At 56.7% G+C, this 115343-nt stretch carries 110 protein-coding genes (1 of these 110 running past the window's edge); 35 read left to right on the plus strand and 75 right to left on the minus strand.

Features of this window, described 5'->3' with window-relative positions; translation table 11 throughout:
- The 4 genes from QOL67_RS13100 to QOL67_RS13115 all read right to left on the minus strand — a co-directional run.
- Positions 1–656: AMP-binding protein (locus QOL67_RS13100; RefSeq protein WP_283426425.1), on the minus strand; the 656-nt coding region annotated here is incomplete at its 3' end.
- A 369-nt stretch (positions 657–1025) separates the two neighbouring features.
- Complete coding sequence (locus tag QOL67_RS13105; RefSeq protein WP_283426426.1) at positions 1026–2222, minus strand: carbohydrate porin; 1197 nt, start codon at positions 2220–2222, stop codon at positions 1026–1028.
- Positions 2223–2239: 17 nt separating this feature from the next.
- Positions 2240–3112 carry a hypothetical protein gene (locus QOL67_RS13110; RefSeq protein ID WP_283426427.1) on the minus strand — a complete coding sequence of 291 codons (873 nt, stop codon included), beginning with the start codon at positions 3110–3112 and terminating at the stop codon, positions 2240–2242.
- A 75-nt stretch (positions 3113–3187) separates the two neighbouring features.
- Complete coding sequence (locus QOL67_RS13115; RefSeq protein ID WP_283426428.1) at positions 3188–4573, minus strand: amidohydrolase family protein; 1386 nt, start codon at positions 4571–4573, stop codon at positions 3188–3190.
- A 157-nt stretch (positions 4574–4730) separates the two neighbouring features.
- Here QOL67_RS13115 and QOL67_RS13120 point away from each other — a divergent pair, with 157 nt between their 5' ends.
- From QOL67_RS13120 to QOL67_RS13130, 3 genes are all read left to right on the plus strand, one after another.
- Positions 4731–5732: a helix-turn-helix transcriptional regulator gene (locus QOL67_RS13120; protein WP_283426429.1), complete on the plus strand. Its 1002-nt coding sequence runs from the start codon at positions 4731–4733 to the stop codon at positions 5730–5732.
- 169 nt (positions 5733–5901) lie between these two features.
- Positions 5902–7215: an enoyl ACP reductase FabMG family protein gene (locus tag QOL67_RS13125; protein WP_283426430.1), complete on the plus strand. Its 1314-nt coding sequence runs from the start codon at positions 5902–5904 to the stop codon at positions 7213–7215.
- Positions 7216–7440: 225 nt separating this feature from the next.
- A complete protein-coding gene (locus tag QOL67_RS13130) occupies positions 7441–7944 on the plus strand; it encodes a J domain-containing protein (protein WP_283426431.1) in 504 nt (167 codons plus the stop codon).
- A 129-nt stretch (positions 7945–8073) separates the two neighbouring features.
- On the opposite strand, the gene hutU is transcribed toward QOL67_RS13130, so the two are convergent.
- The 4 genes from hutU to hutI are packed head-to-tail and all read right to left on the minus strand — an operon-like array spanning position 8074 to position 13287.
- Positions 8074–9747 carry a urocanate hydratase gene (gene hutU / locus QOL67_RS13135; protein ID WP_283426432.1) on the minus strand — a complete coding sequence of 558 codons (1674 nt, stop codon included), beginning with the start codon at positions 9745–9747 and terminating at the stop codon, positions 8074–8076.
- Positions 9744–10562: an N-formylglutamate deformylase gene (gene hutG / locus QOL67_RS13140; RefSeq protein ID WP_283426433.1), complete on the minus strand. Its 819-nt coding sequence runs from the start codon at positions 10560–10562 to the stop codon at positions 9744–9746. The genes hutU and hutG overlap by 4 nt, the downstream gene beginning before the upstream one ends.
- Positions 10559–12097, minus strand: a complete 1539-nt coding sequence (gene hutH, locus QOL67_RS13145) for a histidine ammonia-lyase (protein WP_283426434.1) — start codon at positions 12095–12097, stop codon at positions 10559–10561. The genes hutG and hutH overlap by 4 nt, the downstream gene beginning before the upstream one ends.
- Complete coding sequence (hutI, locus tag QOL67_RS13150) at positions 12094–13287, minus strand: imidazolonepropionase (RefSeq protein ID WP_283426435.1); 1194 nt, start codon at positions 13285–13287, stop codon at positions 12094–12096. The genes hutH and hutI overlap by 4 nt, the downstream gene beginning before the upstream one ends.
- A gap of 76 nt (positions 13288–13363) precedes the next feature.
- On the opposite strand from hutI, the gene QOL67_RS13155 reads away from it, so the two are divergent.
- A complete protein-coding gene (locus QOL67_RS13155; protein WP_283426436.1) occupies positions 13364–14728 on the plus strand; it encodes a formimidoylglutamate deiminase in 1365 nt (454 codons plus the stop codon).
- Positions 14729–14730: 2 nt separating this feature from the next.
- Here QOL67_RS13155 and hutC read toward each other — a convergent pair whose 3' ends face one another.
- From hutC to QOL67_RS13180, 5 genes are all read right to left on the minus strand, one after another.
- Positions 14731–15420, minus strand: a complete 690-nt coding sequence (hutC, locus tag QOL67_RS13160; RefSeq protein WP_283426437.1) for a histidine utilization transcriptional repressor HutC — start codon at positions 15418–15420, stop codon at positions 14731–14733.
- Between the two features lie 159 nt (positions 15421–15579).
- Positions 15580–16776: a kynureninase gene (gene kynU, locus QOL67_RS13165; RefSeq protein ID WP_283426438.1), complete on the minus strand. Its 1197-nt coding sequence runs from the start codon at positions 16774–16776 to the stop codon at positions 15580–15582.
- 42 nt (positions 16777–16818) lie between these two features.
- On the minus strand, positions 16819–18255 hold the full coding sequence (locus QOL67_RS13170; protein WP_283426439.1) for an NAD-dependent succinate-semialdehyde dehydrogenase: 1437 nt from the start codon (positions 18253–18255) through the stop codon (positions 16819–16821).
- A 120-nt stretch (positions 18256–18375) separates the two neighbouring features.
- Positions 18376–19320, minus strand: coding sequence for a LysR substrate-binding domain-containing protein (locus QOL67_RS13175; protein WP_283426440.1), 945 nt, complete (start codon positions 19318–19320; stop codon positions 18376–18378).
- A gap of 8 nt (positions 19321–19328) precedes the next feature.
- The gene (locus QOL67_RS13180) at positions 19329–20102 is read right to left on the minus strand and encodes an aspartate dehydrogenase (protein WP_283426441.1); all 774 of its coding nucleotides are present in this window, start codon (positions 20100–20102) and stop codon (positions 19329–19331) included.
- A gap of 141 nt (positions 20103–20243) precedes the next feature.
- Here QOL67_RS13180 and QOL67_RS13185 point away from each other — a divergent pair, with 141 nt between their 5' ends.
- The 3 genes from QOL67_RS13185 (at position 20244) to QOL67_RS13195 (ending at position 22767) form a co-directional block, all read left to right on the plus strand.
- On the plus strand, positions 20244–21197 hold the full coding sequence (locus tag QOL67_RS13185) for a dihydrodipicolinate synthase family protein (protein ID WP_283426442.1): 954 nt from the start codon (positions 20244–20246) through the stop codon (positions 21195–21197).
- A gap of 2 nt (positions 21198–21199) precedes the next feature.
- Positions 21200–22099: a DMT family transporter gene (locus tag QOL67_RS13190; RefSeq protein WP_283426443.1), complete on the plus strand. Its 900-nt coding sequence runs from the start codon at positions 21200–21202 to the stop codon at positions 22097–22099.
- Between the two features lie 101 nt (positions 22100–22200).
- A complete protein-coding gene (locus QOL67_RS13195) occupies positions 22201–22767 on the plus strand; it encodes a 3-hydroxyanthranilate 3,4-dioxygenase (RefSeq protein ID WP_283426444.1) in 567 nt (188 codons plus the stop codon).
- A 7-nt stretch (positions 22768–22774) separates the two neighbouring features.
- Here the strand turns inward: QOL67_RS13195 and QOL67_RS13200 are convergent, their stop codons facing one another.
- From QOL67_RS13200 to QOL67_RS13225, 6 genes are all read right to left on the minus strand, one after another.
- The gene (locus QOL67_RS13200; protein WP_283426445.1) at positions 22775–24919 is read right to left on the minus strand and encodes a S8 family serine peptidase; all 2145 of its coding nucleotides are present in this window, start codon (positions 24917–24919) and stop codon (positions 22775–22777) included.
- Positions 24916–26211: a phosphatase PAP2 family protein gene (locus QOL67_RS13205; RefSeq protein WP_283426446.1), complete on the minus strand. Its 1296-nt coding sequence runs from the start codon at positions 26209–26211 to the stop codon at positions 24916–24918. Before QOL67_RS13205 ends, QOL67_RS13200 begins: the two co-directional genes overlap by 4 nt.
- Before the next feature lie 38 nt (positions 26212–26249).
- Complete coding sequence (locus tag QOL67_RS13210) at positions 26250–28046, minus strand: adenylate/guanylate cyclase domain-containing protein (RefSeq protein ID WP_283426447.1); 1797 nt, start codon at positions 28044–28046, stop codon at positions 26250–26252.
- Between the two features lie 186 nt (positions 28047–28232).
- The gene (locus QOL67_RS13215) at positions 28233–29384 is read right to left on the minus strand and encodes a lytic murein transglycosylase (RefSeq protein ID WP_283426448.1); all 1152 of its coding nucleotides are present in this window, start codon (positions 29382–29384) and stop codon (positions 28233–28235) included.
- Positions 29385–29564: 180 nt separating this feature from the next.
- A complete protein-coding gene (locus tag QOL67_RS13220; protein WP_283426449.1) occupies positions 29565–30482 on the minus strand; it encodes a DUF2950 family protein in 918 nt (305 codons plus the stop codon).
- Between the two features lie 4 nt (positions 30483–30486).
- Positions 30487–31701: a DUF3300 domain-containing protein gene (locus QOL67_RS13225; protein ID WP_283426450.1), complete on the minus strand. Its 1215-nt coding sequence runs from the start codon at positions 31699–31701 to the stop codon at positions 30487–30489.
- Between the two features lie 525 nt (positions 31702–32226).
- On the opposite strand from QOL67_RS13225, the gene QOL67_RS13230 reads away from it, so the two are divergent.
- Positions 32227–32661 carry a universal stress protein gene (locus tag QOL67_RS13230; protein ID WP_283426451.1) on the plus strand — a complete coding sequence of 145 codons (435 nt, stop codon included), beginning with the start codon at positions 32227–32229 and terminating at the stop codon, positions 32659–32661.
- Between the two features lie 33 nt (positions 32662–32694).
- Complete coding sequence (locus QOL67_RS13235) at positions 32695–34197, plus strand: alanine/glycine:cation symporter family protein (protein WP_283426452.1); 1503 nt, start codon at positions 32695–32697, stop codon at positions 34195–34197.
- 227 nt (positions 34198–34424) lie between these two features.
- On the opposite strand, the gene QOL67_RS13240 is transcribed toward QOL67_RS13235, so the two are convergent.
- The gene (locus QOL67_RS13240) at positions 34425–35069 is read right to left on the minus strand and encodes an alpha/beta family hydrolase (protein ID WP_283426453.1); all 645 of its coding nucleotides are present in this window, start codon (positions 35067–35069) and stop codon (positions 34425–34427) included.
- Between the two features lie 134 nt (positions 35070–35203).
- Positions 35204–35515 (minus strand): ETC complex I subunit, encoded by a 312-nt coding sequence (locus tag QOL67_RS13245; RefSeq protein WP_283426454.1) that lies wholly within the window; start codon positions 35513–35515, stop codon positions 35204–35206.
- Positions 35516–36051: 536 nt separating this feature from the next.
- Between QOL67_RS13245 and uvrB the strand changes: the two genes are divergently transcribed.
- From uvrB to QOL67_RS13265, 4 genes are all read left to right on the plus strand, one after another.
- Complete coding sequence (gene uvrB / locus QOL67_RS13250) at positions 36052–38235, plus strand: excinuclease ABC subunit UvrB (RefSeq protein WP_283426455.1); 2184 nt, start codon at positions 36052–36054, stop codon at positions 38233–38235.
- 112 nt (positions 38236–38347) lie between these two features.
- Complete coding sequence (locus tag QOL67_RS13255) at positions 38348–39061, plus strand: hypothetical protein (protein WP_283426456.1); 714 nt, start codon at positions 38348–38350, stop codon at positions 39059–39061.
- 41 nt (positions 39062–39102) lie between these two features.
- On the plus strand, positions 39103–39363 hold the full coding sequence (locus tag QOL67_RS13260; protein ID WP_283426457.1) for a hypothetical protein: 261 nt from the start codon (positions 39103–39105) through the stop codon (positions 39361–39363).
- Positions 39364–39365: 2 nt separating this feature from the next.
- On the plus strand, positions 39366–39797 hold the full coding sequence (locus QOL67_RS13265; RefSeq protein WP_283426458.1) for a hypothetical protein: 432 nt from the start codon (positions 39366–39368) through the stop codon (positions 39795–39797).
- Positions 39798–39799: 2 nt separating this feature from the next.
- Here the strand turns inward: QOL67_RS13265 and QOL67_RS13270 are convergent, their stop codons facing one another.
- The 4 genes from QOL67_RS13270 to dctP all read right to left on the minus strand — a co-directional run bounded on the left by QOL67_RS13270 (position 39800) and on the right by dctP (position 43571).
- The gene (locus QOL67_RS13270; protein WP_283426459.1) at positions 39800–40693 is read right to left on the minus strand and encodes an isocitrate lyase/PEP mutase family protein; all 894 of its coding nucleotides are present in this window, start codon (positions 40691–40693) and stop codon (positions 39800–39802) included.
- Positions 40694–40710: 17 nt separating this feature from the next.
- Positions 40711–41988: a TRAP transporter large permease gene (locus QOL67_RS13275; RefSeq protein WP_283426460.1), complete on the minus strand. Its 1278-nt coding sequence runs from the start codon at positions 41986–41988 to the stop codon at positions 40711–40713.
- Positions 41988–42497, minus strand: coding sequence for a TRAP transporter small permease subunit (locus tag QOL67_RS13280; protein WP_283426461.1), 510 nt, complete (start codon positions 42495–42497; stop codon positions 41988–41990). The genes QOL67_RS13275 and QOL67_RS13280 overlap by 1 nt, the downstream gene beginning before the upstream one ends.
- Before the next feature lie 78 nt (positions 42498–42575).
- Positions 42576–43571, minus strand: coding sequence for a TRAP transporter substrate-binding protein DctP (gene dctP / locus QOL67_RS13285; protein WP_283426462.1), 996 nt, complete (start codon positions 43569–43571; stop codon positions 42576–42578).
- A gap of 203 nt (positions 43572–43774) precedes the next feature.
- Between dctP and QOL67_RS13290 the strand changes: the two genes are divergently transcribed.
- Positions 43775–44227: an Lrp/AsnC family transcriptional regulator gene (locus QOL67_RS13290; RefSeq protein WP_283426463.1), complete on the plus strand. Its 453-nt coding sequence runs from the start codon at positions 43775–43777 to the stop codon at positions 44225–44227.
- A gap of 24 nt (positions 44228–44251) precedes the next feature.
- Here QOL67_RS13290 and QOL67_RS13295 read toward each other — a convergent pair whose 3' ends face one another.
- The 7 genes from QOL67_RS13295 to QOL67_RS13325 all read right to left on the minus strand — a co-directional run bounded on the left by QOL67_RS13295 (position 44252) and on the right by QOL67_RS13325 (position 52279).
- Complete coding sequence (locus QOL67_RS13295; protein ID WP_283426464.1) at positions 44252–46069, minus strand: aminopeptidase P family protein; 1818 nt, start codon at positions 46067–46069, stop codon at positions 44252–44254.
- Positions 46062–47060: an ABC transporter ATP-binding protein gene (locus QOL67_RS13300; RefSeq protein WP_283426465.1), complete on the minus strand. Its 999-nt coding sequence runs from the start codon at positions 47058–47060 to the stop codon at positions 46062–46064. The genes QOL67_RS13295 and QOL67_RS13300 overlap by 8 nt, the downstream gene beginning before the upstream one ends.
- Complete coding sequence (locus QOL67_RS13305; protein ID WP_283426466.1) at positions 47057–48046, minus strand: ABC transporter ATP-binding protein; 990 nt, start codon at positions 48044–48046, stop codon at positions 47057–47059. Before QOL67_RS13305 ends, QOL67_RS13300 begins: the two co-directional genes overlap by 4 nt.
- A gap of 11 nt (positions 48047–48057) precedes the next feature.
- The gene (locus QOL67_RS13310) at positions 48058–48924 is read right to left on the minus strand and encodes an ABC transporter permease (protein WP_283426467.1); all 867 of its coding nucleotides are present in this window, start codon (positions 48922–48924) and stop codon (positions 48058–48060) included.
- The gene (locus QOL67_RS13315) at positions 48921–49862 is read right to left on the minus strand and encodes an ABC transporter permease (RefSeq protein ID WP_283426468.1); all 942 of its coding nucleotides are present in this window, start codon (positions 49860–49862) and stop codon (positions 48921–48923) included. The genes QOL67_RS13310 and QOL67_RS13315 overlap by 4 nt, the downstream gene beginning before the upstream one ends.
- 57 nt (positions 49863–49919) lie before the next feature.
- The gene (locus QOL67_RS13320) at positions 49920–51503 is read right to left on the minus strand and encodes an ABC transporter substrate-binding protein (RefSeq protein WP_283426469.1); all 1584 of its coding nucleotides are present in this window, start codon (positions 51501–51503) and stop codon (positions 49920–49922) included.
- A 176-nt stretch (positions 51504–51679) separates the two neighbouring features.
- On the minus strand, positions 51680–52279 hold the full coding sequence (locus QOL67_RS13325) for a helix-turn-helix domain-containing protein (protein ID WP_283426470.1): 600 nt from the start codon (positions 52277–52279) through the stop codon (positions 51680–51682).
- Positions 52280–52470: 191 nt separating this feature from the next.
- Here QOL67_RS13325 and QOL67_RS13330 point away from each other — a divergent pair, with 191 nt between their 5' ends.
- Entirely contained in the window at positions 52471–52857 is a 387-nt protein-coding gene (locus tag QOL67_RS13330) for a hypothetical protein (protein ID WP_283426471.1), read from the plus strand.
- A 25-nt stretch (positions 52858–52882) separates the two neighbouring features.
- Here the strand turns inward: QOL67_RS13330 and QOL67_RS13335 are convergent, their stop codons facing one another.
- Positions 52883–53182: a TFIIB-type zinc ribbon-containing protein gene (locus QOL67_RS13335; RefSeq protein WP_283426472.1), complete on the minus strand. Its 300-nt coding sequence runs from the start codon at positions 53180–53182 to the stop codon at positions 52883–52885.
- 413 nt (positions 53183–53595) lie between these two features.
- Between QOL67_RS13335 and QOL67_RS13340 the strand changes: the two genes are divergently transcribed.
- Positions 53596–54099, plus strand: coding sequence for a HugZ family pyridoxamine 5'-phosphate oxidase (locus QOL67_RS13340; RefSeq protein WP_283426473.1), 504 nt, complete (start codon positions 53596–53598; stop codon positions 54097–54099).
- Between the two features lie 32 nt (positions 54100–54131).
- Positions 54132–54545: a VOC family protein gene (locus QOL67_RS13345; protein WP_283426474.1), complete on the plus strand. Its 414-nt coding sequence runs from the start codon at positions 54132–54134 to the stop codon at positions 54543–54545.
- 102 nt (positions 54546–54647) lie between these two features.
- On the opposite strand, the gene QOL67_RS13350 is transcribed toward QOL67_RS13345, so the two are convergent.
- Genes QOL67_RS13350 through QOL67_RS13360 form a run of 3 tightly spaced genes read right to left on the minus strand, consistent with a single transcriptional unit; the run spans position 54648 to position 55943 of the window.
- Positions 54648–55148, minus strand: a complete 501-nt coding sequence (locus QOL67_RS13350; RefSeq protein WP_283426475.1) for a hypothetical protein — start codon at positions 55146–55148, stop codon at positions 54648–54650.
- Between the two features lie 19 nt (positions 55149–55167).
- Positions 55168–55575: a universal stress protein gene (locus tag QOL67_RS13355; protein ID WP_283426476.1), complete on the minus strand. Its 408-nt coding sequence runs from the start codon at positions 55573–55575 to the stop codon at positions 55168–55170.
- Between the two features lie 47 nt (positions 55576–55622).
- Positions 55623–55943, minus strand: a complete 321-nt coding sequence (locus QOL67_RS13360) for an antibiotic biosynthesis monooxygenase family protein (RefSeq protein ID WP_283426477.1) — start codon at positions 55941–55943, stop codon at positions 55623–55625.
- 209 nt (positions 55944–56152) lie between these two features.
- On the opposite strand from QOL67_RS13360, the gene QOL67_RS13365 reads away from it, so the two are divergent.
- Together QOL67_RS13365 and QOL67_RS13370 are read left to right on the plus strand one after the other, a co-directional pair.
- Positions 56153–56473, plus strand: a complete 321-nt coding sequence (locus tag QOL67_RS13365; RefSeq protein ID WP_283426478.1) for a hypothetical protein — start codon at positions 56153–56155, stop codon at positions 56471–56473.
- 82 nt (positions 56474–56555) lie between these two features.
- The gene (locus QOL67_RS13370; protein WP_283426479.1) at positions 56556–57527 is read left to right on the plus strand and encodes a LysR family transcriptional regulator; all 972 of its coding nucleotides are present in this window, start codon (positions 56556–56558) and stop codon (positions 57525–57527) included.
- A gap of 32 nt (positions 57528–57559) precedes the next feature.
- Here the strand turns inward: QOL67_RS13370 and QOL67_RS13375 are convergent, their stop codons facing one another.
- On the minus strand, positions 57560–57991 hold the full coding sequence (locus QOL67_RS13375) for a low molecular weight protein-tyrosine-phosphatase (protein WP_283426480.1): 432 nt from the start codon (positions 57989–57991) through the stop codon (positions 57560–57562).
- 113 nt (positions 57992–58104) lie between these two features.
- Here QOL67_RS13375 and QOL67_RS13380 point away from each other — a divergent pair, with 113 nt between their 5' ends.
- Positions 58105–58806 carry an NAD-dependent deacylase gene (locus tag QOL67_RS13380; protein ID WP_283426481.1) on the plus strand — a complete coding sequence of 234 codons (702 nt, stop codon included), beginning with the start codon at positions 58105–58107 and terminating at the stop codon, positions 58804–58806.
- Positions 58807–58862: 56 nt separating this feature from the next.
- On the opposite strand, the gene QOL67_RS13385 is transcribed toward QOL67_RS13380, so the two are convergent.
- The 6 genes from QOL67_RS13385 to meaB all read right to left on the minus strand — a co-directional run bounded on the left by QOL67_RS13385 (position 58863) and on the right by meaB (position 62883).
- On the minus strand, positions 58863–59369 hold the full coding sequence (locus QOL67_RS13385; protein ID WP_283426482.1) for a copper chaperone PCu(A)C: 507 nt from the start codon (positions 59367–59369) through the stop codon (positions 58863–58865).
- 47 nt (positions 59370–59416) lie between these two features.
- Complete coding sequence (locus QOL67_RS13390; protein WP_283426483.1) at positions 59417–59758, minus strand: hypothetical protein; 342 nt, start codon at positions 59756–59758, stop codon at positions 59417–59419.
- Positions 59759–59870: 112 nt separating this feature from the next.
- On the minus strand, positions 59871–60161 hold the full coding sequence (rpmB, locus tag QOL67_RS13395; protein WP_283426484.1) for a 50S ribosomal protein L28: 291 nt from the start codon (positions 60159–60161) through the stop codon (positions 59871–59873).
- A gap of 154 nt (positions 60162–60315) precedes the next feature.
- Positions 60316–61014 carry a hypothetical protein gene (locus tag QOL67_RS13400; protein WP_283426485.1) on the minus strand — a complete coding sequence of 233 codons (699 nt, stop codon included), beginning with the start codon at positions 61012–61014 and terminating at the stop codon, positions 60316–60318.
- Between the two features lie 141 nt (positions 61015–61155).
- Positions 61156–61842 (minus strand): DAPG hydrolase family protein, encoded by a 687-nt coding sequence (locus tag QOL67_RS13405; protein WP_346770610.1) that lies wholly within the window; start codon positions 61840–61842, stop codon positions 61156–61158.
- A 69-nt stretch (positions 61843–61911) separates the two neighbouring features.
- The gene (meaB, locus tag QOL67_RS13410; protein ID WP_283426487.1) at positions 61912–62883 is read right to left on the minus strand and encodes a methylmalonyl Co-A mutase-associated GTPase MeaB; all 972 of its coding nucleotides are present in this window, start codon (positions 62881–62883) and stop codon (positions 61912–61914) included.
- 35 nt (positions 62884–62918) lie between these two features.
- On the opposite strand from meaB, the gene QOL67_RS13415 reads away from it, so the two are divergent.
- The 4 genes from QOL67_RS13415 to QOL67_RS13430 all read left to right on the plus strand — a co-directional run bounded on the left by QOL67_RS13415 (position 62919) and on the right by QOL67_RS13430 (position 68280).
- Entirely contained in the window at positions 62919–63647 is a 729-nt protein-coding gene (locus tag QOL67_RS13415; RefSeq protein ID WP_283426488.1) for a DUF3108 domain-containing protein, read from the plus strand.
- A gap of 49 nt (positions 63648–63696) precedes the next feature.
- Positions 63697–66141 (plus strand): ATP-dependent helicase HrpB, encoded by a 2445-nt coding sequence (gene hrpB, locus QOL67_RS13420; RefSeq protein WP_283426489.1) that lies wholly within the window; start codon positions 63697–63699, stop codon positions 66139–66141.
- Positions 66142–66249: 108 nt separating this feature from the next.
- The gene (locus tag QOL67_RS13425; protein ID WP_283426490.1) at positions 66250–66708 is read left to right on the plus strand and encodes an NUDIX hydrolase; all 459 of its coding nucleotides are present in this window, start codon (positions 66250–66252) and stop codon (positions 66706–66708) included.
- Positions 66709–66798: 90 nt separating this feature from the next.
- Positions 66799–68280, plus strand: a complete 1482-nt coding sequence (locus QOL67_RS13430) for an inorganic phosphate transporter (RefSeq protein ID WP_283426491.1) — start codon at positions 66799–66801, stop codon at positions 68278–68280.
- Positions 68281–68301: 21 nt separating this feature from the next.
- On the opposite strand, the gene QOL67_RS13435 is transcribed toward QOL67_RS13430, so the two are convergent.
- The 3 genes from QOL67_RS13435 to QOL67_RS13445 form a co-directional block, all read right to left on the minus strand.
- Positions 68302–69339 (minus strand): 2-dehydropantoate 2-reductase, encoded by a 1038-nt coding sequence (locus QOL67_RS13435; RefSeq protein WP_283426492.1) that lies wholly within the window; start codon positions 69337–69339, stop codon positions 68302–68304.
- 113 nt (positions 69340–69452) lie between these two features.
- A complete protein-coding gene (gene argF, locus QOL67_RS13440; RefSeq protein ID WP_283426493.1) occupies positions 69453–70379 on the minus strand; it encodes an ornithine carbamoyltransferase in 927 nt (308 codons plus the stop codon).
- A gap of 11 nt (positions 70380–70390) precedes the next feature.
- Positions 70391–71572: an aspartate aminotransferase family protein gene (locus tag QOL67_RS13445; RefSeq protein ID WP_283426494.1), complete on the minus strand. Its 1182-nt coding sequence runs from the start codon at positions 71570–71572 to the stop codon at positions 70391–70393.
- Positions 71573–71897: 325 nt separating this feature from the next.
- Here QOL67_RS13445 and QOL67_RS13450 point away from each other — a divergent pair, with 325 nt between their 5' ends.
- Positions 71898–72782, plus strand: a complete 885-nt coding sequence (locus tag QOL67_RS13450) for a DMT family transporter (protein WP_283426495.1) — start codon at positions 71898–71900, stop codon at positions 72780–72782.
- Positions 72783–72845: 63 nt separating this feature from the next.
- On the opposite strand, the gene QOL67_RS13455 is transcribed toward QOL67_RS13450, so the two are convergent.
- Positions 72846–74498, minus strand: coding sequence for a lysine--tRNA ligase (locus QOL67_RS13455; protein ID WP_283426496.1), 1653 nt, complete (start codon positions 74496–74498; stop codon positions 72846–72848).
- A 197-nt stretch (positions 74499–74695) separates the two neighbouring features.
- Here QOL67_RS13455 and QOL67_RS13460 point away from each other — a divergent pair, with 197 nt between their 5' ends.
- The gene (locus tag QOL67_RS13460) at positions 74696–75064 is read left to right on the plus strand and encodes a tellurite resistance TerB family protein (RefSeq protein WP_283426848.1); all 369 of its coding nucleotides are present in this window, start codon (positions 74696–74698) and stop codon (positions 75062–75064) included.
- Between the two features lie 16 nt (positions 75065–75080).
- On the opposite strand, the gene QOL67_RS13465 is transcribed toward QOL67_RS13460, so the two are convergent.
- The 4 genes from QOL67_RS13465 to dacB form a co-directional block, all read right to left on the minus strand.
- Positions 75081–76718 carry an ATP-binding protein gene (locus QOL67_RS13465; RefSeq protein ID WP_283426497.1) on the minus strand — a complete coding sequence of 546 codons (1638 nt, stop codon included), beginning with the start codon at positions 76716–76718 and terminating at the stop codon, positions 75081–75083.
- Positions 76719–76943: 225 nt separating this feature from the next.
- Complete coding sequence (locus tag QOL67_RS13470; protein WP_283426498.1) at positions 76944–78575, minus strand: ATP-binding protein; 1632 nt, start codon at positions 78573–78575, stop codon at positions 76944–76946.
- Between the two features lie 271 nt (positions 78576–78846).
- Positions 78847–80448 (minus strand): ATP-binding protein, encoded by a 1602-nt coding sequence (locus QOL67_RS13475; protein ID WP_283426499.1) that lies wholly within the window; start codon positions 80446–80448, stop codon positions 78847–78849.
- A gap of 260 nt (positions 80449–80708) precedes the next feature.
- Entirely contained in the window at positions 80709–82205 is a 1497-nt protein-coding gene (dacB, locus tag QOL67_RS13480) for a D-alanyl-D-alanine carboxypeptidase/D-alanyl-D-alanine endopeptidase (protein ID WP_283426500.1), read from the minus strand.
- A 121-nt stretch (positions 82206–82326) separates the two neighbouring features.
- On the opposite strand from dacB, the gene QOL67_RS13485 reads away from it, so the two are divergent.
- Entirely contained in the window at positions 82327–83202 is an 876-nt protein-coding gene (locus tag QOL67_RS13485) for a DMT family transporter (protein WP_283426501.1), read from the plus strand.
- Here the strand turns inward: QOL67_RS13485 and QOL67_RS13490 are convergent.
- The 7 genes from QOL67_RS13490 to ruvC form a co-directional block, all read right to left on the minus strand.
- Entirely contained in the window at positions 83153–84430 is a 1278-nt protein-coding gene (locus QOL67_RS13490) for a tetratricopeptide repeat protein (RefSeq protein WP_283426502.1), read from the minus strand. The two genes, QOL67_RS13485 and QOL67_RS13490, sit on opposite strands and share 50 nt — an antisense overlap.
- 86 nt (positions 84431–84516) lie before the next feature.
- Positions 84517–85431, minus strand: coding sequence for a transferrin-binding protein-like solute binding protein (locus tag QOL67_RS13495; RefSeq protein WP_283426503.1), 915 nt, complete (start codon positions 85429–85431; stop codon positions 84517–84519).
- 184 nt (positions 85432–85615) lie between these two features.
- A complete protein-coding gene (locus tag QOL67_RS13500) occupies positions 85616–85771 on the minus strand; it encodes a hypothetical protein (protein ID WP_283426504.1) in 156 nt (51 codons plus the stop codon).
- Between the two features lie 203 nt (positions 85772–85974).
- On the minus strand, positions 85975–86253 hold the full coding sequence (locus tag QOL67_RS13505) for a pyrophosphohydrolase domain-containing protein (protein ID WP_283426505.1): 279 nt from the start codon (positions 86251–86253) through the stop codon (positions 85975–85977).
- Between the two features lie 141 nt (positions 86254–86394).
- Positions 86395–87438 (minus strand): Holliday junction branch migration DNA helicase RuvB, encoded by a 1044-nt coding sequence (gene ruvB / locus QOL67_RS13510; RefSeq protein ID WP_283426506.1) that lies wholly within the window; start codon positions 87436–87438, stop codon positions 86395–86397.
- 3 nt (positions 87439–87441) lie between these two features.
- Positions 87442–88158, minus strand: a complete 717-nt coding sequence (gene ruvA, locus QOL67_RS13515; protein WP_283426507.1) for a Holliday junction branch migration protein RuvA — start codon at positions 88156–88158, stop codon at positions 87442–87444.
- Positions 88155–88661, minus strand: a complete 507-nt coding sequence (gene ruvC / locus QOL67_RS13520) for a crossover junction endodeoxyribonuclease RuvC (RefSeq protein ID WP_283426508.1) — start codon at positions 88659–88661, stop codon at positions 88155–88157. Before ruvC ends, ruvA begins: the two co-directional genes overlap by 4 nt.
- A gap of 327 nt (positions 88662–88988) precedes the next feature.
- Between ruvC and QOL67_RS13525 the strand changes: the two genes are divergently transcribed.
- Complete coding sequence (locus tag QOL67_RS13525; protein WP_283426509.1) at positions 88989–89177, plus strand: DUF1127 domain-containing protein; 189 nt, start codon at positions 88989–88991, stop codon at positions 89175–89177.
- 171 nt (positions 89178–89348) lie between these two features.
- Here the strand turns inward: QOL67_RS13525 and QOL67_RS13530 are convergent, their stop codons facing one another.
- The 4 genes from QOL67_RS13530 to QOL67_RS13545 form a co-directional block, all read right to left on the minus strand.
- Positions 89349–89696: a hypothetical protein gene (locus QOL67_RS13530; protein ID WP_283426510.1), complete on the minus strand. Its 348-nt coding sequence runs from the start codon at positions 89694–89696 to the stop codon at positions 89349–89351.
- Positions 89697–89959: 263 nt separating this feature from the next.
- Complete coding sequence (locus QOL67_RS13535; protein ID WP_283426511.1) at positions 89960–90832, minus strand: 50S ribosomal protein L11 methyltransferase; 873 nt, start codon at positions 90830–90832, stop codon at positions 89960–89962.
- A gap of 72 nt (positions 90833–90904) precedes the next feature.
- Entirely contained in the window at positions 90905–92137 is a 1233-nt protein-coding gene (locus QOL67_RS13540) for an MFS transporter (RefSeq protein ID WP_283426512.1), read from the minus strand.
- 85 nt (positions 92138–92222) lie between these two features.
- The gene (locus QOL67_RS13545; RefSeq protein WP_283426513.1) at positions 92223–94418 is read right to left on the minus strand and encodes a primosomal protein N'; all 2196 of its coding nucleotides are present in this window, start codon (positions 94416–94418) and stop codon (positions 92223–92225) included.
- 179 nt (positions 94419–94597) lie between these two features.
- Here QOL67_RS13545 and fsa point away from each other — a divergent pair, with 179 nt between their 5' ends.
- On the plus strand, positions 94598–95251 hold the full coding sequence (gene fsa, locus QOL67_RS13550; protein ID WP_283426514.1) for a fructose-6-phosphate aldolase: 654 nt from the start codon (positions 94598–94600) through the stop codon (positions 95249–95251).
- A 127-nt stretch (positions 95252–95378) separates the two neighbouring features.
- Entirely contained in the window at positions 95379–96389 is a 1011-nt protein-coding gene (locus QOL67_RS13555; RefSeq protein ID WP_283426515.1) for a hypothetical protein, read from the plus strand.
- Between the two features lie 22 nt (positions 96390–96411).
- Here the strand turns inward: QOL67_RS13555 and QOL67_RS13560 are convergent, their stop codons facing one another.
- The 7 genes from QOL67_RS13560 to QOL67_RS13590 all read right to left on the minus strand — a co-directional run bounded on the left by QOL67_RS13560 (position 96412) and on the right by QOL67_RS13590 (position 103491).
- Positions 96412–97776 (minus strand): SPOR domain-containing protein, encoded by a 1365-nt coding sequence (locus QOL67_RS13560; RefSeq protein WP_283426516.1) that lies wholly within the window; start codon positions 97774–97776, stop codon positions 96412–96414.
- 77 nt (positions 97777–97853) lie between these two features.
- Positions 97854–98486 carry a uracil phosphoribosyltransferase gene (upp, locus tag QOL67_RS13565; RefSeq protein WP_283426849.1) on the minus strand — a complete coding sequence of 211 codons (633 nt, stop codon included), beginning with the start codon at positions 98484–98486 and terminating at the stop codon, positions 97854–97856.
- Positions 98483–99469, minus strand: a complete 987-nt coding sequence (locus QOL67_RS13570) for an adenosine deaminase (RefSeq protein ID WP_283426517.1) — start codon at positions 99467–99469, stop codon at positions 98483–98485. The genes upp and QOL67_RS13570 overlap by 4 nt, the downstream gene beginning before the upstream one ends.
- Positions 99466–100674 (minus strand): phosphopentomutase, encoded by a 1209-nt coding sequence (locus tag QOL67_RS13575; RefSeq protein WP_283426518.1) that lies wholly within the window; start codon positions 100672–100674, stop codon positions 99466–99468. Before QOL67_RS13575 ends, QOL67_RS13570 begins: the two co-directional genes overlap by 4 nt.
- A complete protein-coding gene (locus QOL67_RS13580; protein ID WP_283426519.1) occupies positions 100674–101978 on the minus strand; it encodes a thymidine phosphorylase in 1305 nt (434 codons plus the stop codon). Before QOL67_RS13580 ends, QOL67_RS13575 begins: the two co-directional genes overlap by 1 nt.
- A 17-nt stretch (positions 101979–101995) precedes the next feature.
- Positions 101996–102403, minus strand: coding sequence for a cytidine deaminase (locus QOL67_RS13585; RefSeq protein ID WP_283426520.1), 408 nt, complete (start codon positions 102401–102403; stop codon positions 101996–101998).
- Positions 102400–103491, minus strand: coding sequence for a cupin domain-containing protein (locus QOL67_RS13590; protein ID WP_283426521.1), 1092 nt, complete (start codon positions 103489–103491; stop codon positions 102400–102402). Before QOL67_RS13590 ends, QOL67_RS13585 begins: the two co-directional genes overlap by 4 nt.
- A 196-nt stretch (positions 103492–103687) precedes the next feature.
- Here QOL67_RS13590 and QOL67_RS13595 point away from each other — a divergent pair, with 196 nt between their 5' ends.
- Positions 103688–105967, plus strand: a complete 2280-nt coding sequence (locus QOL67_RS13595) for an NADP-dependent malic enzyme (RefSeq protein ID WP_283426522.1) — start codon at positions 103688–103690, stop codon at positions 105965–105967.
- Positions 105968–106029: 62 nt separating this feature from the next.
- Here QOL67_RS13595 and QOL67_RS13600 read toward each other — a convergent pair whose 3' ends face one another.
- On the minus strand, positions 106030–106632 hold the full coding sequence (locus tag QOL67_RS13600) for a YceI family protein (RefSeq protein WP_283426523.1): 603 nt from the start codon (positions 106630–106632) through the stop codon (positions 106030–106032).
- 317 nt (positions 106633–106949) lie between these two features.
- Here QOL67_RS13600 and prpE point away from each other — a divergent pair, with 317 nt between their 5' ends.
- Positions 106950–108842, plus strand: a complete 1893-nt coding sequence (gene prpE / locus QOL67_RS13605) for a propionate-CoA ligase PrpE (protein ID WP_283426524.1) — start codon at positions 106950–106952, stop codon at positions 108840–108842.
- A 95-nt stretch (positions 108843–108937) separates the two neighbouring features.
- On the opposite strand, the gene QOL67_RS13610 is transcribed toward prpE, so the two are convergent.
- Complete coding sequence (locus QOL67_RS13610; RefSeq protein ID WP_283426525.1) at positions 108938–109699, minus strand: NAD kinase; 762 nt, start codon at positions 109697–109699, stop codon at positions 108938–108940.
- Between the two features lie 188 nt (positions 109700–109887).
- Between QOL67_RS13610 and glyA the strand changes: the two genes are divergently transcribed.
- Positions 109888–111186, plus strand: coding sequence for a serine hydroxymethyltransferase (gene glyA / locus QOL67_RS13615; RefSeq protein ID WP_283426526.1), 1299 nt, complete (start codon positions 109888–109890; stop codon positions 111184–111186).
- A 184-nt stretch (positions 111187–111370) separates the two neighbouring features.
- Here glyA and QOL67_RS13620 read toward each other — a convergent pair whose 3' ends face one another.
- Positions 111371–111562, minus strand: a complete 192-nt coding sequence (locus QOL67_RS13620; protein WP_283426527.1) for a hypothetical protein — start codon at positions 111560–111562, stop codon at positions 111371–111373.
- A gap of 97 nt (positions 111563–111659) precedes the next feature.
- Between QOL67_RS13620 and QOL67_RS13625 the strand changes: the two genes are divergently transcribed.
- Positions 111660–112535: a LysR substrate-binding domain-containing protein gene (locus QOL67_RS13625; RefSeq protein WP_283426528.1), complete on the plus strand. Its 876-nt coding sequence runs from the start codon at positions 111660–111662 to the stop codon at positions 112533–112535.
- A gap of 58 nt (positions 112536–112593) precedes the next feature.
- On the opposite strand, the gene QOL67_RS13630 is transcribed toward QOL67_RS13625, so the two are convergent.
- From QOL67_RS13630 to QOL67_RS13640, 3 genes are all read right to left on the minus strand, one after another.
- Positions 112594–112878 carry a YiaA/YiaB family inner membrane protein gene (locus tag QOL67_RS13630; RefSeq protein WP_283426529.1) on the minus strand — a complete coding sequence of 95 codons (285 nt, stop codon included), beginning with the start codon at positions 112876–112878 and terminating at the stop codon, positions 112594–112596.
- Positions 112879–112932: 54 nt separating this feature from the next.
- On the minus strand, positions 112933–113613 hold the full coding sequence (locus tag QOL67_RS13635; RefSeq protein ID WP_283426530.1) for a PspA/IM30 family protein: 681 nt from the start codon (positions 113611–113613) through the stop codon (positions 112933–112935).
- Positions 113614–113734: 121 nt separating this feature from the next.
- Positions 113735–114334 carry a TetR/AcrR family transcriptional regulator gene (locus tag QOL67_RS13640; protein WP_283426531.1) on the minus strand — a complete coding sequence of 200 codons (600 nt, stop codon included), beginning with the start codon at positions 114332–114334 and terminating at the stop codon, positions 113735–113737.
- A gap of 117 nt (positions 114335–114451) precedes the next feature.
- Between QOL67_RS13640 and QOL67_RS13645 the strand changes: the two genes are divergently transcribed.
- A protein-coding gene (locus QOL67_RS13645; RefSeq protein ID WP_283426532.1) for a winged helix-turn-helix domain-containing protein crosses the window boundary here: on the plus strand, positions 114452–115343 show its 5' portion. It continues 287 nt past the right edge of the window; only the first 892 of its 1179 coding nucleotides appear in the window; it begins with the start codon at positions 114452–114454; its stop codon lies off the right edge, out of view.

Raw genomic sequence — 115343 nt, forward strand, 5'->3', positions numbered from 1 at the left:
TTCACGGTGTCTTTGGTGTGCAAAAGCGCGGCATCAGTGTTGGACTTGAGTGCAGTTTTGCGGCCGCCACGTGGGGCAGAGTCCGCAGTGATCACCACTTTGGCGTCACAGCCGTTGATCCGTGCAGCCAAAGCATCCGGAGAGAAGCCGGCAAACACAATCGAGTGGATCGCGCCGATGCGGGCGCAGGCCAGCATCGCATAAGCCGCCTCGGGGATCATTGGCAGGTAGATGACAACACGGTCGCCTTTGCGCACGCCCATCTCTTCAAGCACATTGGCAAAGCGGCACACACGGCGGTGCAGATCGGCATAGGTGATCGACTGGGCCGGCTCGTTGGGATCATCCGGTTCAAAGATGATCGCGGCCTGATTGCCCCGGGTTTCCAGATGGCGGTCAATACAGTTGGCGGCGACGTTCAGCGTGCCGTCTTCAAACCATTTGATGTCCACATTGCCCGGTGCAAAGGAGGTGTTTTTCACCTTGGTGTAAGGCTTGATCCAATCCACACGCTGACCATGCTCGCGCCAAAACGCCTCAGGATCAGACATAGAGGCCGCGTACATCTCAGTGTATGTGGCGGTATCAATATGTGCGTCTTTTGTTAGCTCTGCGGATGGCAACGAGCTGGCGGATACATTGGTGTCCAACGACATGAAGGCTCCTCCCTCGGTCAATAACTCTAAAAACTCCTCACTCAAGCCAATTGGCTCAAGACCCCGAGGACAGAATAGGGCTTTGTGAAAACAAGGGAACAAAGCACGGAAATAAAACAGAAAACCTGTAAAGATATTTCCGGCCAACCCATCTTCTTTGTAAATTTTTTTGTGCCCATCACAAGAAGTCCCCTATTTTTATGGGCTTGTTTAGGTTTCGTTAATGCCTTGAAACGCCTGTATATTGGCACCCGCACCTACTGCGAGCGCTAACATCCACTTTTTGAAGGTGTGACATTTTGTTCCGGTCAAAATCCCCGGAAACAGGCCGTGAACTCAAAACGCCGACTCACGATGAAAACAATCAGATCAGAAAACCAGCCGCGTCCGCAGCCCCAACACAGTGACAGTGCCCAAGCCCGAGTTGTCCAGCGGGTTGTCGATCACTTGAATAGACGGTGTGATTTGCAGCCCTGATGAAATCGAGAAACGGTAAAACAGCTCCGCTGTAAATTGCGCCTGGGTCGAGGTCGCACTCTCCGCCCAGTTCAAACCAAGGCCTGCCGCATCCGTGTTGCGTCCATAGTAGGCCAAGCCGGTGGACAGTGAGCGCTTGTAGAGCCCGGTGCCTTTGTCGGCAACGCCGGCACGCACAAACGGAAGCCATTTATTGTCCACAAACCAAGCCGCCGAAAAACTGGCGCCATAGTCTTCGGCGCGCGCTTTATTGGCGTCGCCATCAATGTGCCAAAGTGCCAAATGCACGTTGTCAAAATAAATTCGGTCTCGCGCACTGGTAAGACCAACTTCCAAGCTCTTGAACAGCTTGCCATGGTCAAACACATCAAACCCCGGATCAGACGGATCTGCGTTGGCATCAGCCACGCTACCCACGGCGTAGACCTTATCCCCAAGCCACACGCCGCCCGCCAATCCCAAGCCGGGATTTGGCGCGTTGATTGTTGGATTTGTGTTAAATGACAGGTTCTGGAAGGCAGAATAGGGGCTCACCGCGCCGTAGATGTCCAAGAAGTCCGTCACATCAATCTGACCGGCTTGAAAACTCCAGCCGCCTTCCGGCGCGCGCTGCGTCCAGAACAGGTTGGTCAGCAAGGTGCCGTTGTCATTAAACGCGGTGCCCGGCATGAAGGTTGCTCCCGCCGCAAACCCAAGGTTCTGCGGCGCCACATCGGTGTAGGCATGCCGATGCTCCAGCTTGAACGTCAGACTGCCGTTCTCTGTGGCTGCCCAATTGCCGTAAAACCGGAACATGCCACCGGCGGCGCTGTCCTCCACCACATCCATGTTGCTCCATTGCCCCAGCGCAAGGTAGTCAAAGTTGAACTTGAAGCCGCTCTCCGCAAGCCCATCCTTCCAGGCAAACCACCCAGGTGCCACATTGCGCGGAAAATCAGAGCGCATCTGCGGATCGGTCAGCCCATCTCCCGGCTCCAGATCTGCCGCCACCGAGGAAGGGCCGGACAGCCCGCCTGATTGAGCCCTAGCGTCACTAACAATTGCCGCCGCACTCATCAGCCCCATAAATATGTATTTGCAGATTGTCATACAGGCCTCCAATTCAATCAGCGTATGGGCGCCAGGACCGCGGCGCGTGTCACCGCATCCACTGGCTCCGGCGGTGTTCTCTGGAACGGATTTTTCACCACTGGGCTGACCGTAAAGGTGTATGTCCACTCTTCAGCAAAGGCATCCGGCCGCACCATGTTATAATCCGCCGAAAAATTCAGTTTCACGAGCTGCTTACCAATCGCGGCCGTTTTGGAAAGTGAAAGTTGGAGTGGCACGGTCCACGCATCGCCCGACGGCGCATTCCAATCATAACTCATGGTTGGACCTGTGCCGATCAACCAACCTTCACCAAGGCTGTAAAACAGGAAATACTGCAAGGACGAGAGAGACATATCCGGCCCATTGCCCCCCACTTTTTCGTTGTGAAAGGGAAACACTCCCCAAACACCCCAATCCGTTGTCCGCACCGCCAAAGCACTTGGCCCCAGCAACCAATTGTCAGACGACGCGGCACTGCCCGTTGGGATAGACCCAACAACCCCGGCCCCAAATGTCCAGCCCTCGCCACTCCATGAATAAAGCAAATCATAGGGAATATCGCCCCAAGAGTTGCGCGTCGATATCCCACCACTGCTCACGCTTGGCTGATCCCAAACATAGCTGAACGCCGGACGGAATATCAGATTGTTGCCGTTTGGAAGGATAAACGGCAGTACGGGCTGGAACGTCAATGTTGTGCTGTTCTGGTCGTCCGCCCCGGCAAGAGTGCCATCAAAACTGCGATATTCCAGCTTAAAATTCATCGTCGCATTTGCGGCCCCGGGATTGGACAGCTCTTTGGCCAGGTCATCAATATTTGGCCCGACCTGCGCAGAAGGCGACGTGCCTGCAAGGCACCCAATTAGGGACAAAACTGGACACCGCATATGTGAGCTCCACGTCCAAGGGATTGCGAGGTTACGTCCTTGGGGGCAGAGCCAGAAAGCTCCGCCCACAAAAGCTTAGTTCAGGGTGTTTTTGTAGATCACGCCGTCTTTCATGATGACACGCAAGGTTTCCGGGCTCTCGGGGCGCGGATCCGCCCCAAACCATTTGTCACCAGTCCCAACGACGGAAAAGTCGTCCAGCGGATTGCCGTCCATGAGCAGGATATCCGCATATGCACCTTCCTCGATCACCCCCAACTTACCTTCAGTGTACGGGTTCGTGAAATCCCCCGACAAACCAACAAGCTCACCGCCCACAGATGTCATCGTCACCATCGACGTGTATGGTCCGAAGAAATCATTGTTCAGCTTTTTCTCGTAAGCAATCTGAATATTACAGGCAGAAACGGAGCCCACGCAATCGGTTTGAAACGCGCGCTTGACAGGGCATTTCTGCATATTTGGAATGTAGTCGGCAAACGTCGCAGAGGCTGATTTTGCCTTCGCCAAACTGCTTGGCACATTGGCAACTGCAGGAATGCTGAGCAGACCGGGATCAAATGCTGTGAGGTTGGTGGTGATGAAGGCGCCTTTGGCGTTCATCACTTCTGCGATCTCGCAATCAAACGAGAAGCCATGTTCGATCGACATCACGCCAGCTTCCAGCGCGCTAAGGATCGCCTCTTTGCGATAAGAGTGTGCCATCACATAACTGCCATACTCCTTGGCCACCTGCACCGCAGCCTCAATTTCTTCCGGCGATCCGGCCAGCAACTGCCATGGATCAAACGCCGAGACCACGCCGCCTGATTGCATGTATTTGATCTGGGTTGCCCCCATGCGAAAATTATTGCGGCCAAACATTTGAACTTCCGCTGCGCTGTCCGCTTGCTGCGCCAGGTTCAACCGTCCCATATTGGTCGACAGTCCTGGAGGGGCTGTGAAGTTCGCAAAATCTGCATGACCACCACGGGTGCCAATAAACGCCGCTGAAGGATAATATCTCGGGCCAAGGATTTGTCCGCTATCAATTGCTCGGCGCAGGCCGGCATTGCCGCCACCGGCATCTCGCACCGTCGTAAATCCCTGCATCAGATACATCTCTGCCATCAGCGTCCCGTGGATGGCAAAATCTTCCCACGTGGTGTTGGTTTCCATCGCTGGTAGGCTTGGTCCCATCAACATCAGATGGGCGTGGCCTTCGACAAACCCCGGCGTCAATGTGCGCCCGCCGCCATCAATCACCGTCGCATCTGGCGCATCAATCGTCTCCGTACTCACGGCTTTGATGAGATTACCTTCAACCAGTACCGATGCGTTTTCAATCCGCGCTTCGTTAATGCCATCGAACACATGGACATTGGTAAAAAGCGTTTGTGGCACAGCATCTTGTGCAACAAGGGTCGTGGCAAACATCCCGACAACAGTAGACATGATTCCTGATAAAAAACGGTTAGACATAATTGCGCTCCCAAATAAAATCTCTTCGATACTACTTCTGCGTGTCGCGAAAAACCGGCCACTTTCGGTCTCTTTTTGCCCAGCGATCAAAAAAGTGGCCGACAAATACAGCAAAACTGGCCTAAAAGTGACAATGTAACAATCTGGACTTCAGCCAATGCCCACCAAAGATGACGGCTTCATCAAAGCGCAACTGTTGCGCCCTTTTGTGAACCTCGCACAAGCCCGCGGCCACAACGTGACATCGGTCCTCAAGACGTTTGGCGTTTCTCCCGAAAATCTGCATGATCCCCAAAAGGCCCTGCATGCTGAGATCATCTATGGGTTGACCAACATGCTCGCGAGCAAATCCGGCGACCCATACTTTGGATACCATGTCGCAGAAACCGTCTCTTTCAAAGACTGGCTCCCCACTCAGGATGCCTTTGCGCATGCCCGGACTATTGGCGATTTTTACACGCGCTTCCTGCTCAGTGTCCCTCAACAGGCCAGTTCCGTACGTCACAAGCTCACGGTCAGCACATTAAATGCCACCTATTTGGTTGACCGAACCGTCCAGACTCATCAACCGCCACTTCAGGTCGAAGGTTTTGGGATGGGCCTCCACATCCGGACCTTGCAACACCTTGCATCAGACCATTGGCAGCCAGCGATGGTCACGATGGAAACCCCTTTTCCTGAGGCCCTTCCGGCCATGCAAACTGGCATCCAGATCAAACGCGCAGCCATCTCAGGTCTGGCCCTCTCATTCCCAAGCACATGGCTCACTCTCTCAATCCACGCGCAAGGCGCCCCCCAAAACAACACTCCTGCGCCACATAGGCAAGATCTCTCAATCATTAGCGCTCTGCGCACGGCCGCTCGCCCGCATTTATCTGACCGCACACGCACACTCGACGACCACGCTCTGGCACTAGGCATTGCGCCTTCGCGCTTGAAAGCTTCCCTCCTGTCGCAGAACACAACTTTGGCCCGTGAGCTGAAGCGCCTGCGCATCGATGTCGCCAAAGAGATGTTTGTCAGTTCGGACCAAACTGTCGCCTCAGTGGCGCATGCCTTGGGATACACAGACCAATCGCATTTTGCCCGCTTCTTCCGGTCGCAAACCGGCCAATCTCCCCGTCAGTTTCGCACCCAGTCCAGCAAGTCGGCCCCTTAAAACAGCAGATACAGCCAAATCTGTGCCTCCTTCCCCTCACCCGGTTGCAATTGGCCCTCAAATGGTTTCAGGATTTGACCATTACGCGCCACTCAGGCAATTAAACAGAAATCGCATTCTTGTGCAGGCTGACAACCGCCGCACCACCTACAGAAGACAGAAAGACACCATGGAACAGTCTATCCCTCTGACGCACCTCCCCGAAAATACGCTTTATGGTGAGGGTGACGTGTTTGTTCTCTTTGGCGAACTCTTTGGTCGCGGCTACGCCACTGGCTTAATCGACGCTGCCAAAGCCGCCGGTATGGCCGTTGTTGGTATCACGGTTGGTCGCCGCGAAGATGACGGCAGTCTGCGCGCCTTGACCAACGAAGAGCTGGCTCAGGCGGAAGACAATCTTGGCGGCAAGATCATCAATATCCCGCTGATGGCCGGCTTTGACATGGACGCACCAGTCGGCGGCGAGACCCCAACCGACATGCTCAAAGCGATGACGTTGGACAATTGGCAAGAGTTCAAACTTGACTGGGACAAGGTCGACACCTGTCGCGAGATTGGCACCGCCCGTTTCACTGGTGCTCTGAAAGAGGTTATGGGCGAGCTCGCTGGGCACATTCCTGCTGGTAAAAACGTGCACTTTGCCCACACCATGGCTGGCGGCATCCCGCGTGCGAAGGCTTTCCTGGCCATCGCCAACCGTATCTACAAAGGCCGTGGCGCCCGCCACATTTCTTCCCAAGCTCTGTTGGACGCTGACCTCGGCAAGCTGATCCTGCAAAACTTTGACGAAGTCACCGCCAACAGCTTTGGCCACTTGCTGGAGCACAGTGCCGAACTGCGCGCCAAAATCGAAGCGGACGGCGGCCAAGTGCGTTACTCCGCATATGGCTATCACGGCACCCGCGTACTGATTGGCGGCGAGTACACGTGGCAAACCTACACCAGCTATACGCAGGGTTATGCCAAAATGCATCTGGAGCAGTTTGCACAAAAAGCTTGGGACAATGGCGTGAAAGCCACCGTCTTCAACTGCCCGGAAATCCGCACCAATTCCTCGGATGTTTTTGCCGGAATCGAGCTGTCTTTGCTGCCCCTTCTGGAAGCTCTGCGCCACGAAGGTGGCGGTGCGTGGGTCGACGCACTTTGGGCAGAATGCCAGGGCCTGCTGAAAGACGACGTGACGCTCGAAAGCGTGCTGTTGACCGTGCAGGACTATCAGCAAAGCGACGCGATGCAGCCATTCTACAACTTCACCGCCTGGCCAATGGCCAATTCCGCGGATCAGGTCGACATGACCGTCGGCACTTCGCAGGACATCGTGGCCCTGCACAGCAACCGCAAGGTTCTGGTCAGCGATGTGCTCAGCCAACACGTGGTCAACGCCACCGGCGCACTGATCTTTGGATCTGCAGACGACCCAGACGGTCCGGTTCTGTGGCTCGACCACGACATGGTCGCTCAGCACTTGATCAAAGTGAACTAATCATTTTGACATCGTAACTTCAAAAGCCCCGGCGCATCGCGCTGGGGCTTTTTGCTTTCCAGACAGCGCCTTGCCGCACTCCAAGTTTTAAGGCCGCAATCAAAGTTAACTCTTGCACGTGTTAACCAGTCCCTCCAATCCCGCTTCAGGCCCCGGCGCGGAAAAGGTAGTTCAAATTATTACCAAATGATTAACGAATGCACTCAAGGACGCGAGGGTCACGATATGAAAAATGAGATTGCAAAAGCATATCGCATATTGGGCGTGACACCTGAGGTCAGCGACAAAGAAATGCGCTCAGCCTGGCGCAAGCTGGTGCGCAGTTACCACCCGGACCTTGCCCGCACCGATCCTGAGGCCGCCTCCCGCCGTATGGGCGAGATCAACGCCGCCTATGACGCTGTGGCGCATCATCGCTTGCAAAAAGACAAGCAGACAGAAGTCAAAAAGCACCGCCGCTCTAGACCACAGCCCCAACGCACGGCACGGCCCGACCAAAGCAAGCAGCGACATCGCAACTCTAGCGCTGACCAAACGCATCGTACCGAAAAGGCCAAGCAAGAGCCTCAGCAGGACCAATCTCCAAAACGCGAAAACCTGCCCAAGCGTCGCGTCTTTCGCAGCCCTCAGGAACAACGCTTGATTGACGCCGCTTGCGCCATTTTTGAAGAAACCCGCAAAAGCCTGAACGCTGCCGCCCAAGCTCCAACTTTTTCGGCCTGCCGCTAACGTTCGAGGATGTAACTTTAGTAGCTCCGAAAAGGTCATCGACGCCAATATCGAGCTAGCTGAATGTGCCAGTTTTGCCAAAACAAAACTGGCACGCGGATTAGCTTCCTAGTGCAGTTGGCAGAGACTTCAGTGTCCCAGAATACCGGGCAAACGCAATCCATGGTCGCGGGCGCATTCTATCGCACTGTCATAGCCCGCATCCGCATGACGCCAAACACCTGACGCCGGATCATTCCACAATACCCGCTCCAAACGTTTTGCAGCCTCAGGCGTGCCGTCCGCACAAATCACTACGCCGGAATGCTGACTAAAGCCCATGCCAACCCCGCCACCATGATGCAGGCTGACCCAAGTGGCGCCAGAGGCCGTGTTGATTAGCGCGTTCAGCAATGGCCAGTCCGACACCGCATCAGAACCATCCTTCATGGCTTCGGTCTCACGGTTTGGCGAAGCCACCGACCCACTGTCCAAATGATCGCGGCCAATCACTACGGGTGCCTTCAGTTCCCCAGACGCAACCATCTCGTTGAACATCAGCCCAGCGCGATGGCGATCCCCCAGGCCAATCCAACAAATCCGCGCCGGCAGGCCCTGGAACGCGATCCGCTCGCGCGCCATGTCGAGCCAATCGTGCAGATGGGTGTTCTCCGGGAACAGTTTCTTCATTGCCTCGTCAGTTTTGTAGATATCCTCCGGATCGCCAGACAAAGCGGCCCAACGGAACGGGCCGACACCCTTGCAGAACAGCGGGCGAATGTAAGCGGGTACAAATCCCGGGAAGGCAAAGGCGTTTTCCAGCCCTTCTTCCAGAGCCATTTGGCGGATGTTGTTGCCGTAATCCACGGTTGGCACACCATCTTCATGGAAGGCCACCATTGCCGCAACCTGCACCTTCATGCTCGCACGCGCAGCCTTTTCCACATCTTTTGGCGCGCTTTCAGCTTTGGCCCGCCACTCCGCCACGGTCCAGCCCTGTGGCAGATAGCCGTTGACCGGATCATGCGCCGAGGTCTGATCCGTCACAATATCCGGCCGGATGCCCCGTTTGTGAATTTCCGGGAAGATGTCAGCTGCATTGCCAATCAGCGCAACAGATTTGGCTTCTCCTGCCTTGGTCCATCGGGCAGTCATCTCCAGCGCCTCATCGAGGTTATCAGTCTTCTCATCGACATAGCGGGTGCGCAGGCGGAAGTCGGCGCGGGTCTCGTCACATTCCACTGCCAGACAACAGGCCCCAGCCATCACCGCCGCCAAAGGCTGCGCGCCACCCATGCCGCCAAGCCCACCTGTGAGCACCCATTTTCCGGTCAGATCACCATCATAGTGCTGACGTCCGGCCTCTACAAAAGTCTCATAGGTACCCTGCACAATGCCTTGTGTGCCAATATAGATCCACGACCCGGCGGTCATCTGGCCGTACATCATCAAACCCTTTTTATCGAGCTCGTTGAAGTGATCCCAATTGGCCCAATGCGGCACGAGGTTTGAGTTGGCAATCAACACACGCGGCGCATCTGCGTGCGTTCTGACAACCGCCACCGGCTTGCCGGATTGCACAATAAGCGTCTCATCCCCCTCAAGATCTTTCAGAGTCTCGACGATCAAATCAAAGTCTTTCCAGGTGCGCGCCGCGCGGCCAATTCCGCCATATACCACCAACTCATGTGGGTTTTCGGCCACATCCGGATGCAGGTTGTTCATCATCATCCGCAGCGGCGCTTCGGTCATCCAGCTTTTGGCATTCAGCTCTGTGCCTGTTGGCGGGAAAATGTCACGGGTGTTCTTGCGTGGATCGGTCATGTCGAGTCTCCTGATCGGGTCAGCACGCCGGAAAGGGCGAGGTCGTTTAAGGTCTGAAGAATGGTTTTGAGGTGCGCGCGCAGTGCCTCAGCACGCTTTGGCATGTAGGTCCAGGGCGCCGCTTCGCGCATATAGGTGCGCTGTGCTAGCTCCATTTGAATGGCATGCTCGTTACGGCCCGGCTGCCCATAGTGGCGCGTGGTCCAGCCACCTTTGAACCGGCCATTGGACACAGCCTCGAAGCCATCGGCTGCAAAAGCGACTTCATTCACAGCCGCTTCAATCCTGTCGTCGCAGGTTGCGCCCACGTTGGTGCCAATAGAAAATGCTGGCAGCTGCCCTTCAAAGAGGAAAGGAATGTCTGATCGGATTGAATGGCAGTCATATAAGATCGCCACACCATGACGGGCTTTCACACGGGCAATCTCTTCCGCCAAGGCCGCATGATAAGGCGCGTGAAACGCTTCGCGACGGCTTGCAATTTCATCCTCGGAAGGCGCTTGCCCGTCGCGCCAAATCGTTCGCCCGTCAAAATCTGTCAGCGGCACCAGCGTTGTGGTGTTCTGCCCCGGATAGAGGGAAACGCCAGCGGGATCACGATTGGCGTCAATCACATAGCGGTGGATATTCGATTTCACCACCGTCGCCCCATCCAACAGCCCGTCGTAGAGCTGCGTGATATGCCAGTCCGTATCCGCCAACTCTTGCCCATTAGCATTGAGCCGCCCAAATATCTCCTCCGGCACAAAGGTACCACCATGCGGTTGCCCCAAAATGATGGGGCTGTCGCCACGGATCACATCAACACTGTTCATGCGCTCAGTTCCGGCAAAGATGCGCCACAGGCCTCAGTAAGCGCCCCTACAGCAACCAGATTCGCCGCTGCTTCAAGATCTGGCGCCATGTAGCGATCCGCCCCAAGTGTCGCAACATCCTGCCGCAATCGCATCAACACGGACTGTAGTGGATCAGACGTCACCAAAGGCGCTCGGAATTCAACCCCCTGCCCGGCACAGAGCAGCTCTACCCCCAAAATTCGGTTCAAGTTGGTGACCATCGGTATCAGCCGACGCGCACCATGCGCCGCCATCGAGACATGGTCTTCTTGATTGGCAGAGGTTGGTGTTGAATCCGTCACACAAGGATTGGCCAAATGTTTGTTTTCGCTCATCAACGCAGCCGTTGTGACCTCGGCAATCATCAGGCCGGAATTCAACCCCGGCTCTGGCGTCAGAAAAGGCGGCAAATCATGGCTCAGGGTTGGGTCCACCATCAGCGCAATACGCCGCTGGGCAATCGCACCAATTTCTGAGACCGCCAAAGCTATCATATCCGCCGCAAACCCCACCGGCTCTGCGTGAAAGTTGCCGCCGGACACAATCAAACCTGCTTCGGTCAGCACCAGCGGATTGTCGGTGGCCGCGTTTGCCTCAATCTCAAGCGTTGTCGCCGCTTGTCGGATCACATCCATTGCTGCGCCGGTCACCTGCGGCTGGCATCGAATGCAATACGGATCCTGCACACGACTGTCGTCATCGCGATGGCTTTCCCTGATCTCACTGCCTGCGAGGATGGCACGCATCGTTGCTGCCGCCTCAATCTGCCCCCGTTGACCGCGCAATTGATGGACTTCCGGCTGCAGCGGCGCGGTCGACCCCATGATCGCGTCAGTCGACATGGCAGAAATCACCAGCGCATTTTGTGCCGACCGCCAGGCCTCAAACAGCCCAGCCAGTGCAAAAGCCGTTGAAAACTGCGTGCCGTTGATAAAGGCCAACCCTTCTTTGGGGCCCAGCTGGATTGGCGCCAACCCGGCCTTTGCCAGAGCTTCCGCACCAGGAAGGACTTTCCCCGCGTATTCCACCTCACCCTCTCCAATCACCACAGCAGTCATGTGCGAGAGTGGTGCCAAATCGCCGGATGCCCCCACCGAGCCCTGCGCCGGAATGACTGGCGTGACGCCTTTGGCCAGCATGTCTTGCAACAGCTCCACATAGTCCCAGCGCACCCCACTGGCCCCACGCCCAAAACTCAGCAACTTGAGGGTCATCATCAATCGCGCCATCCGCCGTGGCACCGCCTCGCCAACACCACAGCAATGGCTCAGGATCAGGTTGCGCTGCAACGTGGCCGTGTCTTCCGGCGCAATCTTCAGGCTGGCTAATTTGCCAAACCCGGTGTTCACACCATAAACCGCCACATCCCCTGCTGCTGCGGCATCAATGCGCTTCGCTGCACCTTGCACTGCAGGCTTGCACGTCAGATCCAACCTGACAGCACGCTCATTCCAGTAGACATCCGCCAGTTGTTCCAGCGTCACAACGCCAGGGGTGAGTTCCAACACGCTCATGCGCGACCTCCAAAGATACGTTGATGCAACGGGTTGAACCCGATGCGGTAAGCAAGCTCAGCCGGTTGGCTGACATCCCACACAGCCAAATCGGCCCGTTTGTTCTCTTCAATTGTGCCGCAATCCGGAGCGCCAAGCGCCAGCGCAGCATTGCGGGTGACCCCGGCCAAAGCTTCCTCAGGCGTCATGCGAAACAGCGTACAGCCCATGTTCATCGTCAACAAAAGTGAGGTCAGCGGCGACGAGCCAGGGTTTGCATCCGTCGCCAGCGCCATTGGCACGCCATGTTTGCGCAACGCCTCAATTGGCGGCACCTGCGTTTCCCGCAACGTGTAAAACGCCCCAGGCAAAATCACTGCCGTCGTACCCGCCAACGCCATCGCCGCCACACCATCCTCATCGAGATATTCAATGTGGTCCGCGCTCAGCGCGCCATAGCTGGCGGCCAGTTTCGCGCCGCCAAGGTTGGAAAGCTGCTCCGCATGTAACTTGACCGGCAGCCCCAGTTCGCGCGCCACATCAAACACCCGCGCGATCTGCTCTGGCTGAAACGCAATCCCTTCGCAAAACCCGTCTACCGCGTCCACCAGTCCTTCAGCATGTGCGGCCCGCAGCGCAGGAATGCAGACCGTATCGATGTAGACGTCGTCCTGTCCGGCAAACTCGGGTGGCACCGCATGCGCACCCAGAAACGTTGTTGTTACTCGGATCGGTCGCACGGTCTCGATGCGACGTGCCACGCGCAACATCTTGAGCTCAGTTTCCAAGTCCAACCCGTAACCGGATTTCACCTCTATCAGCGTTGTCCCTTCGGCAATCAACGCATCAACCTTTGCCAAGGCATCCGCCAGCAATGTGTCCTCAGAAGCTTCACGCGTGGCTTTCACTGTTGAGACAATCCCGCCCCCTGCTCGCGCGATCTCTTCGTAGTTTGCTCCCTGAAGCCGCATTTCAAACTCACGGGCCCGATTGCCCCCCGCCACAATATGGGTGTGGCAGTCGATCAAAGCCGGCGTCACCAGCCGACCACCCAAATCCTTCGAATGAAATCCGGAGTAGGCAGAGGGCAGATCGGCCTGCGCTCCCGCCCAAACAATGCGTTCCCCCTCAATTGCAATCGCACCCTCAGCGATCAGCCCATAGGCGTTACCCCCGGTCATGGTGGCCAAAGTGGCGTTTGTTAGGAGCATGTCGACGAATCCCTTGCCGAGTCAGATTAATTTGCATTATGTCTGCACATAATATTCAGTCAAGCAAGGAACCGTCATGAGCATCATTTGGGCAGAGCAGGCACTGACCTCCAATGGATGGGCGAAAGATGTCCGGTTGGACATTGGCGCTGACGGTCGCATTGCCCAACTCACGACAGGACAAATACCTGAGGGTCATAGAGTTGGCGCCCTACTGCCTGCGCCCGCCAACAGCCACAGCCACGCCTTTCAACGGGCCATGGCAGGCCTCACAGAACGGCGTGGAGAAAACAAGACCGACAGCTTCTGGACCTGGCGACAGCTCATGTTTCGCTTTCTTGACGCCCTCATCCCGGAGCAAGTGCAGGCGATCGCCGCACTGGTGCAGATGGAAATGCTTGAGGCCGGATTTGCTACCAATGTGGAGTTCCACTACTTGCACCACCAACCCGGCGGCATTCCTTATGATCACCTTGGTGAAATGGCAGAGCGCATTGTCGCTGCCGCCCAAACCTCTGGAATTGGTTTGACGCTCCTGCCGGTTCATTATCAATTTGGCGGCTGCGACCAACGCCCCTTAGCGCCTGGTCAAGTGCGGTTTGGCAATGACCCAGACCGCTTTGCGCAACTGATTGAGGCGTCCCGCGCCGCACTCACCGCCCTGCCGGATGATGCCAACTTGGGTGTTGCCCCCCATTCCTTGCGGGCCGTCGGGCAAAGCGCCCTGCGCAGAGCTGCGGAACTGGTGCCAGAAGGCCCCGTGCATCTGCATCTTGCAGAGCAAATCCCTGAGGTGAAGGAGGTACAAACCAGCTGGCACGCACGCCCTGTGGAATGGGCACTGGACAACCTGCCAATTGACGACCGTTGGTGCCTGATCCACCTGACACAAATGTTGCCATTTGAGACGGACGCGCTGGCCAAAACCGGTGCGGTGGCCGGGCTGTGTCCACTCACCGAAGCCTCGCTGGGCGACGGCATTTTTCGTGCCGTGCGCTGGATGGACGCCGGCGGTCGCATCTCCATTGGGTCAGACAGCAACATTCGGATTTCCCTGGCCGAAGAACTGCGCCAGCTCGACACCAGCCAGCGCTTACGCGACCACACCCGCGCAGCCCTTGCCAGAAGTGAACATTCAACCGGGCGTCGCCTGATTGACGCCATCTCTGCGGGCGGGGCGCAGGCCGCCAGAAGAGGGTCCGGCAAGCTGGAGGTTGGCGCATGGGCCGATCTTCTTGCGTTGGACAAAGACCACCTCGACCTCACTGGCTTACAAGGCGACACCCTGCTCGACAGCTTTGTCTTTACCGGCGACAATCGGATGGTCACGGATGTTTGGGCCGCCGGACGCCATATGGTTCAGAACGGCCGCCACATCCACCGCAACAAGATCACCGCCGCCTATCGCAAAGCGGTCAAACCGCTGCGCGACGGACTCTGACCTCAATACCGCGTTGTCATGCGATACCCACGGTGAAACACCAATTTCACATAAGTGATCGCGCGGGTTTCAAACCAGGTTGACCGCTCCGCCAAAAACAGCGGATCGCCGTGAGCACAGCCTAGGTGTTTGGCAACATCCGGTTCTGCGGTGAGCGCGGAGAAACTGATCTCCGCATCGGAATACGGCACCTCGGCAATCAGCCACTCGTTTGGTCCAACCGCGCCAAAATCCGCGTCCGACGCCTGAGGAAGCGCCGCCAAATTGATCCAACGATCTTCATACTGATAAGGGCTGCTATCGCCGTAGTGCATACAGGTCAGATGCAACACCTGTTTACCTTGCTCCAGTCCAAGCCGCGCCCGCAGCCAATCCGGCGTGTCGATAATTTCATGATTGACCAGCGCATAGCGATACATGGCGCCGCGGGCCTCAATCTCCTTGCGCACAATGGGAATGTTAAACCGGGCCTGTCGCACCGGTGACGACAACACGCGCGTGCCAGCTTTGCGTTTGCGCTCAACCAACCCCTCATCCGCCAACTCGCGCATGGCCCGATTGACCGTGGCGCGCGCGCATTGGAACTGCTGGGCCAAATCCACCTCATTAGGTAACAGATCCCCTGCCCCCCAAACGCCTTGCACAATCCGGCGCCGAATTTCTTCTTTCACATCCCGAAAGGCGGTTTTCATCAGCTCGCATCCTCTTTGCGTCGGACACTCACTTTAGTGCGTACATAACAAAGTTAAACTGATTTTATTGGAGACGCATGGGTGAAGAACAAAAAGCCCCAACCCCATTATTGAGATCGGAACTTTTGAGTTTGAAGACGACAAAGGCCAAAGTGTGGACTAGGTCACTTTTGCGCGCACCTGAAAGCGCTCTTCTTTCCATGTTTCGTTGGTCAGAATATCAGCAAGAGTATCGACTGCCTTCATGATGTCCTCCTCATTGATGAACAGCGGTGTGATGCCAAACCGCATGACGTTTGGCGCGCGGAAATCTCCAATCACATTGTTCGCAATCAGTGCCTGCATACAGGCGTAACCGTGCTCAAACGTGAAAGGCACATGACTGCCGCGTTTCATAGGGTCGCGCGGACCAACAAAGGTCACCCCCGGGCACCGAGCCTCTACTTCTTGGATGAACAACTCGCTGAGTTCAATCGACCGCTGATGCAGATCGTTCATGTCAACATCTTCCCAGACGTCCAAAGCCGCACTCAAGAGTGAAAACGCGGCAATCGACGGTGTGCCAATGCGCATCCTGTCGATCTTTCCAGGCATTGGGCGGTAGTCAGTGTCAAACGCAAAGGGGCTTTCATGCCCATACCAACCGGAGAGGTAAGGCTCCACGCTGTCCAACAACCGAGGTGCAACGTAGATAAACGCGGGCGCACCAGGGCCACCGTTGACATATTTGTATGTGCAGCCGATTGCAAAATCCACATCCGTTGCTGTCACATCCACCGGGATTGCCCCACAGGAGTGGGCCAGATCCCAGACAACAACCGCGCCAACAGCATGAGCTTTTTGGATCAGGGCTGACATGTCGTGCTTGCGGCCCGTGCGGTAATCAACTTCCGTGACCATAACCACCGCAACCTCGTCGGTGATGTTGTCAATCACGTCTTCAGGGTCTGGGATGCGCAACTCATAGCCCGCGTCTTTGAGCTTTATCAGACCCTCAGCAATGTAAAGGTCCGTCGGAAAATTGCCGTTGTCTGAGAGGATCACCTTGCGGTCAGGCACCAGCGCCAACCCAGCAGAGACTGCCTGAAAAACTTTGATCGACAGCGTGTCGCTGACAACCGTGGTGCCTTCAGGAGCCCCGATCAACCGACCAACACGATCGCCAAGTGTATTGGTCTGCATCCACCAGCCTTTGGTGTTCCAGCCTTTGATAAGCTCGGTTTTCCATTCGTCGTGAAGGAATGCGTTGATGGCGTCGGGAGCTGCTTTGGGCATTGGTCCAAGCGAGTTACCGTTAAGGTAGATCATGCCCTCTGGAATATCGAACATGGCCCGGGTTTTGTTGAAATCAGTCATTTTATGCACCTAGTGGCAGATGGGTTTTGTTTGCAGCCTGGATCAGGCGATTTGGGCGGAATGCCAAACATTCTTGGTTGTCAGGTAGTTGTCCAATCCTTCTGCCCCACCTTCGCGGCCGTAGCCACTGGATTTTATGCCGCCGAAGGGGGTTTCGGGCAAGGATGCTTCAAGCGTGTTGATCGACAGGTTGCCAACCTGAACGTCGTCAATCATACGATCGATGTAATCCGCGCGATTGGTGAACCCATACCCGGCCAGCCCGTAAGGCACGGCGTTTGCCGCCGAGATAGCGGCATCAAGATTGGCAACAGGGTTTAGCACCGCGATGGGACCAAAAGGTTCTTCTTGCATGATCGCGGCCTCAGGCGGCACATTTGTCAGAACCGTGGGTTGGAAGAAATACCCAACATCGCCATGACGCGCTCCGCCTGTGCGCAAGATTGCGCCTTTGCTGACGGCGTCTTCGACAAGGGCGGTCAGAACAGGGATGCGCCGTTCATTGGCGGTTGGACCCATTTCAACACCCTCGTTGATACCGTTGCCCACAACTGTCTGAGACGCGCGTTTCACAAACGTCTCAACAAACCGATCAAAAATAACCTCGTGAACAAAGAAGCGCGTCGGCGAAGTGCAGACCTGCCCCGCGTTCCGCATTTTACGAATGGCACCGCTCAGGGCCGCTTTGTCGACATCGGTGTCTTCGCACACAATAACTGGCGCATGCCCACCAAGTTCCATCAACGCCCGCGTGTCATGTCGAGCAGCAAGTGCCGTAAGATGCCGCCCCACCACTGTGGACCCTGTGAGCGCAACAAGTCCTACAGAGGGTTGAGGGATCAGGAATTCAGAAATTTCAGAAGGCACACCAAACACAAGGTTTAGAACACCAGCTGGCAATCCGGCATCCTCAAAAGCACGCACAATATGGATGGCCCCCGCAGGGGTCTCTTCTGCCGCTTTCAGAACAATGGAACACCCGGAGGCCAGCGCCCCAGCAATCTTGCGCGCGGGTTGGCTCATCGGGAAATTCCAAGGGGAAAAGGCGGCCACCACACCAACCGGGTGATGATGCACCGACAGCTTGGATCCCCTGGCGGCAGGGATCACCCGTCCGTACGTCCGCATCGCCTCGCCGGCGTCCCACTCAAAAAACTCAGCACCTCGAATGACTTCGAGACGGGCTTGCGCCAAAGGTTTGCCGTGTTCGGCGGTGATCGCCTGCGCTATCTCTTCTTGGCGATCCCGCATGAGTCCTGCGGCCCGCAAAATTGTGTCTGCGCGTTCTCGTGGGGCGGTTCCGCTCCAGATCTGCAACCCTGCTTCAGCGGCATCAATCGCATCCTGCAGGTCGGACAAACTGGCGCAAGGCAGGCGGCCAAGCTCCTCTTCGGTTGCCGGGTTGACGACCGGCATATCCCTTTTGGCTTTCCGCCATTTGCCGCCAATGAATAGTCCTAACTCTGGATAGGTCGCCATGCGGGCCTCTCGAATATCGGTTGCTTTGCGGCAGTGTCTCACCCGCACCGGCATCAGCTCAACCGCATTGAGGTGATGTGGATATCAGCTTTATTGATATCACATACTCTAAGGCGTGCCTCACTCTACGCGGACAACCCTCTTTAGGATCGACAGGAAAGCCGCACTTGCCGGAGACAGCGCATTGCTGTTGCGATACGAAACCCCAACAGACCCCGCACCAAACGGCGGCCGCCAATCCAACTTGCACAGTATCCCTTGCTGAATATCCAAGGCCGCGACATGAGAAGGCATAAGGCACACAAAATCGCGGGACTGCAAAAGCGCCCGATTTGCCAGATAGGACACGGATTCAATGCAGGTTTCTGGCTGATAGGGACCGTTCTGGACAAAGAAGCGGTCGATCTGGCGGCGCAGTGTGGTTTCAATCGGTGGCAGTATCCACGGGAAGTGCGTGAGATCGGAAAACTGCAGATTTTTCGAATTGGAAAGTGGATGTTGCGGCCCCACCACGGCTCGTATTTGCTCGTCATAGAGCTTTTCCTGGACCGTTTCCGCACGATGCCGATGGCCCGGCAGGCGCCCAACCACCAGATCAATTTCGCCTGCAGACAAAGCAGGCATCAAAATGTCGTTTGTTCCTTCCACAATCTTCACCGCGACATTGGGGCGCTCTTCCAATAAAAGCTCCACGGCATTTGGCAACAACTCGGGAGACGCCGCGAGAAGCGTTCCTATGACGACACGCCCTGAATTGCCTTCGTTCAGATCATCCAGCTCTTGGGCCGCGTTTGACACTTGCGCAAAAATCAACTTGCCGTGGCGGATCAGAACCTCACCAAACAAGGTTGGCACAACCCCGCGATTGGTGCGCTCAAACAGCTTGACCTCAAAATCCACTTCCAGGTCTTGGATCATTTTGCTGGCCGCTGGCTGGGAAATACCAAGCCCGCGCGCCGCATTCTGGATGCTTCCCTGTTCGCTCACGGCGATCAACAAACGGAGCTGACGCAGCTTGAGCCGGGTGAGGGCCCGATCAAGTATGCGCGTATGTTTCGCAGCCATGGTTTTCCCTAACTTGTGATTGCAGCTTGCATCCGGTTAATCGCCGCCACAACGCTCATGGCCGCAAGTGCAGAACTTTTGGGGTTGTCAGGCAAGGCTTTGCCTTCGATCCGAAACGTGAAAGAGCCAAATTCGCCCGTCGCGCTGAGCTCGTGGATGTTTGCATCAATGCTTGGATCCGCAATCAGTCTGACCTTTGTCTGTTCAAAGCCAACACCCGCCAAAGCCACAGCGGCGGCGACATTGGCGTTTTTTGGGTATGCGGTTGCCGCTTCGCGGGCATTGCCGTCGAAATGCACACTTGGGTCTTTCAGTGTCTTCAAATCCAATGTGGATTCCGCAGGAGACCCAATCCAACCTTGTGGCGGCTTGCGACCCAAATAAGTGACTGTTTCCAGCCCCCCCACCTTGGCGGCGCGTAAGCAATCCAAGGCACCAATCGCCCCACTGGCGAGGTGCAACTGAGAAGCCCCTTGGAGGGCTGCCGCTCTTAGTTTTTGGTGCAGATGCGCATCCGCGAGCGCCCCAAGCGACACGGTCACCAAATCAATCCCGCGTTTGAGTATTAGAGGCCCATGCTGTGCCAAGGCGGAATGGCCTGCGCAATCAATCATCAGGTCTGTATCGTCCGGGACTTGCGATGCATCAGCGACGCGCAAAATTGTATCACTGGCCTCCGCGCTACCGATCTTGCTTGGCCGCACTATGCAAACATGTGTGTCTTCCAGATGGCTCCGCACATACCGTGCAATTGCACCGTCCCCAATAATACCAACTTTCATCCCCAGCTCCTTTGCCCACTCCCTACACGAATTTCCGGGACCCCAGCTATCAAAATATCGAATACCCGCATAAACGCAAAGACGTGGCCAACTACCAGGTTTCAGGTCTCTATGACGCTGACCGAGTTCGGAGAGCGTCCCATGCAATACAAAAAACACGAGGCAAAAGCCTATGCCCGCGAAACCATGCGTGGCATTTGGGCCGCGGCCCTTAATCCTTTTGATGACGATGGCGCGATGAATGAGGCCGGACTGCGCAGCAACATTCGCCATTGGATTGATGATCTGCACATCCAAGGGCTGTTCATCGCCGGAAAACAAGGCGAATTCTGGTCGATGTCACTGGAAGAGCGCAAACGCAATATGACCGTCGCCGCTGAGGAATGCGCGGGCAAGGCTGGAACAATCATGTCGATCTCCGATCAAAGCGTCGACACAGTTCTTGAATTGGGACGGCACGCTCAGGACTGTGGGGCTGACTATGTGGTGGTTCACGCGCCCATGTTGAGCTTTTGCCACGATCGAGATGAGGTTTTGTACAACTATTACAAATACCTGTGTGACCGCCTCGACATTGGCATCGCGATGTGGAGCCACCCTGACAGCGGCTATCTCATGGCGCCTGAGACCTGCGCGCGCATTGCGGACTTGCCCAACATAATGGCCATCAAATACTCCGTTCCACGGGACATGTATACGCGACTGACAAAGATGGTTGGCGATAAAATTCTGGTCTCTACGTCTCTTGAAGATGATTGGCTGGACAATATCGAAGAACTCAACTGGCAGCTCTACCTGTGTTCCTCCCCGCCCTATCAGCTGCAGACCAAAAATGATCTGCGGATGCATGAATACACCGAATTGGCCTTTGCCGGTAAGTTTGACGAGGCACGTCGCGTGCGCGACAGCCTTGATCCTGTCCGCGCGGCGATCAAATCCACCAAGCCCGCAGGCAAACCAACGGCGCATGGCAAATACTGGCAAGAGCTTCTTGGACAAGTTGGCGGCCACGTGCGGCACCCAATGCTAGAGTTGACCGACGCAGAAAAGACCGCAACCGCAGCTGCGTTTAAAAACTGCGGCCTCAGGCTCTGATTTTGCCTGCCACAGGTGAGGCCTACGCCCTATTGGCTGCGTTTGCTTACGGGCTCGCAGGTGTTTCCATAGTCAAAGGCGAGGCCACGGCACAAGGCGACAATGGCGTTTTCCTCGCGGTTGTCACGACGGCCTGCTTGTCAGCCGCCCTGTGGCTGGCCTGGGGGGAATTCTCCCTCAATAATCTGATGACCAAAAACGCACTCATCGCCGTGGCTGCTTTTGCGGCGGCGGGCCTGTTCTCTACCGTTCTTGGGCGCATCACCATGTATCGCGCCACCGAGCAGATCGGTGCTGTCACCACAGGTCTGTTGCGCCGATTAACACCGGTTTTTGCGCTGCCTCTCGCGTTTGTGGTGGTCGGGCAGATGCCGCATTCAAGGGAGGTTCTTGGTGGCCTTGTTGTGCTGCTGGGCATCGTTTTCTACCTCTACGCGCCCAATTGGCGTCACCCCGGGTTGGTCTCAACTGGATTGGCGCTAGGGATCACCTCAGCCTTTTTCTATGCCCTTTCTTATGCCCTCAGGTCTTGGGCGCTTGAGAGATTGCCTGATCCTGCCCTCGGAGCCCTCATAGGGGCATTGATAGGATGCATATGGTTCCCGCTTGCTGCCGCGATGCATCCCAACACGTCTCGGGGCCCGCGCTCGTTCTTGATTGACCGTGGGCTTTGGCATTGGATCACGGCCCTTGCGCTGAGCTTCGGGCAAGTGCTGCAGTTCCTCGCGCTTCAATCCACATCCGTATTGGCGGTGTCCGTCATTGGATCTCTTGATGTCCTTTTTTCGGCCGCCCTCATTATTGTGTTCCGCAGCGGTGAGCCAATAGCCGTTCGTCGCCTGATGATCGCGGCTTTACTCGCCATCATGGGGATCACGATGATGCTGACAGTGCCCGCCTGATATTCAAAATTCCGATAGCAAAATTCCTTGAATACCTTATTTTCGGAGCGCCATATGTCTTAGGCTTTGATGAAACCGATGTGCCTACCGGGAGAAAACACATGAGCAGCCATCCAACATTAAAGCCCTTCAATTTCAAAAAATGGGTTGAGGAAAATGAGGACAAACTGCGCCCGCCAGTTGGCAATCAGCTGCTTCATAAGGATGGCGATGGCATGATTGTGATGGTGGTGGGCGGCCCCAACACACGGGTCGATTTCCACGACGATCCGGTGGAGGAATGGTTCTTTCAGCAAAAAGGCGACATGATGCTCAAAATTGCGGAAGGTGGAAAGATCTATGATGTCCCGGTGCGGGAAGGTGAAGTCTTCATGCTGCCACCACACACCCGACACGCCCCTCAGCGCCCGCAAGAAGGCTCCATCGGGATCGTCGTCGAAGCGCCTCGGCAACCCGGCATGAAAGAGGGGTTTGAGTGGTTCTGCTTTAACTGTGAAGCCCTTGTGCATCGCGAAGAAGTGTCTCTGGAGAACCCAGAAGGCATCGTCACAGCTTTGCCCAAAATCTACGACGCCTTCCACAACAGCACCGAAGCGCGCACCTGCCCCAACTGTGGAGAACTGCACCCTGGCAAAGGAAAGCCACCTGCGGAGTGGGTGCAGTTATAACGCCGGACTAGCGCAATCCGCCAAAGACCGAAGGCAGCCTTAAACGTCCCCCGCCTGTGCGCGAGGGCGCGGGTTTGTCCGGCTGATACGGGTCATCTGCCAGCGCCTGCGCAAACACATCCGCGCGCCCAAACGGCAAATTGGGCGACGCGGCCATCTTTCCGGCCGCCCACCGGGCCACTTGAGGTGTCGACACGCTGGTGCCATTCATGCTGACGCGCGACCCGCTGCTGGAACCGGCACTTAAAACACCATGCAGAGCCACGCTGTCGTCACTGACCGCGGAGGCATCTGGTCCAAACAATCTGCTGACATTTAGGGTCGGCCCCCCTGCTGAATAGGCTGCCATTTTGCCATCAGAGTCCACATATCCGGCAATGACAGCAGGCAAGGTGCCACAGCCAATGCCATTGATCATACCCGCTCTGCGTACAAGGCTCACCCCGCTTGGAGGGTCTTCATCAAGCACTTTGCCACCGGGTGCCTTGAAGCGGGGATAGTTTTGATCACTGAGGCGAGACTGACGCCCAAACTCAGGAAAACCAGGTAAAGTCTCGTCCCGTTGCACCCAAGCGTTTAGCTTAAGGGACCCAACGCCTTCACTTTTGACAAAGCGCAACGCCCAATTGCCAAATGGCGCCACAGGGCGCACATCCTTCGGGTTATCAGTGGGAAGCGCCACAATCATAATCTGCCCGCGAAAAGTGGGGGTTTTCGGCGGGTAGTAGACCACAATTCCAATCACGACCTCTCCCCCGTCCGGGCTAGTTCGATTTATCAAAGTGAACTGAGGGACCATACCCACAGTGATGATAAGAGCCTCATTTTCGCCGGGTAAGGTAATGCTTACGGTCAAGGCCGCGTCGGGAACAACTGGCATCAACGGCAGCCAAATGCTCAGGACAGAGGCGCTTCGATCAGACGGCTGCAGCACCCAATCAATTTCCTTTTCGGGCGCTTGTTCCGTCAATTCGATCACGGCATGACAGCGAGACAGATTGCCGTTGCCAGAGGGCAGCAAAAGCAGTCGTGGCTGGTTTGTTGACAAAGACATCTCGGCCAAAGCTGTATGAATGGCGCGGGACACCACACCAGTGCCGTCATGCGGACCCAAGAAATTCCCAAAACTGAAGTTAATCACCAAAGGTGGGGTGACCGGCTCGCCGTCCTGCACATAGTTTTGGATGTGTTCCGCAACAAACCCAAGCGCCTTTTCGATTGTTGTTTCAATACCGTAGCCCATCGTGTTGCGGACCACCGATGTGGGCAATTGGATCGCAATGATGCGCCGATCCTCACCAACGGGTTCACCTGCATCATACCCAGCCGCCAAACCAGCCACATGTGTGCCGTGCGACACACGATGGGCGCAGGAGTTAAAGGGGCGATCTTGCCAGTTGATCAACCCCAGTTCGCGATACACCTCGGCCTCATCTAGCAAGCCATTGTGAAGGTGCTTTTTCAGGACAGTTTCGATTTCTGACCGTGTCCAAACACGCCCAAGGGATGCTGGCAGTTGCCCAGCCGTTTGAGAGACGTCATCCATATTGAGGAAAAAATCGACTCGGCTTAGCACCAGATTTCCATCTTCTTCACGGCGGAAAAGATCATGTGCAATCGCAATCCCATGGTCGATCACGGCCGTAACAACAGCTTCAGACGAGATCGATTGGGTCACAGCTGGCGGAAGAAACGGTTCTGATGAGGGATGCAGCGACCGTCGATCAAGCGGCGCACAGGTTGTTATGGACTCAATGCCGAGCCTATGCTCACCATCCGCTGCGTTGGCCGCGTTGAGGTAGGCCCGCTTTGCATAAATGCTGACAACATCAAGGTCGGTCCGTTCTCTGAAAGAGTGGCGGTATTCGCCAGGGATGATCAGCGAACCTGCGGGAAGTGGTGGATCGTAATTCGCAGCCTTGTTCTGCAGATCATTAAGCGACCAACTCCGATCATTGTCGTCACGTTTCGCCACAGAAATCAGCGCCAGCCACATTTGATCTTCATAATCCACAGGATCTGTATCAGCCGGGGTTTCATTCGCAAAATCACGGTCCGCTTCAAAAAACCTTTGCATCGGGTTGAGCGCAAAATAGGCTAACGGGTCTCGCGGCTGCTGCCTTGGCGGAAGGTCTGTCCATGTGTAGGTCATTGGCTTGCGCCGCCACTTGATACGCCCCCCACGCCACTTGCGGTTGCCGCCTCTGTGTCTGAAGCCAGATCAGCCCATTCCGCCACAGCCATACGCCAAAGCCATTCCAACGGCCGCGATCGGATCTGGTTTTGCTCTGGGTCTGCAATGCTGGTCTTACGCACATAAGGCTCAGCTTGACCGTCTGATGGCGGCGCTGTCTGTTCAGGGTCGTGACCATCTGCAGGGTTTTTTGGATCAAAATACGCCCGCCAGTCAAAGTCCAAAGAGTCCGGATAATGGCGCCCGTCAAAAGACCAACTGGTATGTGGCGCCTCCTGTGTGCATCGGTCCACGAAGTATTTCCCAAGCGTCAGTCCCAAAACCGCGCCTGCGGCACTATCGACAGGGAAATGGACCCCAGCAACCGTGCGATTGATTGCGATCCGCGCCGCTTGACGCATCAGCATTTCGCCCCAAATGCCTTCCGAGTAAGGTTTAACATGATGTGCACGCAACAGCGTCCAAAGAACCCGCGCCATTGTGAATGCTTCAGTAGCATGACCACTTGGCAGGCTGCCATGTGACGGGGTCCAGATCATGGGCTGAATTTGCGGTGAAAACTCATTTGGCCGCTTGCAGGCAAGCGCGTATTTAAGCCGCATCTCCACAAAGTTGGCCAGCCAGTGTGCGGTTGCCAAAAGCTCAATAGTGAACGGCGTTCGCGCTGGCTCAATGTAGGCAATGGCCCGCAAAAATTCTGTCGGTGTGCCCAGCTGCGCCAAGATTTCTGCCATGCGGTCTTGGCGCAAGTCCGCGTAATTGGCGACCAACGTCAACTGCTTGGCAAAGATATCTTGTGTTGGCCGCCTCATGGCGATGAGAGGTTGGTACTTGGTGCCGGGAACTGGATGAGGAACCGCAGTGGTTGCGCTCGGGGGCGCAACGGTTTCCAAATGGTACACCCGCGCCCAATTGTGCGCGCTGGTCGTTGAGGGTTGTTCAAAGGCAAACCCAATGCGGCTTCCCAGCTCCAATGCATAAATGCTGGCCCGCACAGGGACTGACAGTTTTGATAAATAAGCTGTTGTTTCTTCTGCATTTGGAAGAACTGAAGTCCCGTTCACTGGCACCCAAGTACCGGCAATTCCATCGTGATTGGTAATCAAGGCCTGCGAAATCAGCGGTGGATCGATGGCCCCGGGGGCGCCAAAGGCCCCAAAAGCGCCAAAAGCGCCGCTGCCAGAAAAAGCCCCAAATGCTCCAAATGCGCCAAAGGCACCTTCCGGTGCCACGTTGGATGCGTTGCTCATGAGTAAATCCTCCAAATATGTTCAGTTTCAATGTCTCGTCAGTCTGGAATTCCGATCTCTTTCAAGGTTTTGGCAAACGCGACACCCACCGGAAATTCGGCGCTTGGCGTGCTGTGTTTCCATTTGCTTATGGTGAATGCCGGGTCCAACCGGCCGATCTTTTGCGCGGTGTGGCGTGCGGCCTCTTGGTTGCCCATCCGCCACTCGATGACCGCCAACATGCGCAGTGACGACATATGCAATCGGTTGAGGCGCAGTGAGCTTTTGATCAAGTCATGCGCGCGCGGGTAATCCTCCGCGACCATACTGGCGCTGCCAGCAAGGCACTGAAAAAAGAACCGGTGCGGGTCACGAGGCGCAAGGTGCAACGACCGCTCCGCATCACGCACGGCTTTCCGGCCTTCCCCTCGAAATGCATAAAGCGTGCCTCGCAGCGCGCGACCTGTGGCCTCATTTGGGGCGTACTCCAAGGCACTGTTATAAAGCTCCTCTGCCTCGTACAAATCATGCAACAAATTGGTTTGGACAAACCCTTCCGCAATCAGCGCGCCGGTGTTTGTCGGATCAAGATCAAGCGCCCGACGCGTGTGGTTGAGGGCAGAGGCTGCCTCCGCCTTCAAATCCGTGGACCACCCCTGCACAACTTTCAGCACATGCCAGCGAGATTTCCATGCCAACGGCACAGGATTGAAAGGCATCCGGTCTATCAAGGCATCAAGCAGCTCTCCTGCCCGGGCAAAATCTGTTGGGGACAGACGATGCATCAACGCCACCGCCGCCATCAGGATTTCGTACCCGTCCAAGGTTGGCACCGGAAAACTCATCGCCCGCCGCGTCTCCAGATCCAGAATGGCCAGGTGAATTTCGTTGGCCACCTCTGAGAAAATCAGGTTCTTTTGCAGCACTTCGGCGGCGTCAACTTCAATACGGTCAGACCAGATGACATGACCTGATCGTGGCCGAGACAGGCTGAGATCAAGGATATGCCGGTCTTGCCCCACGGAACACGAACCAGACAATAAAAAGTCGGCCCCCAGTTTTTTGGAAAGTTCAGACGGGGTGTTTCTCTCGACCGAAATTGCGAGTGTTGACAGGTGAGAAATGACATTCATCCGATGGGAGCGAGACAAGGCTACAGTCAGATCATCCGCCAACATCCCCCCCCAAACAGACGCCTCCGCGCTGTTGCGCATCATCAGCGGAAGAACGGCTATTGTGGGCAGCAAATCCTCCGGCGACATCAGCGGGGCAACGGTTGGAACCTCATCAGTGCCAACAACGCGGAACGCATGAACCGGGTCCGGGACGTTTTTCAGGAAAACTTGGCCGATGTCCTCGAACTCGGCATCCATGCTATTGGCCAAGGTATCTCTCACCTCGACTGACGCCATCACCTCTCCGGGCTGGGCGGCAGCGGCCAAACGGGCGGCAATATTCACGTGGCGCCCGTACAAATCAGAGTCCGGTGTGCGCAAAACTTGCCCCGAATGCATGCCAACGCGAATGTTTATGTGTTGGCGCGCTGGGGTGCTCTGGTTTTGAATAGCCAGCGTCTTGCGCATTCTAAGAGCCACATGCACCGCTTCGGTGGGATCATCGAACTCCAGCATGATCCCATCCCCAAGGCGTTTGACGATACGTCCGGACTTTCGCGTTTTGAGATCCCCTTCAATGTCATCAACAAAGCTGAGCCATCTCTGGATTGTACCTTCTTCGTCTTTGTCTATCAGGCGCACGGAATCCGCGACATCTGCGAAAACGACCGTTTCGGATGCGCGTTGCAATGTTTGAAGTCCCTCGACCTCATCAACAAAGGTCGCGCGTGTGCCCGCCATGCGAAGCACTCCACCAATAGGTTAAACCCCAAGTATAAACAATTTACGCAAATTTGTATCTTCGTAAAAAGCGCCCGAAAACAAGGCGCAACGCTTCAAACCCGCTTGACGGGAAACCCATCGGGACCCACAGTTTGCAGTAGAGCTGGGAATGGAGCGTTCAATCTTCCAATGCTTGGGCAAACCTCAACCCAGCGACGTCAGCAACGCCTGAGACGGACTTCCACTTGGCTCAAGCCCGACACTGCGCTGGTAGTCGGCAATGGCCGCACGGGATTTGGGACCCAACACGCCGTCTGCCCCACCCGTATCAAAACCCCGCGCCGTCAGGCGGGATTGCAACGCAATGCGGTCATCTTTGGTGAGCCCGTATTGGTCAGGCGGGAATGCGGTGCGCAACGGTCCAGCGCCGCCAATGCGATCCGCCAAATGCCCCACCCCAATCGCGTAGCTGTCAGAATTGTTATAGCGCTTAATCGCGTTGAAGTTTCCGGTCACCGCAAACCGTGGACCACCTGCCTGCGGTTGGATCACCCGCGACGCGGTTTCTCCGGGCCGAAGCTCCCAGCCCCATTTGGTGCCGCGGGACCAGCCGTTCTTTTGCAGATACGCAGCGGTCGAGGCCAATGCGTCAGACGGATCATTCGACCAAATGTCGCGACGACCATCTCCGGTGTAATCCACCGCAAAAGACAAATAGCTGGTCGGGATGAACTGTGTATGCCCCATGGCACCAGCCCAACTTCCAGTCATACGATGTGCGGCGATATCACCACTTTGGATGATCTTGAGCGCCGCGATCAGCTGTTTTTCATAGAAACTGCCGCGCCGCCCATCAAAGGCCAACGTGGAGGTGGCAGAGATTACCGGAATATCGCCCTTGCGCTCGCCGTAGTAGCTTTCCAGCCCCCAGATGGCACAGATGACTTTCGCGTCCACACCATAGCTTTTCTCAAGGCTTTTAAGCGTGCTGCTGTGCCGCGCAAACGCGGCACGCCCTTTGGATATGCGCTCCTCGGACGCGGCAATCGACAGGTAATCTTCAAGGGTGCGGGTGAATTCCGTCTGGTTGCGGTCCCTCTTTATTACGCCGGGCAAATACCCTGTATCGCGAAAGGCGGCGTTAAGAGTTGCCTCGGTGATGCCTTTGGCCAAGGCGCGCGCCCTAAAACTGGCAACCCAAGCGGCATAATCGCGATTAAGGTGCGGACGCAAATCAGCCGGGAGCCCCTGCGGTTTTGCAGATGACGGCCTTGAAGAAGTGCCCTGCGTGCTTTGACAGGCTGTTAGAGCCAAAGCAGAGAGCCCGAGAGAAAAACTGCGACGCGATATACTCATTACGACTGCCCTCGATTGCCAAGTGTGTTTGAGGAGAGTTTGACAGAGATAAACCAGAGGAGCGAGAGGGGAAATCATACCCTTTGCGCGCAATTATCTCACAGCCTCTAGCAAAACCCGTCTGACGTGCGACGACATCGCGGCGAAGTCACACGGGATTTCTCTCATTGGAGACTTTGTTCAATTGTGCAAATCGACAGGACGCCAATCCGAGGTCGGATCATAGCTCGTAATCGAAAACGCCGTTTCCAAACTGTCTTCTCCAAGGTCTGCCTCGTGCAAAACACCGTTTTCTGAAACCAAAAATGAGTGAATGCCTGTGTTACCGTAGTCAGATGGCACCGCCAACACGGCATGTCCGGCCACCATGTTTCCCTCAATGACATAATCCAACGCACCGCCGGGTGCCGCGGCGCTCTGGCTGTGCAGAATTCGGTAATAATACCCACCAAATGGTTCCGGCCCTACATCCGTTTCACCATCTGAATACCCATCAAGTGAGGCCAGGGCGATACGCGCGCCCAATGGGCTGTCTTCTCCCGCCCAAAACAACCCGTCGCGCATACCTTCGCTCGATAGAAATGAAGGGGCAAACTCCATGACCTGATCTGCATCATGATCTTCCAAGCGATACTCGGCTTGGATATCCACATAGACCGACAAGAATTCAATAACGTCCAACTCGTTCAAACCGATACGTCGGAACAAGACCTCGTCACGCCCCGTTTCAATATCAAACTGCCAACTGGCGTCCACCCGCTCAAGCGGTATCGGAAAAGGCCAGCCTTCCGCACCCAAAAGTAGAACCACACCGCCGTCTTCGGCGGGCTGGAAACGGTATCCTTCCAACAGCAAGCCTAGAATTTCGGCGCGATTGGCCTTGTCACGCGCAGGGTTTCCAGTGGATAGCAAATCCTTAGCCTCAGCCCCAAAAACCTGCAAGATTTCGGTCTGATCACCCTTTTGAAGAGCCGCAATCATCGAGTCGAGCGCGGCTTGCGGCGTGGTGTAAACCGCTGGGGTTTGTGCCTCAGCCGAAATTGAAAGAGCCAGCCCCAGAGCAAGACCAGACAGGGATTTTGCGAATGTGAGTTTCATCTGTTTATCTCCCCCTACGCGCACCGGCCGCGGCCCGTCCACGAGAGGCTCCCGCTGTGGCGCGCTGAGATGGCGCGCGTTTCTTCATCGCACCGCCATTTGTGGGTGCTGCCTGACGTTGTGGGGCCACTTTGGCTCTGGCCTGCGGAGCCTTCGGCCGCGGATTGGCTTTCGGAGCTTGTTTCTTTGTTGTGCGCTCCACCGCGGCTTTTCGATCGGCCGCAGACGGACTTGATGGACGCTCGACGCCAGCACGGGGATTTTTGCTCTTGGAAATATCCGCAGCGCCACTTTTCTTGGCGAGATCGGACCGCATCTTGTCCCCTCGATCCGGCTTTGTCACCGGCATGGTGGTCACACCATCGTTGTCTCGCTTGCGTGCAATTGTATCGCGGGCCTCTTTTTGACGATCATCACTGGGTTTCCATCCAATGTTGTTGCGGTCCCCGATATTTACGTCCCCATCAATATCGATATCGATGTCCGGATTGCGAATGATCGGTTGGCCGTTCCAGCCCCCGCAATTGCGACATCCCCAATAGTCATTCCAGTGGTCATCATCATCAAAGATTTCATCCATGACCGCAAAAGCGCCAAAAATCAAAAGCCCCGTTGCAACGGCGTCACCCACATCGGACGAGTTGTCGACGTACACTGTCTCTGTCTCATATTGCGGAACATAGACAACTTCGGGATCGGTTGGTTGTATGACGATTGTGTCGGTGTCACCTTCCTGAATGACTTCAACTGTTTGCTCGTCGCCACTGACCAAATTGCCGGCGTCGTTGGCGGCTTGTCGTTTGACCTGAACCGCAGCCATCACATCATCGCTTTGGGCCAGCATGGCGCTGCCAACTGTCTCCGTCCAGTCGATATGAGCTGCCATGTCTTCAAGCACATCTGGAAATGCAGTGGCCAGAACCTCAACACTTTCATCCCAGTCTTCGGCTTCAATAAGCGGCTTCAGATCCGCGTCCGCCGCATCAGCATTGTCCTCTAGGAACATGTCGGCCTTAACCACCTCAAGAGGAAATGTCGCAGCAACCAGCACCTGAATAAGGAGTGTGTCGGGATATAGAGCGATCGGCGCAACAAGCGTTCCAAGCTCTTCTGCTTGCAGCAAGTCGCTTGCCTGATCAGACTCTGACTGTGTCATCGCACCCGTCGGAGTTAGCAAAGTCGCAGTTAACAAAATGGTCTTTAAGTTAATGTAGTTCATTCTCTAGCCTCAAAAAATAGATGCTAAGGTCCGATGCTAAGCATCATTTTCCAACGAACCAAGAGTTTTCATTAAGCCAACGATGCGATTTCAGCTAAAACGTCGGTTGCAGAGCCAAAATGAGCCGCTGTTACTGAAGGCCTTCGCCTACGGAAACCAGCAGGACTCGGCGCAGCGCGGGGAGTCATGGCATGATACCTACTTCCAGTCGTCACTCGACAAAATCGCGCAAGACGAAACCTGCTTCCTAGCTGCAGCAGATCATATTGCTCTCCATTCCCGCCCCAGTGCCCGCGCCTAAGAAGAGCCACAAACCTCTCTTTCCGAAACTTCAATTCATCCCCCAAAGACACAGACATCCCCATGTTTTTAGGACAAAATTTCGCCTCCGCCAAGGAACAGGATATATTTGTAGAGAAAACTGGACCTATAGTGCAAGCCGGGAGTGACCTAGGGTAGCTCAATTTAAGCGAGAGCCGCGCAAGATCGCTACACTTAAATGATAAGCCAACTAGGGATTAAATAATGGAAAATGTTGTACTTTTGGCGGTTGATGGGAGTGACGGTTCCGACCGTGCACTGGACCATGCCATCGCCAGAGCGAAGCAAGGCGGGGCCAAAGTGGTCGTTGCTTATGTGATCGAATGGTCGCCATATTCGTTTAACACACCGGAAGAAAACGCGACGCGTCACAAACGTCGGGAAACTGAAATCGAACGGGCCAATTCCGAGATCGTTGCTCCTGCACTTGCCAAGTTGCAAGGTCAGGGACTGGAGTGCGACGGCATCGTGCGCCACGGTCATCCAGCGGAGACGTTGATCGAGATCGCCAAAGAATGTGGCGCTGCGCAGATTTTGATCGGCCGGCGCGGGCATAGTGGATTGAAATCACTTCTGTTCGGAAGCGTCGCAGGAAACTTGATCCAGACCGCACCAGTGCCGGTCGTTGTCGTTCCCTGATTTTTTTGAAGCTTTAGTTTCCGGAGGTGCATCATGAAACGCATCCTGTTTTTTCTGTTTACGGCATTGTCGATTGCCGGACCAGCTCATGCTGGCATTGACGAAACCATCAACAACATCACGGCGCCAATTGCGTCCTTTATCGGCACTGTCGTGTTCTTCAAAGTTCCAATAGCCGGCGCAAATCTTCCACTGGTCGTGCTCTGGCTGGTCATTGGGGCGGTGTTTTTCACCTTTTATATGGGCTTTATCAACCTACGCGGCTTCAAGCATGCAATTGCGCTTGTGCGCGGCGACTATGCGGATCCCAACAGCGCAGGCGAAGTATCGCACTTCCAAGCGCTGGCCACGGCTGTGTCCGGCACAGTTGGCATCGGTAACATCGGCGGGGTTGCGGTTGCGGTGACCGTCGGCGGCGCTGGCGCCACGTTCTGGCTGATCGTCGCGGGTTTTCTGGGCATGTCTACCAAGTTTGTCGAATGTACGCTTGGCGTGAAATACCGGAACGAAAACCCAGACGGTTCTGTGTCTGGTGGTCCGATGTATTACCTGACCAAGGGTTTTGAAGAACGCGGCATGGTCGGCTTTGGCAAATTCATGGGCACGTTCTATGCAATCGGCATCTTTATCGGTGCTCTGGGCATCGGAAACATGTTCCAGTCTAACCAAGCCTACGTGCAGCTGAACACGGTCGCAGGGGGCGCCTTGGACGGCTACGGCTGGCTGGTTGGCCTGATCCTTGCAGCAGTGGTTTTTGCGGTGATCATTGGTGGTATCAAATCCATCGCGCGCGTTACCGAAAAAGTCGTGCCCTTCATGGCTGTCTTTTACTGCGTGTTTGCCATCATCGTCATCCTGATGAATTTCGCCTCGATCCCGGCAGCGATTGGCAACATCTTCACGGGTGCTTTCACCGGCGAGGGTGTGACCGGCGGCGCCTTGGGCGCGTTGATCATTGGTTTCCAGCGGGCTGTGTTCTCAAACGAAGCGGGCATCGGTTCAGCGTCGATTGCACACGCGGCTGTGCGCACGGATGAGCCAGTGACTGAAGGTTATGTGTCGTTGTTGGAACCCTTCATCGACACCATTGTCATCTGTACCATCACTGCCCTTGTCATTGGCACAAGCCAAGTGGCCGACCCCAATTTTGCGGGTGATGCGACAGGTGTGGCCATGACGTCGGCTGCGTTTGAACGTCAGATTGGCTGGTTCCCTGTACCACTGGCCTTTGGTGCGCTTCTCTTCGCCTTCTCGACCATGATCTCCTGGTCCTACTACGGCCTGAAGGGGTGGACCTATCTGTTTGGCGAAGATCAGACCCTGCAAACCATTTACAAGCTGATCTTCTGCGCGTTTGTGGCTCTGGGCTGCGTCGTGCAACTTGGTCCAATCCTGGATATTTCGGATGCACTGGTCTTCCTGATCTGTGTGCCGAACATTCTGGGCCTATACTTCCTGGCCCCCGTGGTGAAACGCGAGATGCAGGCTTATGTGGCCAAACTGGAAAGCGGCGAGATCAAGAAGTTCAAACACTGATCCACCGCCAATGAAGTGAGTTGGCCCTCGCCAGTTATGGTGGGGGCCTTTTTATACTGCGGCCTATTTTTTGCTGCACTATGGCTCGGCATCCCGCGTTCCACAGAATACGCAAAGTCTGTCGTAACCCCAAAGATGGCCACAAGAGTGCTAAACTGGCGGCCTGCGTCGGGAACCTGACTTTGCACTTTGGGCCGAGCGTCACCGCGCACACCTGCCTGCTCGACCTAGCCACACGCATTGATCCAACCGGCCGCCGCATCACACACCCGTGCCAACTGTGTCGGATGATCCACCCCAGTCACCCGTTTGCGTGGCTTTAAGTCATGATCGCCGTCCTCAAACCAATGTAGGTCGATTTGCGCTGACAAGTCATATCCCGCAACCTCCTGTCTTGTCCCAAAGGCATCGCGTGTACCCTGACAAATCAACGTCGGTGTGTTCAGGCTTGCCAGATGCTCAGTGCGCAGCTTCTCAGGCTTGCCCTGCGGATGAAACGGGTAGCCCAAGCACAGCAGCCCACTGACAACCTCCGAGGCAAACAGATCATCAGCGATTAGGCTGGCGACGCGCCCTCCCATCGACTTGCCACCAATCACCAATGGCCCATCACAATCGAGCGCCGCGACTGCCGCCCGGTACTCTAGCTGCAGGACTTCCATCTTCGGCGGCGGCCGCTTCGGTCCACCGCTGCGCCGCCCTGCCATATAGGCAAATTCAAATCGCGCGACCCGGATGCCCCGCGCGACCAAACCTTCCGCAACCATCATCATAAAAGGCGCGTCCATCGCAGCGCCAGCACCATGGGCAAACAGAAACGTCGGGGCCGCAGGCCCCTCTCCTCCCTCAATCAGGAAATCAATCTCAGACATAGCGCCCCCCTCTGGACATACAAAAGGCGCCCGAAGGCGCCCCTTTTGACATTATGAAACCCGACGGGCCTCGACATACGGATCACCCCCAAGCCGTCATGGAAACGCGCCTAGGTTCCGTGCTCATATCGCCTTCAGTGGGTCCATGCGCCCCGTCGGTTGGTGGCAAAATTCTCGCCATAGCCGCCCTGCCGAATTTTGGCCTTGCGCTTGTGTGGCTCCGTCACCTGCACGTCGATGCCATTCTCCCGCGCGTAATTCACAGCCGCTTCTTTGCTGTCAAATTTCAGGCGCACCTGAGTTTGCGTGTCTCCCGAGCCGGTCCACCCCATCAGCGGGTCAATATCTTTGGCTTCTGAGGGGCCGTATTCCAACACCCATTGGTGGGTTTTTGCGGCGCCCGAGGACATTGCCGTACGGGCTGGCTGATAGATACGCGCAATCATGATGCTCTCCTTGGCTTGTCGCTTTATCACGGATTCTCAGCCGTCGAGCAAGAGCCCAAACGCGGACAAACCGCCGCAAAGGCAGCGCAATTTGGGAAAATCTGGAGGGGACAGCTTGCAAGCAGCCCAGATGCCTGACCATTCCGCGGGGAGCGAGGGGTGTAGGTGCAGTTTGGGCGGGCGACCTTGGTGGGCTGCTTGCTGAGATAACCATAGCGAGGAAGCCAATCATTTGGCAAGCGCAACATATATTTAATTTCAAGAATTGGTGGAATTTTGTTCTAAAATTACCAACGGGCTCGTGATTTCTTACCAAAAGCCACACACCAGCCGCTACCCCTAGGTAAGTTTGCCCCATTGCCCAGCGTTGCAGACTGAACGAACAGTCAGTTTTTCTGCGCCCGCGAAGAGCTCCATACTGCACAGCAGCATCACCCATCTGTCATCGGCCCCACGCTTTCGCGCTTTCGCCCTTGCATAAGAACAAAAAGAGACCAAAATCACGCCAACGACTCTCTCTATTTCGGGACGCCACAATGAGTGATGCAAGCAACCTGCCCAAGATGGCCGATCGCGAGGCCAAACGCCGCCCCAAGCTGGAGGGTGGCAAGCGCATCGTCATGCACACCGAGTTTGAACCGGCTGGTGACCAACCCACGGCCATTGCTGAACTCACCGCGGCCATTAACGAGGGCGAACGCAACCAAGTCCTGCTGGGCGCCACCGGCACCGGTAAAACCTTCACCATGGCCAAGGTGATTGAGGAGACTCAACGCCCCGCCATCATCCTGGCGCCCAACAAAACCCTTGCCGCCCAGCTTTATGGCGAGATGAAAGGCTTCTTCCCGGAAAACTCCGTCGAATACTTCGTCAGCTTCTATGACTACTATCAACCCGAAGCTTATGTGGCGCGCAGCGACACCTTCATCGAGAAGGAAAGCCAGATCAACGAACAGATCGACCGCATGCGCCACTCCGCCACCCGCTCGCTTCTGGAACGGGACGACGTGATCATCGTGGCTTCGGTGTCCTGCATCTACGGTATCGGCTCGGTGGAAACCTACTCCGCGATGACGCTCGATCTCAAAGCCGGTGGTGAATACGACCAGCGCCAAGTCATCAACGATCTTGTGGCACAGCAATACCGCCGCAACGATGCCGCCTTCCAACGGGGCTCCTTCCGTGTGCGCGGCGACAGTCTGGAAATCTTCCCAGCCCACCTCGAAGACCGCGCCTGGAAACTGTCTTTCTTTGGCGAGGAACTCGAAAGCATCACCGAGTTTGACCCGCTCACCGGCGAGAAAACCGGCACGTTTGAGCAGGTGCGCGTCTACGCCAACAGCCACTACGTCACGCCCAAACCCACGCTGACCCAAGCCATTATCAACATCAAAAAAGAGCTGCGCACGCGGCTCGATCAACTGGTCGACGAAGGCAAACTGCTCGAAGCCCAACGGCTGGAGCAGCGCTGTACCTTTGATCTGGAAATGATGGAGGCGCAGGGCTTCTGCAACGGCATCGAAAACTATTCCCGCTACCTCACCGGCCGCGCACCCGGTGAGCCGCCCCCCACCCTGTTTGAATTTATCCCTGACAACGCCATTGTCTTTGCGGATGAAAGCCACGTCTCCGTGCCGCAAATTGGCGGCATGTACCGGGGTGACTACCGACGCAAATTCACGCTTGCCGAACATGGCTTCCGCCTGCCGTCCTGTATGGACAACCGCCCGCTGAAGTTTGAGGAATGGGACGCCATGCGGCCCCAGTCGGTCTTTGTCTCCGCCACCCCCTCGGCATGGGAGCTGGAGCAATCCGGCGGCGTCTTTGCCGAACAGGTCATCCGCCCCACGGGCCTGCTGGAGCCGCAACTCGAAATCCGCCCGGTGGAGATGCAGGTTGACGATCTGCTGGATGAGGTGCGCAAAGTCACCGCTGAGGGCTTCCGCACATTGGTCACCACGCTCACCAAACGCATGGCCGAGGACCTCACCGAATACCTGCACGAACAGGGCATCAAAGTGCGCTACATGCACAGCGACATCGACACGCTGGAGCGCATTGAAATCCTGCGCGATTTACGTCTGGGCGCCTTTGACGTGTTGATCGGCATCAACCTGTTGCGCGAGGGGTTGGATATCCCCGAATGTGGTCTGGTCGCCATTCTGGACGCCGACAAAGAAGGCTTTCTGCGCTCCGAAACCTCACTAGTGCAAACCATCGGCCGCGCCGCGCGCAACGCCGAAGGCCGGGTGATCATGTACGCCGACCGCATCACCGGCTCCATGGAACGCGCCATGGGCGAGACCGAGCGCCGCCGCGCCAAGCAGATCGCTTACAACGAAGAGCACGGCATCACGCCTCAAACAGTAAAAAAGAACGTCGAGGATGTGTTGTCTGGCCTCTACAAAGGCGACACCGATCAATCCCGCGTCACCGCCACCATCGACAACCCGCTGCACGGCGCCAATCTGGAGGCTGTGCTCGATGGGTTGCGTGATGATATGCGCAAAGCCGCCGAGAACCTCGAATTCGAAGAAGCCGCCCGCCTACGTGATGAGGTCAAGCGTCTGGAGGCCGTGGATTTGGCTGTGGCGGATGACCCGATGGCCCGGCAATATGCCATCAAGGCCGCCGAGGAGAAAGCCACCAAAAGCCGTGGCCGCTCTATGGCTGGTCGTGCTGGGCAACGCGGTGGCAACGTGAAACGGCGGGGGCGGTGAACGCAAGAGAAAGGCCCGCGCCTTGTTCCGGGCCAATCGGCCCGGCGAAAGCGTTTTGAATTCTGGACAGACAGCCAAGGCGCGCGCTAGCGTGCCTACATGCATAAATTGAATGATACTGCGGGTCGTCGTGGACGCTGAATATCAAATATTAAGTTCCGATATTGCGCTTCATGGCGCTGACGGATTTGGACCTCTCACACATAAATCCAAGCGTGCGCTAGAGAATTGGAACGAAGCCAAACAACTCGAAGGGGCTGCGTGGTCCATCCTCAAACCTGTGCCGGAGGTCCCGATCCTGCAATTAGAGGGTGTGACACCAGCGCCGCCGTCAGTTGTGATCATCAACAGCGAACTGATCTTTGTTCAAAGCAACGGAGTGCCCGCCGAGCCGCCTCTGGCAGACGCACTGGAGCTTGCGCCAATCGAATTCTTGCTGAAAGGCGGCGGCAAAAAACCAAAATGGGAGGCGCAGTATTTCGCTGGCGCACCCAAGTTCCATTCTGAGAACACGGATCAGTGGGTTGATTTCGAGAGATCCCGCTTTTCGATTGTGGACAGCGTGTCTCTTCACAAATACAAGCCTCCGCAGCAATCAGGCCAAAGGCAGCAATTCATAAATTGGCGCCACACCAGAGAAGCCATCGCTGTTCCCATACTCGACCGTCTTTACCCAGATACGCTGGCTCTATTGCTAGGTGTATCACCCAACCTCTTCGAACTGGACGGCAAACTCTACCTACGACTAGGCGGGGACTCCTCTGAAATCTCTGGATATGAATTCGGTGGTCCCACTATTGTCGTGACACATCCTGATGTTGGATAAGGCATCACCGCGAAAGACCGGGAAAAAAACGGAGAGACCTCGTGAAACGTGCCACAACCGTCCTGATTGTCGCCTACCTGATCCTCTTTGTCTGGGCTTGGTTTGACACGCATAGCCTCGCGCCGGAGGACGGTCGTGGCCTCATGCTTCAGTTTGTGTTGATATTTGCAGCCATCACAGCGGCATTTCTTGTGCCAGCAACGCTGCTGACTTGGAAGGACCGGGCCCCGAAAACTGCGCTCACCCTAGCACTATGCCCTGCCGCGCTTTTCACTTTAGCAACGGTCGCCACCGTGCTTTGACCATGCGCGCACTCCTGATCCCTGCCCTCCTCCTCGCCTCGCCAGCCACCGCTTGGGAAGCCGCAACCTCGCCCATCTGCTCCCTGACGCACGAAACCGCAGAGGCGCACATCCACCTCACCTACGACCCAAGCAAGCCGCTCTACACCCTCGCGATCACCCAAAAATCCGCGCCATGGCAGCCCACCCCATGGTTCGCCATGCGCTTCATCGGTCCCAACGAAATCACCATCTCCACGCCTGAGCACGCGCTCTCAAACAACAATCAGACGCTCAACGTCGCGGACAGCGGCTTTGGCAATGTGCTCGCCGGGCTGCAATTCAACGCAGCGGCGCTGGCCTTCACCGAAGCCCAAACCGTAACCATCCCGCTCGAGGGCGCGGCGCCAGAGGTTCAAAAATTCCGCACCTGCGCCGCCGCGCAACTCAGCTAGGTTTACGCCTTATACCCTTCCGAGGCCTCATAATACGCCTCAAACCCAATCCGGTCCCGCACCTCGGCAAACGACATCAGCGCGCTGTCTTGCACCGTATCGGCCTTCATCGCCGCCAGGGTCTCCACCATCTGCTGCATCACCGCCGACAACAGCGTCAGCGGATAGGCCGCGATGTTGAACCCCATGTCCGCCAGTTCCGCATGGGACAGGATCGGCGTGTCGCCACCCTCCAGCATATTGGCCATCAACAGCCCCGGCGTTTCCTCACAAATCTGGCGCATCTCCTCCACGCTCTGCGGTGCCTCAACAAAGATGATGTCCGCCCCCAGCTCAAAGAAACACTGCGCCCGCTCAATCGCCTCGCTCAACCCATGCGCCTTACGCGCATCGGTGCGGGCGAGGATCAGCACGTCCTCTTCCTCCCGCGCGTCCACCGCAGCCTTGATGCGATCAAACGCCACCTCACGCTCCACCACCGCTTTGCCCGGCGTGTGGCCACAGCGTTTGGGCGCGACCTGATCCTCAATCATCACCGCCGCCGCCCCGGCCCGCGCCAGGCCCTTCACGGTGCGGATCACATTCATCGCATTGCCGTATCCCGTGTCGCCATCGGCCACAAACGGCAGGCTCGTGGCCTCCGAAATATTGCGCACATGGTCCACAACCTCGCCATAGCTCATCAGCCCCAAATCCGGCATGCCAATGCGCGAGGCCGATGCGGCAAAGCCCGACATAAACGTCATGTCAAACCCCGCCTGCTCAATCAGCTTGGCGGAGAGCGCATCATAACAACACGGCGCCACCACCAGCTCTTTCTGCTCCAAAAGCGAGCGCAACCGTGCCGCCCGTAGGTTCCGCCCCTCGTTAGGCGCAATGCGAACTGTATTTGTCATTGTCACTGTCCTCATGCTCAGCGCGCCAATTCATACGGGATGTAAAGCGCCAGCGCAGGCCAGAACCACAGCAGCACCGCCACCGCCAACATGATCGCGGCAAAGGGCAACGCGCCTTTGGCCACCTCCTGCAACCGCGCATTCGCCACCGCCTGAATGACAAACAGGTTCATCCCCACCGGCGGCGTGATCAACGCGGTCTCAATTAGCACCACAAAGAAGATGCCAAACCAGATCGGATCAATCCCGATGTTGAGCACAGCTGGCAACAGCACCGGCACCATAATGAGCAGCATCGACAGGCTTTCCAGAAAGAATCCCATGAACAACAACACCAGCCCCACCGCCAGAATAAACAGGCTTGGGTTGGAGATATTCTCTGTCAGGAATGCGCTGATCGACTGCGGGATCAGGTAGAGCGTGATCGCGTAGGAAAACACCTTGGCCCCCGCCACGATGATCAACACCATGACAGATGTGCGCAATGAGCCTTCGACCGCCTCGCGCAGCTTGGCCCAATCCATGCGGCCCATGGCGAAGGTCATGATCAGCGCAATCACAAAGCCCAGCCCGGCGCTTTCTGACGGCGTCGCAATACCTGTGTAAATCGAGCCGACAATCGCCACCGCCAACGCCACGGTTGGCAGCGCCATCAACGAGGCCCGCGCCCGCGTGCCCCAATCGGCTTTGGCCATCGGTTGATAAGCGCCGGAGAAGCGCGAAAACAACATGCCGTAGACAATAAACGCCCCGGCCAAAAACAGCCCCGGCCCAATGCCTGCAAGGAACAGCGTCGGGATCGAGCTTTCCGTGACCACGCCATAGATGATCAGCGGGATCGACGGCGGGATCAAAATCCCCAAGGTGCCGCCCGCCGCCAACATGCCGTAGACGAACGGTTTGTCGTAGCCGCGCTTGGACATCTCCGGGATCGCCACGGTGCCAATGGTTGCTGCTGTCGCCACCGAAGAGCCCGAAATGGCGGAGAACAACGTGCACGACAGAATCGTCGCCACGCCCAGCCCACCGGGCCAATGCCCGACCCAGCTTTGCACCGCCGCATACAAATCGCGCCCAACCCCGCCTTTCAGCAAGACATTGGACATCAACAAAAACATCGGCACGGCCAGAAGCTCAAAACTGTCCATCGAGCCATGCAACCGCTGCGGCACCGCCACCAATGGCAGGCCCTTGAGGCCCAACAGGATCACACCCAGACCGCCCAGCGCAAAGGCCACCGGCGTGCGCAACAGCAACAGCGCCATCAGCGCCACAAGAATGAAGACCGCTTCCATCAGTGTGCGCCCCCCATTACGTCATCGCTGGGCAACGGTTCCGCCCAAACGCGGTAAAGCTGCGCGGCGCCTTGCAACATCAACAAAGCACTGCCAACCCACACCGGCGCATGGGTGATCATCTTGGGCGGTGCAAGGTAGGTATCTGTCGTGTGCCCCGCCATTGTCGCCTTCAGCCAAAGCTGAAACCCGAAGTAGCAAGCTGTCCCGGCAAAAATAAACAGAACGATGATGGCCAATGTCTCCGCCAACCGCCGCCAAACCGAGTTTGGATTGCTCAACAGCACATCAATGGTGACCATCTCGCGGTGCTTCAGCACATAGGCCGCGCCAAGATACACAACCCAGACTTGCAACACGCGGCTGATCTCGTCCACCCAAATGGTGGGCGCGTTAAACACGTAGCGCATCAGCACTTCAAACGTGATGAAAAAGCCGACGGCAAACAGAGTCCAGGCACAGAGCTTGCCAGTGAATTCAGTGATGCCATCAATGATCCGGATGATCATTGGCAACTCCTTGCTTTGAATTTTCGCGGGGAAACAAAAAAGGGAAAGCCACCGCTACTGGCAGCTTTCCCAAGAGTCTTAGTTGGTCATCGCGGCTTTCACAGCGGACACAGCAGCCGCGCCGGTGTCACCGGTTTCTTCAACAAAGCGGTCCACAACGGTGGCCGTCGCGTTCACCCATGCCGCACGCTGCTCAGCGGTCAGCTCGGTCACGGTCATGTTGGCCTTCATCTCATCAACTGTTGTGGCTTCGTCCGCGTAGATCTGGTCGCGCAGCTTCTGCTCAACTTCCGCCGCGGCGGCATCGATGATCGCTTTGTGCTCATCAGACAGACCTTCGTAGACGTCATTGTTGATCACCGCGACAAACTCGATCGCACTGTCAAAGGTCAGGGTCATCTGATCCATCACTTCAAACAACTTGCGGGATTTCACAGCCGACGCGCCGGTCATGCCCACATCCACAGCGCCCTGCTGATACGCGAGGAACTGTTTGGAACCGGACATCAGCGTTGGCGCGCCGCCCAGCTCTTGCACAGTCCAGCCATGCACTTTGCCGTAAGTACGGACTTTTTTGTCGGCAATATCAGCCGGTTCCACAATCGCGTCACCGTTGGTCAGATAGACGTTCCGGCCAAAGGCCTGCCACCACAGAATGCGGTTGTTGGTCTCTTTCAGGATCGCCGCGTCCAATGTGGCGCGCATGTCAGACCCTGGTGCCACGGCGGCACGGATGTGCGCTTCGTCAGCAAAGATAAACGGGATCGACACCACGTCCACAGCAGGCACGGAGCCCGCAAAACGACCGATAAACGCGGAGCCCGCCTCCACCGCACCGCTACCTACCGCACCTGGCACTTCTTTGTCTTTGAAAAGCTGCGCAGACGGGAACAGTTGAATTTCGAGCGCACCGCCGGATTTTTCCTCAACGATGTTTGCAAAATCCTGCCAGTTCTTGCCCAAAGAGTGGGTTTCCGGCAATTGCAGCGTGACGCGAATGGTTTCGGCAAAGCTGGCAACCGGTGCAACGCTCACAAGCGCAGCCGTCGCGGCTGCTGCTATCCAATGTTTCATGATTTCCTCCCAAAAATCTCGATATGACAATTCAACCCTAAGTGACGCTTGGGAAACCGGGTCACGTTTTTAGACACCGTCCGAAACAGACGCGCAACAGCGTTTCGCTTTCCGGTCAAGAAATAGGACCAAATGGTCAATTTTGGGGCTGCAAGGAAATTTGCTTTCACTGTATACAGTTACAACGACGGAAGGGATCAACATTGGACGACGCCGACAAACGCATCTTGCGCGCCATTCAGGAACAACCTGAGCTTACAATGCGCGAGCTTGGTGAAGTCACCGGATTGAGCCACACCCCGTGCTGGCGCCGCCTGAAGCGCCTGCGGGAAGCGGGCTATATCACTGAAAAGCGTTATGTTTTGGACGCGCAGAAGCTAGGCTTTGACATCGTCGCCTTCTGTTTGGTGAAACTGCAACTGCACACTCAGGAATCCTTGGTGGAGTTTGAAACCGCTGTCGAATTTCTGCCAGAGGTGGTGGAGTGTTATTCCGCCACCGGCGATCAGGACTACATCCTCAAGGTGCTCGCGCTCAGCGTTCGGGACTATGAGGAAACCATCAAACAGCGCCTGCTGAAACTGCCACACATTGGATCGATCCGCACCAGCCTCGCGCTCAACGAGATCAAGAACACACCAGACGTGCCGGTCTGACCAACCAGCACGCCCGAACAGCATTCAACCTGACGCTGCGCCTTGCCCGCGCGCAACATTGGCCTGACACCACGCCAAAGCACGGTCACTCAGAAACGGCCCAAGCTTCGCCTCCACCTCTTGGTGATAGCTGTCCAACCAGGAAATTTCCGCCTCCGTCAGCGCGTCAAAATCCATCATCTCGGTCATGATCGGCGCCCAGGTCAGATTGCAGAATCCAAAGAAACCATTGGCCTCTTCGACAATCTCAAACAGGTTCTCAATCCGGATGCCATACGACCCTGCCACGTAGTGCCCCGGCTCAATCGACATCACCATGCCCGGCACCAGATCCACTTCGCTGACCGGCTTGCCAATGCGCTGTGGATGTTCATGCACCGACAGCCGGTGGCCAATCCCGTGGCCGGTGCCGTGGTCATAATCCAACCCCAAGTCCCACAACGGGCGACGGCAAATTGCATCGATATGATGCCCCTGCGTACCGCGCGGAAACTTCAACGTGGCGAGCGCATGAAACGCCTTAAACACGGCCGTATAGGCTTGGTCATATCCTTCCGGGCGTTGCCCAAAAGAAAAGCTGCGGGTGATGTCGGTTGTGCCGGTTTCGTACTGCCCACCGCTGTCCAGCAAATACGGCGCCTCCGGCAGGATCGCCGCATCGCGTGTCTCGGTGGTGGCGTAATGACACATTGCGGCATTGCCGCCCGCCGCTGAAATCGTATTGAAACTCTCGCTCAGATAACTGCCGCTCGCTTGCCGGAACGCGTTCACCTGCGCCTCTGCCTCGCTTTCCCGCAGAGGATCGCCATTGGCCGCCCGCGCAGGCACCGTTTCTGCCAACCAGGCCGAAAACTCCGTCACCGCCACGCCGTCCTGAATGTGACAGGCCCGCATGCCTTCCAACTCCACCGCATTTTTTAGCGCTTTCAAATGAGTCAGGAAACTTGTCCGCCGGTCGATTTTCGCACCAATTTTTTCCAGCGCCAAACACACTGCAACCGGCGAAAACTCAGGATCCACCAAAACTCTCTGGCCCGTTTTTACTGCGGCCCGGACAAACGGAAGAAAGCCGTGCGGCGGCACCACACAAATATTTTCCGGCAGCGTAGCCGCCAAATCTGCCGGCAATTTGTTTGGGTCGACAAACCAAGTCACTGCGCCAGCATCCGAAACCAACATAAAGGACTGCGGGATTGGCAAAAACGGCACGTCGTCTCCACGCACATTCAAACACCAGGCGATATTGTCCGGCTGTGTCTCCACATGAAACTGCGCCTGCTCCTGCGCCATATACGTCGTCAGATCCGCAACCTTTTCTGATGTCGTGCGCCCGGCAAATTGCAGCGGCATCACCGCCACTTGCCCCATTGGCGAGGAAGGTTGCTCATCCCAAATGAAATCCACTGGATTGTCATTCTGCGCCGTCAGCTGCACGCCGGTCTCCACAAGCGCCCCGGCAAACCGATCATACCAACTCGGCGGCAAATGCATCGCATCAAACCCAGCCCGCCACCAGTCTCCGGCATGGTTTGCCAACCACGCTTCCGGCGGGTCTTCAAACAGGTGATGGAAGGAAAACACCTCGCCGAGGCACTCCTCCCGCACCTGCACGCTATAGCGCCCGTCCACAAACATCGCGACCTCATCCATGGTCACAATCGCCATGCCCGCTGATCCCGAAAACCCAGTCACATACTGCAACCGCTCATCATGCGGCGCGACATACTCACCCTGATGCGCGTCATATCTAGGCAGAATAAACGCATCCAGCCCACGCACACGCATCTCTGCGCGCAACGCCACAACCTGCGGCGGCGCAATCCTCATCACACAATCAGGCATGCTGGTTGATCTCCTCCGCGTGGTGACAGGCCACTTCGCCGCGCCCCTCCAACGTGCGCAGCGCAGGCACAACCGTCCGGCATTGCGCCGTCACATGACGGCAGCGCACATGGAACGGACAGCCGGGCGGCACATTGAGCGGCGACGGCAACTCGCCCTCCAACTGGATCGCTGCGCCTTTGTCGTCCGGGTCCAGCGACGGCGCCGCGCTCAACAACGCCTGCGAATACGGATGTGACGGCGCCGAAAACAGCGTCTCACTGTCGCCAATCTCCACAATCCGCCCCAGATAAATCACCGCCACGCGGTTGGACACGTGCCGCACCAGCCGCAAATCATGCGCCACAAACAGGATGGTCAGCTGCAACCGCTCCTGCAGCTCCAACAACAGGTTCACCACCTGCGCCTGCACCGACACATCCAATGCCGAAACCAGCTCATCCGCGATCAGCACCTCCGGCTCCACCGCCAAGGCCCGCGCAATCGCAATCCGCTGCCGCTGCCCGCCGGAAAACTCATGTGGCAGTTTCTCCGCCGCATCCTGCGGCAGCCGCACCAGGCCGAGCAGCTCCGCAACCCGCGGGGCTATGTCCGCCTCAGGCCGCATCTGGTGCACCCGCAGCGCTTCCGCCAGAATGTCCCCCGTGGACATGCGGGGGTTCAGCGACGAATACGGGTCCTGAAACATCATCTGAACCCGCCGGTTGTAGCTGCGATCCCGCTTGGCCTCGGCGTCAAAAATGTCTTGATCTTCAAAGTGGATCCGCCCGCTGGTCGGTGCATAAAGCCGCACAATGCAGCGCGCCAAAGTCGACTTGCCACAGCCGGACTCCCCCACCACACCAAGGGTTTCCCCGTGCTTCAACTCAAGGCTCACGCCGTTTAACGCGTTGACCGATTTCCCCGGCTTGCGCTGCACCACATCCAGCAGGCTGCGCGACACTGGAAATGACAGGTGCAGGTCGTCGATTTTCATCACGGTCTGGGTCATGCGGCGTCCTCTTGTGTGGCTGGAAGTGGATGGAAACAGGCTGTCTGCCGCCCCGGCGCAATGTCCTGCAAAGTTGGCCGTGCGGTTTGACAAGCAGGCCCCGCTGCTTGACAGCGCGGCGCAAAGGCACAGCCCTGTGGCAGCGAAAACAAACTTGGCGGCGTACCCGGTACGGAATAGAGCTGCGTGCGTGGCGGCACATCCTGCGGCACCGAGCGCATCAAACCTTCGGTATAGGGATGGCGCGGTGTGCGCAAAACCTGACGCACCGCGCCCTGCTCCACCACCCGTCCCGCATACATCACCGACACCGTGTCACAGGTCTGCGCAACAACCCCAAGGTCATGTGTCACCAACACAACGCCCATCGCCATCTCATCGGCCAGCTTCAAAATCAAATCGAGGATCTGCGCCTGAATGGTCACGTCCAGCGCCGTGGTTGGCTCATCCGCCAGCAACAGCTTTGGGCTTGCGGCCAGCGCAATCGCGATCATCACCCGTTGCCGCATCCCGCCAGAAAACTGGTGCGGATATTCCTCCAGTCGCGTCGCCGCTGCCGGAATACCGACGTGATCCAACATTTCAATCGCCCGATCCCGCCGCGCCCGACGCCCCAAATCCGTATGCGCCGTCAATGTCTCTTTGATCTGCGTGCCCACTGTCAGCAGTGGATTGAGCGAGGTCATCGGCTCCTGAAAGATCATCGCAATCTCGCGCCCACGGATCTTGCGCAATTGCCTCTCTGACATCGTGGTCAGCTCTTGCCCTTGCCAGCGCACGGACCCGCTCACTTCGCCATAATGCCGCGCCAGTCCCAGGATCGAGCGCAAAGTCACGCTCTTGCCGGACCCACTTTCGCCCACAAGCCCCTGCACCTGACCTTTGCCCAGCGCAAAGCTTACGTCGCGCACCGCAGGGAGGGCGGTGCCGCCCCGGCTAAAGGTGGTGCAGAGGTTCTCTACTTCCAAAATTGGGTGATCTGTCATTGTCTGTCCCCTCACCCACGTGGCCGCAACAGGTCCGCCAGACCGTCGCCAATCAACGAAAATCCCAGCCCGGTGATCACAATCGCAATCCCCGGCATCAGGCTCAGCCACCACGCGGTGGTGATAAAGTTGCGCCCTTCGGCAATCAGCACGCCCCACTCGGCCTGCGGTGGCTGCGCGCCCAATCCAAGATAGCCAAGCGAAGACCCGAGCAGGATCGCGAGCGCCATATCGGTCATCCAGTAGACAATCACCGGTGTGATCGCATTGGGCAGCAGGTGGCGGAAAATGATGCGCCGGTCGGAATACCCCATGACAATGCCGGCACTGGCGTAGTCATTGCCCATCTGCGCAATCACCTCAGCCCGCATCAAACGCGCATAATAAACCCAGCCGACCAGAGTGATCGCAATATACATATTGATCAGCCCCGGTCCCAACACAGCCACCACCGCGATGACCAGCACCAGAAACGGGAAGGTGATAACCGCATCAACCACGCGGCCAAAAATCATGTCGGCCACGCCGCGATAGTATCCCACCAAGGCCCCCACAGTGACGCCAATGGTCAGCGCAAACACCGTCGCCAAAATCGCCATCTGCATGTTCACCGTATAGGCGTGGATCACACGCGACAGCGCATCCCGCCCCAGCATGTCGGTGCCAAACGGATGCGCCCAGCTTGGTGGTTGCCGCACCGCCAGATAATCAATGAAGTTGGGGTCATATGGCGCAAAAAAGCTTGGAAACAGCGCCAGCAGCGCCGAGAACCCAATGATCACAGCCCCAATCAGAAACCCCGGCTTGCGCAAAGCAATCTGTACCCGTGTCTGAGGCGCATCGGAGGATTTTGCAGACGTTACAACAGCATCACTCATGTCAGGCGCATCCTTGGGTCAAGCAGGCTTTGGAAAAGGTCGGTCAGCAAGAAGACAATCGACACCAGAATGGCAAAGGTCAGTGTCAGCCCCTGAATAAGCGGATAGTCGCGGGCAAAAATCGCCTCCAGCATCAGCCGCCCAAGACCCGGCACAGCAAACACAGTCTCGGTCACCAAGGTGCCGCTCATCAGGTTGCCAATCGACAGGCCTAGCAAGGTGATCGTGGAGATCAGCGCGTTGCGCAGCACGTGCCGCCCCAGGATCAACCGATTGGGCAGCCCTTTGGCGCGAGCAAACTGCACATATTCCGCATCCAGCACTTCGATAATGGCGGCACGCAAGTTCCGCATGATGATCGCGGACGTATAAAGCGCAACCGTCATCGCTGGCAGGAAGAGGTAGTGCATCTGCCCCCAAAAGCCATCACCACTGCCCCCGACAGGGAACCAGCGCAGCTTTGCGGCAAGAAACGTCAGCAGGATCAAACCGATGTAAAACACCGGCATCGACAAGCCGACCTGAAAAACGGTGCGGATCACTGTGTCCGGCCATTTGCCCCGATTGAGCGCCGCGACAAAAGCCAGCGGCCCGGCAATCAGCAGCGACAAAGACACCGCAAAAAGTGCAAGGAACCCTGTTGTTGGCAGCCGATCGATGATCACGTCGGACACGGACGTGCGCATCATGATTGACCGCCCAAGGTCGCCTTGCAAAGTGTTTGTGAAAAATAGCCAGAACTGCACAAGAAGCGGGTCATTCAGACCAAGCTTTTCCCGGATTGCCGCCAAATCAGCGTCGGAGGCTTTGTCGCCCGCAATTGCGATGGCTGGGTCACCCGGCAACAGCCGGACCAAAAGAAAGATGATGATCATCACAAGCACAAATGTGGGGATCATCAGCGCGAGGCGCTTCAGAACATATTGCAGTCCGGCCATGGGTATTTTCCAGTTAGGTTACGCGCCGCAGGCCCTCGCCTGCGACGCGCTTAGGTCTTACTTGCTCACAGTAGCACGAGAGAAGATGTTGGCACCCAGCGGGGTTTGGACATAGCCCTCCACCGCTGTGGACACCGCCACCGCAAACGGGGTCTCATACATAAACAGCAACGGCGCAGCATCGGCGTAGATCTTCTGCATGTCCGCATATTGTTGTGCACGAGCTGCTTGGTCCATTTCCGTACCGGAGGCTTCAAAGAGCGCGTTGAACTTGTCGCTCTCCCAACCGGTGCCAACCGCATTGCGCACGGGTGAATAGCCCAACCAGCCAGTTACCTGACTTGGATCGTTCACATCATCCACCCAGCCATAGGTGTGGATATCAAACTCACCGGAGCGGTTCTTGGCGCCACGGGTGGCCCCGTCCACTTGTTCAACCACCAGTTCAATACCCAACGGCGCCCACATCTGTTGCAGCGCGGCAAAGATGGTTGCGTCATCAGACGAGCCCGCCAGCGTGGTCAGCGTAACCTTGGTACCTGCTTCGATCCCGGCCTCTTTCACCAGCGCCATGGCTTTGTCCATGTCGTAGGAATAGAGGTCCAGCTTGGACGCCAGACGGGTGGACGACGACATCAGCGGTGCGGTCATTGGCTGACCTGCCCCCTGCAGAACCAAACCAATCAGCGCGTCTTTGTTGGTGGCGTAATTGACCGCCTGACGCACCCGCACATCGTTCAGCGGGTTGGCAGAGCCATCCGCGCGAGTTTCACGGGTGTTGATTGGCGAATAGATGATCCGCGTGGACGGATAGAGGTTCATGTTGATCGCCGGATCGGCGTCTAGCTCGGCCACACGGCTGAACGGCACAAACTCCACCGCGTCAACTTCACCGGCCTGCAGCTTCAGGATACGGGTGGCATCATCCGGAATGATCTCAAAGTGGATTTTGTCCAGATACGGCAGCGGCTTGCCATCCGCGCCCATCTCCCAGTGATGCTCATTGGCACAGAAGTCCATCGCGGCCCCCTGCTCAAAGCCACACATGTAGAAGGCACCGGAGCCCACACCTGCGCTTGCAGAAGCAAAGATTGCGGCGGATTTGTCTTGATCCGTTGCGCCCTCTGCCGCCTCAAACACCTCTTTGTTCACAATCGAGGTGTTGAACGTCGCCAGCATCGACAGGATGGTTGGATCCGGCTGGCTCAGGCTCACAGTGATGGCTTGGCCGTCTGCGGTCACGTCAGACACGCTACCCAGCATACCGGACCATGGCCCCAGATCACCGTTGCGTGCGCGGTCGAGCGAGAACAGCACGTCATCCGCCTCGAGCGCCGAACCATCCGCAAACTTCAGGCCAGACTGCAGCATCAACGTGACGGTCTTGCCGTCCTCAGACACTTCAAAACTCTCGGCCAAGCCGCCAACAATGGATTTCCCGTCGTCAGACGAACGCAGCAGCGTGTCAAACAGGCTGCCCACCATCCAGATGTCCGGGTTGCGATCCGCGTAAATCGGATCAATCAGTCGCGAGCCATCGTAGCGCGCAAAGTTCATCGTGCCGCCACGTTCCTGCGCCATTGCAGGTGTCACAAGTGCGGTCGTTGCCGCCAAAACCGCCGCCATAAGGGTGCGTGTCATGTCTTTCGTCCTCCCTGGTCGAATCTCTTCTGTATCCGGGAGAATAGGCAAGTTTTGGCATTTTGCTAAAACTTTTTTTAGCAAAGCTAAATTTTTGAAGCCTGAATTTTAGCGCACCATCCAAAATTGGATACAATATACTGAAAACACTACCCTTCTTTCAGACATCCGCAAACTTATATTTCTCCCGCATTGCTCATCGGCGTGGTGCTGACCCACAGCTCAACGGATTCCACATCACTCACCACGCGTGAATAATGCGGTTTTGCGGTGTTGTGGTGAATCACATCCCCCGGCCCCATGACAAACACGGCCCCTTCCAGATGGTACTCAATCTCGCCAGACAGCAGGTAGCAGAACACCTCTCCATCATGGCACATCTTCTCAGATTCATGCCCAGGAGGGCGGTGAATGATCTGCGAATGCATCAGCGCACCGGGGAACCCTGGCCCCAATTTCTCATAAAATCGCCCTGCTGTGCCAAGCGCATAGGATTGCCGACGGTCTTTCTGAATAAACTCGGAATACGTCTCCGGCACGCTCAGCAACTGCTCAACGCTGGTCTGCAGCGCCGCCGCAATTGACATCAGCGAAGACAACGATGGAGAGCTGATCCCCCGCTCCACCTGAGAAATGAACCCAGTGGTCAACTCGGCCTCCTCTGCCACGGCATTGAGCGTTTTTCCCAGCGCCTTGCGTCGCAGACGGATCGCCTGCCCCAGCTTTTCCGGCTGTCCCTTTTGTTTCTTCTTTTTTGGTGTTGGGGATGCCGCCATCAAAATCTCCAATGGTTGGTCTGGAAAACTGCGGCCACACCATATCAGCGGAAAAAGATATGTATACTAAAATTCTTTTTAGTAATGCTGCATGAACTATCCGTACGTCGACCTCGGTTATCCAATAACGCTGCGCTGATTTTGCCTAGCGCATCGCCCCACCTCAGGCTGCTCCGATCAAAGGAGCCCTCATGCAACTCGCCTGCCCCGCCGCCTTACTCGCCCTCACCGCGCTCGCCGCCTGCGCCACCCCGCTGGAGCGCTGTATTTCCACCGCCCAATCCGAAGTCCACAGCCTTCGCCGTGCCATCACCACCGCTGAAGGCAATATCACTCGCGGCTATGCCATCCACCGCAGCTCAGAAAGTTACACCTTCTACGATACCTGTTATGACAAGAAAGATCGGCCTTACAGCTGCCCGGAAACTCGCTATCGCACCGTGGAAACACCGGTGGAAGTTGACGTGGCGCAACAACGCCAGCGCTTAAAGTCTCTGAGGCGAGACCTGCCCGCCGCCGAAGATCGCGCCCACTCACAGACACAACACTGCACGGCCCTCCATCCACCAACCGGATAACTGGGCCGCGCCTTAGTCAGCCCTCTTAGAAGTCGAAAATATCGTCGAGGAAGCTACTCATCTTTTTCTTCTTGCGTGGCTTGTCTTCATAACGGCGCACATGACCTTCGTCATAGCCATGGCTGTCATACCCTCGCTGCGGTGCAGGTTGCACAGTCTCAGACGGCGGAGGGGGCGGCGGCGCAGCATAGGCAGCTGCCCGCTCAATGATCTTGTCCAGCTCCCCGCGATCCAGCCAAACACCTCGACAGGTCGGACAATAGTCAATCTCAACCCCATTGCGATCCGCAATTACCAGAGTTTCGCCATCTACAGGACATTTCATCGAGCACTCTCCTCATTTGGTACCGGGCTTAGATAGGAAGTCCCACGCGGCTTTTCATCGCCCGTGCAATCTTTGACCCTCAAGACGCATAAAATTGCGCAAGGTAGCCACTCTGACACGCACCATACCCGATGAATATCGTCAACTATTTGTTTTTAAACAGCTTTCCCTTGAACACCAAACCGACTCAACTTATGTAGATCTCAACAGAGCAAGCCAGACCGGCCACTCACGTACGACGCAAGCACTCCAGCAAGGCCCAGCTTTCGCCAGGTCCAGCCAGACAGCAAGCCGCGCACGCAGGCAGACACGGTCCAGCCAGCCACAAAAACGGCGCCCAGGCTTATCCCAGGCGCCGTTTTTGTTTGGCCGCCTCCCTTTTGGTCTCCCTGAAAAACTGGCACGCTCCCGCTATGACCAAAACCAACCCCATCCAACCAACAGACACCGAGGCCCGCGCTTTCGCGCAACAATTGCTGACCAATGCCACTTACGCTGCCCTCGCGGTCACCGATCCTACAACTGGCACCCCATCGGTCACCCGCATTGCCCTGGCCACAACCCCCGACGGTATACCAGTCACCCTGATATCTGACCTCGCCAGCCACACAGGCGCGCTCCGCGCAAATGCCAATTGTGCGTTGCTGGTGGGCGAACCTGGCGAGAAAGGCGATCCGCTCACCCATCCCCGCATGACCCTACATGCCAAGGCGGCCTTCCTCACCAAAGACAGCACCGCCCACAACCAAACCCGAACCCACTACCTGTCGCAGCGCCCCAAGGCCAAACTCTACGTCGACTTCCCCGATTTCAGCTTTGTGCGCTTTAAGGTCTCCGGCGGACCTTTAAACAGCGGATTTGGCAAGGCGTTCCATCTCACTTCAGACGACCTGTTAGCGCCAACATCTTTCTCTTGACGCGACAGCGTAGTGCGCCCTACCGTCCCGCTATGCCTTTACACAGCCTCGATCACGCCAACATTGGCACCCAGAATCTCGACGTCATGATCCGCTTCTACGAAGAGGTGCTGGGCATGACCAACGGCCCGCGCCCTGAATTTCCGTTTCCCGGTGCGTGGATGTACCTCGGGGACAATGCAGTGGTGCATCTGGTGGGATCCACCAAACCGCTTATCTCAGGCGGCGGAGACATCGCCTTGGAACACGCAGCGTTTGCCGCCACCAACATGCCCGCCTTCCTTGAAGTACTCGCAGCGCACAGTCTGGATTACCGCTTCGGCTTCCCGCCTGGTTTTCCCATTGTGCAGGTCAACATCCACGACCCCGACGGCAATCATCTGCATGTGGATTTCCACATCGACGAACTGCCGGGAGAGCTGCGCCCCACGGCGCAAGACGCCTAAACGTTAACGGAGGTGCGTCAAAAAACGCACCTCCGTGAAACAGTCGCTATACCGACGCTATACAGACGTGAAAACTCCGCTGAGTTTGTCGCCCGTTAACCCTTATTGCAGCAGCGCTTTGGACGCTTCGATTGCATCGGCAATCGGCGCAAAATAGCGCACTTCGATCGACGATCCGCTGCGCATCACCTCCGCCGCTTTATCCGCACCCGCCATATAAAGCTGAGTGGCTTGCGGCAAAGACGCCTCTGTAATGGCCTTGATCCGCCCGCCATTCACACGTTCCCGCCCAAGGTTGGAATCCGTGTTGGCCCGCACAAACGAATACAGTCCACGGTTTACGCGGGTCAGGGCCACTTCGGCCTCCCAATAGACCGAAGCCTTTGAAATCACACGCACAGTTTGGCTATAGGTTTGGCGCAGGCAATCGATGCGGTAGACTTTTTCCACCTTGGCGCACTCCCCCACACCGTAGGTAAAAATATCCACGGAGCGCTTGGTTTGCTGATCAGAGAAGCCAATGTCATCCTCCGCCATCGCGGGCTGCGCCATCATCCCAACCACGACCACCGCCGCCGCTTGCAACATTTTGACTAAGCGCATGAACTGCCTTCCTTTTGCTCTACCGAGTCACATGTACCGCGCATTTGGCATGACGCACAACCTGTGCCGCTGTGCTGCCCAGCACAATATCCTGAACACCAGGCCTATGAGACGCAATCACAATGCAATCGACCGCATTTAAGGCTCCCCATTTCACTATGGTTTTTCCCGCATGCCCTTCTTCTACAACGCCTTTTACGTTTGGCAAATCCGCTCCCATAGCCTCCAAACTGGCCACAATTGCGGTCTGCGCCTCAGCCTGAAACCCTTCTGGCACGTAGTTGATCACGTAGCTCGGCACATGCGCCATCACATGCAACAAGCTCACCTGTCCGTCATCAGCCACCAACCGACGCGCCACAGCAACGGCTTCGCCTGGGTCATGGGCCTCATCAAACGCCACTGGTACCAAAATATGCTTATACATTTCAAACTCCTACAGACGCCAATCGACATGTGTCGCGGGCTGCACGTTTATTCAAAAGCCGCCATGACATCATACATGACGGGCTCAAAACTACGGCACAACTGAGTGATTTTGCGGTTGCGTTCACGCATCTCGTCACTGCGCAACATCGCCTGAAAATCTTCGCGCTTTTGCCATTGAGAATAGTTGGCAATCCGCGTCTGCGCGTCGTTCACATGCAACCCTGCCGCGATGAAGCCCGGTTGTTTGGAGATGAACTGCTCATAAGCGTCATTGAGCGCGTCCAGCAAATCCTGACAGGTGCCCGGTGTCATCTCAAACGTGGTGATGACGGTCTGAAGGTCCGCCTCCTTGGAAATCTTCGGCATAAGTTCCTCCTTCCTTTTCCTCAGCTTAGTCTACGGCAGAGCCGCTTGACCACAGGTTTTGCAAACTCCTGTCGTTTCCCGGTCTGCCAGACACGCGCATGTGATTGCGTCAAACGCGATTTTGCCCCATATTGGGTTTGGTTTTCTTGCTGGGTGAACCAGATGGCGCGCATATGCCACACGGCCCAGCACAGACAGATGAGGCAACCATGACCAGATTCCTAGCCGCGCCCCTTCTGGCGCTGATGCTCGCTCCCGCACTCCCCCATATTGGTGATGCAAATACATTGAACCGTGCGTGCATGCGCTCTGACCGCGATGGTGCCACGCGCCAACTGTGCCGGTGCATTCAAAAAACCGCGAACAAAAGCCTGTCGCGCGCGGACCAGCGCCTAGCTGCCAGCTTCATCAAAGACCCGCACCGAGCGCAGGAAATTCGCCAATCGGGCCAGCGCAGCCATGAGATCTTCTGGAAGCGCTACAAGAAGTTCGAATCCAGCGTTGTATCGAGCTGTAAGCACCTGCGCTGACTTCAGCGTCTAACACCACGCACAAGCCACTTGACCCAGCGTTCAGCTCTATTCACAAAAGTCAAAGATGGTGGAGAGATAAATGCTGAACAAAGGCGTCACCTTACGCGGCCTCGAAGTGTTTGAGGCTCTGGCAGAACATGGCTCTGTGGCACGTGCGTCAGAGATCACCGGCCTGTCCCAACCAGCTGTGTCCCAGCAGATTCGCAACCTGCAGACCGCCCTTGGCACCGACCTGATCGACCACAGCAAACGGCCGATGCAGCTCACCGCCGCGGGCAGGTCTTACCTCAGTCGCGCCCGTGAGGTTCTGTCTCAATTGCGGCTGGCACAATCTGAACTGACGGTGATGGATCTCACCCATTTGACCCAATTGTCGATGGGCATCATCGATGACTTTGACAATGACCTGACGCCGCGCCTTGTGACCAAACTGGCGGAGTCGATGACACGCTGCCGGTTCCGCTTGGTGACAGCACCGAGCCATGAAATCACCGATGCTATACAGAGCGGCGACCTGCATCTCGCCATCACCGCCATGGCGCCAGAAACCCTTGAAGGTATTACAGAACATCCGCTTGCACGTGACCCGTTTATTCTTGTCGCTCCGTCGGGATACATCCGCGACGCGACCAATATGACTTCAGCTTTGCAAGAACTCCCAATGCTCCGGTACGGACAGGAGCAATTGATCGGACGCCAGATCGAAGCGGAACTGACCCGCGCCAAAATCGAGGTGCCACACCGGTTTGAGATTGGCTCCAACCCATCGCTGATGGCCATGGTGTCACGTGGTATCGGCTGGGCAATCACCACCCCTTTGGGGTATCTGCGCGCGGCGCGGTTCCACGATCAAGTCGAGGCCCATCCCCTGCCTTTCCAGCCGTTCAGCCGCAGGATCTCTTTGCTCGCGAGCGGGGATTGGGCAGATACGGTGCCGCGCGACGTGGCACAAACCATGCGAGGATTGATCCACACCCACATGATCAACCCCGCCATTGAACGCTTCCCGTGGCTGGAAGGTGAATTCAGAACTTTGGAAGATGACGCCTAGCAAAAGCTTTCAGAATCTCAAAACTCCAACCCTCACAACGTCGCCTTCAATCCCCGCGCGCACTCTTCGATCAAATCCAGTGCTCCGTGAAAATCGCGTGTGTAATACGGGTCTGGCACCTCGGTTGTGCCGCTGCCTGCTGCGTAGTCCGTAAACAAGCGCACCTCCGTCGTGTTCCCATCCGGACGCAGCGTCTCAATGTTGGCGATGTTCTCCGCATCCATGCCAACGATCAAATCAAACCGCTCAAAATCGGCCATCGAAAACTGGCGCGCTCGCAGATCGGAGAAGTCATACCCCCGCGCTCGCGCCGCATCCTGCATCGGCCCATAAGGTGGCTTGCCCACATGCCAACCCGCCGTGCCCGCGCTGTCCGTTTCCACCGCTGGCGCCATGTCACGAAACACACCTTCCGCAGATGGCGACCGACAGATATTGCCCAAACACACAAAAAGAATTTTCATCACAACTCCCAACCCAATTGTCTCAGCCATCTCCTTTGCCAGCTGTGAGGTCAAGACCTTGCCTCCCCTCTCAGCACTTGCCAGAGTGCCCAAGCCACCAGCCAGGAGCCTCCATGTCCAAGTCAATTGTCATACTCACCGGTGCGGGTATCAGCGCCGAAAGCGGCCTTGGCACTTTCCGCGACGAGGGCGGCCTCTGGGCACAACACCGCATAGAAGATGTCGCCACCCCCGAAGGTTTTGCCCGCAACCCCAAACTGGTGCACGATTTTTACAACGCCCGCCGGGTGCAATCGACGGCGGCTGAACCCAATGCCGGTCATTTCGCTCTCGTAAAGCTGGAGGCCGACCACCCGGGGGAAGTATTAATCGTCACCCAAAATGTAGACGGGTTGCACGAAAAGGCGGGCAGCAAGAACGTCTTGCACATGCATGGCACCCTGCACGGCGCTCTGTGCCACGCCTGCGCACACCGCTGGCCCGCGCCAACAACAATGTCTCCAGAGGCCCCCTGCCCGTCCTGCGGCAAGCCTGTCACCCGACCAGACATCGTATGGTTTGGCGAAATGCCTTACGACATGGAGCGGATATCTAACGCGCTGGCCCAGGCCGACGTTTTTGTCTCCATCGGCACCTCCGGTGAAGTCTACCCGGCGGCAAATTTTGTCACCGAAGCGGATATGTTTGGCGCCCATACAGTGGAGCTCAATTTGGAACCTTCCTCCGGCGTCTCGCGCTTTGCCGAAACCCACTTTGGTCCTGCCACACAAGTTGTGCCGCAATGGGTCGCCGAAGAACTCGCCCGCGCCAAATAGCAAAAGGCCGACCCTCTCGGACCGGCCTTCCCAATTTCGGCAATGCTGACAGGCGCTTAGCCGTCAGATTTCTTCATGTCGTGGCCAGAATGGTCGCCATGTTTCATCGCACCGTGATCCGGTTTACGCTCCAGGTCCACTGGTACTTCCAGGGTCACCTCGCCTGCTTTTTCGAAAGTCAGGGTGATTGTTACGACGTCACCATGCTCAAGACCACGATTGAGGCCCATGAACATCACATGATCGCCTCCACGCGCCAACGCATGCGTGCCGTTTGCAGGCACAGCAAAACCTTCTTTCACGTGCAACATCTGCATATTGCCGTCAGCATCTTCTTTGTGTGTGTGCAACTCAGTGCGTTTGGCCACATCTGAGGACACGCTGATCAGTTGATCATCTTCTGCACCGGTGTTTTCGATCACCATAAAGGCAGCACCTGCTTTGGACATTTTCGTGGCCACACGGGCATAAGCGTCATTCACGGCAATGGTGCTTTCTGCAAATGCAGGCAAAGCAAGGGCAACAGCAGCAACAGCTGCGAGGGAAAGTGTTTTGAAAGACATGTTGGTCTCCTGACCATTGGATTTTCTATGTGTTGAGTGTGTTGGGATCAAAGAAAATCAAACGGCGGTGCTCGGGCACTTTCGGCAATTGGTCGAATCACATCCTCAACCGTTACCTGTGTACTGCGCAGCCCTTCGCCGCGCCCAAGATCCAGACCAACTTCTGGCGGATCAACCGCAATCCAGTTCAGTAGAGAAAAGCTCACTTCAGGGCACAGATGAGCTGGCCCTGTTGGATTGCCGTCTGCATCAACCGGCACCATGACAGCGCTCTCACCGATGCAATACTCTGCAAAGCCTTCCGGGCCAGTCATACCACGCGCAATGGCCATGCTGTGTCCGGTCAGGACCAGAACAAGCGCCATTAGGGCGGCAACATATGTGCGCAAGCGAAGCGTCATGGCCGCATATAGACACGCCCCATCGGGATTGTGAAGCGTGACAAAAAGAAACAGCCCCGCAATACTGCGAGGCTGTCAAATCTCTAAAAGATCAGTGCGATCAGGCGTTTGCAGCCTGCGCTTTGGAGATCTCTTTTTTGATCTTCAGCGCGTTGTCAGACAGCTCAGTGTCTTTGGCTTTTGCCATAAACGCGTCCAGGCCACCACGGTGGTCCACAGTGCGCAGCGCAGCTGCGGAGATGCGGAACTTGAAGCCACGGCCCAGAGTCTCAGACTGCAGGGTCACATCGTTCAGGTTCGGCAGAAACCGGCGACGGGTGCGGTTTTTGGCGTGGCTTACGTTGTTGCCCGTCATCGGGCCTTTTCCGGTCAATTCGCAACGGCGCGACATGGGTTCATCCTCGTTTTACAGTCCACGGGGACATGGACCCCGTCAAAGCATTTGGGCGCCGCATAGGCTGCGCCCGGAAATTCGTTTGGCGTCATTAGGCCGATTTCACGGGGGCGTCAAGTGATTCAGCCGGACTTTGACTGCATTTTGCGCCCTAACACTGGGGTGGGCGATTTTGACTATCCGAAACCCGGTTCCGGTCCCAGGAGATTGTCATGCCTTGATCACGACGCGCAAATATTTCCGGTAGAAAGTTTTCAAAATTGCCAACCTCTTCGACCGTATGCAGCACCCAGGCATAATTCTTCTCCTCATAATACAGCCAGGGGATCATAACCCGATTGACCAGCGGCTTAAGCCAGCCACTCTCGACCCCCACTGTCAGGTGATTTGTGAATGTTGCCCCCTCCGGCCCATCCTCAAACCGAAATTCCAGATCCGCCACTGTTACCCCCCGCCTGCTGGCTTTTAGAGCAAATCGCGACTCATCCAATGCCACCACTTCAAGCCGCTCATCCAAGGCGTATTTGGGGTTGCGTTGATACGCTTCTTGAATGAGTAGAAAATCCCCAACCCTCAGTGGCCCATCCGGTGCGGCCTTTTCGCTTCCCAGAGAGATATGATCTTGCGGATGGCTCACTAAAAAGGCGGGTTGGACATCCCCATCAATCACCAAGGCTAGGTCAGCATAGACCCCATACCACCAGGCCAGCATCTCCGCTGTCACATCTCGCACGGGGGGATGATCCACCTCAAACAATGTGCGCCCATCCGGAAGATGCGTCACGGTCGAGTGGGCATTGTCAAAATTTTTAAGTTCCCAACCAAACTCTCGTGGATCCGGTAGCTGCACCCAACTCCCCCGCCTCGTCGCTCACACTATCAGCTTTCCAAGCTGCTCAGCACGCTCTGATGCTGTATCAGGAGCAGAGTGCGCGGATTGCCTTCTTCAGGCAAGAAACATTTACTACATTCCAAAAATATCTTTTACAAATCAGGGTTTGCTGGTCCGATCCCACACAATCACATCCCCCTGATCCCGGCGAGCATACACTTCCGGAAGAAAATGCGACCATGCACTGATCTCTTCAACGTTGTGCTGCATCCAGGCTTCAGTCTTCTTTTCATCAAAAAATACTGGAATAAACACTTGATTAATTAGGCTTTTTGCCCACCCATCGGGAACCCCAACACACAGGCGTGTCAATACCTGAACGCCGTCTACAGTATCCTCAAAAAAGTGCTCCAACTCAGCGACGGTAAAACTCCACCGAACAGACCGAATGGCATAGCTCTGCACGCTTCGACGCAAGACGCGCCAGGTCTCATCCGTCGAATATCGTGTGTCCCGCCCATAAGCCTCTCGAAAAGCAATCCGATCGCCTGCTTTTAGCGGAACATGTGTCTCCCCGCCGACACGCTCGATATGTAGATGGTCACGCGGATGCCACACCAGAAACGCGAGATGGGTTTCCCCATCAATACTCAGTTTTTGATGCGCGTAGACTCCAAACCACCACGCCACCATTTCTGCGGTCACACCGGGTACAACCGCATGCCGCAACTCCATAACGAGGCGACCGTCTTGTGTTTGGGTAAACACAGTCTCGGCTTCTTCAAGTCCTCTATGAGTCCAGCCAAAATCTCTGGCGGGAGGCAGTTTTTTCAACGGTTTCCTCAAGGTGTGCCAACCTGAAAGGCAGGAAAGCCGCCGGAAAAATCAATATTCATATGGATATGATGGCGCGGTTTAGGAGAGATGATCAAGCATCTCTTTTGCGGCTTGGCCCGGCGACAGTTCCCCTGTGGCCACCTTTGCGTCAAAATGTGCCAATTGCCGAGGGGCTTCCCCCTGTCCCAGCCGCGCCAACATCCCTTGTTTCACCTCCTCGTGAAACCAGAATTGCGCCTGCGCCGCACGCCGGTAAGTCCAATGGCCTTCCTCTTTACGCCAAGTGGTCAGGGCCTTCATTTCCCCCCAAGCCGTCGCCAGTCCGTTTTTCTCAAGTGCCGACACAGTCATAGCTTTGGGGAAGCCTTCAGGATCCTGAGGCCGCTTGCGCAGCAAGCGCAACGCCCCTGCATAATCGGCGCAAGTCCGCATGGCCGTGGCCTTCAGGTCGCCATCCGCCTTATTCACAAGGATGACGTCCGCCATCTCCATAATCCCGCGTTTCACACCTTGCAGCTCATCACCGCCCGCAGGTGCCAGCAGCAACAGGAACAGGTCCGACATCTCGGCCACAACGGTTTCCGATTGCCCAACGCCCACAGTCTCAATCAGCACCACGTCAAAGCCCGCCGCCTCACAGAGCGCCACAGCTTCCCGCGTACGCCGTGCCACGCCGCCCAAATGGGTCTGACTGGGCGAAGGCCGGATAAACGCATTCCGATCCCGGCTCAGCCGTTCCATGCGCGTTTTGTCACCCAGAATAGACCCGCCCGACCGCGCCGAAGACGGATCTACCGCCAACACAGCCACCCGCAGCCCTTGCGCGGTCAACATCATGCCAAAACTCTCGATAAAGGTGGATTTTCCCACCCCCGGCGTGCCCGAAAGCCCAATCCGCAGCGACTGTTTGCCCGCCTTTGACAGCTCATCCAACAGGGCCGTGGCCTGCGCGCGATGATCGGGCCGCGCGCTCTCCACCAACGTGATGGCACGGGCCAACGCGCGGCGATCTTGTTTTAGTATTCTGTCACGCAGATCTGCGATATCCATGGGCAAGCCTGTGTCTTTTTTGATTGTGAGTCTTCATGCCGCGCATGACCCCGTTTTGTCTACCCCGCCCCCGCCGTCTTCTCGCCACTCTGCTGCTCTGTGCCGCAGCCCAGATGGCCGGCGCTGAAACGCAAAAGTGGTCTGTGCACGCGTTTGGCTTCAAAGTTGGCGAATTGAATGTCGCTGGAGTTCAAAGCAATAACTCCTTCTCTGGCAGTGGCTCCTTTCAAACAACAGGCTTAGCCGGCGCCCTGCGCCGAATTCGCTTCACAGCGCAAAGCCAAGGCACCGTGAAAGGCACCAGAATCAGTCCAACGCGCTACGCGGGCTTCATCGACACCGGCAAGCGGGTGAGTGAAACAACCTTGGCATTCTCCGGCACCGTGCCCCGCAAAACCGCTGGCGCACAGAAACCCGCCACCCCTATTTCCAACCAAGCCTTGCGTGGCGCGGTGGACCCGATGACCATGATGTGGCTTACGCTTCGTGACCACAGCACGGACAAACTCTGCACTCTTGGCCAAACCCAATACGACGGCACGCGCCTTGTGCGCATCACGCTGAAATCCCGCCAAAACGGCGAGGGCAAAGTCACTTGCTCGGGTACCTATGACCGCATTGGCGGCTACTCAGCAGAGGAACTGGCAGAACTCAAAACCTCACCGCTCGCTATTGTCTACACCCCCAAGGGCGACCACTGGCGCGCCAGCGAGGTGTACCTCACCTCCCGCCACGGCAAGGCCAAACTGGTCCGCCGCGACTGACGCATCATCCCCACTGGACGCCCCGTGCCCGCTGACCGATAAGTTGCTTATGACGCAACTGCCTATCCACGACGCCCTTGATCCCTTGATCTCTGCCCTGCGCACCACAAGTCGCGCGGTCCTGCAGGCCCCGCCAGGCGCGGGTAAAACCACGGTTGTACCTCTCGCCATGCTGGACGCGGGCCTCACCAACGGCCGCATCCTCATGCTGGAACCGCGCCGTCTCGCCGCGCGTGCCGCCGCCGAGCGCATGGCACAAACCTTGGGTGAAATCGCAGGCCAAACTGTGGGCTACCGTGTGCGAGGAGAAAGCAAGACCTCCAAATCCACCCGCATCGAGGTGGTCACCGAGGGCATCCTCACCCGCATGATCCAGTCCGACCCAGAGCTTTCCGGCATTGGCGCGGTGATCTTTGACGAATTCCACGAACGCAGCTTAAACGCTGACTTCGGCCTCGCGCTCTGTCTCGAAATTTGCGACGCCTTGCGTGACGACCTGATCCTGCTCGCCATGTCCGCCACACTTGACGCCGAACCGGTCGCCGCGCTCATGGGCAACGCGCCGATGATCACCTCGGAAGGCCGTGCCTACCCTGTGGAGACCCGCTGGCTCGACAAACCGCTGCCCAAAAACACCCGCCTGGAGGAAGCCACCGCCCGCCAAATCACTCAGGCAGTCAACGAGACAGAAGGCGGTGTGCTGGTCTTCCTGCCCGGCGAAGGCGAAATCCGGCGCACGCAATCCCTGCTCAAACTACCAAGCAACTGCACCGTGCATCCCCTATTTGGTGCTATGCCATTCAAGGAGCAGCAAGCCGCCATCCGCCCAGCCAAACAGGGCCGCAAAGTGGTGCTCGCCACCTCCATTGCCGAAACCTCGCTCACCATTCAGGACGTGCGCGTTGTGATTGACGCAGGTCGCGCCCGCCGCGCCCGCTTTGATCCCGGCTCCGGCATGTCCCGCCTTGTGACCGAGCGTGTCACCCGCGCTGAGGCCACCCAACGCCAAGGCCGTGCAGGCCGCGTGGCTGAAGGCATTTGTTACCGTCTCTGGACCAAAGGCGAAGAAGGCGCACTCCTGCCCTTCCCACCCGCCGAGATCGAAGCCGCCGACCTCACCGGCCTAGCGCTAGAGTTGGCTCTTTGGGGGGCGGCCCCCACCGATCTGGCGCTCCTGACGCAGCCCAACCCCGGTAGTTTTTCCGAAGCCCAATCCGTGCTGCACATGCTTGGGGCGCTGGATGGCGACAACCGCATTACAGCCCACGGCAAATCCCTCACCAAACTGCCTCTGCACCCACGCCTTGCCCATATGTTGGCCACCGCAGGCCCCCAAGCCGCCCGCATGGCCGCCCTGTTGGCCGCCCGAGACCCGCTCACCCGCAGCGCGCCGGTTGACCTTTCCCTGCGCATCGAAGCCCTGACGGACCTCAAATCCTTCACAGACCGCCGCCCCTATGCCGTCAACCGCGCCGCGTTGCACAGCATCCGCGACGAAGCCAAACGCCTGCGCAAGTCCGCCAAAGGCAGCGATCCCATCCCACGCAGCCCTGCCGAGCTGGCCGCCTTGGCTTATCCGGATCGTATCGGCCTGCACCGCAAAGGCGACGACCCGCGGTTTGTCCTCTCTGGTGGCAAGGGCACTGTGCTCAACGACGAAGACCCTCTGGCCTCCACGCGCCTGATTGTGGTCACCGACACCGATGGCAATCCACGCGAAGCCCGCATTCGTCAGGCGGTCCAAATCACCGAAGGTCAAATCCGTGACCTCTTTGGGGATCAAATTACCTGGCAAGACAACTGCCACTGGTCCAAACGCGAGCGCCGCGTCATCGCCCGACGCCAAGAGATGTTGGGCGCCATCGCCTTGGATGACCGCATCTGGAAAGACGCGCCTGATGACGCCATAGCGCAAGCCATGCTGCACGGCGTGCGCGATCTTGGCATCACGCTCTCCCCTGCCGCCCAACGCTTTGTCGCCCGTGTAAAATTGATCCGCACCGCCGGTCACGAGTTGCCCGACATGACGCCCGACGCGCTCTTGTCCACCATCGACGACTGGCTGCTGCCGCATCTCTCCGGCGTCAAAACTGCGGACCATTGGAAGAAGTTCGACCTACTCGACGCTCTGCGCACCCGCCTCGATTGGAACCAGATGCAACTGGTGGACAAGCTGGCTCCGGCGCATTTCACCACGCCGCTCGATCGCAAGATCCCGATCGACTATTCAGGTGAGAACCCCGAAATCATCCTCCGACTACAAGAGCTCTTTGGCCAAACCACCCATCCCTTGGTCGGCAACACCCCGCTGCGCGTCACCTTGCTTTCTCCAGGGCAAAAACCGGTGCAAACCACTATGGACATCCCCGGCTTTTGGGCCAGCTCTTATGCCGATGTGCGCAAAGACATGCGTGGGCGTTACCCCAAACACCCTTGGCCTGAAGATCCGACACAAGCGGACCCGACCTTGCGGGCCAAACGTCGGAAACATTAGGTGTATTTCGTCCACACCTTGACGTTTTCCACAGGAAAACGTATATACAATGACACGACAAAATACCTGACAACATAATAATAACCATACAACCCCGAGCAGACCACCATGACCAACGCCTTGAAAACCGCCTTTGACAGCGTGATCGCGCCAATGTTGCGCCGTCCGCGCCGCATTCAGGTGGCCGCGCTCTGCACGCGTGAGAAAATGGGCGCAACCGAGGTTCTGCTAATCACGTCGCGTGATACAGGCCGGTGGGTTCTCCCCAAAGGCTGGCCAATCAACGGGCTGGACGCACCAGGCGCTGCCCTGCGGGAAGCTTGGGAAGAAGCTGGTGTGAAAGAAGCTAACATCAACAGTGAACCTGTCGGCATCTACGGCTATGCCAAACGTCTGGATGGCGGGCTTGAGGTGCCAGTTGACGTCACTGTGTTTGAAACCGAGGTCAAGCAACTGGTCGACGATTTCCCGGAAGCCGAGGAACGCACCCGCAAATGGGTGCCCGCACAAGAAGCCGCCGGTATGGTGAACGAACCACAGCTTCAAGCCATTCTGCGGGAAATGTAATCCTTTCGTAAGCCATTTGTAACGAAATCGTTGCATTGACCCGGCTTCGGGGGTAGGCCCCCGTACGACTCAAAGCCGGGATTCTTTGTCATGACCTCGCCAAACTCAGGCAAGAAATGGTCCACGCTGGACCGCGACCTCAACCGCATCTCCCATCTGGAATCTGCCACACTCTATGTCTCCCGTCCAATGGTGGGCTTTGGCATTGCAATTGCCTTTATTGTGATTGCAGGCGTTGCGGCGGGCCTCTTGTCGGGCGGGGATTCCGACACGGCGATCATCATCGCGGCCGCCGGCATCGGTGCCTACATGGCGATCAACATCGGCGCCAACGATGTGGCCAACAACATGGGCCCGGCCGTGGGTGCAAATGCTCTTACGATGGGCGGCGCCATTGTCATTGCTGCCTTCTTTGAAAGCGCAGGTGCGCTTTTGGCTGGCGGCGACGTGGTCTCTACCATTTCCAAAGGCATCATTGATCCCACTGGCATGGCCAACACCACCATTTTCATTTGGGCCATGATGGCCGCGCTGATCTCGTCTGCCCTGTGGGTGAACCTCGCCACATGGGTTGGCGCGCCGGTTTCCACCACACACTCTGTTGTGGGTGGTGTTATGGGGGCAGGTATTGCCGCCGCAGGATTTGCCGCCGTGAACTGGCCCACCATGGCCAAGATCGCTGCGTCCTGGGTGATTTCGCCGGTGTTGGGCGGGGTGATTGCGGCCGCCTGTTTGGCTTTCATCAAAACCAAGATCATCTACCAAGACGACAAGATTGCCGCGGCCCGCCGCTGGGTGCCCGTTCTGATCGGCATCATGGCCGCCGCCTTTGCGTCTTATCTGGCTCTTAAAGGCCTCAAGCGTATCATCAAGATCGACCTGCAGACCGCGCTTCTGATTGGCGCGGCCACCGGTGGCCTGTTCTACGTGGTCTCTGCACCGCTTGTTCGCCGCCAATCCGAAGGACTTGAGAACCGCAACAAATCTCTCAAAGTGCTGTTTGGCATCCCACTGGTGTTCTCCGCCGCGCTGCTGTCCTTCGCCCATGGTGCCAACGACGTTGCCAACGCGGTTGGCCCGCTGGCCGCCATTGTACACGCTGCTGAGTTTGGGGAATTTTCCGCCAAGGTCTCTATTCCAAGCTGGGTCATGATCATTGGTGCTTTTGGTATTTCTTTCGGCCTGTTCTTGTTTGGCCCCAAACTGATCCGCATGGTGGGTGAAAAAATCACCAAGCTGAACCCAATGCGTGCCTATTGTGTGGCTCTGTCAGCAGCAATCACCGTGATTGTCGCCTCTTGGCTCGGCTTGCCTGTGAGTTCCACCCACATCGCCGTGGGCGGTATCTTTGGTGTCGGCTTTTATCGCGAATGGCACGCGGAACGCCGCCTGCGCAAAACCATCGTGCAACGCACTCCGGAGAAGCGCATTGCGCCAGAAGAGCGCCGCCGGCGCAAACTTGTGCGCCGCAGCCACTTCATGACCATCATCGCCGCGTGGATCATCACCGTGCCCGCCGCTGCAATGATGTCTGCCGTGATCTTCTACCTACTCAACGCGCTGACTAGCTAACGCACGCCTGTCTGCGGGCGATCACATCGCCCGCAGACGCGTTTGGACCTGCCTGGCGTCCCACATCGGGGAACCATCGCCCTGCGCTTCCACCTCCCGGATCAGCTCGGCAATCCCTTCATTGATCGGCGCGCTCATCTCGGCATTTCGCGCCAGCTGCACAATTTTTCCCTGCAACTCACCAACCTCGGTCTCACGGCCCTTGTTGAGGTCCTCCCACATAGAACTGCGGGCGGTTGGATCAATTGACAACATCGTCTTGGCAACTCGGCGAAACGCCCAGGTGGGCATCTTCAGTATCCACGGCACCAAAAACATCGGCACCTTGGCCACGGGGTTAATACAAGGAACGCGACCAACTTTCAAAACTGCCAATGCTTCAGCCATCTGCGCAGCCATCAACCGCCGCCACTGCCTGTCGCCAATTTGTTCACGCAATGGCAGCCCGGACAGCGCATTTAGAGCATTGTTGAGATTGATCAGCAGCTTGCCCCACTGCACCGCGTCCATGTCGTCTCGCTCACGGATAATCAGGTCCGCCACACTCAACTGCCGAGCCACCTGTCCGTTTCCACTCTCGATCGCAATGTCGCCGCTGGTGCCGCGATGAAACCGCCCACCGCCGCGCCAGACCACATTGAACGGCACCATACCAGCGCGCACATCCCAGCCGGGCAACATCTCCCGCAGCAGTGCCGCGTTCTCCACGCCATTCTGCAAGCTGATCACCACCGCAGTGTCCTGTGCATATGCTGCAATCAGCGCCGCCATGCCCTCGGTTGCGCCACTCTTAACGGTTACCAGCACAATGTCCGCGTCCGCCAAACAGGACGGGTCGGCACTCATCGCAAAGCAATCGGGTGACAAGGCCACATCCAAATCACCATAGTCGGTCAGCGTTAAGCCGTTCTGCGTGATCTCGTCGGCAGTTTTGGCCCGCAACAAAAACATCACGTCATGCCCAGCCTGTGCCAACACCCCACCAACAAAACACCCGATGCTGCCCGCCCCGGCCACCACAACCCGGGGAGATCTGTTAGTCCCTCGCGCCTCGCTCATCGCGCGCTCCTTCTATCCTCTCGCCAGACCAGCTTAGGCGCGGTCGCGGTCGCCAGACAACAAAAAGGGCGCCAGCCGCGCTGACGCCCTTAAGTCACCCAAAAGAGCGAGGTTTAGGTCGCAAGGCACCACTTCATGATCGCCTTTTGCGCATGCAGCCGGTTCTCTGCCTCATCAAACACCGCCGAATTTGGCCCATCCATCACGGCGTTGGTCGCCTCTTCGTTGCGGTGTGCTGGCAGGCAATGCATGAACAGCGCGTCATCTTTGGCATGGCTCATCAACTCTTCGTTGACCTGGAACCCACGCAGTTGATTGTGCCGGCGCTCCCGCGCGGACGGCGCATCATGCATGCTCACCCAGGTGTCCGTCACAACCAAATCCGCGCCCTGCACAGCTTTCACCGGATCCCGCTCAATCTCGACTTTCACGCCTTTGGCGCGGGCTTCATCGATAAACACCTGTTCCGGGTCCAACGTCTGTGGGCCTGTGAAGGTCAAATCAAAGCCAAACTGCCCTGCCGCGTGGGCAAAGCTGGCAAACACGTTGTTACCATCACCGGACCACACAACTTTCTTGCCGGCAATTGGCCCCATCTTTTCTTCAAACGTCAAAATATCTGCCATGATCTGGCATGGATGTGTGCGGTTGGTCAGCCCGTTGATCACCGGCACAGTGGCGTTTTCCGCCATCTCCAGCAGTGTGGCTTCTTCAAAGGTCCGGATCATGATCAGGTCGACATAGCGGCTCAGCACCTTGGCGGTGTCTGCCACTGTCTCGCCATGACCGAGCTGCATCTCAGAGCCAGACAGCACCATGGTCTGCCCGCCCATCTGACGCACACCCACGTCAAAGCTGACACGGGTCCGCGTCGAGGGTTTTTCAAAGATCAGCGCAACCATGTGATCTTTTAGCGGCAGATCATCGTCCAGAGCCCCTTTGGGGCGGCCGTTACGCGCATCTTTGATAGATTTTGCGCTGTCGATCATGCCACGTAGATCATCCACAGAAGTCGTATTGATATCCAGAAAATGCTTCATGTTTTTCGTCCTTAACCTTCTGCGCCCACTTGCGCCGCTGCCTTCTCAAGCCGCACAACGGCCTCGGCAATATCTTCATCCGTAATGTTCAGGGGCGGCAGCAACCGCACCACATTGTCTGCCGCAGGAACGGTCACAACCTCGTTGTCATACCCCGCCGCGACCACGTCGCCACAAGCCGCTTTGGAACACTTCAGCCCCAACATCAGCCCGGCACCGCGCACCTCTTCGAATACCTCAGGGTGCTCCGCCACCAGCCCTTCCAGCTTTTGACGCAACAAACCGGCCTTGCGGTTCACCTCCGCCAAAAAGGCATCCTCCGCGACCACATCCATGACCGCACCACCCACGGCGCAGGCCAGAGGGTTGCCGCCATAGGTCGAGCCATGTGTGCCTGCAACCATGCCACTGGCCGCGTCTTCGGTGGCCAATACCGCGCCTAGGGGAAAGCCGCCGCCAATGCCTTTGGCAACCATCATGATGTCCGGCGTCACACCGGCCCATTCATGCGCAAACAACTTTCCTGTCCGGCCCACGCCACATTGCACCTCATCCATGATCAGCAGGATACCCGCCTCATCACAGATCGCGCGCAGCGCTTTCAAATCCGCGTCCGCCATAGGGCGAATGCCCCCTTCACCCTGCACCGGCTCCACAATAATCGCTGCGGTCTGATCGCTGATCAGCGCCTGGGCTGCATCCAGATCGCCCCAGGCCACCTGATGGAAGCCAGGCAGCAACGGTCCAAAGCCCGCCACCAGCTTCTCAGCCCCAGCCGCCGCAATCCCGGCAGAACTTCGACCGTGGAACGCACCCTCAAATGCAATGATCTCCACCCGCTCCGGCTGATCTTTGTCATGCCAGTACTTGCGCGCCATTTTCACCGCCAGCTCACAGCACTCGGTGCCGGAATTGGTGAAAAACACGGTGTCAGCAAACGTGCTGGCCACCAACTTGTCCGCCAGCGCCTGCTGTTGCGTGATGTTGTAGAGATTGGACACATGCCAAAGCTTGCCCGCCTGCGCGGTCAACGCCTCCACCAAAATCGGATTGGCGTGGCCCAAAACGTTGACAGCAATGCCCGCCCCCAGATCGAGAAAACGTCGGCCGTCCGCTTCAATCATCCAGCTTCCTTCGCCCTTCTCAAACGTGAGGGCGGCGCGGTTGTATGTCGGCAAAACGGACGGGATCATATCGATCTTCCTTTTCAGATCATGAGCTTTAGTGACTGCATCACTTGCGGCATTTACGTCAATGTTTTTGAGAGGTTGTGCGCCACTTTGCAGCGCAATGGATCAAGTACCGGTCACGCGGTGATGCGTCGGCGTCGTACAAAAGGGATATCTGTGCGTTTGATCATGCGCCTTGCCTAGATGGATCAGCGACAAATGGGAACCCCCAACTGTCGATTCGCGCAAAATTTGTGACATCTGTACAAATCGGCACACTGAGGCGCATCAGTCAGGCCCGAGCAAAACCCCACTTGCCAGCCTCAAATCACCGGCTCATAACCGCCTCATGAGCGAACAATCCCTGCCCCGCGCCAATCCAGCCCTTGCCGCCGCACTGACCTTAGCAGCCTCCGCCTTTGCGGCAGGCACCACACTGCTGGCCAAGGCTTTGGGCACCGGTGCCTTGGGGCCAGAGCTGCACCCTCTACAGATCAGCCATGGACGTTTTCTGTTTGCATTCCTCGGATTTGCCACCGCTGCTATGATCATCCGCCCAACCATCACACGCCCCAACTGGGGGTTGCACATTGGCCGATCAACCTTGGGCTGGGGCGGCGTCACACTGATGTTTGCCGCTGCGACCTTCATTCCGCTCTCTGATGCCACTGCGATCAGCTTCCTCAACCCGGTGGTTGGTATGCTGCTTGCGATCCCCTTCCTAGGTGAAAAAATCGGCCCATGGCGCTGGGGGTCTGCCGCCCTCGCTTTCACCGGCGCCATGGTACTCACTCGCCCCGGCGCTGGCGCCTTGGAGTTCGGCGCTTTTCTGGCTTTGGGCGCGGCCTGCGCCATGGGCGGCGAACTGATCTTCATCAAGAAGCTCACCGGCCGCGAACGCCCTTTCCAAATCCTGCTGATCAACAACGCAATCGGACTGGCAATCGCCACGGTCGCAGCCGCCTTTGTCTGGCAAATGCCGACCTTACAACAATGGGCCGCACTCGCAGGCATTGGCCTGCTGATGGCCTCCGCGCAAACTTGCTTCATCAACGCCATGCGCCTGGCAGACGCCAGCTTTGTCAGCCCGTTTTTCTACACATCTCTGTCCTTCGCCGCGCTCTACGACGCCTTGGTGTTCTCAGTCCTACCCGACGCAATCAGCTGGCTTGGCGCAGGCATCATCCTCTGCGCCGCAGCGGTACTGGTCTGGCGCGAAGCCCGCATTCGTTAAGCCCCAAACGCAAAAGGCCCCGCCAAAGCGGAGCCTTTTCAAATCCTGTGCTGTCAGCCGATCTTACTCTGCTGCAATCAATTCACCCGCCAGCGCCTTGTGGATCAACGCAACAGTCTCATCCACACCATAAAGCGCAATGAAGCCGCCAAAACGAGGCCCTTGAGATGCGCCCAGCAGCACCTCATAAATTGCTTTGAACCAATCGCGCAGCGGCTCAAACCCGTGGGTCTTGCCAACAGCAAACACAATCGACTGCAGGAACTCTTCATCCGCAAAATCTGGTTCTGGCAGCGGATCATTATTACCAACAAGTTCATTCTTCGCCGCAATCACCGCCAGCGCGGTTTCCGCAGAGCCCAATGCCCCAGCCAAATCTTCCAACGCAGCACGTTCCTGATCGGTGGGCGCGCGATACTCTTTTGCGGGTTTCACAAAATCTTTGAAATAGCTCACCGCATGACCAGCCGCCGCATCCATCCCCGGATGGGTTTCTGCGGTCGCATCTGGCGCATACTTGTTGATGAAGCCCCACATGGTAGCTTTGTCTTCCGCAGACGACGCCGACGCCAGGTTAAGCAACATCGAGAACGGCACCACCATATCGGACTGCGGCACGTCCCCGCCGTGGATGTGCCACACCGGGTTGTTGAGCTGCGCCTTGATGTCCTGCGTGTGATAGGCCCGCAGTTGCTGGTGATACTCATCAACAGCCTTTGGGATCACATCAAAGTGCATCCGCTTTGCGGTCTTTGGCTTTTGGTACATGAAGTACGCGAGGCTCTCAGTGGAGGCATAAGTCAGCCATTGGTCGATTGACACGCCGTTGCCGGAAGACTTCGAGATCTTCTGACCACTCTCATCCAGGAACAGCTCATAGGAGAAGTGGTTTGGCTGACGGCCGCCCAACGCACGACAGATCGCATCATAGATCTTCTCGTTGGTCGCGTGTTCTTTGCCATACATCTCAAAGTCCACACCCAATGCCGCCCAGCGTGCGCCAAAGTCTGGCTTCCACTGCAACTTCACATTGCCGCCAGTCACCGGCACGGTCCACTCTTTACCGTCTTCATCGTCAAAGGTGACAGTGTAGGTCTCCGCACAAACCTTTTTCATCGGTACGTACAGCACGCGCCCGGTTTCCGGGTGCAGTGGCAGGAAAATCGAATAGGTCGCCGCCCGCTCTTCGCGCAACGACTTCAGCATGATCGCCATGACCTCGTCATACCGCTCCACCGCCCGTTTCAGGATCTCGTCAAACTGACCAGTCTCGTAAAACTCCTTGGCTGAGTAGAACTCATACTCAAAGTCAAACGTGTCCAAGAACCGGCGCAGCATGGCGTTGTTGTGATCGCCAAAGCTCTCATGCGTGCCAAACGGATCCGGCACCGACGTCAGCGGTATCTGCAAATACGGCTCCAGCTGTTCCGGGTTTGGTACATTGGAGGGCACCTTGCGCATGCCATCCAGGTCATCTGAGAAACAGATCAACTTGGTTGGAATGTCGCTGATCGCCTCAAATGCGGTCTTGATCATTGTGGTACGGGCCACTTCGCCAAAGGTGCCGATATGTGGCAGGCCGGAAGGACCGTAGCCTGTCTCAAACAGCACATATCCCTTCTCCGGCGCAGCCTTTGCGTAGCGTTTGAGAAGCTTACGCGCTTCTTCAAAGGGCCAGGCTTTGGATACGAGGGCTGCGTCGCGCAGGTCAGACATTGTCCATCTCCGATGTCGGGATTGGTTTCAGCAAAATCATGCCCAGCGCCTCATTGCACAAGACAATCCGACGCTTCCTATTGCTCCTTGCGGGGTCAGTCAATATTCTGCACCGCAACAAGGTTATTTCAAAGGAATTCCCAGTGCCGGATAAGACCCCAACCACCCTCACACCACAAGACTGCCTTGTCGCTGTGATGATCGCCGTATCGGCTTCTGACGAAAACATCCGCACCGCAGAGCTGGTCAAGATTCAGGTTGCCGTGAACAACCTGCCGGTTTTTGCCGAATATGACATCGACCGTATGCAGCACGTCAGCCAGCTGGTCTTTGAACTGTTTGAACAGGAAGACGGCCTGGCAGCCTTGTTTGGCCTTGTGCGCCACGACCTGCCACAACACCTGTTTGAAACCGCCTATGCGTTGGCCTGCGATGTGGCAGCGGCGGATGGCACTTTGGCGGAATCCGAGCTGCGAATCTTGGAAGAAATCCGCTACGAGTTGGAAATTGACCGCCTGCACGCCGCTGGCATCGAACGCGGCGCCCGCGCTCGCCACATGGTCTGATATACAATTGCGGTTATCAGGCTTTCTCTGATAGCCGCGCCTCTTTATCGATTATCGACAGAAGCTCGTGTTTTCGGAAGGGCTTACTTAAAAAGTCATCCATCCCCGCCTCCAAGCTTGCATCAATGTCACTCGGCTGCGTATTGGCGGTCAGCGCGATGATCTTACACGCGGGCCGATCAGCACCTTTTTCAAAAGCACGAATTTCTCGGGTGGCCTCCAAACCGCCCATAACCGGCATCAAGAGATCCATCAACACCACATCCCAAGCCTCAGCCTCATAGGTCCGCACGGCCTGCTGCCCATCTTCGACAAACGCCAAATCCGCACCAGTTGGTGCCAGCATCTTTTTCACCACCAGCTGATTGGTCCTATTGTCTTCCGCCACCAGCACTTTGACGCCCTGCAACGATGGTGGCACATCGGCGACTGGTTTGGGTGAGACAACCAGTTCAAAGTCCAGTTGTGGTGGACGGTCTTCTTTGATTGGCGACGGCGCACAACACGGCGGGGCCTGGACATCTTGAGATTCCGCAATCGGGAGACCCAGACACACCTTGAAGGTGGCCCCTTCCCCCCGTGCACTGTACACCGAGACCTTCCCCCCCATACGTTCAACCACAGCGCGCGTAATCGCCAGTCCCAGTCCCGTACCTTCCTCCCGCTGCATTGCAGGCCGATCCACCTGTTCAAAGGCAGAGAACACCATCTCGTGATCTTCTGGCGCAATACCAGCACCGGTATCGGACACAGCTATCCGTAAGGGACGCGGCTCTCCCTGCACATAGGTCACACCAACACAGACATGCCCCTCAGAGGTGAATTTGATGGCATTGCCAATCAGGTTGAGCACCACCTGCCGTACCCGTGTTCCGTCCCCAACAAAGGCATCCGGCACATCCGACGGATAATCTTCCAGCAGCACCAAGCCTTTTGCATCTGCCCGTGCGCTCAACAACATGACGGTTTCCGAAATGAGTGTGCGCAGCGAGAACGGCTCAATATGCAGCGAAATTGTCTCCGACTGGATTTTGGAAAAATCCAGCACGTCGTTTACAATCTCCAACAGCGCGTTGGCCGAATGGTAAATCGTTTCAGAATACAGCCGCTGTTGCTCGTCCAACGCGGTTTCCCGCAACAACTCGCACATCCCCATAATGCCATTCATTGGCGTGCGGATCTCATGGCTCACATTGGCCAAAAATCGCTCTTTGGCTTGCACCGCTTGTTCGGCACGTTCTTTGGCTATTTTGGTCAATTCCAGCGCATCATCACGCTCTTTGTTGGCGGACACATCCATGGATGAGCCAACCAAATGCGTCAGCTTCCCATCTTTGTTGAACAACGGAGTGAGCGTGGTGCGCATTAGCGCAACCCTACTGCCCTTAGGGATTGGCACCTCATAGGTGACCTCTTCCGCCTGAGCCACAACGTTCAAATGGTGCGCCAGCCCGCGCTGTCCAACCACGCCGCCAAACACCTCCAGCGCTGTTTTGCCAACCACCTGATCCAAGGTGACCTCCGCATACTCCAGCGCAGGGCCGTTCGCAGTCACATATCGCGGCATACCGTCGTCACAGACTTCCAGCACGAACACAGAAAAAGCGACCGAATTCAAAAGTGCAAACGGGTCAATTTGCCGACTTTGATCCACGATCTTCCCCTTAGTTCATCGCCGTCCCCGAATTGCCTGTGAAACAATAGCGTGGACATTAGGCGAGCTGCCTTTTTGTTCGCCGTAAATTCACAAGGTTTGGTTAATTAATTCTAAAATTTGAATAGGAACAAGCGTCACAAGGCCGCTTGGATATACGACTTTTGTCGTAGGGTTCGGCCCGCATTTGTACTTTGGACCAAACGGCACGACGACCGAACAACCCTACCCAGAAATCTTTGAAATCAGTTCCCCCCTGCGGAAGGGTTTACTCAGAAACTCATCCATGCCCGCCTCCAGACAGGCTTCCGCATCACTGGGCTGCGCATTGGCCGTCAGGGCAATAATTTTGCAGGCCGGGCGCGCGACATCTCTCTCAAACGCTCGAATTTCCCGCGTGGCGTCCAGCCCTCCCATGACCGGCATCGACAGATCCATCAGGATCAGATCACAGCCATCAGTTTTGTAAGCGTCCACCGCTTGCTGCCCGTCCGGGACAAACTGCAATTCCGCCTCTGTCGGAGCTAGCATTTTGCTCACCACCAGCTGATTGGTGCGGTTGTCTTCCGCCACTAGAATTCTCACCCCTTTGAGCGACGGCATCTCTATCGCGGATGCCCCACCCTTAGGCCGTGCAGCGGCATCAATGCTCGGACTCTGTCTGACCTCAGGCGCCACCGAGACACGGCTTTCAACGAAGTCGGTGGCCGCAGCCACCTGCAAATCCAATTGCACAGTGAATGCCGCCCCTTCGCCTAGGGCACTTTCAACCACTATTTTTCCGCCCATGCGTTCAACAAGCGCCTGCGTAATCGCCAATCCCAAACCAGTGCCATCTTCCCGGTGCGCACCGGGCTCATCAGCCTGCTCAAAAGCCGAGAAAATTGCGTCCTGCGCATTCTGTGCAATCCCCGGCCCGGTGTCCAACACCGTGACCCGCAGCGGATAAGGCGGATCCTCCCCGTCAAACGCAACTGTCACATCAATCCGTCCCGCATCGGTGAATTTGATCGCGTTGCCAATTAGGTTCAACAGCACTTGTCGCATCCGGCTGGCATCACCTACAAACCCATGAGGCACCATCGGCGGGTAGTCCGTGTGCAGCACCAAGCCCTTGGTCTCCGCCCGCGTGCTCAACAGGGTGGTCACTTCCAGGATCACCTGCAACAGCGAGAACGGCTCCTCAACCAGAGACAATTTTTCCGCCTGAATTTTGGAGAAATCCAGCACGTCATTCACAATATCCAGCAGCGCATTGGCCGAGGTGTGAATCGTGTTTGAATACAACTGCTGCTGTGATGTCAGTTCGGTTTCCTGCATCAACTCAGACATGCCCAGAATGCCGTTCATCGGCGTGCGAATTTCATGGCTCATATTGGCCAAAAACCGCTCCTTGGCTGAGCTGGCCTCTTCGGCCTTTACCTTTGCGATTTTGGTCAGCTCGAGCGCCTCATCACGCTCTCGCTCTGGCGTGACATCAAGGCTAAAACCGATCAAATGGGTCATCACACCGTTGTCGTCAAAAATTGGCGTCAGCGTGGTGCGCAGATCAATCACATTTTTCGGAAACGGAATGACCGACAGATAGGTCGTCGTCTTTGCGGCCTCGATCACCGCAAGGTGTTTTGCCAGCGCCCGGTCCCCCATCGCACCACCATAAATCTCGAATGCGGTCTTCCCAACAATATCTTCTTGGCGGCGCTGCACCAGATCACAGCCAGCCTTGTTCATGGTGACATAGCGCGGGAGCCCATCTTCGCAAATTTTCAACACAAAGATAGCGGATGGGACGGCATCCAAAAGCGTATGGTAGCCTGGGAAATCCAATTCTGTCGCGCTTGGTGCTTGCCGCGTCATCGCCACCCCTTCTGGTGAAGGTTATTCTCAGATGTGTCTTATCTAATAAAGTGTTACCAAACTGTTGCGAAATGGAGGAAACCAACAATACCCACCGCATCTACCTATCCATACTGTCAGCCTAAGCCACAGGAATTTGCTGCCCAATAAGGGTTGTCGTCTTTTGTTTGCAACCACAAGCGCCAGCCCTGTCCCCACGTGATGTGCCTGACAACTAAGTCAAAGCTTCCTCGCAAGCCTCGCTAACCAGAACAATATTCGCTGGCCCAGTTCACCACTCGATGATGGAGATCAATTCGCCTTTCCGAAACGGCTTGCTCAAGAAATCATCCATCCCCGCCTCCATACAGGCTTCCGCGTCACTGGGCTGGGCATTGGCAGTCACCGCAATGATCTTACAGGCCCGGCGTTTCACATCTTTTTCATAAGCACGAATTTGTCGCGTGGCCTCAAGCCCGCCCAAAACAGGCATAGACAGGTCCATCAGGATGAGGTCACATTGCCCGGCCTTGTACGCATCCACGGCCTGCTGCCCATCTGGTACAAAATGCAATTCCGCCCCGGTTGGTGCCAACATCTTCCGGATCACCAACTGGTTCACCCGATTGTCCTCAGCCACGAGGATTTTCATGCCCCTGAGCTGCTCCCCCGGCTGTGGTTCCGGCTCAGACGGGCGAGGTTGCGCATCCATTGGCGGATAAGACGCGATCAGCAAGGGCTCAACTTCCTGAACTTCGGCCATTTCCTCAGTGACCGGCAACGCCAACGACACGGTGAATGTGGTGCCAACACCCACCTCGCTCTCCACATCAATCTTGCCATGCATGCGTTCAATCAATGCCTGCGATATGGTCAACCCCAAGCCTGTCCCGTCTTCCCTACGCGTAGCCAAGTTGTCGATCCGTTCAAACGCAGAAAAGATTAGGTCTTTTTCAGCATCCGCAATTCCAGGACCGGTGTCACTAATGGCCAGCTTTAGTGGCCACCGTTTGGCATCAGCATCATAAGTTACCGACACGTCAATCTGCCCAACTTTAGTAAATTTGATGGCATTCCCAAGCAAATTCAGAAGGACTTGCCGAATTCGACTGGCATCTCCCAAAAAGTTAGGTGGCACAGACTTTCCGTAACTAACGTGAATTTTGAGCCCCTTGGCCTCCGCCCGTATACCCAACAGCGTGGCGATTTCCGTAACCAAACTCCGCAACGAAAACGGCGAGTCATGAATCGACAGTTTTCCAGCCTGGATTTTTGAAAAATCCAACACATCGTTGATGATGTCCAAAAGCGCGTTGGCCGAGCTGGAGATTGTATCAGAATACAGCTTTTGCCGATTGTTCAACGTGGTTTCCCGCAACAGATCACACATGCCAATTATGCCGTTCATCGGTGTGCGGATCTCGTGGCTCATATTGGCCAAAAACTGCTCTTTGGCTTTATTTGCCTGTTCCGCCTTTTCCTTGGCAACCTTTGTCAAGGAAAGGGCTGCGTCGCGCTGACGCTCGGAGGTGACATCAGCCGAGCACCCCAACATATGGGAAAGCGTGCCATCCTTATTAAAAATCGGCGTAAGAGTGGTGCGTATATCAAGCATGTAGGTCGCAAATGGGAAGGCAATTTCATACGTCGCCGCCTCACCGCTTTCCATCACAGCAATGTGTTTTGCTAATGCCCAATCTCCGGATTTCCCTTGAAAAATCTCGGCTGCTGTTTTGCCTTCGATAAACGCCTGATCCACTTGGGCGGTTGTGCGCGCGACTTTGTTCATCATCACATATCGCGGCAGCCCATCCTCGCCCACTTCAAGCACAAAGATGCCCATCTGGACTTCTTCTAAGAAAGCAAATTCATCCAGTCTATCGCGTTTCCGCACGTGTTATCCCGCAACCTGACGGCCCAATCTCGATGGGCATTAAAATTCTAGTTCAAATTATTCTGAACTGGTTACTGAAACCTTGCCGTCCGCTTATCCTTGGAGAGACATCACCAATTTCACACTCCTTGGCACGCCATGCGCCGCCGCGAACCCATTGAAAAAACTATCAACGACGCCACAAAGCTCCGTCAAGAAATTTGAAAACCCAAACCAGCTTTTACGCAAAGATTGCACGCATTACGCGCACTCGCGCGCCTTCAAGCGCCGTATACCGTGCCCCAGCGTTCAATTAGCTTCTGCTGTAGCTTCTTGGCCCGTCCATTGTAGGTGCGCGCGCCCTGTGGCCGCTCTCTATCCGGCCCAATCAAACGGTCTCGTGCATTCACATCTGCGCCAAATATCGCAAAAGCCAGCTCGCGACCGTCCGGCGTGGTGACATATCCCGCCAGAGCACTCACAAAATGCAGCGTGCCGGTTTTGGCATTGACCTTAAGCGGATGGGCCTTGTTCACTTTGCCGTTGGAGCCACGCAGCGCAATGGTTTTCAGGATCGGGCGCAACACTTGGTGCTGCCCTGCCTGCGCCAACATCACCGCCATCTCATCCGCCCGCAACCGCGAAGCCTCCCCCAAGCCAGAATGATCAACCAACGCCGCATTGCGCATGCCCAACGCTTGTGCCGCCCAAGCATTCATTGCCGCTGCGGAGGCTTTCACCGACCCGGGCTGCGCACCGCGCGCTTGACTGGCCGCCAAGCCCACCATTTCGGCGGTAATGTTTGTAGAGTATTTCAGCATGGCTTTGACAATGGTCTTCAACGCCGGGCTTTGCTTGCGCGCCAGCACCGCCCCGCGTGGTGCATTGTTGGTTTTCTTTGGCGTCTTAAGCGTGATCCCATGCGCCCGGGCCAGTGTGCGAAACACCTCACCGGCATAAACCTCCGGCTCGCGCATCGGCAACCATCGTGCGCCACCTTTACCCAGAGCGCCACTGGCGACAGTCCAATGATCACGTCCGCCTTGCGATTTGTAAGTGTACACTGGCACGCTGCGCTTCACGATTTTCATACGTGCCACATCAACCTCCGGACGGTATTTGTCGCTGCGCCCGTCCATGGCCACAGAATACCCGTTGGCACCGCGCTTCCACTCAAAGTGCACCCGATTGTAATTCAGCGCGATGCCGGACACAGCTGGGTTATATCCAGCGTGATCCGGCTGTTTCTTGTCGATCCGTTTTGTCGAGGGCAAGGCGCCGCCCCAAACCAGAAACTGTCCGGTGACTTCGCGCACACCGGCCGCTTTCAAAGTGCGGGCCAAATCCGCCAGGCCATTGGTGTCCAGTGTCGGATCTCCACCGCCTCGCAAAACCAAGTCCCCACGCAACACGCCGTTGGAAATATTGCCCACAGCCACCAGACTGGTCTGAAACCGGTGGTTTGCCCCAAGATAGGTTAAGGCGTAAAGCGCCGTGAGAACTTTGGTCACGCTGGCAGGCGGCAAACCATTCGTGGCCTGATGCCCTTCCAGCACCGCGCCATCTCCCATGCGCGCCACAGCAAAGCTGAGCTTACCACTCAATCCACTTTCCCGGATCAAAGCATCTGCCGCAGGTGCGGACACAGGCAGCGCTTTTACTCCGCCAGGCCGTAAAACCGGCCGCAACGAGCGCGTCGGCGCGTCTGCCAAAACAGATGTGCCAAGCGACGCGGCACTCAAACTCAAAAACGCACGGCGGGAAAATTCCTTCGTCATGGGTAAAACATTATCCTTTTGCCCCCTGCGGTTTCAACCCGCCAAGCATCAATTCTCTGTTTGCAATCGCGCACCAATGCGCGGACTTTTTGTCCCGGTACAAACATGTTACGCCGCAATCATGTGGAAAGTCTTCGTCCTGATGTTTGTTGCCATGTCGATGATCCCCGCCGGGGACACCGCAGGCAAACTCATGACCCAAGACCACGGCACCAGTCCGCTCTTTGTGGCGTGGTCCCGTTTTTTGCTTGGCAGCCTTATCGCCCTGCCCCTTGTTCGCCTTGAAACACTGCGCCTCCTCGCCAATTGGCGTATTTGGCTACGCGCTGCCCTGCTCACCGGAGGCATCACCTGCATCCAAACAGCCCTGCAATCCGCACCACTCGCCGACGTCTTCGCCGCCTTCTTCATTGGCCCGCTGTTTTCTTACCTGCTGTCTGTCGTTCTGCTTGGAGAGCGTGTTACCCGCACCCGCAGCGCCCTTATGGGCCTGGGTTTTGTTGGTGTGATGCTGGTTGTCCGCCCAAGCTTTGACATGTCACCCGGTCTGCTCTGGGCGCTTGCCGCAGGCCTGTTCTACGGAGCCTTTCTCACAGCCTCGCGTTGGCTCGCCCCCTTTGCGCGTCCCACCAGCCTGCTGTTCACGCAGCTGTTTCTGGCAGCTGTGCTGATGACACCCTTCTGTCTGCACCAAATCCCGCCAATGACCCCCACTCTTGCAGGGCTGACCGCCATCAGCGCGATCTTTTCAATGGGCGGAAATTTCTTGCTACTGTTTGCCTACGCCCGCGCCGAAGCGGCCGTGCTTGCGCCGTTTGTCTACCTACAACTTGCCAGTGCAGTTGCCCTTGGATGGCTGGTTTTTGAGGACCTGCCAGACGCCTATACTTGGCTTGGCCTCACACTGATCATCGGAGCCGGCCTGGCCTCAGCCCTGCTGTCAAAAATCAGAACCGGCGTTCCACGCCAATCTGAAACCCCAACACCCGCGAATTAAACGCCTCGACGTCGCTCTTCATGCGCTCCGCGTCGATTTGAAAGTACGGCGTGTACCCGCCTGGGAGGAACGTGTTTGTCTTCTCCACCCGCAGGCTGCCGCCGATACCGGTCTCATCCGCATTGTTCACCCAGCTTGCATGCTGTTCCAGCACATCGCGATGGCGCACATACAGCCGTGGCGACAAAGTCCACCCACTGCCCACGTCAACTGAGGAGTATACGCTCCACTTAAGGCTCTGATATCCTTGACGCCCCACCCACATTTGATCCGCAGTCCGGCGCTCATAGTAGAGTTCGCTGCCCACGACGGACCGTCCCCCAACAGACCGGCGAAAACCGGCCAAGGCCGACAGAAAATGACCGTCAAAGGCTGAATTGGCCCGATTGTCCACGGTCGCATAGGACAAACCGCCATAAGCCGATCCGCCCATCAGACTGCGACGCTCAAACGCGGCTTCCAAACCAAAGCGGTCCTCATAAGGCTCACCAGCAGCCCACTGGGTTGTGGCAAACGGCCCAATGGACGCCGTGGTCTTCTCAGACAGTAACCGCAGGCCAAACTTTGCACGCAATTGCACCGTGTCATACCGCCGCCCTTCGGCTTCCAGTAAATCAAACCCAAGGCTGGCAAATCCAAGCGTATTGGTGGTGCCGTTGGCATTGCCGCCAAGCTCCCGACGAAAGTTCATTGCGCCAGTTGCCTGCAACGCCGGCACCCGCTCTTCTTCGCCCCGTGTGATGGAAAACGGCAGGACGCCAAAAGCGGTATCCGCATGCACAATATCGCTGTCGTAGGTCCGAGTGCCCCCAGCCGTTGTAAACCCAAGCGACAAGTCCCAGTCAAACCCACGGCGCGCATCAATTTGCCGGATGAAAGACAAAACTGTCTTGCGCACCGGCTCAGGTAAATCTCCGGACAACACGCGGAAAAATTCTTCACGCGACCGCGCCCACTGCTTGGCCATAAAGTAAGCCCGCGCAAGCTCCAGCCGTACACGAATGAGTTTGGGATCTTGCGCCAGAATGTTTTGAAGCACCGGAATGGCAATCTCAGGCCGACCGGCATCCAAAGCTGCCATGGCATAATCAAATGCCTGTTCCACTTCCAATACAGACTGTGGCGGGGTGTTGGCCTCGGCCTGATCCGACGTTACCGCAGTCACTCCCACCAGAAGCGTTAGTGACAGAAGACAGACGTGGAATTTTTGAAACAGTGCTTTGGCCATTCTGGTTACCCTAATTTTTCACTCTTTAAAGAGCCGCTCCCCGCTTTTGCGGAGAGCACGATTTTTTGCCTGAAAGGCAAGACGTGTTAATCCGCGCCGAACGCACCGGTATAGTTGCCTATGGCACCGTTCATCTCAAAAGTGCCGCCCACTTCTTCTGCGTTATCGCCATAAAACACCCCATCCATCGTGCCTGTGCTGGTTGCACTGAAGGCAACAACACCGTTGATATTCGCGCTAAACCCGTTGCCATCAACTGTGCCCGTGCCGGCAAAGTCCAAATGTGCACCACGCCACGCGTTTCCGCCGGACAGGTTGTTCACGTAAGTGTTTGTGCTGGCCACGCTCACGTTGGAAAAGTCAGACGTGCTCACCCCCACTTGGGATTCCGCAACAAGTGCGCGACCGTCGGTGGTCACAACCATGCCTACGGACCGGCCGGAATAAGTCGCAGAGCCACTGCTTGGTACATCCGCTGCGGCGGTGCGGCTACCAAAGCTACCAACATTGACGCTGCCGTTATTTGTACCGACACCCGTTGCCCACATTCCGAAAGTCTGGTGATCAAAATCAAGCGCGTCTGCGTTGCCCATCCATCCGCGTCTCTGTCCATCGGACGACCGGCTAGTGATCACCAGAGAGTCCATCCCATCATCAATGCGGTCACCGCCATTGGCGCTAAATCTTGCGGTCCAGCTGCCGTTATTCATCGCAAGATTTTCAAGCTCGCCAACATTTGTCCCAATTTCAAGAGACCCATTACGCGCGGCTTCCAGACGCTCACTTGTAACGACGCCGTCACCATCGGTCGACATCGCGCCGGAGCGAACACGGCCATTCAATGTCGTATCCCCATGCGCCAGATACAGGCGGTCGCCCGCCATGTCGTTCAACCGATCGCCAACTTCATTTTCGACATAAGATTCAATTGTACTTTTGCAGCCTGCAATTGACACCAAAGCGCCCACTGCCATCATGGCTTTGATAGATGTGTTCAGCATTTTCTTGTACCCGCTTGACTATAAGTTCGTTGGTCAGAGAAGAGAGCTGATCTCGACTTGGGTCCCACCGGCTCACTCTTGAGCATCAACCAAAACTGTTTTCCTTAATGCGGCGTTTCGGTTTCCCTTACAGGACGTTAAGCACGTAAAACCCCATAAAAATTTAGCATTATCCAACAAAAATTCAGGCAAAATACGCGGCATAGATCGCCACCAAAAGCGCGACGGTGTGGCGGTAAGAGACCGGTAATGTCTCCGCCAAATAGCCGATAAATAGATGCTTCTTGCCATTGGTTGTCAGGCGATCTGGATTACTAAAAAACGCGCAAAAGGCAGACACGTTTAGCCTTTACTAACCAATGCCAGCTTGTCTCGATTTTTAAGAAAACTCGATTTCTTCAAATTGTGGGGAAACGATCCAATCCGAACACAATTCTTTCCACTCATGGACAGCAATTTCGCGCGACACCCTGACGGAATCACCTTTGGTTTTAGTATCAACACCTCAATGTCCGCGTCCCACAGGCTGTCTCAAGGGTTGCCTTATTCGGCCGGAGGCTGAAAATGACGTCCCCATTTGTTCGCAAAAGCATCGGCCAAGTCGATCCCCTGCCACTCCGCAAAAACAAGCAGGAAACCGAACAAGTCTGCAGACTCATCCTCAAGGTTCTGCCGCGCGGCGTCATCAGACACGGCACCGCGCTGTGCCCCCTTTGTGGCAAGGTAGGCCGCTTGCAACTCCCCCAACTCCTCAGTCAGTTTGGCAAGATACCATGTGGCATCCCGATCAATGCCAAACCGCTCCGCATAGAGGTCACACACCGTTGCCGCTTGCTGGACCAGGGTCTCAAGATCTTGGGACGCTCCGCGACGTACTTGTCTCTGGGCACACGTGTTAACCTTTTCATCTTCCAAAACCACACCTCCACAAAACAGTTGTCATACCGACGCAATACCGATGCCCTATTTGCCGTTGCGTGATGGGGTAAACAGATCGTTGGACTCTGTGCGCCGCGGCGCTGACAGCCCCAAATGTTGCCAGGCCTTTTGCGCCAGCATCCGCCCGCGCGGCGTCCGTTGGATCAACCCTTGCTGCAACAAAAACGGTTCGATGACCTCTTCAATCGCATCGCGGCTTTCGCTCAAGGCCGCGCTGATTGTGTCGATCCCAACCGGCCCGCCAGCGTAGTTTTCCGCAATAAACAACAGATACCGTCGGTCCGCTCCATCCAACCCGATATTGTCCACCCCAAGCCGCGTAAGTGCGCCATCTGCAAGGGATTTTGTGATAATCCCATCACCTTCAACTAGGGCAAAATCCACAACGCGCCGCAGCAAACGGCCGGCAATACGGGGTGTGCCCCGCGAGCGTCGCGCAATCTCGCGTGCTCCGCCATCCTGGGTGGGCACGCCAAGTTTGTTGGCGTTGCGCGTGACAATCTCATTGAGCTCATCCTCGGTGTAAAACTGCAATCGTGTTGGAATGCCAAATCGGTCTCTGAGCGGCGTTGTGAGGAGCCCCAACCGCGTCGTCGCCCCAACCAATGTAAACGGCTGCAATTCAATCCGAACCGTCCGCGCCGCCGGCCCCTCCCCAATCACAAGATCAAGTTCATAATCCTCCATCGCGGGATAGAGAATCTCTTCAACGACCGGGTTAAGGCGATGAATTTCATCAATAAAAAGCACATCACGCGCTTCGAGGTTGGTCAGGATCGCCGCCAGATCACCAGCTTTGGCCAACACAGGACCAGAGGTCATCCGAAAGTTCACCCCCAACTCCCGCGCCATGATTTGCGCCAAAGTAGTCTTGCCCAAACCGGGCGGCCCATGGAACAACGTGTGATCCATCGCCTCTCCACGACGGCGCGCGCTTTCAATAAAAATCCTCAGATTGGCCCTTGCTTCAGCTTGGCCAATAAACGCATCAAGCTCTTGCGGGCGCAGGGCGCGATCCGCATCTTCAGGCCGCGCCTCGGGGCGCAATGTAGGGTCTGGCTGTTCCATCGTTTACCCCTTTGGCGCCAGCAGCTTAAGCGCGGCTCGGATCAACACCGACGTATCTGCTTCAGGGTCCTCACCGGCCGCCTGCGCAACAGCGCCCGCCGCATCTGCTGGCCCATAGCCAAGGTTGCCCAAGGCTGACAGCGCGTCCGCCTGCACACTCATAGATGCGGCAGCGGCCGCACCGCTCGCCGCAGATGCCCCCCCAGCATTAACCGGCTTCCGGGCCATATCCTCAATCACGTCATCCGTCCCCGCAGCGTCTTCTTCGCCAGAAACTGAGGCTAGGGTTTCCCCAAGGCTGCCCCCCAATGCCATGAGCGCTGGCGCTTTGTCTTTTAGTTCAATCACAACACGTTGCGCAGTTTTGGGCCCGACGCCTTTGGCCGCTTTGATCGCGGCCACATCGCCCAGCGACACGGCCCGACTCACGCCATCTGCCCCCAAAGCTCCAAGGATAGCCAAGCTCGCCTTTGCACCAATGCCTTGAACGCTCATCAGCAGGCGGTGCCATTCCTTTTCAAACAGGCTTGGAAATCCAAACAGCTGTAGCAAGTCTTCACGCACCAAAAGGTCTGTGTACAGCGAGACAGACTCTCCCACGCTCGGTAGCGTTGCGAGAGTGCGATCCGAGCAGTAGATCATATAGCCCACGCCTCGCACATCAATCAGCACATGGTCTGTGCTGCGATACTCCAAACGCCCGGAAATCTTACCAATCATGCCTGTGCCTTTTTTAATGCTTCTGCATAGCCCGCGCCTGCACGCGCATAATGCGCATGACACATGGCAATCGCCAATGCATCCGCCGCATCTGGACCAGCGATTTTCACGCCCGGCAATTGGAGTTTCACCATGTGCTCAACCTGGTGTTTCTCCGCATGGCCCACCCCCACGACAGTCTTTTTCACTTTGTTAGGTGCGTATTCGCCGATGTGCAAACCGGCTTGCGCTGGCACCAACAACGCGACACCACGGGCTTGCCCGAGCTTCAGGGTTCCCGCGCCATCTTTGTTTACAAAGGTCTGCTCGATAGCTGCATGATCAGGCAGGAAACGGGCCACCACATCGGTGAGCTGCTCGTGTAGTGACAACAAACGTGCTGCCAGGTCTTGCCCAACGGAATGACAAACTCCATTGGCCACGTGGCTCATTCTACTGCCATCCGCATCAATAACGCCCCAGCCCATATTTCTCAGCCCAGGATCGATTCCCAATACACGCATGTCATGCCCCAATGTGCTCTATATTTTTGTTATTTCCCGTGAAATAGCACGAAACGAGAACAAACGCCAAGCCTGAAGAAAAACCTGAGCAAAAATTTGGAAGTGCGGCGTTTTGTCAACACGCGGGAAGCAGCACGAGAATGTCCCAATTGCGACGCTTCTCCATACCATATGCGACCTTATTTCTAAGGCGTTTGAGCGATTTCCCACCTATGCGAAAATCGCATGCCACCTATGCTGGTTTGACACTTGCTCGGGCGTTTTTTGCCACCTATGTGCGGTCAATCGAAAACGCAGACCATAGTAATGCAAGAAGGGATCTCTGATATGGCCGCATTTGAATACACGTCGACCACTGGTTTTACCGGCCGTATCGGTCACGTCATCTCCGCACTTGTTGCACGCTTCGTCGACTGGAACGATAAGCGCCGCACCCGTACCGCACTGGCACTGCTCAGCGACCGCGAGCTCGACGACATCGGCGTGTCGCGTTCCGACCTCTACGCAATTCGCTAAAACAAAATAACCACCACTCACGGTGTTTTAGGTCTCAGGACCGCAAACCGCCGTCTCTATTTTGAGACGGCGGTTTTTTTGTGTGCAGCGTCGGTGCAAAAAAAACGGCCCCGGGGAGAGAGACCCGGGGCCGTGTGGGATCTTGGAGGGATCCACGGAAACTTTGCGAGATCAGAGTTTGGTGTTGAGCTGGGTCGAAATCCAACGTGACACAGGATCAGGAGACATGGTCCAGGCCGCAGCCTTCTCAACCGAAGTTCCACCGCTCAACCGCACCACATCTTGAGAGTAGAAATCGGGGCCATACTGAGACATCAAAATGCCTTTGATCATGAAGAACGACACCACCACGGTGAACAGGCCAGCCCAAGGGATACCCCGACGGCGGCCAGCGCCTTTCACAATCATGTATCCGTTGCGATTGATCACAACAGACTCACGTCCCACACGACCTGTCTTTGATTGCTTGCGATAGATACGGGCAAGGCGATCATGGAATTCTGCGTAAGATTCACTCATGGCAACAACTCAGGTTTGGCCCCCACCAAACATGGCTAAATCTGGGCCTGAAATGTGGCGAGAATAAGGCGCAAAGCCCAAAATGAGGCAAATTATCGACAAATCTGACCTCAATTATGCGTGTTCGCAGGAAGAGTGGAAACAACACCCCCCCCGAATAACCCACTGTCGCCACTCTGGCAACAAAGAGGGCAGTGGCACAAAAAAACAGGCAACCGGATCCAGCTGCCTGTTTCTGATTCTGCTTACAGAAATGTCGAGTTTTAGCTGTGTCGTGTCAAAGTCAGCGTGGTCCACTCGCCAATCTCTTCACGGGTGTGCACATCAAAGCCTGCTGCATCATAAGCTGCCACCACGTCGTCCGCCTGCTCATTCAGAATACCGGACAGAATTGCGTATCCAGCGGCAGCGATATTCGCTCCCATATCCGGTGCCAAATCAATCAGCGGCGCTTTCAGGATGTTTGCAAAAACCAAATCATACGGCGCTTTTGCCGCCAAATCCGGGTGACCAAAACCTGCCGCTTCCAAACAGATAACTTTGCCGTCCAACCCATTAGCCGCGACATTTGCCTGAGCCACATCAACCGCCACTTCGTCAATGTCACTTGCAACCACGGGGTTGGGCCAAATCCGAGCCGCGCCCATGCCCAGCACGGCGGTACCACAGCCGATATCGGCCACATTTCGGCCCACAAAGCCTTCGTTGGCCACGCGATCCAATGCCTTCAGGCAGCCCAGCGTTGTGCCGTGGTGACCGGTGCCAAACGCCATTGCGGCCTCAATCAACAGCGGTTCTGCGCCTTCTGGGATCTTATCCGCATCATGGCTGCCGTACACAAAGAACCGCCCCGCCGCGACTGGCGCCAACTCACGCTTCACATGGGCCACCCAATCGGTTTCCGGCAACTCTGACACAGCAAAAGGCTTTGCCCCAAAGGCAACCGCCAGCACGGCCAACCCTGCCGCGTCAGGCGCTTCAACGAAATAGCCGCCAATCTCCCAAAGGCCGGAGCCATCCTCGACCTCAAACACGCCGACTCCGGTTGGTTCCGGAACAAGCCGTTCCATCGCGTTTCCAAGCGCCTCGGCCTGTTCTTTTCCCATCAACGTGGTCAATGCGGTGAATGTCGGCATATCCGGTCTCCTATTGGGTTGCGCAGGGCCTAGGGTCTCCCCTTGGCCCCGTCAAGCCTGCGGAGTGCGAAACTACTGGGCTGGGGCAGCCAAAGGTCGAGTGAGGCGTGTTTCATTGCCTTTTTCGGGATGGCGGGGGATCAAAAGGGCCAATCCCAGAGACACACTTGCCATCAAGGCCGCCAACACAAACACCGCCCCGGGAGACACCAACCACAACAGCCCCAACAGGACCGGCAGGAACACTGCTGCGATATGGTTGATGGTAAATGCGACAGCTGCTGTGGGCGCCATATCTTCCGGGTCCGCAATCTTCTGAAAGTAGGTCTTCAATGCAAGCGCCAGCGAGAACAGCAAATGATCCACCACGTAAAGCGTAGCTGCTAAGACAATGCCCCAGCCAAAGAAGTAGATGCCGCCATAGGCCAAGAAGACAATCACCAACCCTGCATATTCGAAGATCAGGGTGCGTCGCTCCCCAAAACGCGACACGGCTTCGCCAATCAATGGGGCAATGACCATGTTGGCCACCAAATTGATCAGATAGAGCGCTGTGATTTCGTGCACATCAAATCCAAAACGCTCCACCATCATGAAACCAGCAAAGACCACAAAAATCTGCCGCCGTGCGCCTGCCATGAACTGCATGGCGTAGTAGAGCCAATAGCGCTTCTTCAGCACCATCTTGCGCGCTTGTGGCGTGCGCCCTTCAAACTGCGGGAAAGCGACAAAACAGTAGAGCGCAATCAGCGCTGTGATGCCACCACCTGCGAGGTAAACGACGCTGTAGTCCCAATCAAACCGCTTCCAGCCCAGAACAATAATTCCGTAAGCCAGCAAAGTTGCAGCTGATCCTGCGGCCACAAGCCACCCCAATGTCTTAGGGGCCCGTTTCTTGTCTAGCCATTGCAACTGCAGAGACTGGTTCACGGTTTCATAGTAGTGAAAACCAATCGAACTGAGCATAGTGATCATCAAAATCCCGCCCATAGTCGGAAAATAGGCTGTCATAGCAGTCGCCACACCAAGAAGCGCTAAGGACACAAGCCCCAGCACTTGCTCCCGAATGAACAACAGCAAGAAAATCACCCCAATCGCCAGAAACCCTGGGATTTCACGAACAGTGTGCAACAAGCCAATATCGGAGCCATCAAAGTCGGCCACTTCAATCACGAAGTTGTTGAGCAGTGCACTCCAGGTATTGAAGGCAATTGGCATGGCCAGCGCCATAAGGAACAAGAGCGTGATCGGGCGCCGCCACCAAGGCAGGAGGTGCGCGTCATCAATGGGTATTTTTCTGAACATGTGCAGCAAATACGCCTATTGTTTAAAAAAGGCGAGGTCAAAAGGCTGCACAGGCTAACCTGCATCAGCGCACGCAGGAGTGAGTCTAATAAAAACTCTGCGGATCAATATCCACAGCAAGACGCAAATCACCTTTGAGGCGGAACTGCCCAACCCACTGCGCCAAAGCTGCTTGCAACGGCGCCGATTTGTCTGCTTTAACCAGCAATCGAACGCGGTGACGGCCGCGTACGCGCGCAATTGGTGCCGGCGCTGGCCCATAGACCTGCGCCCCAATGGCCTGTAGCGCTCCTGCATTGCGCGCCAGCGCATTGCCCAAATCAAACACTTGCGTCACATCACTTCCGGACAGAATGATCCCGGCCATGCGCCCAAACGGTGGCACCACCGCTTGACGCCGCTCGTCTGCCTGCGTCCGCCAGAACCCTGTTTCGTCTCCGGTTAGGATCGCTCGGATTACTGGATGCTCGGGCTGAAAGGTCTGAAGCAACGCCAATCCGGCCCGCTCAGACCGCCCTGCCCGGCCAGCCACTTGGCGCATCAATTGAAACGTGCGCTCTGCTGCGCGCAGATCTGATCCCTGCAAACCAAGATCCGCATCAATCACGCCCACCAGAGTCAACAAAGGAAAGTTGTGCCCTTTCGCCACCAGCTGCGTGCCAATTATGATGTCGGCTCCGCCATCGGCAATTGCCCTGATACTCTCTTTGAGCGCACGGGCAGAGCCAAACAAATCTGAGCTCAACACCGCCTGTCGCGCATCGGGCCAAAGCTCCTGCGCCTCCTCGGCCAGCCGTTCAACCCCGGGCCCAACCGGCGCCAGTTTGCCTTCCACCTCACAAGATGGACACGCCTCCGGCATCGCTTTGGTCTCACCACATTGGTGGCATAGCAAGCGCTTCAGGAAGCGGTGTTCCACCATGCGCGCGTCACAGTTGTCGCAGCCAATCTGATGTCCACAAGCCCGACAGATGGTGACCGGCGCATAGCCTCGGCGATTGATAAACAACAACGCCTGCTCACCTTTGGCAATTCGCGCATCCACCGCCGCTTTCAAACTGGGAGAAATCCATCGGCTCGCAGGCAGTTTCTCAGCGCGCATGTCAATTGCCCGCATCTCCGGCAGCACCGACGCGCCATAACGACTGGTCAACTCCAGCTTTGTGTATTTGCCCGCCTCAGCATTGGCCCAGCTTTCCAAGCTAGGAGTGGCAGAAGCCAAAACCACCTGTGCCTCACACAATGCCGCGCGCAGCACCGCCATGTCCCGCGCGTTATACAGCACCCCGTCTTCCTGCTTATAGGAGGTGTCGTGCTCCTCATCGACAATGATCAGGCCCAGATCTCGGTACGGCAAAAATAGCGCAGAACGGGCGCCAATCACCATCTGCGCACCACCTTCGCCAACCATTTTCCAAGTGCGTCGCCGTTCCGTCATGGTCACGCCAGAGTGCCACTCTGCGGGTTTGGCCCCAAACCGCGCCTCGACGCGAGTCAAAAACTCTGCTGTCAGCGCGATTTCCGGCAACAAAACCAGCGCTTGTCGACCTTTGCGCAAACACTCCGCCACCGCCTCCAGATAAACCTCAGTCTTGCCGGAACCAGTTACGCCTCGCAGAAGCGTGGTGCCATACTTTCCACTTTGGACCCCAACGCGAAGAACTTCCGCCCCAACCTCCTGATCCGCCGACAACTCTTTGCCGCCATACTCAGGATCAAGCCTTGGAAAGGGCGTATCACGCGGCGCGGCTTCCTCGCGCACAACACCCTGCTTCACCAAGCCTTTGACCACGGAATTGGTCACCCCTGCCATCTCTGACAGCTCGCCCATTGTAAACGCCAAGTTGCCGTAATTCGCCAGCGTCTCAAGAACGCGTCGTCGCGCATCTGTCTGCCGATCTGGCTCCCCTTCGCCACGTCGGTAGATTTTCCGCATCGATGGCGGGTCCGACAAGCCTGGCGCCCGAGTTGCCAATCGCAACATCGCGTTCATGGGGGTGAGCGTATAGTCTGCTGCGCGCTGTAAGAAATTACGCATATCCACGCCCATTGGCGCCACATCCAACACGCGGTTCGCAGGGCGGATCTTGTTGATGTCGTAGTCGCCTTTGCCAGCTCCCCAGACAATCCCCAGCACCCGCCGTGGACCTAACGGCACTTCAACAAAGGCCCCAAGCAGCACTCCGCCTTCCGGTGCCTTGTAGTCCAACATCCGGTCAAGAGGTTGCGTGGTCAGCACCGCGATCAACGTACCTTCAGGAAAGAACTCGGTCTCGCTCAATTGTCCCTCACACCACGTTGGTCCACACAAAATGTTATCGCTAACGGAAAATACGCCAAACCAACGCATTCCCACTTCCAGCAGGGCTCTCTATCGGGTAAAGGCAACACAGCCGCAGCGCAATCCCGCAGTTGCAATCGCCGCCCTTTCAGACCTGCACACGCAGGAGAGGAGATGACATGAAATTCTTCGTAGATACCGCCGACATCGATGCCATTGCCGAGTTGAACGCCACTGGCATGGTGGACGGCGTGACCACCAACCCGTCGCTGATCAAAAAATCCGGCCGTGACATTCTCGAAGTCACAAAAGAAATCTGTGATCTGGTTGATGGACCGGTTTCCGCCGAAGTGACCGCCACCGACGCTGCCGAGATGATCGCCGAAGGTCGCAAGCTGGTCGAGATCGCCGACAACATTGCTGTGAAAGTGCCTCTGACCTGGGACGGCTTGAAAGCGTGTAAAACACTGACCGATGATGGTCACAAGGTAAACGTGACCCTGTGTTTCTCCGCCAACCAGGCGCTGCTGGCCGCCAAAGCCGGCGCCACATTCATCTCCCCGTTTATTGGCCGTCTGGACGACATCAACATCGATGGCATGGACCTGATCGCAGACATCCGTCAGATCTACGACAACTACGGTTTTGAAACCGAAATTCTGGCAGCGTCTATCCGCACAGTGAACCACGCCACCCAATGTGCTCTGGTTGGTGCCGACGTAATGACCGCCCCTCCCGGCGTGATCAAATCCATGATCAGCCACCCGCTGACTGACAAAGGTCTGGCCACGTTCCTCGCGGACATCAAAGACGCAGGCATCAAAATCCTGTAACAAAGGATAGCTCAACGATTTTGAGGCCCGGACACCGCTCCGGGCCTTTTTCGTTTCTGTCATGTGATTGCCCCCCCAAAGGCCACCGTGCTAGGGTTTTGGGCAATAAGAGGCCGAGCACCCTGTAATGACCACTGCACTAGACAAATTCCAACGGTTGGAAGGCACCGCGCTGTGGCGCGCAACACCAGATGTGCAACGGCGCGAAGTGATTGTTTCGCTGGGCGAAGCCACACTTGTCATCAAAGATTCACAAGATCGCGCTTTGACCCATTGGTCCCTGCCCGCCGTGCGCCGCCTCAATCCCGGTCAACATCCGGCTGTGTTTTTTCCCGACGGAGATTCCAACGAAACCCTCGAGATTGACGCCACCCACGACGATCTGGTTGAGGCGATTGAAAAGCTGCGCAAAGCTGTTGCGCGGCCCCAAAACGCCTCTGGCCGATTGAGAGTGTCGGTGCTGGCTTTGTCAGCTGCAACTGTGGCGGGGTTGGCGGTCTTTTGGCTGCCTAATGCACTGGCAAACCACGCTTTGCGCGTTGTCCCCAATGTGGCGCGGCAGACCATCGGCCAGGACATGCAACAGCTTGCAACGCGCCTGACAGGCCAACCCTGCAGTGCCCCATTGGCCGTACCTGCGGTGGACGCCTTGCAAAAACGTCTGCAAGTGCGCTCCATTTCCATTTTGCCAAACGCCTTACGCGAGGCCGTGGCCTTACCCGGAAATGTTGTTTTGTTGGGACGCGACACTATTGAAGACTTTGAAGAGCCGGATGTGGCTGCCGGCTACATTGTCGCCGCACAGACTGCATCTCCGGACCCGCTTCATGGGGTGTTGGAAACCGGCGGCATCAGGGCCAGCCTTCGCCTTTTGACCTCAGGGGCATTACCCGAAGACCTGCTCCTGAAGCATGTCGAACGATTGATCAGCGCACCTCCGACGGCGGCTGCAAACGACAGCCTGATAAAGGCATTTGAAGAGAAACGGGTGCGTTTGCAGCCGTATGCGTTGGCGCGTGATCCTTCTGGTGAAAGCACCTTGCCGCTCATTGAGGCCGCGCCGTTCACCCAAGACCTGCCCGAACCCATTCTGATCGATCGTTATTGGGTTGCTTTACAAGGTATTTGCGGCAGCTGACACCGCCGGAGATACCACTAAATTACTGGCGTACAAACGCGCCATCAAACCCGGCACCCTGCGTTTTGGCCAGCGCTGCGTTGGCACCATCTGCACCGGCAAACGGTCCGGCAAGCACCATGCGCTGTGTCACGCCACCGCGCTGAAATTTCCCAATCCGTACCGGCAACCCAAGACGTTTAACCTGCTTGGCCGCAGCTTTTGCGCTGGCCGCATCACTGTATGTTCCAACCTGTACATAAGGTGTACCCGCCAAACGCAGGGATTTTGTGGCAGGTTCAGATTTCGTGGACACCGTGGCGGGCGCAACCGACGTGGCTTCTGCACGGGCAACCACCTCGCCATCTTCAGATATGCCGACAAGCTTGCCTGGTACCGACGTTGTCCAGATTTGCGCCATCTGGGCCTGACCCGCGAGGGTCATTTCCGCCCGACGTTCGTTCAAGCGGCCGTCGTCAAAGGCACGGCGATACCCTTCCGGCACCGTAGCAACAACATGTGTATCTTTGTTGGCCTCATAGACGTGACGCGGCACAACCCGCACATCGGGGGCGACTTCGCCAACCTTTACAACCGTACCAACCGGGGGGCGACGCAGCGAACTGTTCTGATCAAACCGCATCTTTGGCGGTTGTGCAGTTGATCGGCCGGTTCCCGGCGTGACAGGCGAAAGCGCTTGCGGGCCACAGCGAATTGGCGACCCTTTCCAAGTGGTCACACCTTCACGACAAGGCGACACCACACCAGCGGCACGGGGCGCCTGTTTCGTGGTGCGGCGCACGGTTGACGTGGTGGACGTTGTTGTCGTCGGCGCTGGCTGAATGACCTGAGGCGCAGCAGCCGTCGTCGGGGCCGCTGTTCTGGTCGTGGTCTTCTTTGTCGTGGTTGTCGTCGGCCGCGCAGCAGTAGGCGTGGTATATAAGGGGGCACCTTTGGCCTGCTTTGGCGCAGTTGTAGTTCGTGTCGTTGTCTTGGTTGTGGTTTTGGCTGTGCGCGTAGATGTCGTTGTGGTTGGTGCTTTGGTGGTCGCCTTAGGCGCAACAGCTACCGCAGGAGCACCCGCTTCTGGCGCTGCGGGCTGAATTTGCACAACATTTTTATCGAGCTTGGGGGCCGCGTTGGTGGTGGTTTGCGCCTTCGAAAAGGTTGGCTTGAACCCACAGATAACCTTGCGTTCCCGAGTCACACGCGGCACCCAGGTTGTGGCCCCATCAACACCCGCACGAATGTAAACACATCCACGACTGTCGACAAATTGTTTACCTTTGAAATCACGCGGCGGGAACTCCGCCGGCAATTGGTTTGAACTAATGGACTGTGCAGTGACCGCACCTATGCCCAAGGAACTCACGATCACTCCGATCGCAATAACACTGGTCAGTTTCATTTTGCCCCCACAAGATGTAGGGGCACCTTAGCCGGTTTGTTTCCAACGAGTAAACCGTTGAAAACACGAAATTTGACCTATTGCGTGCCAAACATGCGGTCGCCCGCATCACCCAATCCAGGCAAGATATAGCCCTTTTCATTGAGCCGCTCATCCAGAGACGCCGTTACAATTGGCACATCCGGGTGCGCCTCTTTCATACGTGCCACACCTTCAGGAGCAGCCAAAAGGCAGAGGAACCGAATATTGGTCGCGCCTTGCTTCTTCAGCAAATCAATTGCTGCCGCAGAACTATTGCCAGTTGCCAGCATTGGATCAACGGCAATGACCAGCCGCTCGTCCAGCTCGCTTGGCGCCTTGTAGTAGTACTGGACCGGCTCAAGCGTTTCTTCATCTCGGTACAAGCCAACAAAACCAACACGCGCTGATGGCACCAGTTCCAGCATCCCGTCCAGCAGGCCGTTGCCCGCCCGAAGAATGGACACCAACGCCAGCTTGCGGCCCGCCAAGGTTGGCGCGTCCATTTCCACCATTGGCGTCTGAACCTTCTTGGTGGTCATCGGCAACTCACGTGTGACCTCATAGGCCAAGAGTTGGCTGATCTCACGCAGCAACCGACGAAACTCACCCGTCGAGGTGGTCTGATCACGCATGATGGTCAACTTGTGCTGTACCAGCGGGTGATCCACAATTGTCAAATGATCCATCAGACTTGCTCCAATCGTTTTGCTACTTTTGCTTTGGTATCAGCGTCGCAGAAGGCTGCGTCAAGCGCGGTCTGGTTGAGTTCAGCAAAATCGCTCGCGTCCCAACCAAATGCTCTGGACAGCTCTTCATACTCACGGCGCATTGTGGTGTGGAAGAACGGCGGATCATCTGTGCTGACCGTTACCTTCACCCCGGCATCACGCAATTTCTGAATTGGGTGGCTTGCAAAGTCCGGGAACAATCCAAGCACTACATTGGAGCCCGGGCAGACTTCCAATGTGATCTGACGGGCCACCAGTTCTTTCACCAATGCAGGATCTTCAAGGCTGCGAACACCGTGGCCAATGCGTTCCACATTCAAGTCTTTGATCGCGTCCCAAACACTTTCCGGCCCACCAAACTCACCAGCGTGGGTGGTCAACTGCAAACCCGCCTCTTTGGCCTGATCAAACGCATAAGAGAACGTGCCTTGAGTGAATTGGCCTTCGTCGCCGCCCATGCCAAAACCGGTCACAAAGTCACCTGCGGTTTCGGCAGCACAATGCGCCGTGGTTTTGGATTTATCGGCCCCAAAGTGGCGCACAGCGGTCACAACACCACGCAACGTGATACCATGTTTGGCTTCCGCTGCATTTGCAGCTTCCTGGATCGCCGCCAAATATTCGCGCCACGCACCAACATCACCGCCACCACAGAAGTCCGGGCTGATGAAGCTCTCGGTATAGACAACTCCGTTCTTGGCGCTCTCTTCCAAAATCGCTGTGGTCAGGCGGGCAAACTCTTCTGGTCCGGTTAAAACCGATGTGGCATCTTCATAGGTGCTCAGGAAATGCACAAAATCCCGGAACGCATAGCCACCGTTGGCGTCAAAAATCTTGCTAAGGTCAACATTCTTTTCATGCGCCAGTTGCTTGATAAACGCGGGTGGTGCCGCGCCTTCATGGTGCAAGTGCAGTTCAACTTTTGGCAGGTCCGCAACGCTCATAAGAAACTCCTTCCACGGGGAGGTGTGATCCCCAAATGAGTGGCCACCGTTGCGGCCACATCAACAAAATCCATGATCCCGGCTTCTTTTGCGCCCGCACCAGCGGCCAACACAGGCACGCGTTCGCGGGTGTGGTCGGTTCCGGTCCAGCTTGGGTCATTGCCGTGATCCGCGGTCAGGATCAATAGATCATCCGCCTTCAAATTTTGAAGGACCTTTCCGATTTCCAAGTCAAACCATTCCAGCGCACGCGCATAGCCGGAAATGTCACGACGATGGCCATATAAGCTGTCAAACTCGACGAAATTGGCAAATGTCAGGCTACCATCCTCAGCGATTCCCACCAATTCCTGCAAGTCCTCCATCAACTTGGCGTCCGCGCCCTTGGTACACTCATCAATACCAGCCATCGTAAAGATGTCGCCTATCTTGCCAACACCTTGCACCTTGCCCCCGGCATCCTGAACCCAATTGGTCAACAGCGGTTCCGGCGGCGCAATGGCGTAGTCCCGGCGGTTGGTGGTGCGTGTGAACCCAGTCTCCGCATCGCCCACAAACGGTCGCGCAATCACCCGGCCAATCTTCATCTCGTGCAACGTTGGCGCAAGATCTTGGCAAAGCTTCAACAGCCGATCTAGGCCAAACGTCTCTTCATGCGCGGCAATCTGATACACACTATCGGCAGAGGTATAGCAAATTGGCCTGCCTGTTTTCACGTGCGCCGCACCCAGGTCATTGATGACAACCGTGCCTGATGCGTGGCAATTCCCCAGGATGCCGTCCACGCCAGCTAACACACACACCAGTTTGGTCAAATCCGCAGGGAAACAAGGTTCTGCTTTGGGGAAATACCCCCAATCCCACGGCACCGGCAAACCGGCCAACTCCCAGTGCCCGGACGGTGTATCTTTGCCTGGACTGACTTCTGTTGCCGCGCCCCACGCGCCAGCTGGCGTTGCATCCAATCCCGGCGTCGCCTCACCAGACGCCAACCGACACGCTGCGCCAAGGCCCAAGCCATCCAGATTGGGCACCTTCAACGGTCCACTGCGCCCGTCTTCGGCGCGCCCATCAGCACACGCCTGTGCGATGTGAGCCAGCGTATTTGCACCAGTATCGGGGCGGTCTTCGTTGAAAAACTGCGCGGCATCCGGTGCCCCACCAATGCCAACCGAGTCCATCACAACCAGAAATGCACGTGCCATCAACGACTCCTTTCGTGGATTAGCGGCGGCATATCGGGCATTTGATCGCCAATGTCCATGGCCTCCAGCACAGCGGTCGCAGCCGCATCAGCTTTGTCTTCACGGCTAGCATGGACCCGCAAAAGTGGATCACCGGCCTTCACCTGAGCCCCAAGGCGCGCAACCTCGGAAAAGCCAACCGCCATATCCAGCACGTCACTCTCGACCATACGACCGCCACCAAGCCCAACAACCGCCAAACCCAACGCCTCACCGTCTATAGCAGCCACAAAGCCATCACGCGGCGCCTTCACTTCTCGGATTACCGAGGCCTCTGGTAAAAACCGCTGCCATTCCTCAACAAAACGTATCGGCCCGCCATGCGCTGCAACCATTTTGCCAAACCGCTCCGCCGCTTGTCCGTTGGCCAACACGTCAACCATCTTGGCAACGCCCGCCTCCACGTCCGAGGCCAGCCCTGCGTTTGCCAACAAAACACCTCCCAACGACACACTCAATTCCGCCAAGGGACCACCTTTGGCACCACACAGAACCTCCATGCATTCCGCCACTTCCAGCGCGTTGCCCAAAGACGGTGCAAGCGGTTGGCTCATGTCTGATATCACTGCGCTGGTTGGACATCCTGCTAGATTGGCCGTGCTCACCAACGAGTCCGCCAACGCCTCTGCGTCTTTCAGCGTTTTCATAAACGCGCCGCTGCCAACTTTCACATCAAGCACCAAGCCATGCAGCCCCGCCGCCAGCTTCTTGGACAGAATTGATGCTGTGATCAGTTCAAGGCTTTCAACTGTCCCGGTCACATCGCGCACCGCGTAGAGCCGCTTGTCCGCAGGGGCCAATTCCGCTGTCGCGCTGACAATCGACGCTCCGACTTCTCGCACAACTGTGTCAAACTGGTCTTCACCCAGCCCGGTTTGATAGCCGGGAATGGCCTCCAGTTTGTCCAAGGTGCCACCCGTGTGCCCAAGCCCGCGCCCAGACACCATTGGCACATAAGCCCCGCAGGCCGCTAAAGCCGGTGCTAGAACCAAGCTCACACAATCCCCAACACCTCCGGTGGAATGCTTATCAAGCGCAGGTCCCGGCAAATCCCAAGACATCGTGTCCCCGCTGTCGCGCATCGCCAACGTGAACGCCACGCGCCCATCCTCCGAAAGCCCGCGCACACACACGCCCATGGCAAAAGCCCCAGCCTGTGCATCACTCACAGTGCCGTCCGCCAAGCCTCTGGCAAACCAGGCCAATTCCTCGCGACTGGGGTCTTCTCCTTTGCGCAACTGCGCGATGATGGCCCGTGCGTCCATGGGTGTCTCCTTACGTATCAGTCGCGATCTTGGTGGTCGGCATCCATATGGTCGGCACCAAACGCCCCCGGCAGAAGCTCTGCCATCGTCATTGTCACGCGCACACCATCCAGATTGGCCAAGGTCACCACCGTATCCTTGCCACCAAACTCCGCAAGCTTTTGACGGCACCCGCCACAGGGACTCACCGGCTGCTTGCTATCGGCCACCACAAACACTTCGGTCAGCTTTGTCTCACCGGACGCTACCATTGCCGCAATCGCGCCAGCCTCCGCACAAGTGCCTTCCGGATAGGCGATATTCTCCACATTGCACCCAGCATAGATTGTGCCCGCTTCAGACGTGATTGCGGCGCCTACCTTGAAATTTGAATATGGGGCATATGCATTTTCGCGCACTGCAAAGGCGGCTTTTTCCAAACTCATGTCGCTATCACTTTCGTTTTAAACGCCCCTGGCAGTGCAACCTCGAGCAACTCGATGTCCGCACTGGGATTGGCGTAGCGGGTTTTCATTCCGGGCGGGATGACAAAGGCGTCCCCGACTTCCAAGGTAAAAGGCTCCCGCCCTTCTCCCTCCAAAACCATCGTGCCCTTCATCACAAAGGTAAAGTGGATATCTGCATCGTGATGCGCCCATTGCGGCGCGCCATCCCCCCGTCGGACCACTTGCACGCCAGCCACATCTTTGGTGTTGGCGGCAATGGTGGTGTCCCGGCAAACAAACCCTGGCAGCCGGAACTTGTGCCAATCGGCACCATCGGCAAGGTTATGCACAAACCGCTGACCATCCCATTCACGCTCTGGTCGATCATAGGGAGTCGGCAATCGCATCTCATGATCAATTTCAGTCACATGATCAGCTGGAACCCCAATCTCGATCACTTGCAGATCGTCACTTGCCTCACAAACCCGATGCCGGATTTCAGGTGGCTGGATAAAACAGTCACCCGCATTCAAACGCCGCATGCCGCCCTGGTCTTCATACAGCACGTCAACCCAGCCGTTCACGCAGAAGATCAGTTGAAACCCCACTTTGTGGTAGTGCACCATGTCGGGCACGGGCCCACCGTCGGGGATGCGGATATGACTGGCAATCATCGCACCGCCCAAACGATCCGGCACCAAATCGCGGTAATGCATGCCCGCGCGGCCAATCACCCACGGGGCCTGATCCGCCAACCGACGCACCACAAAGGAGTGCTGCACTTCTGGCAAAACCAGTGGCGGGTTCAGTTCCTCAATTTCAATCTTGGTCCCGTTGGGCGCTATGAGCCGTCGGGCACCATCGGCAAACTCATCCGGGTCATCTGTCAGGATACGAATACATCCCGGCGCGTCTTGCGCGTCTTTCTCAATGCGCACCCGTAAACCATGTCCTGAGAACACCGCAACCGTTGGATCATCCGCCGGGTAAATCATGTCCATGCGCATTTTGAGCACTTTGGTGTAAAAGGGGATGTCATCACGCAATTCCCGCGTTGGCAATCGCACTTCAGCTTTAATCTCTTCCATTCCCACTCCCCATTGCTCTCTCACGGCAGAATTTACCGAGAATGTAACCAAATGGTCAAAAACTCAACGGTGAAATTTGGGCGCTTCGGCCAAGTTACATTTGCCCATTCCCTCGGAAGAAAAACTAGTTTAATGCTGAACCAAATTTTGACCACCCACAAACCGCCGCTGCGCCCTGCGCACTATGAGGTCCGCCATGTCCGACAATCGCAATCAATCTCTGCGCGACGCCGCTCTTTTTTACCACGCCAACCCAAAGCCGGGGAAACTCGAGATCCGCGCCACCAAGCCGCTGGCCAACGGTCGCGACCTCTCGCGCGCCTACTCACCTGGTGTGGCCGAGGCCTGCTTGGAGATCAAAGACGACCCCGCCAACGCAGCCCTCTATACCGCCCGCCAAAACCTTGTGGCAGTGGTTTCCAACGGCTCAGCCGTGCTCGGCCTCGGAAACATCGGCGCACTGGCGTCCAAACCAGTGATGGAAGGCAAGGCGGTTCTGTTCAAGAAATTTGCCAACATCGACTGCTTTGACATTGAGTTGGACGAATCCGACCCTGAAAAACTCGCTGACATCGTCTGCGCCATGGGGCCAACCTTTGGCGCAATCAACCTCGAAGACATCAAGGCACCAGAGTGCTTTGTTGTTGAAAAACTGTGCCGTGAACGGATGAACATCCCGGTGTTCCACGATGATCAGCACGGCACTGCCATTGTTGTTGGCGCAGCCGCCACCAACGCGCTGCAAGTGGCTGACAAAAAATTCGAAGACATCAAAATTGTCTCCACCGGTGGCGGCGCCGCAGGCATCGCCTGCCTCAACATGCTGCTCAAACTGGGTGTAAAGCGTGAAAACATCTGGCTCTGCGACATTCACGGCTTGGTCTATGAAGGCCGCGAAGAGGACATGAATCCACAGAAGGCCGAATTTGCTCAGAAAACCGACCTGCGAACGCTTGAAGACGTGATCGACGGCGCCGACATGTTCCTCGGCCTCTCCGGCCCCGGCGTGATGAAGCCAGAACTGGTCGAGAAGATGACCCCGCAGCCAATCATCTTTGCCCTCGCCAACCCGACCCCGGAAATCATGCCCGATCTGGCCCGCAAAGTGGCGCCCGATGCAATCATCGCCACAGGCCGCTCGGACTTCCCCAATCAAGTCAACAATGTCCTCTGTTTCCCGTTCATTTTCCGCGGCGCACTGGATGTGGGCGCCACGGAGATCAATGATGAGATGTGCGTTGCCTGCGTCAACGGCATCGCCGAACTTGCGCGTGCCACCACCTCTGCCGAAGCCGCTGCCGCATACAAAGGGGAGCAACTCACCTTTGGCGCAGAATACCTGATCCCAAAACCGTTTGATCCGCGTCTGGTGGGCGTTGTCTCCGCCGCCGTGGCCAAAGCCGCCATGGACAGCGGTGTTGCAACCCGCCCGATCGACGACATCGACGCCTATATCCACAAGCTCAACCAGTCGGTCTTCAAATCTGCGCTGTTGATGCGCCCCGTATTTGAAACCGCCCGCAAAGCCGCACGCCGCATTGTGTTCTCTGAAGGTGAGGACGAACGGGTCCTGCGCGCAGCCCAAGCAATCTTGGAAGAAACCACCGAAACCCCAATCCTGATAGGCCGCCCCGAGGTGATCGAAGCCCGCTGCGAACGCGCAGGCTTGTCCATTCGCCCAGGTCAGGACTTCCAGATCGTGAACCCAGAGAACGACCCGCGCTACTATGACTACTGGAACAGCTATCACGAGTTGATGGAGCGCGAAGGCGTCACGCCAGACCTCGCCAAAGCCATCATGCGCACCAACTCCACCGCGATTGGATCAATCATGGTGCACCGTGAAGAGGCAGACAGCCTGATCTGCGGCACTTTTGGAGAATACCGCTGGCACCTCAACTACATCACACAGGTTTTGGGCAACAAATCTCTGTCACCCCACGGCGCACTCTCCCTGATGATCCTCGAAGACGGCCCCTTGTTCATTGCTGACACGCAGGTGCATGAGTTGCCCAGCCCTGAAGACATCGCACGCATCACCATCGGCGCTGCCCGCCATGTGCGTCGCTTTGGATTGGAACCTAACATTGCGCTTTGCTCACAAAGTCAGTTTGGCAACCATCGCCAGGGTTCTGGCAAACGCTTGCGCGAAGCCATCGAAATTCTGGACAGCCGGCCACGTGACTTTGCCTATGAGGGCGAAATGAACGTCGATACCGCTCTGGATCCTGATCTACGCGCCCGCGTTTTCCCACGCACCCGTTTGGAAGGGGCCGCTAATGTGTTGATCTTTGCCAACGCTGATGCGGCGTCTGGCGTGCGCAACATCCTGAAAATGCGCGCTGACGCGCTGGAGGTTGGCCCAATCCTGATGGGCATGGGCAACCGCGCTCACATTGTCAGTCAATCCATAACAGCGCGTGGGCTCCTCAACATGGCGGCGATTGCGGGCACTCCGGTGACCCAATACGGGTAACCCCTATCCAGCCGATTACGAGGGGAGGCAACGCTCCCCTCGCGACATCGCTCGAAACTGCTTTAGTTAGATTGGCTGCCGCCTCGGCGCACCCGCGCAAGAATGGTCAGATCAATCTGACGTCCCACAAAATCCTGGTACCCCGTCGCACCAAACTCTGTTCGATCGAGCTTTCCCGTGAGTAATATGGATAGGTTGTCCAGATCTCCAACCTTCGTACCGCGCTGACGAAACAGCTGCGCCGAAAGCGTCACGGGTTTTGAAATCCCCCGCACGGTTAAGTCCCCAGTGACCTGCGCCTTGTGGATCGAACCGGTGATCTCACGCGCGACAAACCGGATGGTTGGGTGATTGCGCACATCCAACACACGCGCACCTTTCAGAGCTTCGGTTGCAAACACAAACCCTGCAACTGCCTTTTGTGGATTGAGCGTGACATCAATGCGACTGCGCTCGATGTTGCGTAAATCCAGAAAAAGCTCGGCCGAGTGCACCGGCATCTGCCCTTCCGTTTTCACACCATTCAAGTAGTACGTGAAGCCAACGACGCTTGCGTCACCGTCCAAATAATATTGCTGCGGCGCTGCGTGAAGAGCTGTCGCCCAGATCAGCAAATGAAGAAACGACGCGAGCTTGCGGCAGAGAACAGCACACAGCGTCATCATTGACCTATTCTCGGCGCGCATCCCGGTACTCCAACAGTGAAAGGTCACAGTATGGCACACTCGCCGCAAACCAACTGACACATTTGCGCGACGTCCGGCACGTCGACCACTGAGACCGCAAACCAAACTTTGCACATTTGCAAATCCAACTAAAAGTTGGCCGAAACCCGCAAAATAATGGAAGTTTGCTAAAGTTTGCAGAAAGGAGGCAGCCTAACTTGCAAACTTTCTGCGATAATCTGCCACGCCAAACGCGCCAAGACTTGCCGCGACAATCCTCCCTCCTCTATCCATTTGAGTAGGAAGAGGAGGACCCCATGTCATATCAGGACGTCTACAACGGTTGGAAAAACGATCCCGAAGCATTCTGGATGCAGGCGGCAGACGCGATTGACTGGGATACCCCACCCAGCAAGGCGCTCTTTGACAAGGGCGACCACATGTATGAGTGGTTCTCCGACGCCAAGGTCAACACCTGCTGGAACGCCGTGGATCGCCACGTCGAGGCAGGCCGCGGCGAGCAAACCGCGATTATTCACGACAGCCCCATCACCCACTCCAAGCGCGAGATCTCCTATGTGGAGCTGCGCAATCGCGTCGCCTCCCTCGCTGGCGCCCTGCGCGCCAAAGGTGTCGAGAAAGGCGACCGCGTCATCATCTACATGCCAATGATCCCTGAAGCGCTCGAAGCCATGCTGGCCTGCGCCCGCCTTGGCGCGATCCACTCCGTGGTGTTTGGCGGCTTTGCCGCCAACGAGTTGGCCGTGCGCATTGACGATGCCAAACCCAAGGCCATCATCGCCGCCTCCTGCGGGCTAGAGCCGGGCCGCGTCGTGCACTACAAACCACTCCTGGACGGCGCAGTTGACCTTGCCACCCACAAGCCCGACTTCTGTGTGATTTTCCAACGAGAGCAAGAAGTGGCACAGTTGGTCGAAGGTCGCGATTTCAATTGGCACGGCTTCCAATATGGCGTGGAACCCGCCGAATGTGTGCCGGTTGAGGGCAACCATCCAGCCTACATCCTTTACACCTCCGGAACCACAGGCCAACCCAAGGGCGTGGTACGCCATACCGCAGGCCATTTGGTTGCGCTGAATTGGACCATGAAGAACGTCTTCAACGTGGATCCTGGCGATGTTTTCTGGGCGGCCTCTGATGTGGGCTGGGTTGTCGGCCACAGCTACATCACCTACGCGCCACTGATCCACGGCAACACCACCATCGTGTTTGAAGGCAAACCCGTTGGCACGCCTGACGCTGGCACCTTTTGGCGGGTGATTTCTGAGCACAACGTCAAAACCTTTTTCACTGCCCCCACCGCCTTCCGGGCCGTGAAACGCGAGGACCCCAAAGGGGACCTTGTGAAGCAATACGACCTTTCTTGCTTGGATCAGGTTTTCCTCGCCGGGGAACGCGCCGATCCCGACACCATCATGTGGGCGCAAGACCAACTCAAGAAACCGATCATCGACCACTGGTGGCAGACTGAACTGGGCTACCCGGCCATCTGTAACCCGGTTGGGATTGAACTTTTGCCGGTGAAACTGGGCAGCCCTTCCCTTCCCATGCCCGGCTACGACATGAAAGTTCTGGATGAAGGCGGCAACGAACTCCCAGCGGGAGAGCTTGGCGCAATTGTCAGCAAACTGCCCTTGCCCCCTGGCACCCTGCCAACCCTGTGGAATGCCGAAGACCGCTTCAAAAAATCCTACCTGACCAACTTCCCCGGGTATTATGAAACCGGCGACGCAGGCATGATTGATGAAGATGGCTACATCTACATCATGGCGCGCACCGATGACGTGATCAACGTCGCCGGCCACCGCCTCTCCACCGGCGGCATGGAAGAGGTGCTTGCGGGGCATCCTGATGTTGCAGAATGCGCGGTGATTGGGGTCGCAGACCAACTCAAAGGCCAAATGCCCGTGGGCTTCCTCTGCCTGAACGCGGGGGCGGATCGCAACAACAGCGACGTGGTGAAAGAAGTTGTGAAACTGGTGCGCGAGAAAATCGGCCCGGTGGCGGCTTTCAAACTGGCCGTTGTGGTGGATCGTCTTCCCAAGACGCGCTCCGGTAAAATCCTGCGCGGCACGATGGTCAGCATCGCTGATGGCACCGAGTGGAAAATGCCGGCGACCATTGATGATCCGGTCATACTGGATGAAATCACCGAAGCACTGCAAAGCCTTGGATACGCCAAAGCGTAAACACAGGAGCGGCGGGGCCAGCCCCCGCACCACCCCCGCGATTTTCGGGTATTTGAATGAATAATCGCGCGCCGCACATGTGGCGCGCTTTTCATTTAGACAAACTGCTCGCGAATAAGCCGCTCTTCGAGACCATGGCCGGGATCAAACAGAATGCGGTGCGCGACGCTCTCGTCTGATCGAATCTCGACAGAGGCAACATTCTCAATCGACCGGCTGTCCGCATGCGCCATCACCGGGCGCTTCTGGCTTTCTAGCACCTCAAAGGACACCGTTGCCAGCTTGGGCACCAACGCCCCCCGCCACCGGCGCGGCCGAAATGGTGCAATTGCTGTGAGCGCAAGAACATCTGAGCCAATCGGCAGGATTGGGCCATGAGCAGAATAGTTATAGGCAGTAGAGCCAGCAGGCGTACTGATCAACGCGCCATCACAAACCAATTCTTCCATACGCAACCGACCATCAATCTTGATACGCAGTTTGGCCGCTTGAGGACCAGCTCGCAGCAAAGACACTTCGTTAATTGCCAGCGCCTCATGCACGGAGTTGTCCACACAGGTCGCCCGCATCGCCAGCGGATTGAGCTTCTCTTCTTCCGCCGCCGACAGCCGCTCCGGTAAATCACTCTCAGAGTAGGTGTTCATCAAGAACCCAACCGTGCCGCGGTTCATGCCATAGACTGGCGCCGACAAAGACTGAGTGTCATGCAATATGTGCAGCATAAAGCCATCTCCGCCCAGCGCGACAATCACGTCCGCCTTTTCGGGCGCGACATCGCCATACCGGCCAATCAATGCGGCCCGTGCGGTTTGCGCCACCGGCGCGTTGCTGGCCATAAAGGCGATTCTTTCGGACATATCGGTCCCAGCTCCAGTCAAACACCAGCAGGTTTCCCTGCCCCGCCAAAGGTTTCCTATGGCGTCATATGTTTATCCCCTGCACCATCTTCGGCGGTCAGGCAAGGTTTTGCGTCGCTTTGAGACCTTTCAACACAGCAACCTTTCCTTTAGGAACCGCATCAACGCGAACCCCTGATCTGGAGCACATGCCCATGTCCACCACCCGTGATGCTGGCTTTTTCACTGAATCCCTCGCCTCCCGCGACCCAGAGCTGTTTGGCTCGATCACCGACGAGCTGGGCCGCCAGCGCGACGAGATTGAGCTGATCGCCTCTGAGAACATCGTGTCCGCGGCCGTGATGGAAGCGCAAGGTACCGTGCTGACCAACAAATACGCCGAAGGCTACCCGGGACGACGCTACTACGGTGGCTGTCAGTATGTGGACGTGGCCGAAACGCTTGCGATCGACCGCGCCAAAGAGCTGTTTGGCTGTGAATTTGCCAACGTACAGCCAAACTCTGGTTCGCAAGCCAATCAAGGGACCTTCCAGGCACTGATCCAACCCGGCGACACCATCCTTGGCATGGATCTGGCCTCCGGCGGCCACCTGACCCACGGTGCACGCCCCAACCAATCCGGCAAATGGTTCAACGCTGTGTCTTACGGTGTGCGCCGCGACGACAACCTGATCGACTACGATCAGGTCGAAGCCCAGGCAAAAGAGCACCAGCCAAAGATGATCATCGCCGGTGGCTCCGCCATTCCGCGCCAGATCGACTTTGCCCGCTTCCGTGAGATTGCGGATATGGTTGGCGCCTACCTGCTGGTCGACATGGCACACATCGCTGGTCTGGTTGCCGCTGGTGAGCACCCATCGCCGTTCCCACATGCGCATGTTGCCACCACCACCACGCATAAAACCCTGCGTGGCCCACGTGGCGGCATGATCCTGACCAACGATGCGGACATCGCCAAGAAACTGAACTCGGCAATCTTCCCGGGCATTCAGGGTGGCCCGTTGATGCACGTCATCGCGGCCAAGGCCGTCGCCTTTGGTGAAGCCCTGCGCCCTGAGTTCAAAGAGTACCAAAAACAAGTACGCGCAAATGCTGTGGCCTTGGCCGATCAGCTGATCAAAGGTGGCCTGGACATCGTCACCGGCGGCACTGATACGCACGTGATGCTGGTGGATCTGCGCCCGAAAGCTGTGACCGGCAACATCGCCGACAAAGCTCTGGGCCGCGCCCACATCACCACCAACAAAAACGGCATTCCGTTTGACCCTGAAAAGCCAATGGTCACGTCTGGTCTGCGCCTGGGCACTCCTGCGGGCACCACCCGTGGCTTTGGCGAAGATGAATTCCGCGCCATTGCGGACATGATTGTCGAAGTGGTCGATGGTCTGGCCGCCAATGGTGAAGAGGGAAATGCCGAAGTGGAAGCTTCCGTGCGCGCCAAAGTGGCCGCACTCTGCGCCCGCTTCCCGCTATACCCAAACCTGTAAAACAACGGGCAGCAAAAAAATTATTGGGCCGTCGCTGGACATTTCAGCGGCGGCCTTTTCTGTTTGCCAGTTTGTATCTGAGGGGAAGCGCAATGAGTGACGGATGGGACACGCAGCGAAGCGTATAACCGCGCGCCCTATCCCCACCTCCTGCAGTGGCGTCGGCTGTAACTTTCCGCCCCAATCACCACCCAAACAGTTTGGGACGCGCACTCTCAGCCGCCTGATCCGAAACACTTTTGGGGGCAAAGCGTTCGCGCCGGTCTTCGCGCCAATGCGCTTGCAATTTGCGGTCAGTAGGCGCCGCCGTGTCCTCACCTCCCCAACGTTCCTGACGGGTGGCAACTTGAAAGCTATTTGAAAGAATTCCCAACATATCTGACGTTCCTTGTGTTGATCTGCTTCAAACATGGTGGACTATAGCAGCAAAAGCGATTCAATATGGCTTTTAATATGTAAGCTGGAGTTACAGTATGGATTGGGCAACCCTCCCGTCGCTCGCGGCCCTTCGAGCATTTGAAGCCGCGGCGCGCCACCAAAACCTAAGCGCGGCAGCGCGGGAGTTGAACGTGACCCACGCGGCCATCGCCCAACATGTGCGTACATTGGAAACTGACCTTTCCACGCCTTTGCTGTTTCGCTCTGGGCGCGGCGTTGCGCTCACGGAAAACGGGCGTCACCTCGCCCAACACCTTTCTGAGGGGTTTGAAATCATCTCCGATGGCGTCTCCGCCCTCCAGCGCACAAAGGAAGACCGTCCGCTCAGTATCAGCGTCACGCCCTCGTTTGCTGCCAACTGGCTCATGCCGCGTATTGGTGGTTTCTGGCAAAAGCACCCCGAGATCTCGCTCAGCATCAACCCAAGTGTCAATTTGATCGACCTGCGCCGGGACGGCTTTGATATGGCCATCCGCTTTGGCAACGGGCATTGGCCCGGCGTGACCAGTGAGTTGCTTACATCCGGAGAATTCTGGGTTGTGGCATCCCCAAAACTTGTAAATCAGACAACAAATCTCAGCCTCGCTGACGCAGGACATCACCCGTGGCTCATGGACCTGCACATGCTGGAATGGCGAAAAGTCGTCGAAGACGCTGGCCTCAACCTCGACACGGTTGAAATGACGTCATTGGAAACCAACGAGCTTGTACTCTCCGCTACCGTCGCGGGCCTTGGCGTGTCAGTGCACCCAAAATCCCTTGTGGAACGCGAAGTTGCGTTTGGCACGCTTGTGCAGATTTCCAGCCTGCCCCGCACGGACCTAGGCTATCATTTGGTCACTTTGCCTCGCCCTCTCAGCGGTAAAAAACGCGCTCTTCGAAAGTGGCTCATGGAAGAGGCCAAAACCTAACACCGCAACAGAAAGCACCCGGGTGCAATCCCGGGTGCCGTGTTGGAAACTCGGAGGTTTAGGTGTTTGGCTTCGTGTCCAACAGCGCCTCTTCCAGCATCTTCTCGTCGCGTACTTCTTCGATGCGGCGAATGCGATCATCACGCTGCTGGTTGTCAAAACGGTACTTCACCACATTGATCAAGCTGATCGTGAGAAGCACAATACCCATGCCCCAAAAGCCTTTGGTCGACAGCGGCACGTCAGTGGATAGCCAGAGTGAAATCCCCAGCAATACATAGGCCAGCGCCACACCGGCCATGTTGAGCATTACGATGGTGGAATTGTCATTACGATCAGTCATTTTGGTTTCTCCGAATTTTTAGGTTTGAATATTGTCTTGCCGAAAGCGGCGGTTTTATTTGGATTGGGTTTTCAGGCGGTCCATCACGGACGCACCAGTTGCTTTGCTCACATCCCCAAATCCGGCATCCGCCATGCGCCCCGCGATATCGCCATGGTTCAGGCCACTGTCGATTTCACGCAGGATTTCGCCTTGTTCAAACGGATCGTCTCCGCCCATCACGCGGGAAATCAGAGCTTCAGCTTCCTCAAACGGGCTGTCTCCTGCCAGATGACGGTTCATGGACCTCTGGATCCCTTGCTCTTTGCGTATGGCACGCGCGGTCACTGCGCCCTGCTTCAAGTCGATGATACGGCGGTGGGCCGTTTCGACGGATTGGCGCAGCTGCATAATCCGCGCTTCCAGGCGCGCTTGAGTTTGCTGACGCCCCGCCAACTCGTTTTCCAGATCCGCAATCGCTTGCGCTGCTTGCTGCGCCAGATCATCTCGACCCTCTGCAAGGGCCTGTTTGGCACGCGCTAGCAGATCCACAATGCGGCCTTCCAAAGTTTCGATTTGGCGCTGCTCACCGCGCTCCCGCTGGATCAAACCGGCCAAAGCCACCTTTGCCGCCTTCAGGTTTGCACTCGCCTCGCGGATTTTTTGATCAATCAGCTCAATGGCATAGACGTCACGCACCTGTTCTTCGGCCCGGGCGTTTGCCCCTACAATCAATGTTTTCAAAGTTCCGAACATCTGTCGCTCCATTTCTTGAACATCGTTCACAAATAGAGTGATAGAATTTTCCTGAACGCCGTTCAAGATATTTCTTGAACGGCGTTCATCTTTTTTTGCAAGAGACTGATTTTACTTAGATTTACACCGCGACTTCCGGCCCAATTCGGGAAAGAACCTGCGCAATCATCATCCGAATATGCTCCGGCGGCACGCCAGAGATGCGATTCTCCAGCCCCAGAAGCACGATTCCATGCACAGCAGAAAACATCGCCCGAGTCATCAACCCCAGCTCCTCATCACCCATTTCTGCATAAAGCTCCGACAGCGGCGCGCGAATATTGCCAAACAGCGCCCCCAAGGACGACAGATACCACTCAGGCACCGGTCCACCTTCTGTCATCTCCACATCAAACAACGCCCGCCACAGCTTTGGATGTGCGACAGCAAACTCCAGATAGGCATTGGACATGAGAATAAGCCGTTGGCGCGGGCTTTCGCTGCCATCATATGAAACAGACACCGCTGTTCCGAGTTTCTTGAACGTGCGCCCGTTCACCTCAAGCACCAGACCGTGCAAATCCTCAAACACGTTATAGATGGCACCAACCGCGCAGCCTGCCCCTTTGGCCAGCTCGCGCGCTTTGAGAGACGACAAGCCCCCCGCTGCAACCTGCTCTTCCGCCAATTCAATCAATCGCTCGCGCAACGCCGCGCGCCGCTCTGCCACCTTGCCAGCCATATTTCCCCACATTTTGAACTGCGTTCACAATTACCCGTACCGCTAAGAATTGCCAAGTCTCCGATCCACCCCACAGAATGTTCTTCCTTTGTTCGGGAAACTCCCTAGAGTGCCGCCATGAGTATTCGCATTTCAAATCGGGACGCCCGCCACCTCTGGCTCTCCCTGCAAGGTCTGTCTGACCCCCCCACCGGCCCCGCCGAGCCACGCGCCACCATTGGCAAACTGGGCTTTGTACAGTTGGACAGCATCCAAGTCCTGTCACGCGCGCATCACCACATCCTTTGGTCACGCAATCAAAACTACCGCGAGCCCATGCTGAACACGCTTCTGGCGGAAGACCGCACCGTATTCGAGCATTTCACCCATGACGCCAGCGTCTTACCAATCGAGACCTACCCCTACTGGCGGGCGCAGTTTGACCGCCGCAAATCCCGCATGGATCAAAAGGGCTGGTTCAAAACCGCCCTTACCAAGGTCGACACCGAAGACATCAAATCCCGCATCGCAAACGAAGGCGCGCTCTCTACTGAGGCTTTTGACACCAAAATCGAAGGCCCCAAGGAAATGTGGTCCCGCCCCCCGCACAAACAGGCCCTGGATTACCTGTGGTACGCGGGCGAACTGGCAACCTGCCACCGGCACAACTTTAAAAAATTCTACAACCTGCCAGAGCGCGTCATTCCTGATACCCTCCGTGACCAGCACATCAACCACACGGATCAAATCGACTGGCTCTGCACGCAAGCCATCGACAGGCTTGGCTTTGCCACCTCAGGCGACATCAAACGCTTCTGGGAGGCCGTGGACACTTCAGACGTAAAAAATTGGATGACAACAGCCAATTTGATTGACGTCGAAGTGCAAACCGCCAGTCGACAATGGCTGCCTATGCAAGCGCCCGCCGACATTGCGCAGCGCCTGGACCAGATCACTGCCCCCACGTCCCGCCTGCGCATCCTCAATCCATTTGACCCGGTGATCCGCGACCGCGACCGGCTGTCTCGAC

Source organism: Shimia sagamensis, assembly GCF_900182745.1.
GTDB lineage: Bacteria > Pseudomonadota > Alphaproteobacteria > Rhodobacterales > Rhodobacteraceae > Shimia > Shimia sagamensis.

Excerpts from the sequence above, each read along its gene's own strand:
- QOL67_RS13105 (WP_283426426.1), bottom strand. The coding sequence starts at position 2,222 with ATGACAATCTGCAAATACATATTTATGGGGCTGATGAGTGCGGCGGCA.
- QOL67_RS13110 (WP_283426427.1), bottom strand. The coding sequence starts at position 3,112 with ATGCGGTGTCCAGTTTTGTCCCTAATTGGGTGCCTTGCAGGCACGTCG.
- QOL67_RS13115 (WP_283426428.1), bottom strand. The coding sequence starts at position 4,573 with ATGTCTAACCGTTTTTTATCAGGAATCATGTCTACTGTTGTCGGGATG.
- QOL67_RS13120 (WP_283426429.1), top strand. The coding sequence starts at position 4,731 with ATGCCCACCAAAGATGACGGCTTCATCAAAGCGCAACTGTTGCGCCCT.
- QOL67_RS13125 (WP_283426430.1), top strand. The coding sequence starts at position 5,902 with ATGGAACAGTCTATCCCTCTGACGCACCTCCCCGAAAATACGCTTTAT.
- QOL67_RS13130 (WP_283426431.1), top strand. The coding sequence starts at position 7,441 with ATGAAAAATGAGATTGCAAAAGCATATCGCATATTGGGCGTGACACCT.
- hutU (WP_283426432.1), bottom strand. The coding sequence starts at position 9,747 with ATGACCGATCCACGCAAGAACACCCGTGACATTTTCCCGCCAACAGGC.
- hutG (WP_283426433.1), bottom strand. The coding sequence starts at position 10,562 with ATGAACAGTGTTGATGTGATCCGTGGCGACAGCCCCATCATTTTGGGG.
- hutH (WP_283426434.1), bottom strand. The coding sequence starts at position 12,097 with ATGAGCGTGTTGGAACTCACCCCTGGCGTTGTGACGCTGGAACAACTG.
- hutI (WP_283426435.1), bottom strand. The coding sequence starts at position 13,287 with ATGCTCCTAACAAACGCCACTTTGGCCACCATGACCGGGGGTAACGCC.
- QOL67_RS13155 (WP_283426436.1), top strand. The coding sequence starts at position 13,364 with ATGAGCATCATTTGGGCAGAGCAGGCACTGACCTCCAATGGATGGGCG.
- hutC (WP_283426437.1), bottom strand. The coding sequence starts at position 15,420 with ATGAAAACCGCCTTTCGGGATGTGAAAGAAGAAATTCGGCGCCGGATT.
- kynU (WP_283426438.1), bottom strand. The coding sequence starts at position 16,776 with ATGACTGATTTCAACAAAACCCGGGCCATGTTCGATATTCCAGAGGGC.
- QOL67_RS13170 (WP_283426439.1), bottom strand. The coding sequence starts at position 18,255 with ATGGCGACCTATCCAGAGTTAGGACTATTCATTGGCGGCAAATGGCGG.
- QOL67_RS13175 (WP_283426440.1), bottom strand. The coding sequence starts at position 19,320 with ATGGCTGCGAAACATACGCGCATACTTGATCGGGCCCTCACCCGGCTC.
- QOL67_RS13180 (WP_283426441.1), bottom strand. The coding sequence starts at position 20,102 with ATGAAAGTTGGTATTATTGGGGACGGTGCAATTGCACGGTATGTGCGG.
- QOL67_RS13185 (WP_283426442.1), top strand. The coding sequence starts at position 20,244 with ATGCAATACAAAAAACACGAGGCAAAAGCCTATGCCCGCGAAACCATG.
- QOL67_RS13195 (WP_283426444.1), top strand. The coding sequence starts at position 22,201 with ATGAGCAGCCATCCAACATTAAAGCCCTTCAATTTCAAAAAATGGGTT.
- QOL67_RS13200 (WP_283426445.1), bottom strand. The coding sequence starts at position 24,919 with ATGACCTACACATGGACAGACCTTCCGCCAAGGCAGCAGCCGCGAGAC.
- QOL67_RS13205 (WP_283426446.1), bottom strand. The coding sequence starts at position 26,211 with ATGAGCAACGCATCCAACGTGGCACCGGAAGGTGCCTTTGGCGCATTT.
- QOL67_RS13210 (WP_283426447.1), bottom strand. The coding sequence starts at position 28,046 with ATGGCGGGCACACGCGCGACCTTTGTTGATGAGGTCGAGGGACTTCAA.
- QOL67_RS13215 (WP_283426448.1), bottom strand. The coding sequence starts at position 29,384 with ATGAGTATATCGCGTCGCAGTTTTTCTCTCGGGCTCTCTGCTTTGGCT.
- QOL67_RS13220 (WP_283426449.1), bottom strand. The coding sequence starts at position 30,482 with ATGAAACTCACATTCGCAAAATCCCTGTCTGGTCTTGCTCTGGGGCTG.
- QOL67_RS13225 (WP_283426450.1), bottom strand. The coding sequence starts at position 31,701 with ATGAACTACATTAACTTAAAGACCATTTTGTTAACTGCGACTTTGCTA.
- QOL67_RS13230 (WP_283426451.1), top strand. The coding sequence starts at position 32,227 with ATGGAAAATGTTGTACTTTTGGCGGTTGATGGGAGTGACGGTTCCGAC.
- QOL67_RS13235 (WP_283426452.1), top strand. The coding sequence starts at position 32,695 with ATGAAACGCATCCTGTTTTTTCTGTTTACGGCATTGTCGATTGCCGGA.
- QOL67_RS13240 (WP_283426453.1), bottom strand. The coding sequence starts at position 35,069 with ATGTCTGAGATTGATTTCCTGATTGAGGGAGGAGAGGGGCCTGCGGCC.
- QOL67_RS13245 (WP_283426454.1), bottom strand. The coding sequence starts at position 35,515 with ATGATTGCGCGTATCTATCAGCCAGCCCGTACGGCAATGTCCTCGGGC.
- uvrB (WP_283426455.1), top strand. The coding sequence starts at position 36,052 with ATGAGTGATGCAAGCAACCTGCCCAAGATGGCCGATCGCGAGGCCAAA.
- QOL67_RS13255 (WP_283426456.1), top strand. The coding sequence starts at position 38,348 with ATGATACTGCGGGTCGTCGTGGACGCTGAATATCAAATATTAAGTTCC.
- QOL67_RS13265 (WP_283426458.1), top strand. The coding sequence starts at position 39,366 with ATGCGCGCACTCCTGATCCCTGCCCTCCTCCTCGCCTCGCCAGCCACC.
- QOL67_RS13270 (WP_283426459.1), bottom strand. The coding sequence starts at position 40,693 with ATGACAAATACAGTTCGCATTGCGCCTAACGAGGGGCGGAACCTACGG.
- QOL67_RS13275 (WP_283426460.1), bottom strand. The coding sequence starts at position 41,988 with ATGGAAGCGGTCTTCATTCTTGTGGCGCTGATGGCGCTGTTGCTGTTG.
- QOL67_RS13280 (WP_283426461.1), bottom strand. The coding sequence starts at position 42,497 with ATGATCATCCGGATCATTGATGGCATCACTGAATTCACTGGCAAGCTC.
- dctP (WP_283426462.1), bottom strand. The coding sequence starts at position 43,571 with ATGAAACATTGGATAGCAGCAGCCGCGACGGCTGCGCTTGTGAGCGTT.
- QOL67_RS13295 (WP_283426464.1), bottom strand. The coding sequence starts at position 46,069 with ATGCCTGATTGTGTGATGAGGATTGCGCCGCCGCAGGTTGTGGCGTTG.
- QOL67_RS13300 (WP_283426465.1), bottom strand. The coding sequence starts at position 47,060 with ATGACCCAGACCGTGATGAAAATCGACGACCTGCACCTGTCATTTCCA.
- QOL67_RS13305 (WP_283426466.1), bottom strand. The coding sequence starts at position 48,046 with ATGACAGATCACCCAATTTTGGAAGTAGAGAACCTCTGCACCACCTTT.
- QOL67_RS13310 (WP_283426467.1), bottom strand. The coding sequence starts at position 48,924 with ATGAGTGATGCTGTTGTAACGTCTGCAAAATCCTCCGATGCGCCTCAG.
- QOL67_RS13315 (WP_283426468.1), bottom strand. The coding sequence starts at position 49,862 with ATGGCCGGACTGCAATATGTTCTGAAGCGCCTCGCGCTGATGATCCCC.
- QOL67_RS13320 (WP_283426469.1), bottom strand. The coding sequence starts at position 51,503 with ATGACACGCACCCTTATGGCGGCGGTTTTGGCGGCAACGACCGCACTT.
- QOL67_RS13325 (WP_283426470.1), bottom strand. The coding sequence starts at position 52,279 with ATGGCGGCATCCCCAACACCAAAAAAGAAGAAACAAAAGGGACAGCCG.
- QOL67_RS13330 (WP_283426471.1), top strand. The coding sequence starts at position 52,471 with ATGCAACTCGCCTGCCCCGCCGCCTTACTCGCCCTCACCGCGCTCGCC.
- QOL67_RS13335 (WP_283426472.1), bottom strand. The coding sequence starts at position 53,182 with ATGAAATGTCCTGTAGATGGCGAAACTCTGGTAATTGCGGATCGCAAT.
- QOL67_RS13340 (WP_283426473.1), top strand. The coding sequence starts at position 53,596 with ATGACCAAAACCAACCCCATCCAACCAACAGACACCGAGGCCCGCGCT.
- QOL67_RS13345 (WP_283426474.1), top strand. The coding sequence starts at position 54,132 with ATGCCTTTACACAGCCTCGATCACGCCAACATTGGCACCCAGAATCTC.
- QOL67_RS13350 (WP_283426475.1), bottom strand. The coding sequence starts at position 55,148 with ATGCGCTTAGTCAAAATGTTGCAAGCGGCGGCGGTGGTCGTGGTTGGG.
- QOL67_RS13355 (WP_283426476.1), bottom strand. The coding sequence starts at position 55,575 with ATGTATAAGCATATTTTGGTACCAGTGGCGTTTGATGAGGCCCATGAC.
- QOL67_RS13360 (WP_283426477.1), bottom strand. The coding sequence starts at position 55,943 with ATGCCGAAGATTTCCAAGGAGGCGGACCTTCAGACCGTCATCACCACG.
- QOL67_RS13365 (WP_283426478.1), top strand. The coding sequence starts at position 56,153 with ATGACCAGATTCCTAGCCGCGCCCCTTCTGGCGCTGATGCTCGCTCCC.
- QOL67_RS13370 (WP_283426479.1), top strand. The coding sequence starts at position 56,556 with ATGCTGAACAAAGGCGTCACCTTACGCGGCCTCGAAGTGTTTGAGGCT.
- QOL67_RS13375 (WP_283426480.1), bottom strand. The coding sequence starts at position 57,991 with ATGAAAATTCTTTTTGTGTGTTTGGGCAATATCTGTCGGTCGCCATCT.
- QOL67_RS13380 (WP_283426481.1), top strand. The coding sequence starts at position 58,105 with ATGTCCAAGTCAATTGTCATACTCACCGGTGCGGGTATCAGCGCCGAA.
- QOL67_RS13385 (WP_283426482.1), bottom strand. The coding sequence starts at position 59,369 with ATGTCTTTCAAAACACTTTCCCTCGCAGCTGTTGCTGCTGTTGCCCTT.
- rpmB (WP_283426484.1), bottom strand. The coding sequence starts at position 60,161 with ATGTCGCGCCGTTGCGAATTGACCGGAAAAGGCCCGATGACGGGCAAC.
- meaB (WP_283426487.1), bottom strand. The coding sequence starts at position 62,883 with ATGGATATCGCAGATCTGCGTGACAGAATACTAAAACAAGATCGCCGC.
- QOL67_RS13415 (WP_283426488.1), top strand. The coding sequence starts at position 62,919 with ATGCCGCGCATGACCCCGTTTTGTCTACCCCGCCCCCGCCGTCTTCTC.
- hrpB (WP_283426489.1), top strand. The coding sequence starts at position 63,697 with ATGACGCAACTGCCTATCCACGACGCCCTTGATCCCTTGATCTCTGCC.
- QOL67_RS13425 (WP_283426490.1), top strand. The coding sequence starts at position 66,250 with ATGACCAACGCCTTGAAAACCGCCTTTGACAGCGTGATCGCGCCAATG.
- QOL67_RS13430 (WP_283426491.1), top strand. The coding sequence starts at position 66,799 with ATGACCTCGCCAAACTCAGGCAAGAAATGGTCCACGCTGGACCGCGAC.
- QOL67_RS13435 (WP_283426492.1), bottom strand. The coding sequence starts at position 69,339 with ATGAGCGAGGCGCGAGGGACTAACAGATCTCCCCGGGTTGTGGTGGCC.
- argF (WP_283426493.1), bottom strand. The coding sequence starts at position 70,379 with ATGAAGCATTTTCTGGATATCAATACGACTTCTGTGGATGATCTACGT.
- QOL67_RS13445 (WP_283426494.1), bottom strand. The coding sequence starts at position 71,572 with ATGATCCCGTCCGTTTTGCCGACATACAACCGCGCCGCCCTCACGTTT.
- QOL67_RS13450 (WP_283426495.1), top strand. The coding sequence starts at position 71,898 with ATGAGCGAACAATCCCTGCCCCGCGCCAATCCAGCCCTTGCCGCCGCA.
- QOL67_RS13455 (WP_283426496.1), bottom strand. The coding sequence starts at position 74,498 with ATGTCTGACCTGCGCGACGCAGCCCTCGTATCCAAAGCCTGGCCCTTT.
- QOL67_RS13460 (WP_283426848.1), top strand. The coding sequence starts at position 74,696 with ATGATCGCCGTATCGGCTTCTGACGAAAACATCCGCACCGCAGAGCTG.
- QOL67_RS13470 (WP_283426498.1), bottom strand. The coding sequence starts at position 78,575 with ATGACGCGGCAAGCACCAAGCGCGACAGAATTGGATTTCCCAGGCTAC.
- dacB (WP_283426500.1), bottom strand. The coding sequence starts at position 82,205 with ATGACGAAGGAATTTTCCCGCCGTGCGTTTTTGAGTTTGAGTGCCGCG.
- QOL67_RS13485 (WP_283426501.1), top strand. The coding sequence starts at position 82,327 with ATGTGGAAAGTCTTCGTCCTGATGTTTGTTGCCATGTCGATGATCCCC.
- QOL67_RS13490 (WP_283426502.1), bottom strand. The coding sequence starts at position 84,430 with ATGGCCAAAGCACTGTTTCAAAAATTCCACGTCTGTCTTCTGTCACTA.
- QOL67_RS13495 (WP_283426503.1), bottom strand. The coding sequence starts at position 85,431 with ATGCTGAACACATCTATCAAAGCCATGATGGCAGTGGGCGCTTTGGTG.
- ruvB (WP_283426506.1), bottom strand. The coding sequence starts at position 87,438 with ATGGAACAGCCAGACCCTACATTGCGCCCCGAGGCGCGGCCTGAAGAT.
- ruvA (WP_283426507.1), bottom strand. The coding sequence starts at position 88,158 with ATGATTGGTAAGATTTCCGGGCGTTTGGAGTATCGCAGCACAGACCAT.
- ruvC (WP_283426508.1), bottom strand. The coding sequence starts at position 88,661 with ATGCGTGTATTGGGAATCGATCCTGGGCTGAGAAATATGGGCTGGGGC.
- QOL67_RS13525 (WP_283426509.1), top strand. The coding sequence starts at position 88,989 with ATGGCCGCATTTGAATACACGTCGACCACTGGTTTTACCGGCCGTATC.
- QOL67_RS13530 (WP_283426510.1), bottom strand. The coding sequence starts at position 89,696 with ATGAGTGAATCTTACGCAGAATTCCATGATCGCCTTGCCCGTATCTAT.
- QOL67_RS13535 (WP_283426511.1), bottom strand. The coding sequence starts at position 90,832 with ATGCCGACATTCACCGCATTGACCACGTTGATGGGAAAAGAACAGGCC.
- QOL67_RS13540 (WP_283426512.1), bottom strand. The coding sequence starts at position 92,137 with ATGTTCAGAAAAATACCCATTGATGACGCGCACCTCCTGCCTTGGTGG.
- fsa (WP_283426514.1), top strand. The coding sequence starts at position 94,598 with ATGAAATTCTTCGTAGATACCGCCGACATCGATGCCATTGCCGAGTTG.
- QOL67_RS13555 (WP_283426515.1), top strand. The coding sequence starts at position 95,379 with ATGACCACTGCACTAGACAAATTCCAACGGTTGGAAGGCACCGCGCTG.
- QOL67_RS13560 (WP_283426516.1), bottom strand. The coding sequence starts at position 97,776 with ATGAAACTGACCAGTGTTATTGCGATCGGAGTGATCGTGAGTTCCTTG.
- QOL67_RS13570 (WP_283426517.1), bottom strand. The coding sequence starts at position 99,469 with ATGAGCGTTGCGGACCTGCCAAAAGTTGAACTGCACTTGCACCATGAA.
- QOL67_RS13575 (WP_283426518.1), bottom strand. The coding sequence starts at position 100,674 with ATGGCACGTGCATTTCTGGTTGTGATGGACTCGGTTGGCATTGGTGGG.
- QOL67_RS13580 (WP_283426519.1), bottom strand. The coding sequence starts at position 101,978 with ATGGACGCACGGGCCATCATCGCGCAGTTGCGCAAAGGAGAAGACCCC.
- QOL67_RS13585 (WP_283426520.1), bottom strand. The coding sequence starts at position 102,403 with ATGAGTTTGGAAAAAGCCGCCTTTGCAGTGCGCGAAAATGCATATGCC.
- QOL67_RS13590 (WP_283426521.1), bottom strand. The coding sequence starts at position 103,491 with ATGGAAGAGATTAAAGCTGAAGTGCGATTGCCAACGCGGGAATTGCGT.
- QOL67_RS13595 (WP_283426522.1), top strand. The coding sequence starts at position 103,688 with ATGTCCGACAATCGCAATCAATCTCTGCGCGACGCCGCTCTTTTTTAC.
- QOL67_RS13600 (WP_283426523.1), bottom strand. The coding sequence starts at position 106,632 with ATGATGACGCTGTGTGCTGTTCTCTGCCGCAAGCTCGCGTCGTTTCTT.
- prpE (WP_283426524.1), top strand. The coding sequence starts at position 106,950 with ATGTCATATCAGGACGTCTACAACGGTTGGAAAAACGATCCCGAAGCA.
- QOL67_RS13610 (WP_283426525.1), bottom strand. The coding sequence starts at position 109,699 with ATGTCCGAAAGAATCGCCTTTATGGCCAGCAACGCGCCGGTGGCGCAA.
- glyA (WP_283426526.1), top strand. The coding sequence starts at position 109,888 with ATGCCCATGTCCACCACCCGTGATGCTGGCTTTTTCACTGAATCCCTC.
- QOL67_RS13620 (WP_283426527.1), bottom strand. The coding sequence starts at position 111,562 with ATGTTGGGAATTCTTTCAAATAGCTTTCAAGTTGCCACCCGTCAGGAA.
- QOL67_RS13625 (WP_283426528.1), top strand. The coding sequence starts at position 111,660 with ATGGATTGGGCAACCCTCCCGTCGCTCGCGGCCCTTCGAGCATTTGAA.
- QOL67_RS13630 (WP_283426529.1), bottom strand. The coding sequence starts at position 112,878 with ATGACTGATCGTAATGACAATTCCACCATCGTAATGCTCAACATGGCC.
- QOL67_RS13635 (WP_283426530.1), bottom strand. The coding sequence starts at position 113,613 with ATGTTCGGAACTTTGAAAACATTGATTGTAGGGGCAAACGCCCGGGCC.
- QOL67_RS13640 (WP_283426531.1), bottom strand. The coding sequence starts at position 114,334 with ATGGCTGGCAAGGTGGCAGAGCGGCGCGCGGCGTTGCGCGAGCGATTG.